The sequence below is a fragment of the Variovorax boronicumulans genome, from assembly GCF_019352895.1.
In the GTDB taxonomy this organism is placed as follows: domain Bacteria; phylum Pseudomonadota; class Gammaproteobacteria; order Burkholderiales; family Burkholderiaceae_C; genus Variovorax; species Variovorax boronicumulans_A.
In genome coordinates, this window is record NZ_JAAAFX010000009.1 from 494851 (window position 1) to 607143 (window position 112293).

The window sequence follows — 112293 nt, forward strand, 5'->3', positions numbered from 1 at the left end:
CTCGTCGGCCGGCAGGTAGTCGAGCGAAGCGACGATGTTCCAGCGGTCGATCTGCGCGTGGTTGAGCCGCTGCGCGCCGTGGTACAGGCCATTGAGATTGCCCAGGCCCACGGTGTTGGCCGTGGCGAACAGGCGGAAGAAGGGGTGCGGGCGCAGCACGCGGTTCTGGTCCATCAGCGTGAACTGGCCGTCGCGTTCCAGGATGCGCTGGATCACGAACATCACGTCGGGCCGGCCGGCGTCGTACTCGTCGAAGATCAGCGCCACCGGCCGCTGCAGCGCCCAGGGCACGATGCCTTCCTGGAACTCGGTGACCTGCTGGCCGTCGCGCAGCACCACGGCGTCCTTGCCCACCAGGTCGAGCCGGCTGATGTGCCCATCGAGGTTGAGCCGCACGCAGGGCCAGTTCAGGCGCGCCGCGATCTGTTCGATGTGGGTCGACTTGCCGGTGCCGTGCAGGCCCTGCACCATCACGCGCCGGTCGCGCATGAAGCCGGCCAGGATGGCGAGCGTGACATCGGGATTGAAGCGGTAGACCGGGTCGATCTCGGGCACGTGGGCGTCGCGTTCGCTGAAGGCCGGCACCTGCAGGTTGCTGTCGAGGCCGAAGGTGTCGCGCACGCTCAGCAGGTGGTCGGGCCGGCGTTCGGTGATGTCGCTCATGGGGTGCTCTTTCCGGCGGGCGCCGAGGACTTCAGGCCTGGGCGCGGCGCTCGGGGTCGGCGTCGGCGGCGATGCGGCTCAGTGCCTGGGCCGCGCGCTGCAGCGCAGGCATCAGCGCCTTCGCCTTGGGCAGGTCGAGCCGCATGATCGGCGCCTGCACCGCCACGCACAGGTTCGACGGCCCGCTCGCGCTCGGCACCAGCGCCGCGATGCACAGCAGGCCGGGCAGGAACTCCTCGTTGTCGATCGCAAAACCGTCCTTGCGCACGCGGGCGATCTCGCGCTCGATCTGTGCCGGGTCGGTCATCGTCTTGGGCGTGTAGGCCTCGAGCGTGCCGTTGGCCAGCAAGCGGCGGCGCTGGGCCGTCTCCATCTGCGCCAGGAAGATCTTGCCGCTGGCCGAGCAGTGCACGGGCACCCGCGAGCCCGGGTGCAGGTAGAAGCGCAGCGGCGCCACGGTCTCTACCCGGTCGAGGTAGACCACCTCGCTGCCGGAGAGCGCGGTGATGTTGCAGCTCTCGCCGACCTCTTCGACCAGGCGCCGCAGCACCGTGTGGCGCGCGCCGTGCAGGCTGTCGTTGAGCAGCAGGTTCTCGGCGAGCCGGCGCAGCCGTGTGCCCATGCCGTAGTGGCGGCCGTCGACCTCGCGCTGCAGCAGCCCCGTGCTCTCCAGTTGTTGCAGCATGCGGTGCAGCGTCGGCTTGGGCAGGCCGGTCTGTTCGACCAGTCCCTGCAGCGAATAGAGCTGGTCTTTCGCGGCAATGGTTTCGAGCAGCCCGAACAGGCGCATCGCGGGCGTGTCGGCGCTGGCATCGACGCCTTCGGGCCGCACCTCGGTCTTGGAACTCTTGACGATCTTCATGGCGCCTGATCATACTGAATTACAAAAAACAGTACATGGTGTTCCGTTTTTTTGAAATTGTTTGACGCAAGCACGGCGGCACCCTATAGTCGCCGCCAGGAGAAAACGGAACCATATGTTCCATGTTTTTGAACCCCGGCAAACCGCCCATCCCGACCCCAGGAGACAGACCATGAGCCAGCAGCCCCCCGCCACCGCCGCCCGCGCCGCCGTCACCGGCGTGCAGAAGATGACCCCCTCCGAAGCCTTCGTCGAGACGATGGTGGCCCAGGGTGTGACCGAGATGTTCGGCATCATGGGCTCGGCCTTCATGGACGCCATGGACATCTTCGCACCGGCGGGCATCCGCCTGATTCCGGTGGTGCACGAGCAGGGCGGCGCCCACATGGCCGACGGCTATGCCCGCGTGTCGGGCCGCCACGGCGTGGTGATCGGCCAGAACGGGCCGGGCATCTCGAATTGCGTGACCGCGGTGGCCGCCGCCTTCTGGGCCCACAGCCCGGTCGTGATGATCACACCCGAGACCGGCACCATGGGCATGGGCCTGGGGGGCTTCCAGGAGGCCAACCAGCTGCCGATGTTCCAGGAGTTCACCAAGTACCAGGGGCATGTGGTGAATCCCAAGCGCATGGCGGAGTTCACGGCGCGCTGCTTCGACCGCGCCATCTCCGAGATGGGGCCGACGCAGCTCAACATCCCGCGCGACTACTTCTACGGCGAGATCCAGTGCGAGATCCCGAAGCCGATGCGCGTGGAGCGCGGTGCCGGCGGCGAAAACAGCCTGAAGGCCGCGGCTGAGCTGCTGGCCACGGCCCGTTTCCCGGTCATCCTGTCGGGCGGCGGGGTGGTGATGGGTGATGCGGTGGAGGAGTGCAAGGCGCTGGCCGAGCGGCTGGGCGCGCCGGTGGCCAACGGCTATCTGCGCAACGATTCGTTCCCGGCCAGCCACCCGCTGTGGGCCGGCCCGCTGGGCTACCAGGGTTCGAAGGCCGCGATGAAGCTGATCGCGCAGGCCGACGTGGTGATCGCGCTCGGTTCGCGCATGGGCCCGTTCGGCACGCTGCCGCAGCACGGCATGGACTACTGGCCCAAGGACGCGAAGATCATCCAGGTCGAGGCCGACCATACCAACCTGGGCCTGGTGAAGAAGATCACCGTGGGCATCCACGGCGATGCCAAGGCCACGGCGAAGGCGCTGCTGGCGCTGCTCAAGGACAAGACGCTCGTCTGCGACGCGAGCAAGGCCGAGCGCGCCGCCACGATCCAGTCGGAGAAGGCCGCCTGGGAGAAGGAACTCGACGAGTGGACGCACGAGCGCGATCAATACAGCCTCGACGCCATCGAGGAGGCCAAGGGCGAGAAGACCCCGACCGGCGGCAGCTACCTGCATCCGCGCCAGGTGCTGCGCGAGCTGGAGAAGGCGATGCCGCCGCGGGTGATGGTGTCGACCGACATCGGCAACATCAACGCGATCGCCAACAGCTACCTGCGCTTCGACGAACCGCGCAGCTTCTTCGCACCTATGAGCTTCGGCAACTGCGGCTACTCGCTGCCCACCATGATCGGCGCCAAGTGCGCCGCGCCCGACCGCCCGGCGGTGGCCTACGCCGGCGACGGCGCCTGGGGCATGAGCATGGTGGAGATCATGACGGCGGTGCGCCACGACATTCCCGTGACCGCGGTGGTATTCCACAACCGGCAGTGGGGCGCCGAGAAGAAGAACCAGGTCGACTTCTACAACCGCCGCTTCGTGGCGGGCGAACTGGAGAGCGAGAGCTTCGCCGGCATCGCACAGGCCATGGGTGCCGAAGGCATCGTGGTGGACCGGCTCGAGGACGTGGGCCCGGCGCTGAAGAAGGCCATCGACATGCAGATGAACGAAGGCAAGACCTGCGTCATCGAGATCATGTGCACCCGCGAGCTGGGCGACCCCTTCCGCCGTGATGCGCTGGCCAAGCCCGTGCGCTTCCTCGACAAGTACAAGGACTACGTCTGAGCGCGCGCTGACGGCCATCACGCCATGACGCCAGCGCTGCTCCCCGAGACCGGCGCGGCGGCCACGCATCCCCGGCTCGACGACCTGGTTCGCCGAGCGCGGGAGCGCGCGGCCGACGCGCCCCTGCGCATCGCGCTGGTCTATCCGTGCGACAGCGCCGCCATCGACGCGGCGGCGCGCATCGCCGACGCGGCGCTCGCCGTGCCGGTGCTGGTCGGCCCGCATGCGGCGATCGCCAGGGCGGCGCAGGCCGCCGGCATCGACCTCGCCCGCTTCGAGATCGTCGACAGCGCCGAAACGGAAGCGGGGCCGGCGGACGCCGCGCGCCGTGCCGTCGCGCTGGTGCGCGAGGGCAGGGTGCAGGTGCTGATGAAAGGCTCGCTGCACACCGACGAACTGATGTCGGCCGTGGTCGACCGCGCCCATGGCCTGCGCGGCACGCGCCGCATCAGCCACATCTTCCTGTTCGACCTGCCGCGCTATCCGAAGCTGCTCGGCCTGGCCGACTGCGTGGTCAACATCGCGCCCGACCTGAAGACCAAGGGCGACATCCTCGGCAATGCGGTCGACCTGCTGCAGGCGCTGGGCATCGCGCGGCCCAAGGTCGGCATCCTCGCGGCGGTGGAGTCGATCAACCCCGGGATCCCTGCGACGCTCGACGCGCAGGCGCTGGTCGCCATGGCCCGGGAGGGGGCATGGCCCGGCGCCTGGGTCGAGGGCCCCTTCGGCTTCGACAACGCGATCTCGGCCGAGGCTGCGCGCATCAAGAAGATGGAGTCGCAGGTCAGCGGTGACGCCGACCTGCTGATCGTGCCCGACCTCAATGCCGGCAACATGCTCTACAAGAGCTTCAACTACCTCGGCGGCGGCGAGTGCGCGGGGCTGGTGCTGGGCGCGCGCGTGCCCATCGTGCTGACCTCGCGCGCCGATTCGGTGCTCGCACGCATCGCGTCGGTGGCGTTGGCGGTGCTGGCTGCGCCTCGCTGAGGCTCGCAGGAGGCCGGGCCGGAGCGCGCACCGCTGCGCGGACGAAGGCTCAGAGCGAGGCCCTCATGCAGTGTTCGATGAAGGCGAGCGCGCTGCGCCCCAGGTGCTTGTCGCGGTGCGTCACGATGGCCAGGTGGCGCAGAGCCTTGGGCAGGCGGGTGCGCAACTCCACCAGCCAGCCCTGCTCCAGCGCTTCCGCCACGGCATAGCGCGACACGCAGCCCAGACCCACGCCGCGCGCAACGAACTGCTTGATCGCCTCGGTGCTGCCCAGCTCGAAGCCGACGTTCAACCGGCCGAGGTGCTCCAGCAGCCAGCGGTCGGCGGCCTCGCGCGTGCCGGAGCCGCGCTCGCGCAGCACCCAGTCGGCTGCCCGCAACTGGCGCAGGCCCGCGACCTGCCCGGCAAGCGGATGGGTCGGCGAGGACACGATGACCATCTCGTCGCTGAGCCAGCGCTGCGTCGAGAGTTCGGGGTGCGTCTGCGAGCCCTCGATGAAGCCGAGGTCGACGTCGAAGCCGGCCACCGCCTCGATGGCCTGCGTGGTGTTGCCGATCTGCAGCCGCACCTGGCTGTCGGGGTGCGCATCCTTCCAGCTGGCGACCAGGTCGGGCAGCAGGTACTCGCCGATGGTGAAGCTGGCCGCCATGCGCAGCGGCGCGGGATGCGCATTGGCGAACAGCGACTGCATGTCGGCCGCCTGTTCGAGCAGTGCGGCGGCCTTGGCGCGCAGCGCATGGCCGTTCTCGTTGAGCAGCAGCCGCCGCCCGACCCGGTCGAACAGGTTGACGCCCAGCACGGCCTCGAGTTCGGCGAGCGAGGCACTGGCGGCCGATTGCGAACGCGCCACGCGCGTGGCGGCGGCGCGCGTCGAACCTTCGCGCGCCGTGGCGACGAAGACTTCGAGCTGGCGCAGGTTGAGGCGCAGGCGCGAATCGGTCGATTGATCGGTTTTTCGGGTCACGATAAGAAATATTCTCCGCTTTTTTGTTTGAGCGCAATCCTTAGGATGAACCCGCCCACCCAAAGAACCGAAGGACCGCCAGTGTTCAAGTTCCTCTCGCGCGAGCCGATCCACGATCCGCTCGACGCTCCCACGCCGACCGACGAGACCACGGTCAAGACCACCACCTGCTACATGTGCGCCTGCCGCTGCGGCATCCGCGTGCACCTGCGCGATGGCGTGCACGGCCCCGAGGTGCGCTACATCGACGGCAACCCCGAGCATCCGCTGAACAAGGGCGTGATCTGCGCCAAGGGCTCGTCGGGGATCATGAAGCAGGTCTCGCCCGCGCGGCTCACCCGGCCGCTGCTGCGCAAGCCGGGCAGCGAGCGCGGTGCCGGGGAGTTCGAGCCGATCAGCTGGGAGCGCACCTTCGAGATCCTGACCGAACGCCTGGGCAGGATTCGCGCGACCGACCCGAAGAAGTTCGCGCTGTTCACCGGTCGCGACCAGATGCAGGCACTCACCGGCCTGTTCGCGCGCCAGTTCGGCACGCCCAACTATGCAGCGCACGGTGGCTTCTGCTCGGTCAACATGGCCGCGGGGATGATCTACACGATCGGCGGCAGCTTCTGGGAATTCGGCGGGCCCGACCTCGAGCGCGCCAAGCTGTTCGTGATGATCGGCACCGCGGAGGACCACCACAGCAACCCGATGAAGATCGCCCTCAGCAAGTTCAAGCGCGACGGCGGCCGCTTCATCTCGATCAACCCGGTGCGCACCGGCTACTCGGCCATCGCGGACGAGTGGATTCCCATCAAGCCTGGCACCGACGGCGCGCTCTTCATGGCCCTGCTGCACGAGCTGATCGCCAGCAACCTGATCGACCATGCCTTCCTCCGGCGCTTCACCAATGCGCCGCAGCTGGTGGTGCTCGACGAAGGCGAGCGCGAAGGCCTGTTCGCCTTCGACCCGGACCCCGCGCGCGGCCCGCCGGGCGACGGGCGCAACCCGCACAACAAGCTGATCTGGGACCGTGCCGACGGCACCGTCAAGGCGGCCTACCCCGAAGGCGTCGCCGAGTGGTGCGATCCGGCGCTCGAAGGCCATTACACGCTGGCCGACGGCACCCGCGTCGCGCCCGCGTTCCAGCTGCTGCGTGAGCGCGTGGCCGACTGCACGCCCGAATGGGCCGCGGGCATCACCGGCATCGATGCCGAGCGCATCCGCAAGCTGGCGCGCGAGATGGGCGAGACCGCGCTGCATCAGGCCTTCGAGATGCCCATTCCCTGGACCGACGCCTGGGGCAAGGTGCACCCGACCACGCAGGGTCGGCCGGTCGCCTTCCATGCGATGCGCGGGCTGGCCGCGCACTCGAACGGTTTCCAGACCATCCGCGCGCTGGCGGTGCTGATGAGCGTGCTGGGCACCATCGATGCGCCCGGCGGCTTCCGCCACAAGGCGCCGTACCCGCGCCACATCGTGCCGAACTACCGGGCCTTCAATTCGCCCGAGATGATCCAGCCGAACACGCCGCTCAACGCGGCGCCGCTGGGCTTCCCGGCCAGCCCGGACGAGCTGGCGATCAACCCCGACGGCTCGCCGATCCGCATCGACCATGCGTTCTCGTGGGAGCATCCGCTGTCGGCGCACGGGTTGATGCACAACGTGATCACCAATGCCGTCAAGGGCGACCCGTACCGAATCGACACGCTGATGATCTTCATGGCCAACATGGCATGGAACTCGAGCATGAACACGATGGGCGTGCGCGAAATGCTCAACCGCAAGGACGAGAAGGGCGAGTACATGATCCCCTTCCTGGTGGTGTGCGACGCCTTCCAGAGCGAGACCGTGGCCTTCGCGGACCTGGTGCTGCCCGACACCACCTACCTCGAGCGCCACGACGTGATGGGCATGCTCGACCGGCCGATCTCGGAATTCGACGGCCCGGTCGATTCGGTGCGCATCCCGGTGGTGCCGCCGACCGGCGAGTGCAAGCCCTTCCAGGAAGTGCTGATCGAGCTGGCCTCGCGCCTGAAGTTTCCGGCCTTCACGACGCCGGAGGGCGGGCCCAGGTTCAGCGGCTACCCCGATTTCGTCGTCAACTTCCAGCCGCAGCCGGGCATCGGTTTCCTGATGGGCTGGCGCGGCAAGGACGGCACCCAGCACCTCAAGGGCGAGCCCAACCCGAAGCAGTGGGATGCCTACGCGCAGAACAACTGCGTGTTCCAGTACCACATGCCGGAGTCCATGCACTACATGCGCAACTGGAACCGTCAGTACCTGGATTTCGCCAAGGAGCACGGCTGGCGCCAGCGCAACGACCCGGTGCAGATTGCCATCTACTCCGACACGCTGCAGAGCTTTCGGCTGGCCGCGCAGGGCAAGACGCCCGGTCGCCAGCCGCCGGAGGAACTGCGCGAGCGCATCGACACCTACTTCGATCCGTTGCCCTTCTGGTACCCGCCGCTGGAAGACGGCGTGACCGATCGCGTGGCCTATCCGCTCAACGCGCTGACGCAGCGGCCCATGGCGATGTACCACTCGTGGGACTCGCAGAATGCCTGGCTGCGGCAGATCCACAGCCACAACTACCTGCACGTCAACCCGGTCACCGCGAAGGCGGCGGGCATCGAGGATGGCGGCTGGTGCTGGGTCGAGAGCCAATGGGGCCGGGTGCGCTGCATGCTGCGCTACAGCGAGACGGTCGAGCCCGGCACGGTCTGGACCTGGAACGCCATCGGCAAGGCCGACGGTGCCTGGCAACTCGCGCCCGGCGCCGACGAGGCGCGCAAGGGCTTCCTGCTGAACCACCTGATCACCGAGGAGCTGCCCTTTGCCAATTCGCACGGCGGCACCACCATCAGCAACTCCGACCCGATCACCGGCCAGGCCGGCTGGTACGACGTGCGCGTGCGCATCCGGCCGGCCGGGCCCGAGGAGCCGAAGGAAAGCTTCCCGCAGATGACGAGCATGCCCAGCACGCCGGGCGTGGTCGGCAAGGCCGCGAGCGTTCTGACCTACTTCGCCGGAGGACGACGCAAATGATCCAGTGGCTCAAGGACCTGATGGCGGGCGCCTCGCAACCGATGGCGCTGGTGGAGGAGGGCGTGCGGCCCGTGTCGATCTCGCGCGGCGGCGGTGCCAGCGTGCGCGCGGACCCGGGCGAGACGCTGGCCAAGCAGCTCGCCCTGGTGATCGACCTGAACGTGTGCGTCGGCTGCCATGCCTGCGTGACCTCCTGCAAGCAATGGAACACCTCGGGCAGCGCCGGCCCGCTGGCCGACGAGAAGCCCTACGGCGCGGACCCGACCGGCACCTTCTTCAACCGCGTGCAGACCTACGAAGCCGGCACCTACCCGGCCACCGAGACCATCCACTTCCCCAAGAGCTGCCTGCACTGCGAGGACCCGCCCTGCGTGCCGGTGTGCCCCACGGGCGCAAGCTACAAACGCAAGGAAGACGGCATCGTGCTGGTCGACTACGACAAGTGCATCGGCTGCAAGTACTGTGCGTGGGCCTGCCCCTATGGCGCGCGAGAACTCGACGAAGAACGCCAGGTGATGACCAAGTGCACGCTGTGCGTCGACCGCATCTACGACGAGAAGCTGCCCAAGGAGGACCGCAAGCCGGCCTGCGTGAAGGCCTGCCCGACGGGTGCGCGCATCTTCGGCGACGTGAAGGACCCGAACTCCGAAGCCTCGATCGCGATCCGCGAACGCGGTGGCTACTCGCTGATGCCCGAGTGGAACACCGGCCCGGCCAACCAGTACCTGCCGCGCCGCGTGACCGATGTGGCCGGCGGTCGCTCGAAGGTGCAGCCGACAGTGGGGGGCGAGCCATGAACCCGGCCTTCTCCGTCGTGATCTTCACCACCATCGCCGGTGCTGCGCAGGGCATGGTGGTCGCGCTCGCGCTGGCGCGCCTGGCCGGCATGGCCATGGCGCCATCGTTCCTCGGCGCGGCGCTGCTCGTGGCCGAGGCGATGCTGCTGATCGGCCTCGGCGCTTCCTTCGGTCATCTGGGCCGGCCCGAACGCGCATGGCGCGCCGCGATGATGTGGCGCACCTCGTGGCTGTCGCGCGAGGTGATCGTGCTGCCGGCCTTCATGGCCGTGGTCGCGCTCTGGTGGGCTGCGCTGCATTGGGGCGTCGACACCGTGTGGCTGCCGCTGGCCGCCATCGTGCTGGCCGCCTTGCTGTGGTATTGCACGGCCATGATCTATGCCTGCCTGCGCTTCGTCCAGGAATGGGCGCAGCCGTTGACGCTGGTGAACTTCGCGCTCATCGGCCTGTCGTCGGGCCTCGTGCTGACCAGCGCGCTCGCGGCGCTGCGGGGCCAGTCGCCATTGCTCCAGGCAGCCGGCCCGGCGGCCCTGGCCGTCACCGTCGTCGCCTGGATCACGCGCACCATGGCGTTGCGCCGCAACGCGGTGCTGCGGCATGCCTCGACGCTGCAGTCGGCCACGGGCATCCGCGCGCCCAACCTGGTGCAGAAATCGATGGGCATGTCGGCCGGGTCCTTCAACACCCGCGAGTTCTTTCACCACGCGAGCCTGCTCGCGATGAGGAACGTGAAGCGCGCGCTGATCGTGCTGGGCTTCGCGCTGCCGACGGTGCTGCTGCTGTGGGGCGTGGCGACCGCTTCGGGCCTGGCCTTCGGGCTGGCGCTGGCGGTGCAGGTGCCGGGCCTGGTGGCCGAGCGGTGGTTCTTCTTCGCGCAGGCCAGGCACCCGCAGAACCTCTACTACCAGGTGGTTTCCTGAGCGGGGCGGGCGCCGTCGGCGTCGGTGCGCCAGAGTATATTCAGGCCGTATCCAGGCTACCGCGGCGACCCGCCGCCGCTCCACCGATGTCCGTCATCCCCTTGACCCGTTCCGCTCCCGACGACGACGCCGCGGTCCGCGCCGACACCTTGGCCGACCAGGCCTACCGACGGCTTCACCGTGCCCTCATGACCGGCGGGCTGCTGCCCGAGCAGGTGCTGACGGTGCGCGGCATCGCCGAGAGCTATGGCGTGAGCCTGACGCCGGTGCGCGAGGCGATGCAGCGCTTGGTCGCCGAGCGCGCGCTGACGATCGAGAACGCCCGGACCATCCGTGTGCCGCGGCTCGGCGTCGAGACGTACCGGGAGATCCTGCGCATCCGGCTCGCGCTCGAACCGATGGCTGCGCGCGATGCCGCCGCGCGCATGGGCAATGCGGAAATGGACCGGCTGGACCAGGTGGTGGCCACGCACCTTGCGGCCATCCAGGCCGGCAAGGCGCATGAAACATTGAGCGCGAACACCGATTTCCACATGTCGATATATCGTGCCTGCGAGCAACCCGTGCTGGTCGGCATCATCGAGAGCCTGTACCTGCGCGTGGGGCCGACGCTCAACCTGCTGTTTCCCAGCTACTGCGGCAGCCTGACGGGCCATGAGACCCATCTGGAGGCGATCGACGCCTTGCGAAGACGCGACGGCGACGCGCTGGCCCAAGCCATCCGGGACGACTTGACCGAGGGCGCCAAGTTCCTCGTGCGCCTGCTCAAGCCCTGAGACGGACGCGGCCAAATTCGGAAATCGCAGATCGATCTGCGGAAAATGCGGTTGAGAATATATTCAAAGAGCCGTATTCTTTGTCGGAACCCGGGGTCGACGCCCCGTTCTTCGCTACCGCCCTTTCTGAAAGGCATCCGATGAAGCTCAACCTGTCCCGCCGCGAGTTCAGCCTGACCGCGGCCCACATGATGGTCGGTTCGATGGCGGGAGGGGCGCTGATCGGCGCCGGGCCGGCCTTCGGGCAGGCGCAGAAGACGGTCAACCTCGGCACCTTCGGCGGCATCGACGTGCAGAACTACATCCGGGCGAAGAACGCGATGGCCAAGACCTTCGGCAATGCCAAGGTCGACTTCGTGACCGTGCGTGCGGGCTCCGAAGTGATCTCTGCGATCGCGGGCAACAGCCTCGACATGTGCAACCTGGGCGCGAGCCCGATGGTGGTGGGCTATGCCAACGGCGTGCAGGCCTCGCTGGTCTACATCTACAAGAACATCATCGACAGCGAGGCGCTGGTGGTGCAGAACAGCGCCAACATCAAGAAGCTGGCCGACCTCAAGGGCAAGCGCGTGGGCCTGCCGTTCAACACCTCGGTGCATTTCGCGGCGCTTGCGGCCTTCAAGACGGCCGGGCTGGGCATCAACGACGTGCAGCTGATCAACATGCGCGCGGACACCATCGCCTCGGCCTGGACGCGCCGCGAGATCGACGCGAGCTACATCTGGGTGCCGGTGATCCCCAAGCTGGTCGAGGACGGCGGCACGGTGCTGTTCCAGACCGGCGATCTCAACAAGGCCGCGGGCCTGGTGATGTTCGACGCCTTCCTGGTGCGCGACGAGTTCAAGAAGAAGAACCCCGAGCTGGTGCTCGCCTTCCTGAAGGACTTCGAGCAGATCGCCGTGACCTTCAAGCAGAACCCGAAGGACGTGGTCGACACCATGACCAAGTTCCTCGGCGTGGACGAGGCGGCCGTGATGCGCTCGCTCAACACCTTCTATCCGGTGCCCGCGAAGGAGCAGCTGAGCGCGCAGTGGCTGGGCAAGCCGGGCGAGAAGAACTCGGCGGTGGTCAAGACGCTGCAGGTGCAGGCCGAGTTCCTGAAGGAGACCGGGCAGATCAATGCGCTGCCCAAGGACATGAACGGGCTGATCGACAGCAGCTTCGTCGCGCAGCTCGCCTGATGCACGGCGACCTGCGCACGAACGGCGGTGCCGCGGCGGCGCCGTCGGGGGTCAAGGCCCGCTTCGACCACGTCACCAAGCGCTTCGGCAGTGGTGACGGGGCCGTGCAGGCGCTGGAGCCGATCTCGCTCGACATCGCCGAGAACGCCTTCGTGTGCCTGGTCGGTCCCTCGGGCTGCGGCAAGAGCACGCTGCTCAACATCCTGGCCGGCTTCGAGACGCCGACCAGCGGACAGGCGCTGATGGATGGCGTGCCCGTGCGCGGCCCGGACCCACGGCGCGGCGTCGTCTTCCAGCAGGGCGCGCTGTTCACCTGGATGAACGTGCGCGACAACGTGGCCTTCGGTCCGCTGGCCACCGGCAAGTCCTCGTCCGAGGCCCAGCGCATCGCCATGCACTACCTCGAGATGGTCGGGCTCACGGCGTTCGCCAAGCGCTATCCCTATGAGCTGTCGGGCGGCATGCAGCAGCGCGTGGGCATTGCGCGCGCGCTCGCCAACGATCCCGAGATCCTGTTGATGGACGAACCCTTCGCCGCACTCGACGCCCAGACGCGGGAGCTGCTGCAGGAAGAGATCAAGCGCATCTGGCAGAGCACGCGCAAGACGGTGCTGTGGATCACGCACAGCATCGAGGAGGCGCTGTTCCTGGCGACCGACATCGTCGTGATGTCGGCGCGGCCGGGCCGCATCAAGGCCCGGCTGGCACCGCAGTTCGCGCTCAGCGAAGACCCTGCGGTGGTGGCCAGCGTCGAGTTCATGCGCATGAAGGCCGAGATCTTCGCGTTGCTGCGCGAGGAGTCGCTCGCTGCGCAGCGCCAGGAGGTCGAGCGATGAGTGGCGCGACGCATGCCGGCAGCCGCCGCACGCGGCGCTCGCTGTGGATCAACCTCGGCTCCTTCCTGGGCCTGCTGCTGCTGTGGCTGCTGGTCACCACGCCGATCGGTGAGAAGCCGATGGTGGCGCCACTGTTCCTGCCTTCGCCCGGTTCGGTGTGGGACACCTTCCTCACGCTGCTCAGGAACGGCTACCAGGGCAAGACGCTCGGCCATCACCTGGGGATCAGCCTGTATCGCTTCGGCATCGCGTTCGTGGTGTCGGTCGTGGTCGCGGTGCCGCTCGGGCTCTGGATGGGCATGAACGAGACGGTGAAGGCGGTGCTCGATCCGCCCATCGAGATCAGCCGCCCGATGCCCAAGCTCGCGCTGCTGCCGCTGCTGATCATCTGGTTCGGCATCGGCGAACTGGCGAAGGTGGTGATCATCGTGCTGGCGCTGTTTCCGATCCTGTCGATCAGCGCGATGCAGGCGGTGCGCGGCGTGGGCCGGCGCAAGGTGCAGGCGGCGCTGGCGCTCGGCGCCTCGCGCGGGATGATCTTCCGCCGCGTGATCTTTCCGGCCAGCCTGCCCGGCATCTTCACGAGCGTGCGCGTGTGCATCGGGCTGGGCGTGACGATGCTGGTCGGCGCCGAGATGATCGCGACCAGCGCGGGCATCGCCTACATGGCGATGTCGGCGTCGGACTTCCTGCTGACCAACGTCGTGATCGTGGGCGCGCTGATCATGGCCGCGCTCGGCTACCTGCTCGACCTGTGCGCCCGCGCGCTCGAGAACCATGTCGTTCACTGGGGCGGCAAGGAGGGCTGACCGCCCGCGTGTCCATCCGAACCCGAAAGCGCACCCGCTGCGCACTGGAGACTTCAATGACGATGCTGCCCAAGGAAGGCATTCCGTGGCCCGCGCTGAAGGCGCAGTTGGAGGAGGCCGGCAAGAACGACGTCGACTGGCGCGGTGGTCGCGTGCCGATGTTCATCCATTACGCGGGGGAAGACGTGCTCGACGTGGCGCGCCAGGCCTACCAGATGTATTTCTCGGAGAACGGGCTGGGGCTGCGCGCCTTCGGCAGCCTGGAGCGCTTCGAGTCCGAGGTGGTCGCGATGGGACTCGGCCTGCTGCACGGCGGCCCGCTGGCGCGTGGCGCCATGACCACCGGCGGGACCGAGAGCATCTTCCTTGCGGTGAAGGCGGCGCGCGACCAGGCACGCGGGCGGCTCCCGTCCAAGGGCACGCCGCAGATCGTGATGGCCGCCAGCGCCCATCCGGCCTTCGACAAGGCCGCGCATTTCATGGGCCTCACGCCGATCCGCACGCCGTTGCGTGCCGACTTCACCGCCGACCCGGCGGCCATCGCCGCGGCGATCACGCCCGACACCGTGATGGTGGTCGGCTCGGCGCCGGCCTTTCCGCATGGGGTGGTCGACCCGATCGGCGAGATCGCCGCGGCCGCCAGTGCGCGCGGGGTGTGGATGCACGTCGATGCATGCGTCGGCGGCTACTTTGCGCCCTTCGCGCAGCAGCTCGGCGTGACATTGCCCGACTGGGACTTCTCGGTGCCCGGCGTGACTTCGATCTCGGCCGACCTCCACAAGTACGGCTACACCGCCAAGGGCGCATCGACGCTGTTCTTCCGCGATGCCGACGGTTTTGCGGGCATGGGCTGGTACTTCGACCAGTGGCCGCGCGGCCAGTACTTCACGCATACGCTGGTCGGTACCCGGGCCGGCGGCGCCATCGCTGCCGCATGGGCCGTGATGAACTACCTCGGCGAAGACGGCTATCGGCGTGTCGCCGCGCGCGTGCTCGCCACCCGGCGCGCACTGCAGGATGGCGCGGCCTCGCTCGGGCTGCCGACGCTGGGCGACCCGCAGCTCTCGATCCTGGCCTACGGTTCGCCCGCGCACGACATCGCAGCCATCGGTGCCGGGCTCACACGTCGCGGCTGGGTGGCGGGTTATGTCACCGAGCCCGCCGGCTTGCACCACATGCTCAATCTCACGCACGAGCCAGTGGTCGGACGCTATCTGGACGATCTGGCCGCGGCCATCCAGGAAGCGCCGGCGCCGCAGGGCGCGGCGCCACGGGTGGACGCGCGCTACTGAAACGCATCGGCGGGCTCGCCGATGAAATGACATTGCGAGCAATTCAGCGGGCGAGCAGGGGCTGGGCCCATTTCGCGCATTCGGCCCGCAGTGTGTCGCGCAGTTGCCAGCAGCGGCCGCTGCCGGTGCAGTCTGCAAGCAGAAGGCGGGCGTCCAGGTCGCTGCCGGATTCCTTTTGCGTTGCAATGCAGGGTCATGGCGCCAATTGTGATTTGGCATGGAGAGGATGTTTTTCTCCATGCTGTACCTCGTTCTATTGATTTCTCCGTTGGAGATGAGCGCTGGTGCCCCCTTGAGGGTTCATGGTTGGCTGGTGCGCGCTGAAAAAATTGTTTTTCCAGGGCGCCTTTGAAATTCCTTAGGGTGTCGAGGTGAGGTCTTGAGTTGCGAGAGGCCGTCCCGGACGGAATGGGAAATCCTGTAACGTGGATGCTGCGGGATCTTTCATCGGCGGATCACGCTGGCGGGCCTGTGTTCCGTGATGGTCCAATGCAGTTCGGCGACAGCAGTGCGGTGCCGCCTAGGGGTGGATCACTGCAGCGAGAAGACAGTTGCAGAGCGAAGCACAGAATATTCTCTTGAGCATCCCGCCGACCAGAAGAGCTTGCCTCATCAAGCTGGACGCGAATGAGATGCGCCGTCTGCGGCGCGATGATCGAGAGCGAAGAGTGAATGCGCCTCGCGCGCAAATTCTATTTCGGATGCCGGCCTTGGATTGCAATGGTCTGCCATTGCACGCACCGGAAAAATCGGCATCACTTCCGGTATCAGGCATTGGCATCGACCGTCTCGCAGTCATCCGAGCTGGCAGTATTTTGGTTGTCAGTAAAAAGTAATCAATTTACATTTTTTCACCGTAACTGTCCTTGACGGATTCATAGTCGTTACCATTGCCACGGCTTTTCAGGGGGCAGGCAAGCCAGATCCCCCGGCTCGCGTTCTGACGCGGCAGCCCCTCTTCTTTGTCCCGGTGCCGCGCAATCCCGTTCCTATGAAAAACCTGACCCTTCGCCAACGCATGCTGGCCAGCTTTGCCGTGATCCTGGGCATCATGGCCTCGATGGCGGCGCTCAACCTCACACGCCTGGTGACGATCGAGCGCGAGGCCGACGTGCTGCGCACCGACTCTGTGCCGGGTCTGTTCTACAGCGCGTCGCTGCGCTCGACCTGGGGCGCGAGCTTCATCCAGTTGCGCGATGTGCTCGAACAGTCGACGCCCGAGAATCGACGCGCGCTGATGGGCGCCCGCGCGCGTTCCGATGCGCATTTCGATGAACTGCTGGCCGGCTACGACGGCACTCTGCATTCGACGGAAGAGGCGGCGCTAGCCAAGGATTTTCGTCAGGCCGTGGCCGAGTACCGGCGACTGCGCGACCTGCTGCTGGCCGATGAAACGATGGCCGCCCAGGGCCGTGCCCGCGTGGCGGTGCAGGAGCAGCTGCTGCCGCAGTTCACCCGCGGCAGCGAGGCGCTGGTAGCGATCCTCGCAGTCAACAAGAAGCAGGCCGACATCGCGACCGCGAGCATCGGCGCGGCGATTTCGAATGCGCAGAAGGGCATCCTCGTGTCGCTGAGCGTGGCGCTGGTCGCGGCCATCGCTTGCGGCATCCTGCTGATGCGCGCGATCACCCAGCCGATGGGCGCCATCGTCAGCGGGCTGACGCAGCTGGGCGCGGGTGACCTGAGCCGACGCCTCGACCTGGCGCGCAAGGACGAGTTCAACGCGATCCAGCTCGGCTTCAACACGACGGCCGACGAACTGTCGACGCTGGTGAGCAGGGCGCAGCGCTCCGCGATCCAGGTGGCGACCTCGGTGACCGAGATTGCGGCCACCTCGCGCCAGCAGCAGGCCACCGTGACCGAGATCGCCGCCACGACCACCGAGATCGGCGCGACCTCGCGCGAGATCTCGGCCACCTCGCGCGATCTGGTGCGCACCATGACCGAGGTGTCGGGCGCGGCCGAACGCACGGCAGAACTCGCGGGCAGCGGGCAGACCGGCCTGGCGCGCATGGAGGACACGATGCGCAACGTGGTCGACGCCGCGGGCTCGGTCAACGGCAAGCTGGCCGTGCTCAACGAGAAGGCCGGCAACATCAACCAGGTGGTGACGACCATCACCAACGTGGCGAACCAGACCAACCTGCTGTCGCTGAACGCGGCCATCGAGGCCGAGAAGGCCGGCGAGTACGGGCGCGGCTTCGTGGTGGTGGCCACCGAGATCCGCCGCCTGGCCGACCAGACGGCCGTGGCCACCTACGACATCGAGCAGATCGTGCGCGAGATCCAGTCCTCGGTGTCGGCCGGCGTGATGGGCATGGACAAGTTCTCCGAGGAAGTGCGCCGCGGCATGGCCGACATGCAGCAGGTCGGCGACCAGCTGTCGCAGATCATCCAGCAGGTGCAGACGCTGGCGCCGCGCGTGCAGATGGTCAACGAAGGCATGGGCGCGCAGGCGACCGGTGCCGAACAGATCAACCAGGCGCTGGCCCAGCTGAGCGAGGCGACGCAGCAGACCGTCGAGTCGCTGCGCCATTCCAGTTCGGCCATCGACGAGCTCAACCTCGTCGCGAACGACCTGCGAAGCGGCGTCTCGCGATTCAAGGTGTGAGCGCCGTGCGCAGGCTGTTCCTGCTGTTTCGCCTTGGCGACGATCGCTATGCGTTGGCGGCCGATGCGGTGGTGCGCGTGTTGCCGCTGCAAGCGCTCAAGCAACTGCCGGGCACGCCCGACTGGGTGGCCGGCGTGCTCGTGCATCGGGGAGCGCCGGTGCCTGTCATCGACCTCGGCGGCCTGGCACTCGGCCGGCCTTCGCGTCACCTGACGAGCACGCGCATCGTGCTGGTGACCTACCGCCATCGCGGCCTGGGCGCGGCGCGCACGCTGGCCCTGATACTCGAAGGCGTGACGGAGACGGGTCACCGCAACCCGGCCGACTTCGTGCCATGCGGCCTCGACAGCCCGCGCGCGCGCTATCTCGGGCCGGTGCTCGACGAAGCGGAGGGCATGCTGCAATGGGTCGATGTCGACGCGCTGCTGAGCGACGAAGCCCGCGCCTTGCTGTTCCCCGATGCCGTTGCCGGGGAGCCCGCATGCAGCTGACGACCCACCCGCGCTTCGGCGACCTGCTCAAGCAGCGCATCGGGCTGGATGCCGGGTCGATCGGCGACGCGGCGATCGCGCGTGCGGTGCGCCTGCGTTCGACCGCCTGCGGCGCCGCCGACGACGCACACTACTGGGCGCTGCTGCAGTCCAGCCCGGCCGAGGTGCAGCAGCTGATCGAAGCGGTGGTGGTGCCCGAGACCTGGTTCAACCGCTACCCGGAGTCGCTGACCGCGCTCGTGGAGGTGGTGCGCGCGCGGCTGTCGCGCAGCACCAAGGTGCGCATCCTCAGTCTTCCCTGTTCGACCGGCGAGGAGCCTTATTCCATCGTCATGGCCTTGCTCGACGCAGGCATTCCCGCCGACAGCATCGCGGTGGACGCGGTCGACGTCAGCGAGAAGGTGATCGCGTTCGCGCAGCGCGCGGTGTATGGCGCGAACTCGTTCCGCGGCGATGTGGCCGGCCTGCGCGAGCGCTACTTCAGCGCTTCGCCGCAGGGCGAGGTGCTGGCGCGGCGCGTGGCCGAGCGCGTCAGCCTGCGCGCGGGCAACCTGTTCGATCCGCAGGCACTCGCCGGTGCGCAGCTCTACGACATCATCTTCTGCCGCAACCTGCTGATCTATTTCGACGCGCCGACGCAGGAGCGCGCGCTGGACGTGCTGACGCGCGCGACGCACGCGACGGGTGCGCTCTTCGTGGGGCCGGCCGAGGCCAGCCTGCTGACCCGGCACGGCCTGCGCGCGATGGCGCCGCACGCCTTCGGCTTCTACGTCGGCCGCGCGCCGGTCGCGGCCCGCACCGTGTCGGCCCGAGCGACACCGGCGGCGCCGCGGCTGCGGCCCGGGCCGGGTGCCGCCGCGCCGCGTGCGCCGGCACGGGTGCATCCCGTGGCGCCGCCAGCGCCACCCGTCGTTGCACCTGTCGTGGCGTCGCCGCCGGACATCGACGGCCTGGACGCACTGCGCCGACTGGCCGACCGCGGGCCGGCGGCCGACGCGCTCGCCGCCTGCGAGCATTGGCTTGCCACGCATGTCCCGGCGGCGCAGGTGTATGGCCTGCAGGGCATGCTGCACGATTCGCTGGGCCAGCCGCGGCAGGCCGAGGCCGCCTACCGCAAGGCCCTCTATCTCGAGCCGTCGCATGCGGAATCGCTGGTGCATCTGGCGGCGCTGCTGGCGGCGCAAGGCGACCTCGAAGGCGCGCGCCGCCTGCATGCGCGCAGCGCAAGACAGGAGCGCCGCCATGCCTGAGGACCTGTCGCAGGCGGCAGTCGACGACTGCTGGAACCGCATCGGCATCCACGGCGACAAGCGTTGCGAGTTGCTGGTGGCGCACGTGCACTGCCGCAACTGCCCGGTGTACGCGCGCACCGCGAGGGAACTGCTCGACCGCTTTCCACCCAGCCTGGCCGTGGCGCCGCCGCCGACCGACGACGACGCGGCCCTGACTTCCCACATGGCGCATCACGCGCTCGCGCTGCTGGTGTTCCGCGTGCAGGGCGAATGGCTCGGCCTGCCGACCCGCGTGCTGGAAGAGGTGGCGCCGGTGCGGCCGGTGCACACGCTGCCGCACCACTGGAGCCCGGCGCTGCTGGGCATGACCAACGTGCGCGGCACGCTGACCGTCTGCGTCTCGCTGGCCCAACTGCTGGGCATCGACCCGCAGCGCACGCCCGAAGCGCGTGCGCGCCAGGGCGCGCCGCGGATGCTGGTGATGGCCGGCGCCAACGGCATGGGCCGGCCCGTCGTGCTGCCGGTGGACGAAGTCGACGCCATTTACCGCGTCGACGAGACCGCGATGCAGGCGTTGCCCGACACCTTGTCGCACGCCAGTGTGAAGTGCGCGCGCGGCATGGTGCGCTGCGGGCCGCGCACGGTGGGCGTGCTCGATGCGACGCTGCTGGCCCAGGCCATCGATCGGAGCCTCGCATGAACCCCGACCAGATCCGCGACGCCTCGATGCTGGAGCTGTTCCAGATGGAGGCCGAGACCCAGGTCCAGGTGCTCAATGCCGGCCTGCTCGCGCTGGAGCGCGATCCGCGCGCGGCCGCGCACCTCGAGGCCTGCATGCGTGCGGCCCATTCGCTCAAGGGCGCCGGCCGCATCGTCGACCTCGAACCCGCGGTGCGCATCGCCCACGTGATGGAGGACTGCCTGGTGAAGGCGCAGGAGGGCCGGCTGCTGCTGCAACCTGCCGACATCGATGCGCTGCTGTTGGGTGCCGACCTGCTGCTGCGCGTGGCCACGCCGGGCGCCGACCTGACGCAGGCCATCGGCGAACTGGAGGCGCGGCTCAGCGGCCAGCATCCTGCGGGCGTGGCGGTGCCACCACCCGCGCCCGTGCCCGTCGCGGTGCAGGTTCCCGCCGCACCCGAAGCGCAGGCGGCCGCGGTGCCCGACGAGGAGCGTGTGCTGCGCGTGACAGCCGACACGCTCAATCGCCTGCTCGGGCTGTCGAGCGAGACCCTGGTCGAGTCGCACCGGCTCGCCCCATTCAACGCGTCCATGCTGCGGCTCAAGCGCCAGCAGCGCAGCGCCAGCCAGGCCCTCGAGACGGTGCGCACGCTGCTGGCGGAGCAGCCGGTCGATGCGCGGCTGCAGGCGGCGCTCGACCAGGCGCTGCAGGTCATGGGCGACTGCGAGCGCGGCCTGGGCGAACGCATGGGTGAACTCGACCAGTTCGGCTGGCGCATGAGCCACCTGGCCCAGCGCCTCTACGACACCGCGCTGGCCTGCCGCATGCGGCCCTTCGGCGATGGCCTCGGCGTGATGGCGCGTTCGGTGCGCGACCTCGGCCGCGCGCTCGGCAAGCAGGTGCGACTCGAGATCGAGGGCGCCGCGACGCAGGTTGACCGCGACATTCTCGAGAAGCTCGAAGCGCCGCTGACCCACCTGATGCGCAATGCGCTGGACCACGGCATCGAAATGCCGCAGGCGCGGCTGGCGGTGGGCAAGCCGGCCGAGGGCGTGGTGCGGCTGCAGGCACGGCACAGCGCCGGCATGCTGCTGATCGAGATCGGCGACGACGGCAAGGGCATCGACCTGGACCGCCTGCGCGCCGAAATCGTGCGCCGTCGCCTGTCGACCGCCGAGACCGTCGAGCGGCTCAGCGAATCGGAGCTGCTCGAATTCCTCTTCCTCCCCGGCTTCAGCACCCGCACCGAGGTCACCGAGATCTCGGGCCGCGGCGTGGGACTCGACGTGGTGCAGAACATGGTGCGGCAGCTGCGCGGCGCGGTGCGGGTGCACCAGCAGGCGGGGCAGGGCATGCGCTTCGTGCTGGAAATGCCGCTGTCGCTGTCGGTCATGCGCAGCCTGCTGGTGGAGATCGGCGGCGAGAACTACGCCTTTCCGCTGGCCTACGTCACGCACGCGCTCGAGGCGCCGCGCGCGGGCATCGAGCAGATCGAAGGGCACCAGCACCTGCGCTTCCTGGACCGGCACATCGGCCTGGTATCGGCGCGCCAGCTCCTGCAATACGACGAGCCCGCCGCCACCAGCGACACCGTGAGCGTGGTGGTGGTCGGCGAGCATGGCGCCATGTATGGCGTGGCGGTGGACCGCTTCGTCGGCGAGCGCACGCTGGTCGTGCAGCCGCTCGATCCGCGCCTGGGCAAGCTGCAGGACATCCAGGCGGGCGCGCTGATGGAAGACGGGACGCCGCTGCTGATCCTCGATGTGGAAGATCTGCTGCAGTCGATCCGCAAGCTGATCGCAGGCGGCCGGCTCACGCGCGTGGACGCGGGCGGCGCGGTCGCCGACACCTCGCCGCGCAAGCGCGTGCTGGTCGTGGACGACTCGTTGACGGTGCGCGAACTCGAGCGCAAGCTGCTGGTCAATCGCGGTTACGACGTTGCGGTCGCGGTCGACGGTGTCGACGGCTGGAACGTATTCCGCTCGGAGCCCTTCGACCTGGTGGTCACCGACGTCGACATGCCGCGCATGGATGGCATCGAGCTCGTGGCCCGCATGAAGCGCGACCCGCGTCTGCAGCACATCCCGGTGATCGTGGTTTCCTACAAGGACCGCGAAGAAGACCGTCAGCGCGGCCTGGATGCCGGTGCCGACTACTACCTCGCGAAGAGCAGCTTCCATGACGAGGCACTGCTCGACGCGGTGGAAGACCTGATCGGAAAGGCAAGCGCATGAAGATCGGCATCGTGAACGACATGCCGCTGGCGGTCGAAGCGCTCAAGCGGGCCATCGCGCTGGACCCGAGCTTCCAGGTGATCTGGGTCGCCCATACCGGCGCCGAAGCCGTCGAGTGCTGCGCCGCGCAGCGACCCGAGGTGGTGCTGATGGACCTGCTCATGCCGGTGATGGACGGCGTGGAGGCGACGCGGCGCATCATGGCCGAGACGCCGTGCGCGATCGTCGTCGTCAGCGGCGACGTCGCCGGCCAGACCGGCCGGGTGTTCGATGCGATGGGCCACGGCGCGCTCGACGTCGTCAGCACGCCGGTGCTGGGGGCGGGCGACATCCGCGAGGCGGCGGCGCCGCTGCTGCGCAAGATCCGCAACGTGGGCTGGCTCATCGGGCGCTACGACCCGGCGCGCGTGATGCCGGCCCCCGCGGTCGGCCACGGTCCATCCGCACCGGCCGCGCGGCTGGTCGCGATCGGTGCCTCGGCCGGTGGCCCGGCCGCGCTGGCCGAACTGCTCAAGGCCCTTCCGATCGACTTCCCGGCGGCCATCGTGCTGGTGCAGCACGTCGACGCGCATTTCGCAGCCGGCATGGCCACCTGGATCGATGCCCAGACCGTGCTGCCCGTGCGGCTGGCGGTGGAGGGCGAAGTGCCGCGCGCCGGCACCGTGCTGCTCGCCGGCACCGACGACCACCTGCACCTGCGGCCCGATGGCCGCCTGCATTACATGAACGAGCCGGCGGCCGCGCTGTACCGCCCGTCGATCGACGTGTTCTTCCAGGACCTGGCCAACCACTGGCGCGGCGAAGCCGTCGGCGTGCTGCTGACCGGCATGGGCCGCGACGGCGCGCAGGGCCTGAAGGCCATGCGCGAGCGCGGCTTCCTGACCATCGCCCAGGACCGCGCCACCAGTGCCGTCTACGGCATGCCGAAGGCGGCCGCCGAGCTCGGCGCGGCCAGCGAGATCCGCCCGCTGTGCGAGATCGCACCCCGGCTGATGACCTGTTTCCCGACGCTGCGCGCGCCGGTCCCCCGAGGATATTGACATGCTTCCGATCCCAGATTCCTCCCTCGGCCTGCCCGAACAACGCCCGCATTCCACGATGGTGCTGCTGGTCGACGACCAGTTCATGGTGGCCGAGGCCGTGCGCCGCGCGCTGGCTGCGGCGCCGGAGATCGCCTTCCACTTCTGCGCCGACCCTGCGCAGGCGCTGGCCATCGCGGTGCAGACCCGTCCGACCGTGATCCTGCAGGACCTGGTACTGCCCGGCGTGAACGGCCTGTCGCTGGTCGAGGCCTACCGCGCACACCCGGTCACACGTGACATCCCGATCATCGTGCTGTCGACCAAGGAAGACGCGGCGGTCAAGAGCGCGGCCTTCAATGCCGGCGCCAACGATTACCTGGTGAAGCTGCCCGACAGCGTCGAGCTGATCGCGCGCATCCGCTACCACTCGCGTTCGTACCTCGCGCTGATCCAGCGCGACGAGGCCTACCAGGCGCTGCGGCAGAGCCAGCAGCAGCTGCTCGAGTCGAACCTCGAACTGCGCCGCCTGACCAATTCCGACGGCCTGACCGGGCTGGGCAACCGCCGCTACTTCGACGAGTACCTCGAAGCCGAATGGGACGGCTGCGTGCGCGACGCGCGCCAGATCAGCGTGCTGATGATCGACGTCGACCATTTCAAGGCCTTCAACGACCAGTACGGCCACGTGCCCGGCGACGAGGCGCTCAAGCGGGTGGCGCGCACCATCCTGGCCTGTTGCGACGGGTCGTCCGGCTTGGCCGCGCGCTTCGGCGGCGAGGAGTTCTCGCTGGTGCTGCCCGGCCTGCCGCTCGGCGGCAGCCGGCTCATCGCCGAGAAGCTGCGCCGCGCGATCGAGGCCCTGCAGATCCCGCATTCGGCCTCGTCCTCCGGCCCCTGGCTCACCGTGAGCGTGGGGGTGAGCGCGACCGTGCCGCAGGTCCGCGGCATCTCGTCGACGCTGGTGGAGCTGGCCGACCGCGGCCTCTACGAAGCCAAGCGCCTGGGACGCAACCGCGTGGCGGTCGGCGAGAGCTCCCTGTCCGCGGGGTCTTCCGCGGTTTGAGCAGGCCTGGCCAGGGGTGAGGGCTCAGTCCGGACGGACCTCGAAGTAGGCCTCGTCGGCGCCGCCCAGGTCGCGGAAGCCGGCCATCTTCGCCTTCTCGTAGGCCTTGGGCCAGGCGCTGGCCAGGGCAATTTCGTCCGCCGACAGCTCGTCGGCGCCCGATTCCGAGGCGTTCATGTAGGCCTTCAGCACTTGGCCGAGGTCCTCGCCCAGGGCTTTCTCCAGCGCGGCCCGGAAGCGTTTCTCGGCGGTGGCGATGCCCTCGGGCGGGAGGCCCGGAAATTCCCTGAGCCGGATGGTGGTTTCGATCATGGGGTGTCCTTGGGTTGGAATCAGCGCGCGGTGTCGGCCGCCACGATCTCCACCGGCCCCATGCCGGCGTAGACGAGCTGGCCGCTGTCGCGCTCCACGATGCGCACCCGCGCGCCCTGGGTGCTCACCAGGTAGCATTCCGGCGCCAGGTCGAGCCGGATCTCTTCGGTCACGGTCGGTCCGAGCCAGGACGGCATCCGCAGCAGGGCGAGGTGGGGGCGATCGGTCATGCAGTGACAATGAATTGTGAAATTAACTGTATGAATATACAGCTTTTCGCTAGACTCTGGCCATGCATTCCATACCTGAAACCGAATGGGTCGCGGCCTGCGCGCACCGGCTGCAGCGGCACTGGCGAAGCGTCGATCCCCTGGAGCTCGAGGCCCTGGCCGCCGAGCTCGCGCATGACGAGCCTGCGCGCGATGCTGCCCACGCTGGCGGCGAGCGAGTGGCTCAAGCCGATCGAGCCAGCCGAGCCGGCCTGAGGCTGCGTGCCGATGGCGCGCCGGCCGCGCGACCTGTACGCTGTGCGCATGACCGATCGCATGCGCTCCATCTCCGTGCACGTGGGCGAGCCGCAGGCCGGCGCCTTCTACTGGGTGTTGATGGAGAAGGAGAGCGCGCACTGCAGCACGGTGTTCAACGAACTCGCTGCGGCGCGCAGGCCCGCGTCGACCTGGATCGCCGCACTGGAGGCCGGTGTCGACGAATTGAAGCGGCTGGCGGGCGATCTGGCCCGCGGACCGCGCGCGGAAGCCGATGGCCCGGAGGGATGAGCGGCGCACCGTCGGCCGCCACCCGGGGCGCAATGCCTCATGTGCGGCGCGAGGGCGCCGTCGCCGATCCCGGGGCGATGCCCGCGCGGCTCAGGCCACGGCGAACTTCTCGTCGCGCCACTTGAACGCGGCCTTGAGCCCGCGCTCGTGTGCGATGCCGAAGAACTCGCGCCGGGCCTTCGGGGCGGAGGCCGAGCGCGTGGGCACCCTGGCGGCCGAGGCTGATCGAGCCGGTGCTGCAGGTGAGCGTTCTATGCGGCGCGGCGCTTCGCCGTCGGCTCGATCCGGTAGGCGCAGCGCCGCGCGCCCGCCAGGATGTGTTCCACGCGGCTGACGCGCACGCCGGTGCCCAGCACTTCCTCGAAGAGTTGCAGTTCACTGCGGCAGAAGCCGGTGCAGGCCTGTGCCGCGGTGCAGATCGGGCAATGGTTCTCGATGAACAGGAAGCCGTCGTCCTCGGGCCGGAACTCGGCCATGTAGCCCTCGCGGCTGCGGATCTCGGCAAGGCGTTCGAGCCGGGCCTCGAGGCTGCGTGCGCCGCGCATGGCGGCCGTGTAGTCGGCGCGCATGACCTGCTCGCGCTCGCCGATCAGCTGGTCCATGCCCTGCGGGCCGAACACCTTGATCACGGCGCTGATCATCTGCACCGTCATCTCGGCGTGGGTGTCGGGAAAGCGCTGGTGGCCTGCGCCGGTGAGCCGCCAGATCTGCGTGGGCCGGCCGCGCCCGCTGGGGCGGCTTTCGGCGTCCACCAGGCCCTCGGCCTCCAGCTTGGCCATCTGCTGGCGCACCGCTTCCACTGTGACGCCCAGCACCTTGGCGATGTCGGGAATGCCGAGCGCGCCGCGGGTCTTGAGCGTCGTGAGGATGCGGTCGGCCGGCTGGTGCGGCGTCCAGGCGGGCTTGGCATCTGGGGCGGACATGGCGAGTTCAATCGTGGAGGACAACAGCGCCATTGTCAGGTGCCTGGACCGCCCCTTCCATCCGGAGGTGCTTGCCAGCCGCCGCCCAGCGCCTTGTAGAGCGCGACCAGGCTGGTGTACGACGCGGTCTCGGCTTCGGCCACGGCGTCCTGCGCACGCAGCAGGGTGCGTTGCGCATCGAGCACGCTCAGGTAGGGCGCCGCGCCTTCACGGTAGCGCACCTCGGCCAGTTCGGCGGCGCGGCCGCTGCGCTCCGAGGCCTCGGCCAGCCGCCGCAGGCGCAGCTGGTTCTGGCCATAGCCGGTGAGCGCGCCTTCGACGTCCTCGAGGGCGCGCAGCACGGTCTGCTCGTAGAGCGCGCGTTCGCCTTCGGCGCGGGCTTCGGCACCGCGCACGCGGGCCTTGGCCGAGCCCAGCCGCAAGGCGGGCCAGCGCACGCCGGGCGTCACGCTGAAGGCGCGGCTCGACGAACTGCCGAGGTCGGCACCGCGCAGGGCGACGAAGCCCAGGAAGCCGCCGATGTCGAAGCGCGGGTACAGCTCGGCCGTGGCGGCGCCCACGTCGGCCGTGCTGGCCGCCAGGCCGCGCTCGGCGCGCAGCACGTCGGGGCGACGGCGCAGCAGGTCGCCCAGGTCGCCGAGGGGCAGGCGCTTGTCGAGCACGCGCAGCCGTTGCGGCTGCAGCATCGGTTCCAGCTCGGCCGGGCGCAGGCCGGCCAGCACGGCCACGCGGTAGGCAGCCTGGCGGCGCGTGGTCTCGAGCGCCGGCAGCTGGCTTTCGGTGCTGGCCAGGTTGGCCTGCGCGCTTGCCAGGTCGCCTTCGAGGCCGCGGCCGGTCTGCACCTGCGCCTCGGTCACGCGCAGGCTGCTGCGCAGGCTGTCGAGCGTGCGGCGGGTCACGGCGATGCGCTGCTCGGCGCCACGCATCTCGTAGTAGTTGCGGGCCAGTTCGGCCACGGCCACGATGCGCACCTGTTCGAGGTCGGCCGCCGTGGCCTGCGCGCGTGCCGTGGCCGCTTCGTCGAGCCGCTGCAGGCGACCGAACAGGTCGATCTCCCAAGACGCATCGAAGCCGGCGCGGCTGCTCTGCGCCAGCGTGCGCGCATCGGCCGGCGTGCCGTTGCCCTGCGCGATGCCGCGGGTCTTGCTGGCGCCCATCGTGACGGCGGGCAGTCGGTCGAGCTCGGCCTCGGTCTGCGTGGCGCGCGCTTCCCGCAGACGTGCCTGCGCGATGCGGATGTCGTGGTTGCCGGCCAGGGCGCGCTCGATCAGCGCATCGAGCTGGGCGTCGTCGAGTTGGCGCCACCAGTCGCGCTGCACCGCGTCGTTGGCGAACAGCGATTGCTCGGGCGCGGAGAGGGTCACCGGTGCTTCGGCCGGCGCGGTGTAGGTCGGCCCGACGGCGCAACCGGCCAGCACCAGCGCACCGAGCGCAAAAGGCGCCGCTTGGGAAAAGAGTCGGTTCATGGTCATGCTCCCCGGGGTCGTCAGGCGTGGTGGCCGGCGGGCTCACCGGCCACCAGCGCGTCGAGTTCGGCGGTGCGCTGCGAGCGGCCCACCATGCGGTGGTCGCGTGCCAGCAGCGTGTACATGGTGGGCAGCACGAACAGCGTGAACAGCGTGCCCACCAGCATGCCGACGACGATCACCAGGCCGATGCTGAAGCGGCTGGCGGCCCCCGCACCGCTGGCGAACAGCAGCGGCACCAGGCCCATCACCATCGCGGCGGTGGTCATCAGGATCGGGCGCAGCCGGATGCGCGCGGCCTGCTCGATGGCGGGCCGGCGCTCCAGGTTGTCGCGCGCCTGGATCTCGTTGGCGAACTCCACCATCAGGATGCCGTGCTTGCTGATCAGCCCGATCAGCGTCACCAGCCCGATCTGGGTGTAGATGTTGACGGTGGCGAAGCCCATGGCCAGCGGCACCAGCGCGCCGCAGATCGACATCGGCACGCTGATCAGGATGATCAACGGGTCGCGCAGACTTTCGTACTGCGCCGCCAGCACCAGGTAGATCACCACGATCGCGAACAGGAAGGCCATCACCAGCGCCGAACCCTCCTGCGAGAACTGGCGCGCGTCCGACTGCCAGTCGTAGCTGAAACCGGCCGGCAGCTTCTTCGCCTCTTCGCTCAGGAAGGCCACCGCATCGCCCATGGTCACGCCCGGCATCGGAATGGCCTGGAAGGTCGCGGCGTTGAGCTGGTTGAACTGCGTGAGCTGGTTGGGCCCGACGCTGGTCGACAGCTGCACCAGGTTGGCCAGCGGCACCGGCTGGCCGCTCGCGCTCTTCACGAAGTAGCGCGACAGCGCATCGGCCGACAGGCGCCGGTCGGGCGGCGACTGCGGAATGACGTCGTACGAGCGGCCGTCCATGCCGAAGCGGTTGACGTAGTTCTCGCCCACCAGCACGGCCAGCGTGTCGCCGATGGCCTTCATCGTCACGCCCACACTGTTGGCCTTGGCGCGGTCCACGCGCACTTCGGTCACCGGGTTGTTGAACGCCAGGTCGCTGTCGACCACGGCGAATTTGCCGCTGTCGCGCGCCGCCTTCTTCAGCGCCTCCATCGCCTCGAACACCGTGCGGTGGTCGCCCGCGCTGCGGATCACCATCTGCACCGGCAGCCCGCCGGTCGAGCCCGGCAGCGAAGGCAGCTGGAACGCGAAGACGCTGCTGCCCTCGACCTCGTTCATGCCGTTCTGCACCTCGGCCTGGATCTGCTCGGCGCTGCGCCTGCGGTCCTTCCAGTCGGACAGCTGCACGCCGCCGATGCTGTTCGACACGCCGTCCGAGCCGTTGACGAGCCAGCGGCCGGTGTTCTCGGGCAGCGCGGCCAACACCTCGTCCCACTTCTTGCCGAACTTCTCGACGTAATCGATGTTGGCGTGCTGCGGCGACTTGACGACGGTCATCACCATCGCCTGGTCCTCGCCGGGCGCCAGCTCGCGCTGCGCAGCGTTGTAGAGAAAGGGCAGGCTGACCAGCACCGCGGCGGCCAGCAGGCCCGTGACCCAGCGGTGGTGCAGCGACACGTCGAGCAGGCGGCCGTAGGCCGAGGCCAGCTTGTGGAAGAAGGCCTCGGCATGGCGGGCCATGCGGCTCGTGCTGGCATCCTGCGGCAGCAGGAAGGACGCCATCACCGGCGACAGCGTGAGCGCGATCACGCCCGACACCACCACCGCGCCCGCCAGCGTGAAGGCGAACTCCTTGAACAGCGAACCCGTGAGGCCGCCCATGAGCCCGATGGGCGCATACACCGCGGCCAGCGTGAGCGTCATCGCGATCACCGGGCCGGCCACTTCGCGGGCACCGATCAATGCCGCCTGCACGCGCGACTTGCCTTCCTCCATGTGGCGGTGCACGTTCTCCACCACCACGATGGCATCGTCCACCACCAGCCCGATCGCCAGCACCATCGCCAGCAGGGTCAGCAGGTTGATGCTGAAGCCGAACAGCAGCATCAGCGCGGCCGCGCCCAGCATCGACAGCGGAATCGTCACCACCGGGATCAGCACCGCGCGCATCGAGCCCAGGCACAGGAAGATCACCAGCACCACGATGGCGACGGCCTCGAGCAGCGTCTTCTGCACCTCGTCGATCGAGGCCTCGATGAAGCGTGCCAGCTCGAAGGGCAGCTGCACCTCGACCCCGGGCGGCAGGTTCTGCTTGGCGGCGGGCAGCAGCTCGCGGATGCGCTTGACGATCACCAGCGGGTTGCCGTCGGGCGCCGCGTGCAGGCCCAGGTAGATGGCCTTGTCGCCGTCCATGGTCGCGCTGCTGTCGACACTGGCCGCGCCCAGTTCCACCGTGGCGACGTCGCCCAGGCGCACGATGGCGTCGCCGTCGCGCTTGACGACCATGTCGCGGAACTCGGCCACGTTCACCAGGTCGGTGTTCACGCGGATGTTCGACACCACATACAGGCCCTTGACCTGCCCGGGTGCGGCCTGCACGTTGTTCTGCCGCAGCGCGTCGGCCAGCTCGCCGGCCGAGATGCCGCGCGCGGCCATGCGGTTGGGGTCGAGCCACACGCGCATGGCCAGCGTCTGGCCGCCCGACACGTCCACGCTCGACACGCCGGGGATCGACGCGAACTGCGGCTGCACCACGCGCGAGAGGTAGTCGGTGAGCGCCGGGATCGGCATCGTCTTGCTCGAGAAGCCGACATAGGCCACCGCGGTGGCCTCGCCCGACGACCTGAGGATCACCGGATCGAAGGCCTCGGCCGGCAGCCGGTACTTGACCTGGCTGACCTGCGCCATGGCCTGCGTCAGCGCCTGGTTGGCATCGGCGTTGAGCTTCATGCGCACGCTGACCACGCTGCGGCCCAGGGTGGATGTCGACGACAGGTAGTCGACGTTCTCAATGGTCGCCACCGCCTGCGCGATCGGCTGCGTGACGAAGCCCTGCATCAGCTCCGGCGAGGCGCCGGGGTACTGCGTGGTGATGGTCAGGGTGGTGCTTTCGGTCAGCGGGTACTGGCGCACCGGCAGGTCGCCCAGCGCGCGGGCGCCGAGCAGCAGGATCAGCGTGCTCACCACCAGCGCCAGCACGGGCCGGCGCACGAAGAGGTCGGTGAACTTCATGGCCTGGGCTCCGTGGGCTCGGCGAGGGCCAGCGTGTCCTTCGCGGCCGGCACCACGGCGGCGCCGCTGTAAAGACGCAGCTGGCCCGAGGTGACGACCTTCTCGCCGGCCTCCAGGCCGTGCTCGATGACGACCCGGCCGTCCTGCCGGTCGCCGGCCTTCACGAACACCTGCTGCGCGGTGAAGCCGCCCGTGTCGCCGGGGCGCACCACGAAGACCGCGTCGCCGTGCGTGCTGTAGGTCAGGGCGGTCTCGGGCACGGTGATGGCGTCGGCCCGCGCCGGCAGCGCCACCTTGCCGTTGACGAACATGCCCGGCGTGAGCGCGCCGTCGGCGTTGTCGACCGTGGCCTGCAGGCGCACGGTGCGCGCGTCGACACCGATCTGCGGTTCGATGGTGCTCAGCCTGGCCTGGAAGACCCGGCCCGGGTAGGCATCGACCGAGAGCGCGACCTGCTGCTGGCGATGCAGCGCAGGCAGCGCGGTTTCGGGCAGCGTGAGGTTGGCGAAGAGCGTGCGCGCGTCGGTGAGCGACACCAGCGCGTCGCCGGCGCGCACGAACTGGCCGAGCTGGACGCGACGGATGCCGAGCACCCCGTCGAAAGGCGCCTTGATCTGCTTCTGTTCGCGCATCGCCTGCGCGCGCTTGAGTTCGCCGCCGGCTTGGTCGAAAGCGGCCTGGGCCTGTTCGAATTGTTCCTGCGTGGCGGCCTGCTGCGGCAGCAGGCGGCGGGTGCGCTCGAGCAGGGCGCGGGCATTGGCACGCTGCGCGCTCAGGCGCTCCAGGTCGCCCTGCTCGGGCGCATCGTTGAGCTGCACCAGCAGCTGGCCTGCGCGCACCGCGCCACCGGGCACGAACAGGATCCTCGAGACCCGACCGTCCACCTCGGCCGGCACCTCGACCTGGCGCGTCGCCTCCAGGGTGCCGATGCCGGTCAGGACGCGCGCCACCGTGGTCTTCTGCGCGACGGCCACCGCCACCTTCACGGGCGGCATGCCGCCGCTGGCCTGTGCATGCGCCGGCCCGAGTTTCGCGAGAAGCCCGTAGCCGCCTCCCCCCAGCAGCACCACCGCGAGGCCGGCGCCGAGCCAGGCCCTTGAACGTGTCTTCATGATCGGTCCATTAATAATCAAAGAAAGTGCTTTGATTATTGCCGATCGCAGCCGCAGCTGTCGAGGCGGGCGGCGGCAATGGCACGCATGGATTCAGGCTATCGGCGGCAGGCGGCCTCTCCAGATGAAGTCATCGTGGGGCTGACGCAAGGCGGAGGCTCGCCCGTCCTCTGCACCGCCAGAAGGCGGCTGGAACAGGCTGCTCAAGCAGTCTTTTCGGCTCGATGTTGCCCAGGCTCGTCGCCCGATTCCATTGACCGTTCTTTCCGGGCCACGGGGTCATCACGGCAGCGCGGCCGTCGCGGGGGGCGCGCACAGGCGCGTCGAATCCGCGCCCGTCGAATCCGCCATCCCGGACGAGCGCTCGTGGAACATTTATGCAGCATGCACCGCGATCGCGAGCCGCGATGAGAAGGGGATGCCACCCACAGGCCTGTGCAACGGCCTGCACGGCATGGGCGCAATCGTGCTAACGCGAACCGCTTCGTTGCGGCGCAGAAAAGCCCAGCGAGGCCAGTTTCTTCTTCGCGCTTTGCAGCAAGCCCGGTCGCTGGGTGGGCAACACGGCCTTGGTGTCTCCTGGCGCGATGATCTCGAACGCCGAAGCGGCGGCGAGTCGGATCGCGAGGGCGTCGCGACTCGTCAGGCCGTCGAGCCTGTCCGAGGAGATCACATGCACCTGCAAGTGGCGATGAAGGCTCTTCGACAGCTTCTTGCAGGCGGCCGCCATGCTGGCCTCGTCGGGCATCACCGCGCCATGCACGACCAGGATCTCGATGGTGTTGTCGTCGTGCTCGCCCAGCACGAAGGCGCGCACGACCGCGTTCTTGAACTTGGAACGCAGCATGTGGCGGATCGGCTCGGCCGCGGCGAAGGACTTCAACGCGATGCTGCGCAATTCGCGATGGAAGACGAAGGAGCGGTCGACCTTGACGGTTTCGGGCTGGTCGGCTGACGTCTGCTGCTTGGCAAGGAGCCCGCTCCTGACGAGGTGCTCCACGATCGCGTCGACCTCGCTTCGCTCCTGTTTCGTTCGCTGGGCCAGTTCGCTTGCCGAGAACAGCTGATCGGGGGCCGCATACAGGACCTGCATGAGCTTTTGCACAGCGGGGGACAAGAGGAAATCTGCAGCACTCACGGGCGGTTCGGCTCGGTTCGGTTTCTGGGCGGGGGCTGAATTATGAAGTCGACCGCCGACCCCTGGCGCAGGGCCGGGTCGGGCATCGTTCGGCACCATGACCCCGGCAGCGCGTGCGGACCGAACCTCGGTGCTTCGGGCGAAAGGCTGCAGATGGGCGGCGCCTGCCAACCCGGATGCCCGGGACGATGGCGCGTGACGCCCCTGTCCCCAGGCTTCAGGGCGCCGCTCTGGGCCGCGCGCCGCGCCCTGCGACGATGTGTGCCGTCAACGGAATCAGGCACAGCAACGCGGCGACCATCCAGAAGGCCGCATGCAGGCCGATCGCATTGGCGACGAAGCCGATGCCGGCGGGCCCCACCAGGATGCCGGCATAGCCTGCGGTGGTGATGGCGCCGATGGCCAGGGCCGAGGGCATGGCGGTCTGCGCGCCGGCCTTGCGGAAGAAGACCGGCACGATGTTCGACGCGCCCAGCCCGATGAGCAGGAAGCCGCTCATCCTGAGCCAGGCGATCGGCGCCGCCAGCAGCACCACGAAGCCGACAACCGCCAGGATGCCGCCCCAGAGCAGGGTGTTCCGGTCGCCGACCCTTGCCGTGACCCTGTCGCCCACGAGTCGGCCGACGGTCATCGCGATGGCGAACAGCATGTAGCCGACGCCGCTCTGGCTGGCGCTCGTGAGGCCGGCATCGGTGACGAGAAGGGCGCTCCAGTCGAGCATCGCGCCTTCCGCGAGGAAGGTTGCCGCGGCCAGGCCGGCGAGCAGCAGGACGATGCCGCGCGGCCGGACGAAGAGCGAGCCTTCCACCGCGCCCTGCGCGCCTGCGAGCAGGCGCGGCCAGGCGAAGGCCATGGCGATCGCCATCGCCGCCGCGGACGCCAGCGTGCCCGCCAGCGGATCGATGCCCCAGGAGAGCAGCGCGGTCATCAGCGTGGCGCCCGCGAAGCCGCCGATGCTGAAAAGCGCGTGGAAGCCCGACATCAGCGGCGTGCCTGCGGCGCGTTCCACCTCCACGGCATGGACGTTCATCGCGACATCGATCGATCCCAGCGCGGCGCCGAACGCGAGCAGCGCAGTGGCCAGCGCCAGGGGCGTCGTGGCGAGCGTCAGCGCCGGCAGCACGACGGCCAGTCCGAAGCCTCCGGCCAGGATGATGGGCTTGCTGCCGAAGCGTGCGCTCAGCGGGCCGGTCAGCAGCATGGCCACGACCGAGCCGATGCCGATGCACAGCAGCAGCAGCCCGAGCGTTCCGTCATCGACCGCCAGGCGCTGCTTGGCGAAGGGCACCAGCGGAGCCCAGCAGGCGAGGCCGAAGCCCGCCACGAGAAAGGAGATGCGGGTGGCGAGCCTCGTCGCCGGACGATCGGAGGACGGCGTTGTATCAGCAGGTGGCATGGGGCAGAGGAGGGGGGAGGTCGGGCCAGGCACGCCGTGCCATGGCCTGGAGAAAAAGTGGAATCAAGGGGCCTGCCGCATCCCATGCGGCCTTGCGCCTTGCACATCTGTTCGCGGCGGACGCTGATCGTGGCACACGCCGAAGTCGACCGTGCCGCTGCGCCATCAACGCGTCGGCAGCGGCCCCTTGCCGTGAGGCCACGCGGGTTGCGTGAGCTCCGGCGCGTGGGCCGGGCCATGCTGCGATGGCAGCGGCCTGTCTTCGGGGCGGTCCCGTGTGGCCGGTGCGCGCGCTCGCAGGGGCAGGTTCGACTGGTTCGCCAAGCTTCGGCAATGAATGAGATTTTCGAAAAGATCGAAGTGACGCATGCCGGGATGCTAGGCAGGAGTAAGCTCGGCGACCATCGACATTTCCGGCTGAATCCATGAGCTCATCTCATGCCAGTGCGCGGCGGCTGCCGTCGCTCAACATGCTGCGCGCCTTCGAGGCGGCGGCACGGCTGCGCAGCGTGACGCGCGCGGCCCAGGAGCTCAGCGTCACGCAGAGCGCGGTCAGCCATCAGATCAAGGCGCTCGAGGAGTGGCTGGGCGCCTCGCTCGTCGCGCGAGAAGGGCGGCAGCTCGCGCTGACGCCCGAAGGTGCGGCCTATCTGCCCAGCCTGAGCACGGCCTTCGACCTGATGGCCGACGCGACCCAGCGCATCGGTCGGGCCACGCAGCGCCGCACGCTCACGGTCAACGCCTTGCCGACGCTGGCTGCGCAATGGCTGATTCCACGCCTGTCCGGTTTCTGCGCCCAGGTGCCGGAGGTCGATGTGCAGCTCGCCACCACGGCGAGCGTGCTCGACTTCGTGCCGGCGGCCTTCGACGTGTCGATCCGCTGCCTCTCCGCCGAAGAGCTGGCCCTGTTGAAGGCGCGCCCCGGTTGGCGCGGTGTGCGCTTCGGTGCGTTCCTGCCCGATGCGCTGACGCCGGTCTGCAGCCCGGCGCTGCTCGCCCGGTCGCCCGCGCCGTCGAAGCCCGCCGACCTGGCGCGCTACACCTTGCTGCACAGCCGCTCGACGCCGCTGGCCTGGCGCGACTGGCTGGCGACGGCCCGCGCGCGCAAGTTGAAGCCGGCAGGAGAACTGGGTTTCGATCACGCCCACCTCGCGGTGCAGGCGGCCATGCAGGGCATGGGCTTCGCGCTGGGCAATCCGGACCTGGTGGCGGACAGTGTGGCCGCAGGCCTGCTGGTGATGCCTTTCAGCGCCTGGACCACGCACGAGAAGGAGTTCTACTGGATTCTCCCGGAGCGCTCGGCGCAGGATGCCAATGCACTGGCGTTTTGCGACTGGTTGCAGGCCAGCGGCCATGCGACGCAAGACGCGCTCGCTACTTCCGTCTTGGCCTCAGCGATTTGAGCAACGCCAGTGTTTCGAGCGGCTGGAGCACCGCCACCTTGACCAGCGAATCGAACTCACGCGTGAGCTCGGAAATGGTCTCCTCGTCCTGGCTGAGAAGAAATTTCTGGCCCAGGTTGATGGAAGCGTAACGCTGGCCAAAGATCGTGACGGGAAAGCCCGCGAAGAAGTTGTCGCGCGCGTCGAAGCAGAACCAGCGGAAGGTGGGGTACACGCTCTCGTAGACCTCGATCATGTGGTCCAACTCGCGCTGCCTGAATGCATCGGGGAGTTCACCCCAGAGGTACTCGCCCTTGGCGAAGGCATGAATGATCTCCACGCTGGTGCAGACCTCCATGTCTGCCCCCGGCCGCGAGAGATAGCGGCGCCGGTGCGCGATGCCTTCCTGTGCCTCCTCGACCGTGATCTCCGGATGGTCCTTGTACTGCCAGGCCAGGCTCTCGTCGCTTTTCAGGGGGTCGGGGAAGGTCGTGGGCAGATAGCGGACCTTCATGCCGCCGTAGTTTTCCCGCCAGCGCGAAAATTGCTCCTGCTTGATGCTGGAAACCTGGAATTTCGCGCGCGCTGTCGCCGCGTCTTCTGCGGCGTCGGCCGGCAGCTTGGCATCGTCGTCCAGCCCGAGCAGCCAATCGACGCTGACACCCAGGGCCCGTGAGATCTGGACGATGGTCTCGATGCGTGGCAGTCGCGTGGTCGTGTCCGACAGCAGCTGCGATATCGAACTCCTGTTGAGGCCCGCCAGCGCAGCGAAGTCGTTCCTGGACATCTTTCGCTTGAAGAGAAGCGCGTTGAGGCGCTCACGGAACTGGGTCGAGTGCTCGGTCTTTGACGGCTCACTCTCGGAAACATCAAGCATCGGGTCGCCTTCGCGTTGAACAGTGGTGGGGGGACAGGTCGCGCCGTCGGCGGCCGCGTCCGTTGCAGCACCAGCAAGCATGCCAGGGGCGAACACCCTGCCTGCATCGCCGTGCGCGTGCTCTGCGCTTTCACGGGCTCCAAGCCCAGTCGGTGCGCATGTGTTGCGCTTGCAACACATTGTTCTTTAAGCATAACACGACAGATTTGCCGCGCTTCTCTCGGAGGAGAGACGTGAAATCGCCGCGCTTTGCCAGCGACGCGATCACGCGATGTCACAGCCTGATCCGTGAAAACCCTATGAAGAATCTCCGCTTAAAGAACATACGATGCACTTGCGCAACTTAAGCGCATATACGCAACATACATTTGATAGGTGGAACAAATGACCGTGATTCTGGATGCCGCTCAAGTAGCGCAAGCGAAAACGAAGCTCTACTCGGCCGTGGTCTGCGACGTGCTCGATTCCCTGGGCTACCGCAACCAAGGCATGAAGACCTTCGTCCGTCCCTTGAACGACCAGCACGTCGTGTTCGGCCCTGCCCGAACCGGCGCCTACATGAAGGTCGGTGGGCACGTCGAAGGCGAGAACCCCTACGACATCGAGATGGACCTGCTCGATGACCTGAAGGAGGGCGAGGTGGTGGTGTTCGGTGTCGATGGCCCCACCGACAACATCGTGCCCTGGGGTGAACTGCTCACCACCGGCGCGCGTGCCCGCAAGGCCGCAGGTTGCGTGACCGATGGTTTGATCCGCGATGCGCGCCAGATCCGCGAGGTGGGCTTCCCGGTGTTTCATGGCGGCATCGGTCCCTGGGATTCCAAGGGGCGCGGCAAGATGGTGAGCAAGGACGTCGCGATCCAGTGCGGCGGCGTCACCGTGCACAAGGGCGACTACGTGATCGCGGACATCGACGGCGTGGTCGTGATCCCGAACAAGGTGGTCAAGGAAGCCATCGCCATGGCCCTGGCCAAGGTGGACAGCGAGGACACCGTGCGTGCCGAGATCCTGGCCGGCAGCACCTTGCGCGCCGTCTACGACAAGCACGGCGTCCTCTGAGAAACGCCTCCCCATGAAGCGTTCCATTCGCCTCGCGGCGGAGGACAACGTGGCGATCGCATTCGAAGAAATCGTCCCGGACGATTGGGTCGAATGCGCTTCGATCGCGTTGCGTGCCTCGAGCCTCGTGCCCTTCGGCCACAAGATCGCCCTGGTCGACATTCCGAAGGGGCAGCCCGTGTTCCGTTACGGCGTTCCGATCGGCTTCACCTTGTCGGACGTCCCCAGTGGAGCCCATGTGCATTCGCACAACCTCTGCACCTACTTCCTCGACCATCAGTGAGGCGCGTCAGGGATGAACTACACACTTGATTTCTCCTGGCTGCAGGGCAGTCTGCCCATGCTGTGGAGCGGCCTGCAGGCCACGCTCTTCCTCACGGTGGTGGCGTGCGTGCTCGGCTCGCTGGTCGGCATCGTCGGCGCCCTGGGCCGCAACAGCCCCTGGCTGCCGTTCCGTGCCGCGGCCACGGCCTACGTCGAAGCCATCCGCAACACGCCGCTGCTGGCGCAGGCCTTCCTGATCTATTTCGGACTGCCGGCCCTGGGCATCAGCCTCACGCCGATGGTCGCGGCCGGACTGGCATTGACCATCAACTGCGGCGCCTACACCGCGGAGATCTTCCGCTCCGGCTTCGAAGCCATCCAGAAAAGCCAGCACGAAGCCGCCATCGCGTTGAACCTGAGCCGCAGCCAGACCTTTCTCCACATCGTGCTGCCCCAGGCATTTCGCAGCGTCTATCCGGCGCTGAGTTCGCAGTTCATCCTGATCCTGATGGCCAGCAGCATCACCTCGCAGATCTCGGCGGAAGAAATCAGCGCGGCCGCCAACCAGATCCAGTCGACGAGCTTCCGCGGCTTCGAGGTCTACCTGGTCATTTCGCTGGTCTACCTCGCCATGGTGCTGCTGATGAAGTACGCGTTCTCGCTCGTCGGCAGCGTCCTGTTGCGCAACAGCGCGGGCAGCGGTCTCGCCGGAAGGTCGTCGACATGACCCGAACCCTCGGATGGCCCGACCTGCTCTTCCTCATCGAGGCCGCGCGATGGACGGTGCTGGTGTCGCTCGTTGCGTTTGCGGGCGGTGCACTCGGCGGTGCCGTGATTTGCATCCTGAAGCTCAGCTGCGGCCGTCTCGGTGCGGCCGTGGTCCGGATCTGGGTGCAACTCGGGCAAGGCATTCCCGTGCTCATGCAGCTCTTCCTGTTCTATTTCGGGCTGAGCATCCTGGGCTTCAGCGTGCCGCCGTTGCTGGCCGCGGCCGTCGCCTTCGGACTCTACGCGTCCGCCAACATCGGTGTGATCTGGCTGGGCGCGGTGGACGCGATACCGAAGCCGCAATGGGAGGCCGGCGAAACGCTGGGTCTTTCATGGGCAAGCCAGATGCGGCATGTCATCGCGCCACAAGCCTTGAGGCTTGCACTCGCGCCGACGGTCGGCTTCATGGTGCAGATCGTGAAGAACACCTCGCTGACCTCCGTCATCGGCATCGTCGAACTCGCGCGCGCCGGCCAGGTGGTGAACAACGCCACCTACCAGCCGTTCTCGGTGTTCTTCGCCATCTGTGTCATCTATTTCATCATCTGTTTCCCGCTGTCGCTGTTGAGCCGCGGGTTGGAAAGGCGTCTCCATGTCGCTCATTGAAATCAAGGGTCTGAAAAAGTCCTTCGGTGCCCTGGACATCCTTCGCGGTGTGGACCTGGACCTCGATGCGGGCATGACCGCCATCATCGGGCGCAGCGGGTCGGGCAAGAGCACCTTGCTGCGCTGCCTCAACGGTCTGGAAAAGATCGATGCAGGAAGCATCCGCATCGATCGGCACGAGATCACGCCGACGCAAAGCGACCTGAAGTCCTTGCGGGCGGACGTCGGCATCGTGTTCCAGGGCTACAACCTGTTCCCCCACATGAGTGTGGAGAGGAACATCACCCTGGCGCCCATGCTGGTCCAGGGCACGCCCCGGGACCAGGCGCAGGACAAGGCGCTGCATGTGCTGTCGCAGGTCGGCCTGCTCGACAAGGCCAAGGCCTATCCGGGCCAGTTGTCCGGCGGCCAGCAGCAGCGCGTGGCGATCGCCCGTGCGCTGGCGCTCAATCCCAAGGTGATTCTTTTCGACGAGGTCACGTCCGCACTGGACCCCGAACTGACTGGCGAAGTCCTCAAGGTGATGGAAAGCCTGTCCAGCGAAGGCATGACGCAGATCCTCGTGACGCACGAAATGAACTTTGCCAAACGCGCGGCCAGGACGCTGGTCTTCATGCACCAGGGGAAGGTCTGGGAGCACGGGCCGACGGCCGAGCTGTTCGCGCGACCCCAAACCAAAGAGCTCGACAGTTTTCTTTCTTCCATCGTCTAGGAGACAGCCATGTCCATCTTGAAATTCATCCGGGGAATCGTCGTCAGCGCGCTGGCGCTGTTCGTGGTGTTCCATGTCCAGGCCCAGGCGCTGGACCAGATCCAGAAACGCGGCAAGGTGCTCATCGGCGTGGACCTGACCACGGCGCCCTTCGGCTTCACCGATGCGCAACTGAAACCCACGGGGGTGGATGTGGAGGTCGCGGGCCTGATCGCCGCGGGGCTGGGCGTGCCGCTGGAGATCGTTCCTGTGACGGGTCCCAACCGCATTTCCTACCTGTTGACCAGCAAGGTCGACCTGGTCGTGTCAACCTTCAGCATCACGCCCGAGCGTGCACGCACCATCTCGTTCTCCAACCCCTACGCCGCGACGCAGATCGTGCTCCTGGCCGAGAAGGCGAAAAAGTTCGAGAAGCCCGGCGACCTCGCGGGCAAATCGGTGGCGGTCGTGCGCGGCACGGTGCAGGACACGCAGCTCACGCTCGTGGCGCCCAAGGACACGGTGATCCGCCGCTTCGATGACGACGCCACCGCGGCCACCGCGCTCCTGAGCGGTCAGGTCGAGGCCATCGCCACCGGCTCGGTCATCGGCAACGAGCTGGTCAAGCGCGGCGCGCAGAAGCAACTGGAATTGAAGTTCGTACTGACGCAGTCGACCTATTCGATCGGCCTGCGCAAGGGCGATCCCGAGCTTCTTCACTGGATCAATACCACCCTGTACTACTACCGCTTGAACGGTGCCCTCGGCAAGGTGCACGAAAAGTTCATCGGTGGTGACTACCCCGCGATGAGTTCATTTTGAGGTGCCCCGTGAGCAACGTTGAAACACAGCCGTTCCCTCTTTCCGGCTACCTGCGGTCGGACGGCCGCAAGGGCATTCGAAACCATGTGGCGGTCGTCTATCTGGTGGAGTGCGCGCACCATGTGGCACGCGAGATCTCGCTGCCGTTCCGCGAGCATGGCGCGCATGTGCTCGGCTTTGCCGGCTGCTTCTCCAACGACTATGCGACCCGCATGATGGAGCGACTCTGCCTGCACCCCAATGTTGGCGCCGTGCTGCTGGTGTCGCTGGGCTGCGAGTGCTTCAAGCGCGGCCCGCTCGAGCAGGCCATCGCGGCGTCCGGCCGGCCCGTCAAGACGCTGGTGATCCAGGACAGCGGCGGCACCATCACCACCATCCAGCAGGGCCGCGCGTGGGTGGAACAGACCCTGGCGGCGCTGTCGACCGTCGAGAAGGTGCCGATGGCCTTGAGCGAGCTCATCGTCGGCACGACCTGCGGCGGCTCCGACAGCTTCAGCGGCGTCACTGCGAACCCGGTGGTCGGCCTGGCCTTCGACAGGCTCGTGGACCAGGGCAGCGCGGTGATGTTCGAAGAGCTGGGCGAGCTCATCGGCTGCGACGAGCACATGGCCAAGCGGGCCGCATCGGACGGCTTGGCGGACGCGATCCGCGCCGCCATGGCCAAGACCCGCTCGTACTACCAGAACTTCGGCCACGGCAACATCGGCGACGGCAATGTGGAAGGCGGGCTGACGACCATCGAGGAGAAGTCCATCGGCGCGTACACCAAGAGCGGCTCGCGCCCCATCGTGGGCATGATCAAGCCGGGGGAGATCCCGCCCGCCGGCGGCCTCTACCTGATGGACATGATCCCCGACGGCGCGCTGCAGTTCGGCCTGCCCGACGTCAACGACACCGCCGAGATCGTCGAGATGATCGCCTGCGGCTGCCAGGTCATCCTGTTCACCACCGGTCGCGGCTCGGTCGTCGGTTCGGCCATCTCCCCGGTGATCAAGATCTGCTCGAACCCCACGACCTTCAAGCGGATGGCGGGCGACATGGACATCAATGCCGGGGCGATCGTCGACGAGCGCGTGAGCTTCCAGGCCGTGGCCGAGCAGCTCTACGACGCGGTGATCGACACCGCCAACGGCGCGAAGACCAAGTCCGAGCTGCTGGGCCATCAGGAATTCCTGCTCTGGTACAAGAACATGGAACCCTCGGGCCCGGCCTGCCTGCCGCTGCGGAGGGCCGCCTGATGACGCGCCCCGAACGCAAGGTCTTCGTGGGCGGAATCTGGCACGAGACCAACACCTTCTCCCCGGTGCTGGCGGACGTGGCGCAGTTCGAGGCCTACCAGTGCATTCCGGCCCACAAGCTCCGCCTCGAGCTTGCCGGCAGCGAGACGGAGGTGGGCGGCTTCCTGCGCGAGGCCTGGCACAGCGGACTCGATGCCGTCCCGAGCGGCTTCTACGCCGCCGTGCCCTCGGGGCCGGTGACCCTGGCGGCCTACGCGAAGTTCAGCGCGATCCTGCTGAACGACATCGCGGCTGCAGTCCCCACGGGGCTGGAGGGCATCTACCTGGCGCTGCACGGCGCCATGGTGCTGGAGAACGGGCAGAGCGGCGATGCGCTGCTGCTTGCGGAGGTGAAGGCGCGCTGGCCCTGGCTGCCGCTGGTGGCGACCTTCGACATCCATGCCAACCTCAGCGACGAAGCCATCGAGGCCGCGGACCTGCTGATCGGCTACGACACCTTTCCGCACGTCGACATGGCGGCGCGCGGGGCCGAGGCGGCCCGGTGGTTGGCCCACATGCTCTCGACCGGTGTGCGCCCGAAGAAAGCCTGGGCCAGGCTGCCGCTGATCACCGTGCCGCAGGCGCAGAGCACCGACGACGAGCCCATGGCCGGCCTGCTGCGCCTGGCGCATGCGGCGGAACGGGAGGAGGCCGTCTGGACCGCGTCCGTGGTACCAGGCTTCGCCTATGCCGACGTGCCCTACCTCGGCTTCACCGCACTCGGCTACGGTGAGGATGGCGCTGCGGCGGCCCGGCTGGTGCAGCAGATCGCAGAGACGGCATGGGCGCAGCGCGAGGCCTTCGTCCCGGCGCTGGAAGGCGAAGACGCGGTGCGCGCGCGCATCAGGGGCCTCGCGGACAAGCCGGGCCTCGTCGTGCTGGCAGAGCCCGCGGACAACGTGGGCGGCGGCGGCCCCGGCGACAGCACGCATGTGCTCGCCATGCTGCTGAAAGAGGACCTGGGGCCGGCCACGGTCCTCCTCTGGGACCCGCAGGCGGCCGCCCACGCGGCAGCGCAGGGTATCGGCGCACGCTTCGCGCGCTTCGTGGGCGCCCATTCCACGCCGCTCAGCGGAGACCCCGTCCTCCTCGAAGGCACGGTGTCCGATGTCCGTGACATCAGCTACCAGCGGACGGGCCCCTACATGACCGGCCAGACCGTGCGCATGGGCGTGACGGCCGTCGTGCAGGCCGGCCAGGTCACTGTCGCACTGACCACGGAGCGGGTCATGCCTTTCGACAGCGATCACATCACCGTGCTGGGCATCGACCCGAAGGCGCAGCGTTTCATCGTGGCCAAGTCGGGTTCGGCGTGGCGTGTCGCCTTCGAGCCTCTGTGCATCGACAGCATCTATGTCGACACCCCCGGTGTCGCGGCCTCCAACGTGACGCGCCTGCCCTACAAGAACCTGCGCGGGCCGATGTTCCCGCTCAACAGGGATATCGCATTCCAACTGACCGTCGAAACGAGACCTTGAACATGAACCCAAGCTTCCCATCCTCCGTCTCCCTTGAACGTTTCCTGCCGTCCGACGGCTATGCGGGCACGCTGGTGGCACGCATCTGGCAGCCTGGTGTCCATGCCGGCCCGAGCGTCGTCGTGATCCGCGAGGACGGCGTGCACGACATCTCCGGCACCTTCGCCACCATGAGCAGCCTGCTCGAGACCGAATCTCCAGCGGACAGCGCGCGCGCTGCCGCGGGCGTGAAGGTCGCCAGCCTTGCCGAGATCGTCGCGAACAGCATCGTGGCGCAAAGAGACACCTCGAAGCCCTTCCTCCTGGCACCCTGCGACCTGCAGGTGGTCAAGGCCTCCGGCGTGACCTTCGCCGAGAGCCTGGTCGAGCGGCTCATCGAAGAGCATGGCGCCGGCGACCCGGTGCTGTCGGCACGCTTTCGCGACCAGGTGCTCAGCGTGGTGGGCGCCAAGCTCGAGGGCCTGAAGCCCGGCAGCGACGAAGCCATGAAGCTCAAGGCGCTGCTGGTGGAGAAGGGGATGTGGTCGCAGTATCTCGAGGTCGGCATCGGGCCCGATGCCGAGGTCTTCACCAAGGCGCCGGTGCTTGCCGCGGTCGGCTATGGCGACCATGTGGGCATCCGCGAGGATTCGGTCTGGAACAATCCCGAGCCGGAAGTCGTGCTGGCGGTCAACAGCCGCGCACGCATCGTGGGCGCCACGCTGGGCAACGACGTGAACCATCGCGACATCGAAGGCCGCAGCGCGCTGCTGCTGGGCAAGGCGAAGGACAACAACGCCACCTGTTCGATCGGTCCCTTCATCCGTCTTTTCGACGCGCACTACGGTCTGGACCAGGTCCGGCAGGAGCAGGTCCGGATGACGGTCACGGGCCTGGACGGCTTCGTGCTCGAAGGCAGCAGCTCGCTCGAGAAGATCAGCCGCGACCCGCTGGAGCTCGTGGCGCAGACCATGGGCAGCCACCAGTATCCCGACGGCATGCTGCTGTTTCTCGGCACGATGTTCGCGCCCACCCAGAACCGCGGGCCGGAGGGCAAGGGCTTCACGCACCATGTGGGCGACCGGGTCAGCATCCGCGCGAAATGGCTCGGGGAGTTGGTGAACGAAGTCAGGCACTGCAACGATGCGGCGCCCTGGACCTTTGGCGTCCGGGCGCTGGTCAACAACCTCGCTGCGCGCGGCCTGCTGCGCCATGGCCTCTGAAGCCGCGAGATTCGTATGACGTCGCTGCAACGCTATCCCGTGCCAGCCCTGGCCGCCTTCGCACGCGACCTGCTTCGGTCTGCGTCGATGCCGCCGGAGAAGGCCGCCGCCGTCGCGGACACGCTGCTCGACGGCGACCTGCTGGGCCACGACACCCATGGCCTGGCGCTGCTGGCCCCGTACATGGACCAGATCGCCAAGGGCTTCATGCAGGTGGCGGGCGAGCCCGAGGTGCTGCAGGACCGGGCCGCGGTCGCGGTCTGGGACGGCCACCGGCTGCCCGGGCCCTGGCTGATGCGGGAGGCGCTCGAAGCGCTCAAGCCCAAGGCCAGGCGCTACGGCACGGCCTCGCTGGTGGTGCGCAACAGCCACCACATCGCGTGCCTGGCCTCCTACCTGCGCAAGGCCACGGAAGAGGGCTTCATGGCCTTCATCGCCAGCTCCGACCCGACGGTGCGCACGGTGGCGCCGCATGGCGGCACCCGGGCCGTCTTCACGCCCAACCCGATGGCGATGGGGCTGCCCACCTCGGGCCCTCCGGTGCTGGTCGACATCTCGTCCTCCATCACCACCAACAGCATGGTGCGCCGCCTCGGTGCCGCAGGCCAGCTGTTCCCGGAAGACTGCCTGCTCGATGCGGCCGGCGTACCGTCGCGCGACCCCGCGGTCATCTCGACCGAGCCACCGGGAACGCTGCTGCCCCTGGGCGGTGTCTCCGCGGGACACAAGGGCTACGGCATGGCGCTCTATGTGGAGGCGTTGACCAGTGCGCTGGGCGGTTACGGCCGCGCGGACCCCCATCTGCTCGAAGGGGGCTGGTGCGCCAACGTCTACCTCCAGCTGCACGACCTCGAGGCCTACGCGGGTCAGGGCGAGTACGTCCGCCAGATGGATTGGATCGTCGAAGCCTGCCAGACGAATCCGCCGCAGCCAGGCGTTCCGGCGGTGCGCCTGCCCGGACAGCGAGCGGCCGAGAACGTCACCCGTCGGATGGCCTCCGGTGTGCCGCTTCGCGATGAGGTCGCGCGGGCCTTGCAGCAGTGCGCTGCGGCCAGGCAGATTCCGTTTCCGAGCGCCGTCGAACGCTGAGTCCTCGCCGATGCAGCGGGGCGCGCGCACGCGCTGCAGCATGTTGTCGCGCGTGTTCCGACGTCGCCGGAGCACCGGCTTCGGCCCGCTGCCGGACGGCCTTTTGCGCTTCTGCGACCCGGATGTGTGGGGGGAGGAGGAAGGTCTTTCACCATCGGCCTTCCTGGGGGCGGCGAGCTTGCGCCGTGTTCGATGACGCCTCTCAGTGCTTGCAGTCTGCCGATGTCCCGCGCCCTCAGTTCAATCGGGTCGAGGCTTGCAAGCCGGCGCCCTCAAGTCCTGCCCTGCGGAGACATCCCGTCCGGCTCGCGGCAAGCCGAGTCGGAGGGGACGTTCTGTTGACGACCTACTGCTTGACCTTCAGGCCGGACTTTTCGATGAGCTCGGCATAGAAGGCGTGGTCCTTGGCGAGCGCGTCATGGAACGCGGGGCCGTCGGCGTAGGCGTATCCCATGTTCTGCTTCTTGAGCGCTTCCTTGAACTGTGGGTCGGCCGCGACCTTGGCCGCCACCTGCCGGAGCTTTGCCATGATGGCCGGAGGCGTGTCCTTGTGCGCGGCGATGCCGCGAAACGCGCCCAGCTGGATGTCGTAGCCCTGTTCCTTCAGGGTCGGGATGTTCTCGTACCCTTCGGTTCGCGTCTCCGACATCATGCCGAGGATCTTGACCTTGCCGCCGGTCACATAGGGCCAGACTTCCGCGCCGGCGATCGTCGTCGCCTGGATGTGGCCGCCCAGCAGGGCGAGGGCCGAGGGCCCCGCCCCTTGGTAGGGGATGTGCGTGAACTCCACCCCGGCCTGCTTCTCGAGTGCCGCGGCCGCCAGGTGATAGGCACCCCCGGTGCCACCGTTGCCCACGCTCAATCCACCCGTCTTCGCTGCGGCCAGCACGTCGGCCACCGAGTTCCAGGGGGAGTCGGCCTTGACCGAGAAGCCGGCCGGGTCGAAGTTCAACCGGGCGATCGGCGCGAAGTCCCGGTAGGTGATCTTCGTGTAGCCCATGTTGGGTTGCACCACGAGATCGGTCGCGAGGATCACGATGCGATAGCCGTCGGGCGGATTGTTCGTCACATACGACCACCCGATGGCGCCGGCGGCGCCGGACTTGTTGATGACGATCAGCGGCTGAGCGAGGTACTTGGTTGCCACCTGCGCGAAGGCGCGTGCCAGCACGTCGGTGCCGCCGCCCGCGGGATAGGGGACGACCAGTTCGATCGGCTTCATTGGATAGTCGCTGCCCTGGGCACCGGCCAAAGCAGGCAGACAAAGACATGCGGTCACCGCGGCCAGAGCCAAGGTGCGTCGATGGAATCGAAGAGTCACGAGGAAGCCTTTCTGAACAGTTTGGGGCGCAGAAGCTGCATGTACTTCAAACGATCCGAGTGGGGGTCGTTTGTTTTGTATATGTAATTAATGTCCTGCAAGTAAATCATAAGACTTGATGAGGGAACGTCTTATCGGTGTTTGCGCGCATGTGCATTCGCCGTTGAGCGGGTGCTCGATCGCGGTTCGCGTCGCGGGGTGTCTTCAGACCGATCGACCCCGCCGAAGCGGCTCGGCAGTGATGACCGCGAGGCCACGAGCCAGTCCGTCGGAGCAGGCAAGTCAAGGAAGAAAAGCGCGGATCTAAAGACGGAAATCTGCTTTCCGTGCCGACCCCATGGCGTTGGAGACTCGTGGGTTTTTCTCCTCCAGCGACTGTCCTCCGGATGCCGAGCCCTTCCCATTCCCCGCGCCAACTTCACTTCGGCATCTTCCTGTTCTCCATCGGCTACCACCCCGGTGCATGGCGCCTGGCCGGTGTGGACCCCAAGGCCTCGCACGACCCCGCCTTCATCGCGTCGATCGCGCGCAAGGCCGAAGACGCCAAGTTCGATTTCTTCTTTCTCGGTGACGCGCTCGCCACCAGCGCCGAGCAGCAGTACGTGTTTCCGTCGCAGACCGTGCGCCTGGAGCCCTTCACGATGCTCGGCTACGTGGCCGCGCACACGCAGCGCATCGGCCTGATCGCCACGGCGAACACCACCTACGCCGACCCGTACCACATCGCACGCCAGACCGCCTCGCTCGACCACCTGAGTGGCGGCCGGCTCGCATGGAATGTGGTCACCGGCGCCGACGAGCGCGCCGCGAAGAACTTCAGCCGCGACCACCACTGGGACAACAGCCGCCGCTACGACTGTGCGGAGGAACTGGTGGACGTGGTCTCGCAGCTGTGGGACTCGTGGGAAGACGATGCGCTGGTCGGCGACCAGCAAGCGGGCCTGCTGGTCGACCCCACCAAGCTGCACGCCATCGAGCACGAAGGCCGCTTCTTCCAGGTCAAGGGACCGCTCAACGTCGCGCGCCCGCCGCAGGGCCAGATCCCGTTGGTGAACGCCGGCACCTCGCCGCGCTCGCGTGCCTTCGGCGCCGCACACTCCACGGTGGTGTTCGCCGGCGTGCCGACCTTCGAGGCGGCACAGGGTTTCTACAAGGAAATCAAGGCCGGTGCGGTGGCCAGCGGCCGCACGGCGGACGACGTGTCGGTGCTGCCCGGGCTGGTGCCCTACATCGGCCGCACCAGCGAGGAGGCCTATGCGCTCTACCAGCGGCTCAGCGCGTTGATCGCCGCCAAGCTCGACACGGCCGCGCTCGAGCGCGACCTGCGCGTGCCATTGGCGGGGCTGTCGGGCGAGGACGCGTTCCCGGCCTTCGACGAAGCCGATCCGGCCTTCGCGCTGGCGCGGCTCTTCATCACGCAGGCGCGCAAGTTGAACCGCACCGACACGCCCACGGTGCGCCATGTCTTCGAGTACGCGATCGCGCGCGGTCGCGGCCACTTCCTGGCCATCGGCAGCGCGGAGGAGGTCGCCGACACCATCCAGCACTGGTTCGAGAACGGCGCGGCCGATGGCTTCAATATCTGCCCGCCGCACCTGCCCGCGGGGCTGGATGATTTCGTCGAGCTGGTGCTGCCGATCCTGCGTGCGCGCGGCCTGTTCCGCGAGGAATACGCCGGCAGCACCTTCGGCGCGCACTTCGGTCGTAGCGACAGGCCGGCCAACCGCTTCGAGGGCGTGCGCACCGCGGACGCCGAGTTCGGCCGCATCACCGAAACGCACCACCGTGTGGTCTGAGGCCAAGGCCCAGCCGGGCGCGCGTCCGGGCCTCGCGGGCTGGAGGATCGTGCTCGCACAGGTGGCCACCGCGCTGGCGCTGCTGGGGGTCTGGGAGGCCGCGGTCCGCGCCGGCGCCGTGAGCGCGCTCTATCTGCCGGCGCCCACGGCCATCTTCGAGCGCTTCGTGCCGATGCTCACCCGCGGCCAGCTGCTGCACCACACCGGCGTCACGCTGGCGGAGTTCGCCGTGGGCTATGCCGCGGCGGTGGTAGCGGGCATCGGCTTCGGCGTGCTGCTGGTGCTCACGCCCTCGGCGGAGCGTTTTGCGCAACCCTTCATGGCGGCGCTGATGTCGGTGCCCAAGGTCGCCATCGTGCCGCTGCTGGCGCTGTGGTTGGGCATCGGCTTCAGCCACAAGGTGGCGATCGTGTTCCTGTTCTCGGTGTTCCAGATCCTCTACAGCACCATCGCCGGCATCAAGCAGACGCGTCGCGAGCACCTGAAGGTGGCGCGCGCGTTCCGGGCCTCGACGCTGCAGACCGTCTGGAAGGTGATCCTGCCCTCGGCCGTGCCGACCCTCTTCGCGGCGCTGCGCGTCTCGGCCTCGGTGGGGCTGGTGGGGGCGCTGTTCGCCGAGATGCTCTCGTCCAAGGAAGGGCTGGGCAACCTCATCACGCGTTCGACCGCCTCGCTCGACACGGCCGAGACCTTCGCGCTGATCGGGCTGGTCACCGTGCTGGCGGTGGCCATGATCGCTGCGCTCGACCTGCTCGAGCGCCTGCTGTTCCTGCGCTGGCGGCCCGCCTGAGGCCGGACGCATTTCTTTCTTTCTTCCTGTTCGACAGACCCATGACTTCCACCGTTTCCATCGCCCCTGTTCGCCGAATCCGCTGGGCGCGGCTGGCCGCCTTCGGCCTCGGCATCGCGATCCTGGCCGCGTGCTCGCGCACCGAGCCGGAGGCCAAGTCGGCCGCCGCGGTGCCGGCCGCCGAAGCCGCGCCGCTGAAGTTGCGCTACGCCGGCTATCCCGGCGTCACCGGCCTGGGCGTGCAGCTCGGCATCGAGAAGGGCTTCTTCAAGGACGAGGGCCTGGCGCTCGAGTTCATCAACACGCAGGACGCGATCTCGGGCCTGGCCAGCGGCGACATCGACATCGCCGACTGGAACACCACGGGCGCGATCGTGGCGGCCGGCAAGGGCGTGCCGCTGAGCATCGTCGCGTCGATGTTCCGCCATGTGGGCCCGTTCTATCTGGTGGGCGCGCCCGAGGTGGCCTCGGTGGCCGCGCTCAAGGGCAAGACGGTGGGCGCGGCCGCGTTCGGCACCGGCCTGGACGTGTACGCGCGCACCATCCTGTCGAAGGAGGGCGTGCCGCTGGACAGCGTGTCCTTCGTGGCCAACGGCGTCAACGCCGCCGCGCTCGCCACGGTGGAGAACGGCTCGGTCAGCGCCACCATCCTCCACGAGCCCTTCGCCTCGTTGGCCGAAGCGACCGGCAAGGGCAAGGTGCTGGCGGCCGGCTACGACTACCTGCCGCGCTTCCACACCGGCGTGATCGTGGCCAACAACCAGTTCATTGCGAATTCTCCGCAGGGCGTCGAGAAGTTCCTGCGGGCGTACTTCAAGTCCAACGAATACGCCAAGGCCCACCTCGACGAGTACAAGGCCTTCTACGCGAAGCGCCTGGGTGTGGACCCGAAGGTGGCCGATGCCGCGGTGCAGCGCGAGCTGCCGATCTGGGCCAACGACCCCAAGGTGTCGCTGGAAGAGGTGCAGGAAACGCAGAAGATCCAGCTGGCGCTGGGCTTCCAGAAGGAGCTCTACGACGCCGCGAAGTTCGTGAACCTGGCGTTCATCCCCAAGACCCCGGCGCCCTGAGCGCGCGGCATTCATGGCGGAATTCGTTCTCCAATCGCTGGGCAAGGTCTTCGCGGGCGCCGTGCCCGTCACCGTGCTGGAAGACGTGAACCTGCGCGTGCGCGCCGGCGAGTTCGTCTGCCTGCTGGGCGCGAGCGGCTGCGGCAAGAGCACGCTGCTCGACATCCTCGCGGGCCTGGAGCGCCCGAGCACCGGCACGGCGCTGTTCGACGGCCAGCCCATCGCGGGCCCCGATCCGCGCCGCGGCTTGGTGTTCCAGGACCCGGCGCTGTTCCCCTGGCGCACCATCGCGCAGAACGTGGGCTTCGGCCCCGAACTGCGCGGGTTGGGCCGACGCGAGCGCCGAGAGCGCGCGATCGCCAGCCTGGCGCGCGTAGGCCTCGCCGGCTTCGAGGACGCCTACCCGCACCAGCTCTCGGGCGGCATGCGCCAGCGCGCGGGCATCGCGCGCGCTCTGGCCAACGACCCCGAGGTGCTGCTGATGGACGAGCCCTTCGGCGCGGTCGACCACCTCACGCGCATCGCGCTGCAGGAAGACCTGCTGCGCCTGTGGCAGCGCGAGCGGCGCACCATCGTCTTCGTGACGCACGACGTGGGCGAGGCCGTGTTCCTGGCCGACCGCGTGGTGCTGATGTCGCCGCGGCCGGGGCGCATCCGCCGCATCTTCGACGTGGCGGTGCCGAGGGCGCGGGTCCGCGGGCAGAGGGCGCTGATCGAGATCGAGGCCGAGGTGTATGAGGCCATTCATGGGATGGATGGCAGCCAGGGCGCCGTGCATTCGACCGCTGCCGCTTTTGAGTGAGGAGGCGTGCCTGCCGTTGGCGTCGAGTGCACACGTCCGGAGGATTCACCGAGCTTGGATGCCGTGTCGCGCTCGAGCTGGAATTCCCGGGTTTGTCTCACTGACTTTGGCATTTGGCGGCTCGATTTCAGGGGGGGGCGGCACTTGGGCCGTGCGTTCGGCGGTGCGATGGCTACAGTCGGCCAGAAGCCGACTGACAGGGTCAGTGCCTCTTTTTTTCAGATTCAAACGCAAGAACCGGAGTTCGGAAGCCCACTGCTCCCGTTAGATTGAGTGCTTCCAACCTATCGGGAGCACACATGACACTTCATACACGCTTCAATGTGCCCGTCGGGACGGAACAAGCCGGGCGATTCCCAACGCAGCTTGGCGAGTTTGTTCGCGTTAGCCGGATGTCTGCGATGGAGCCCCACGAAGAGTGGATGGCTACTCTCCCCGACAGGACGGAAATCGTGGTTCCCGAAGAGGGCAACCGCCCCGACGCCCTCGGCGTCGCAAAGGCCATCTCGGTGGTCCAGAGCAGGTCCTACCTCGGGAAAAGAGCCGTGCAGCTCATCGCGCCGTTCCTCAGGGGCGAGGGCTCGTGGCGGCTGCTGACCATCGATTTCGGTGCGCAAGCGCGTCGCTACGAAAGCGAGTTCCTGATGTGCTTCGCATTCGTCGCTGCAGGCAAGGAACTGTTGAGCACCAGCCCTTACTTTGAAGTCGGTTTCGCGCAGCCCAACGCGGCAGACGGGGATGAGCCCGTGTTCTCGTTGACCGTCAAAACCGTCGTCGGCATCCCTTTTCCCGTGATTTAACGGACGACGTTTGAGGGCATGCCAACGACCGCTTTGAGAAAGAACGACTGGCTCCTTTGGGCCCAAAGCCGTCATCTGACCTCTTCGGAAGCAGGCATTGACAATGCCTTTCTCGCGAAGAGTTCAATCTCCGCAGCGAGTTTCATCGGCGAAGTGTCACTTTGGAAACGAGTGCACTGCAGTGCGACGAAAAGCGGGAATCGCGCTCTTATTCGCTGCTCCTCTCGCGCGCCATTGCCTGCTAGGTAAGGCCGCGCAAGTTGCCTACTGACGATAACGTCTACGCAGCGCTCGAGCTCGAATGAAGGCAAGAGCAGCGCAGTGAGTGCGTTCGTTTCTATGTCGCGCCGCACTGCGGCATACCGCGGATCCATATCTGTTGCATAGGTCAAGAAACCCGAAGACAGTGCCAAGACTGTTGGCACATTCGCGGCCTGCCTGAGTTCGAGGTAGATCGATAAGTTGCGTCGCGCATAGCCCTCGTATCCGTGCGTGCTGATGCATTGGGCAATGTCTCCCTCGATGTCCATGAACTCTGCGTCGAGGTCTAGGAACTGCCAGTCTAGCCTGGCGCCCAACAGAGGCCCCACGGATGTTTTACCCGCACCGCCAGGGCCAACGAGGTGAAGAATGGTGGACATTGGATGCAAAACACCGAGTCAAACAGAGGATCGGCTCTTGGCCGAATTTTTCCTGGAGCCGCAACCCGCTAGTTCTGGCCGCGTGCCGACGCTGTCCTGTAGTCGCATCAAGGAATGGCTGACCCCTAATTGGTCATGGGCCGACTATTCTTTGCCCTCACGGAATAGTCAAGTCCAGGCCAAGCATCCTGCCAAGGCCAAAGGTGAAGAGCGAGATCACCAGGAGCGATAGCAAGAAGACTGCGGCCACCTTGCCGCCCGTGCGTAGCACCGCGCTCTGCTTCTTCTTGTCCTTTTTCCCTTTTTCATAATGCCATTTGATGGCGAAGAACATGCCCGTGCCGAACACGAGAAGCTTGAACGTAACGAAGACGATGGGGACCCAATCCATAATTTTGATTATTCCAGGCTATTAGGTGACTCTATCTATCGAACGGAGGGCTGGTCCGCGACCGGCCTCGAGCGGACAGGCAGCGCGCGGGTGAGGGTGCAGAAGGCGCTGATCTAGATTGAGGTCGAGGTGTATGGGGTCATTCATGGAATCGATGGCGGCGGTGGGGTCGGCGGCACTGCGCATTCGGGCGCTGCTGCCTTTCGTGAGGATCGGGGCGTTCAGCAGATGGCCCGAGGGCTCGACGCGGCGGTCGAGCCGTTGGAGAGCGGGCCCATCTTGCATCGGGTGCGATGCAAGGGGCTCGCGCTGCCTCAGCGCCAGCCCAGCGCCGGCGCCACCTGGGTCAGGATGGTCTCGATGACGTGCGCGTTGTACGCGACGCCCAACTGGTTGGGCACGGTCAGCAGCAGGGTGTCGGCCTCCGCGATGGCCTCGTCCTGCGCCAGCTGCGCGATCAGCCGCTCGGGCTCTGCGGCATAGCTGCGCCCGAAGATCGCCTGCGTCTGCGCGTCGATGAAGCCGACCGTGTCGCCGTCCTGGCCGCTGTGCCCGAAGTACATGCGGTCCTGGTCGTTGACCAGCGCGAAGATGCTGCGGCTGACCGACACCCGCGGCGTGCGTGCATGGCCGGCTTCCTTCCATGCCGCGCGGTAGGCGCGGATCTGACGCGCCTGCTGGACATGGAAGGGCTCGCCGGTCTCGTCGGTCTTGAGCGTCGAGCTCTGCAGGTTCATGCCGAGCTTCGCGGCCCAGACCGCCGTCGCGTCGGAGCTCGATCCCCACCAGATGCGTTCGCGCAGGCCCTCGGCATGCGGCTCGACGCGCAGCAGTCCCGGCGGGTTCGGGAACATCGGCCGCGGGTTGGGCTGGGCGAATCCCTCGCCCCGCAGCACGTCCAGGAAGACCTGGGTGTGCTCGCGGGCCATGTCGGCATGCGTGCGGCCTTCGGCGGGTGCGTAGCCAAAATGGCGCCAGCCTTCGATCACCTGTTCGGGCGACCCGCGGCTCAGGCCGAGCTGCAGGCGCCCGCCGGAAATCAGGTCGGCCGCACCCGCGTCCTCGGCCATGTACAGCGGGTTCTCGTAGCGCATGTCGATCACGCCCGTGCCGATCTCGATGCGGCGCGTGCGGGCGCCGATGGCGGCCAGCAAGGGGAAGGGCGCACTGAGCTGGCGGGCGAAGTGGTGCACCCGGAAATAGGCGCCGTCGGCCCCCAGTTCCTCGGCCGCCACGGCCAGCTCGATGGCCTGCAGCAGCGCGTCGGCGGCTGAACGTGTCTGTGACTGGGTCGACGGCGTCCAGTGGCCGAACGACAGGAATCCGATCTTCTTCATGGGGTGTACTTTGCAGGGGTGGTCTCGGGTCCGCGCCCGAATACGCTCTGGACGGGCATCCGGCCGGGGCGGCGTGCCTGCCACTGTGCCAGTTGCCGCAAGACCGGGTGCGCGGGCGGTTTCTGGCCCCGGCGCCGACGCGGTCGGCTTCATGCCTCGGGGCCGCGCGGAATGTTCGAGGCACCACGGGTGCTGTCCCGCCCCCACGCGGGGCGGGAGCAAATAAGCAAGCACGGATTGTTTCGTTCACGGCACGCGCGCTGCGCCGTATCGTCATGCGCTTTGGTTCTCGCGGTCGTTCCCTTGCATCTCCCTTCTCGTTTCACGCAGCCGCCATCCTGCCTGGCGCCATCGTTTTCCCTGCAACCTTCATCGATCGTGTGCCGTGTTCAGCATTGAACTGGTCGAAGCGCTGCGCGAGGTCTCGCGCCATGGCAACCTGACGCGCGCCGCGTCGGCGATGGACCTGTCGAAGTCCACCATCAGCAAGTACATCACCGAGCTCGAGTCGCAGGTCGGCGTGCGCCTGCTGCACCGGAGCACGCGCGTGGTGGAGGTCACCGACGCGGGCCGCCACCTGCTCGAGCGCAGCGTAGCGCTGGTGGATCTGGCCCGCTGCATCCAGTCGGAGCTCGATGCGCATGGCGCATCGCTGCGCTGAGCTCAGCGCGCTGGTTGCTGCGCGGGGTGTGGCGGGCGCTGCAAGCCCAGGTGTTCGCGCAGCGTGCGGCCTTCGTAGGCGGTGCGCACGCGGCCGCGCGCCTGCAGCAGCGGCACCACCTGGTCGACGAAGTCCTCCAGCCCGTCGGGCAGCGAGGGGGCCATCAGGATGAAGCCGTCGGCGGCGCCTTCATCGACCCAGTGCGCGAGCGCATCGGCCACCTGCTGCGGCGTGCCGATGAAGTCCGACAGGTCCATCGAACCGGTGAGCATCGAGTAGAGCGCGCGCAGCGTCGGATTCTGCTGCGTGACCAGCGTGCGGAAGCGCCGGAAGTCCGCCCGCGCATTCGGCGCTTCGTGCAGACCCAGGTCGACCGCGCGGGCATCGAGCGTGGCGTCGCCGAAGTCGTGGCCGCCGAAGTAGTCCGACAGGAACTGCAGGGCCTGCTCGCGCGTGATCAACGCTTCCAGCGCGGCCAGCTTGTCGAGCGCGGCCTGTCGCGTGGGGGCGAGGATCGGCGAGATGCCCTGCAGCACGCGCACCTGCGACGGGTCGCGCCCGGCCTCGGCCACCTTCTGCTTGAACGCGCGGTAGAAAGCCTGGCCCGCCTCGAGGTTCTTCTGGATCACGAAGATCACCTCGGCCGCGCCCGCCGCGAAGGCCTGGCCGTCGTCCGACGACCCCGCCTGCACCCGCACCGGTTGACCCTGGGGTGAGCGCGCGATGTTGAGCGGCCCTTCCACCGCGAAGAACTCGCCCTTGTGCGCGATGCGGTGCAGCTTGTCCGCGTCGAAGAAACACCCGCTGGCCTTGTCGCGCACGAAGGCATCGTCCTCCCACGAGTCCCACAGGCCGCGCACCACCTGCACGAACTCGGCCGCGCGGCGGTAGCGCAGGCTCAACTCCAGGTGGTCGGTGCCGTTGAAGTTGCGCGCGGTGCTGCCCGACAGGTCGCGCGTGGTGACGATGTTCCAGCCCGCGCGCCCGGCGCTGATGTGGTCGGCCGACATGAACTGCCGCGCCAGGTTGAAGGGCTCGCTGTAGGAGGTCGAGGCCGTCGCCACCAGCCCGATGCGCTCGCTGGCGCCGGCCAGCGCCGAGATCAGCGTGATCGGCTCGAAGCGGTTCAGGATGTTCGGATGCGAGGCCTCGTTGACGGCCAGGCTGTCGGCCAGGAAGGCCATGTCGAAGAAACCGCGCTCGGCCGTGCGCACCAGCCGGCGGTAGAAGTCGAGGTCGATGCTGGCGTCGGCCTGGGCCGCGGGTTGCCGCCAGGAAGCGATGTGCATGCCGGTGCCCACGAGGTAGGCGGCCAGCGCGATGCGGGACGGTGAAGACATGAGGGACGGGAAGGGAATGAAGAAATGGCGCTCAGGTGTAAGGCAGCACGCGCGGGTGCCGGCCGTTCAGCGCGTACTCGCCGACCTCCAGCACCTTGTAGGCGATGGGGTCGTGCAGGCTGTGGATGCGCAGGTCGCGCCAGAAGCGATCGAACAGGTGGCGGTTGGCGGTGGCGCGTGCGCCGGTGGTGTCGAAGATGCGGGTCGTCACGTCGAGCCCGGTGCGGATCGCATGGGTGCGCGCCGCCGCCACGTCGATGGCCGCCTCGCCGCGCTGCGCGGGCGTCCAGTGCGCGGGGCCGGCATCGATCAGCGCCTGCACCTTGCCGGCGGCGCGGTCGGTGAAGGCGATGGCGGCTTCGAGCGCGATCCACAGTTCTCCGAACTGCGAGATCACCAGCGGGTCCTGTGCGGCGGTCTCGGCCATGGAAAGGTGCCAGGGGCGGGTGGTGGTCTGCACGTAGGCGCGCGCGGCGCGCAGGGCGCCCTGTGCGAAGCCGACGTAGAAGTTGGCGAACATCGAGTGCACGAGCGGCGTGCGCAGGCCGGCGCCGAAGTCACTGTCGTCGTAGACCGTCACCGGACCGACCTCGTGCGCCTGCGCCACCACGTCGGCGAGGGTGAAGCTGCCGCTTTCGGTGCGCCCCAGGCCCAGGTGGTCCCAGTCCTCGCCGAAGGAGATACCCGTGCGGTCGGCCGGCAGCCAGGCCGTGAACGTCTGGCCGTCGGCGCTGCGGCCGTAGGCCACGATCCGGTCGGCAAAGCGCGCGCCGGTGCAGAAGGTCTTGCGGCCGTTGAGCCGCCAGTGGCCGTCGGGCGTCGGCACGAAGGCGATGTCGTCGTCGCGCGAGTTGGCCAGGCCGGCCACCCACAGCTTGCGCTCGACGATCTCGCGGGCGCGGTCGGCGTGGCGCATGTTGGCGGTGCTGACCAGGTGGTAGCCCAGCAGCACGCCCAGCGAGCCATCGGCCGCGCAGATTTCACGCACCACCGCCAGCGCGGTGAGCCAGCGCGCGCCCGCGCCGCCGAATTCGCGTGGAATCAGCAGCGTGCTGAAGCCCCGCTCCTTGAGCAGCGCGATCTCCGCGAGCGGCGGGGTGCCGGCACGTTCGCGCGCCACCACCGTGGCCGCGAGTTCGGCGCCGAGCGCGCGGGCACGCGCCACCCAGGCATCGTGGTCCGGAAATTCCGAGGAAGATGTCATAAACCGCCCGGACTCAGAAGGCCGGCAGCAACGTGCCCTTGAACTTGGTCTCCAGCAATTGGCGCACCTCGTCCGAGTGGAAGGCGCGCACCAGCTTCGGCACCCAGGGCTGGTTGCGGTTCTTTTCCTGCACCGCGATCACGTTGGCATAGGGGCCGCCGGGCGGCTCGGCCGCGATGGCGTCGCGCGCCACCATCAGGCCTGCCTGCGAGGCCTGTGCGGTGATGACCGCGCCGGCGTCCACGTCGGCCAGCGAGCGCGCGAGGATCAGCGAGTCGATCTCCTTGATCTGCACCTTCTTCGGGTTCTCGACCACGTCCAGCAGCGTGGCGTTGTCGCCCTTGCTCACGTCCAGCGTGGGCCGCAGCTTGATCACGCCGTAGTGCTGCAGGATCAGCAGCGCGCGGTTGCGGTTGGTGTCGTCGCCGGGGATGCCGATCACGGCTTTTTCGGGCAGGCTCGCGAGCGACTTGTAGCGCGTCGAGTAGATGCCCAGCGGCGCGCTCAGGGTCTTGGCCACGGGCACCAGCTTGTAGCCGAAGTCCTTGATCTGTCCGTTCAGGTAGGGCTGGTGCTGGAAGGCGTTGGCATCGATGTCGCCGTCGTTGAGCGGGCCGTTGGCATTGATGTGACCGCTGAAGACGACGGGTGTGATCTTCAGCCCTTCGCGCGCCGCGGCCTTCTGCACGGCCTGCACCACGTCCTCCATCACGCCACCGCTGATGCCCAGCTTGAGGGTGGTCTTGTCCTGTGCGTGGGCGGCATGCGCCAAAGAAAAAGCGGCCACGCAGGCCGCCAGCAGATGTGCGAGTTTCATAGCGCTCGAGAGTCCTGGGGAATGGAGAGAGGGGCACCAATCTAAAGCCGGTGCTGCCTGATGGCATCGACGCATTTCGGCTTTGCATATGCGCGAAAACGATTTGGACGCGGACGCCGGCGCCCCTACGATCCGTACCCTTTGGCCCGATCCCGGCTTGGCGGAAGGCGCCGCATCGCATGACAGACCTGTCGGACATTCACCGGGTGGCCACGCCATCCTCCTCGCTCCCGCCCGCACCCCCGCCGCCGGCCCCGCTGGTGTTCGAGCAGCTCGCCAAGCACTACCAGGCCGGCAGCGGCACGGTCACCGCGCTGCAGGACATCGACCTGCGTGTCGCGCCCGGCGAGGTGTTCGGCATCATCGGGCGCAGCGGCGCGGGCAAGTCGACGCTGCTGCGCACCATCAACCGGCTGGAGCGCCCGAGCGCGGGCCGCGTGTGGGTGCAGGGCATCGACGTGAACACGCTGGCCGAGCGCGAGCTGGTGCAGCTGCGCCGGCGCACCGGCATGATCTTCCAGCACTTCAACCTGTTGTCTTCCAAGACGGTGTGGCAGAACGTGGCCCTGCCGCTGCAGGTGGCGAAGCTGCCGCCGCCGCAAGTGGCCGAGAAGGTCGAGCGCCTGCTTGAGCTGGTCGGCCTGGCCGACAAGAAGGACGTGTATCCCGGCAAGCTCTCGGGCGGGCAGAAGCAGCGCGTGGGCATCGCACGGGCGCTGGTGCACGACCCCGAGCTGCTGCTGTGCGACGAGGCCACCTCCGCGCTCGACCCCGAGACCACGCAATCGATCCTCGCGCTGCTGCGCGACATCAACCGGCGACTGCGCCTGACCATCGTGCTCATCACCCACGAGATGGCCGTGATCCGCGAGATCTGCGACCGCGTGGCCGTGCTCGAGAAGGGCAGGGTGGTGGAGCTGGGCGAGGTGTGGCGGGTGTTCGGCGACCCGCGCAGCGAGGCCACGCTCGCGCTGCTGCGCCCGTTGCTGCACGACGTGCCGCAGGAGCTGCTCGAAGGCCTTGAAAGGCCCGACGACGCGGCACCGCTGCCGCCTGCACGCAGCCTGTTGCTGGCCTTGAACTTCACCGGCGAATCGCGGCAGGACCCCGACCTGGGAAGGCTCGCGCAGGTACTCCAGGGTGGCGTGCGGCTGCTGCACGGCGGCATCGACCGCATCCAGTCGCGGCCACAAGGCCGGCTGCTGGTGGCCGTGACCACGGCCCTGCCCGACATCGCGGCCGTGCGCGCAGCCATCGCCGGCCTGGCGGACCGCATCGACATCCTGGGAGTGCGCCATGACGCTGCTTGACCTGTTCATCGCCGCCATCGGCGAGACCTTGACCATGGTCTCGGTCTCGGCCCTCATCGTGCTGCTGATCGGCCTGCCGGTGGCCGTGCTGCTGGTGACCACCGCGCCCGGCGGCATCTACGAGGCCGCGCGCCTGAACCGTGTGCTCGGCGCGGTGATCAACATGTTCCGCTCCACCCCCTTCATCATCCTGATGGTGGCGCTGATTCCGTTCACGCGCTTCCTGATGGGCACCACCATCGGCGTGTGGGCGGCGGCGGTGCCGCTCACGGTGGCCTCGGCGCCGTTCTTCGCGCGGGTGTCGGAAGTGAGCCTGCGCAGCGTCGACCAGGGCCTGGTGGAAGCGGCGCAGGCCATGGGCTGCCACCGCCGCGACATCGTGCGCCACGTGTTGCTGCCCGAGGCGCTGCCGGGGCTGATCGCGGGCTTCACGCTCACCGTGGTGGCCATGATCGGCTCCTCGGCCATGGCCGGCGCGCTGGGTGCGGGCGGGCTGGGCGACCTGGCGATCCGCTATGGCTACCAGCGCTTCGACACCAGCGTGATGCTGATGGTCATCGCCTTGCTCATCCTGCTGGTCACGCTGGTGCAGTTCGTGGGCGAGCGGTTGGCGCGGCGGCTGACGCGCTGAGCGCCATGTGCCGCAGCGCAGCCGGGTCAGGGCGTGCCTGAAGCGCGGTTGCGAGATGCGACCCGGCAGGGCGAAGCCGCTTCGCCCAGGGGAGCGTCGGCTTCGGCGTCCAGCCTTGCGGGCAGGCCCATCAGGGTGCGGATGAGATCGGCCTGCCGGGTGGCTCCCATCTTCAGCATGGCGCGCTGGATGTGCGTGCGGACCGTCGACAGGGCGACACCGGTTCGCGCCGCAATGTCCCCGGCGTTGGCGCCGGCCGCGATCTGGGCCGCGACGCGCCCCTCCGCGGGGGTGAGGTCGAAGCACTCGGAAATGATCTGCGGGTCGAAGGAGGCTTGCGCGGCGGCCGGATCGTGCAGGATCACCAGCGCCCGCTCGGCCATGCCGAACGCCCCCATCGATGCCGAAGGCCGCAACGCGCTGATCAAGGCCAGCAAGGGCACCCCTGTGCCTCTGGGAATCGAGATCACCGATCGCGCCGGAGCCTGGGTCGTCCGCCGGGCCGTGTCGTGGAGCCCGAGACCGCGCAGGGCCAGCGTCAGCGCGGTGTCGGCCCGGTCATCGCGGATGGCGAGCACGCCGCCTCGTTCGAAGACGGCATCGCTGTCTTTCATCGCCCGCTCGGCGGCCTCGTTGCGATACCAGATGCCGCGTGCCTCGTCGACGATCAGCATCGCGTACGCGAATCTTGCAAGAAGCTGGCGCGCCATGCCCAGCTCGACGTAGCTCTCGCGCAGAAACACGAAGTTCCGCAAGGCCTCGGTCAGGTGATGCTTGACCTGCTCCAGCAGCGGCATCTCCGCCGCACCGATCGGCTCATGGCCACTGCCTCGCATCGCACCGAACAGGAAGATGAAGTCGTCGCTCTCCACCAGCTTGGTCGCCGACAGGTAGCGCCCGCCGTGCGGGATCAGGAAGTCTTGATAGAAGGGGCTTTGCGCAACATAGGCCGCATCGAAATGCTCGTGGCAGTGCATCCAAGCCGCTGCAGGCGTGGCCAGTGTCGGTGCGATGCGCGGATTGGTCGCATGGAACAGCCGCAGGTAGTCCAGCGCAGCCGTGGATCGGCCGGCTCCCCCTTCCTCGGTGAAGATCAGGCGGCCGTTGTGCTTGTCGATGCCGACGATCTGCGCGCCCCACAGGTCCAGCAGCGCCGCGAGCCGGTCGAGCGGCTGCTGCCAGGGCAGCCGTCCTGCAGCGGCGGCGTAGATGTCGGATATCGCACCCTCCATGGCAAGGGTGTCCGACGGGTTCGCGCCGGCGGACGCTTCCAGCGCGGCAGCGGCGAAAATCTCGGGCGTTGTGTCGGGCATAGCGGTCCTCGGATCCACCTCGGGTTGCCTCGGGCGTGATTCTGTCCCCGTGCCGGCACGCATGGAAGCCATCGGCACAGCGCGAACCTTTCCGCCAAGAAAAGACCGCCACGCGGTGCGTGGCGGTCGGCTGTGGGCGCGAAGAGGACGCAGCGCCTCAGTTGAAGCCCTCGGTCTGGTCCTTGTACGAGCCGTCGAGCATCTTGTAGCGCCACTGCAGCGTGCGTGACACGAACTTCGAGGTGGTCAGCGCGGGGAAGGTGCCGCCCACCGCCGTCACCGACTGGCTGCTCGCACCCTTGGCCACCGGCGTCGAGGCAGAGTTCACCGTGCGCGCGTCGGCGAAGCTGTAGACGTTGACCGATTCGATGCGTTCCGCATACGGGTTGATCAGCCATTCGAGCGTCAGCGCCAAGGCCTCCGGCGCACCGTTGCTCGCCAGCGCCCGGGTGCTGTCCGGGATGGTGTGCCATTGCTGCGTGGCCGCGTAGGCGGCCGGCACCACCGGCGTCACCATGCGCAGGGCGAAGCTCAGCGCGGGCGTCGGGTTGGTCGGGGTCGCAGGGTTGGCGTCGGCGGCGGTGAACAGCTCGAACTCGTAGCGCGACCAGCCCGGCACCTTGCTCAGGTCGAAGCGCCAGTCCGCGCTCGGCGTCTCGCCATACATGGACGGGTGCGCCCAGCTGGCGAAGCCCGGCGTGGCCTGCGCGATCGAGGGGTTCGCCCGCAAGGCGAAGGCATCCGGGCTGGTGATGTCGCGGCTGCGTTGCAGGTTGAAGATGTTGGTGGAGTTCGGCACGAACTGCTGCGCGCCGGCCGGGATCGTGCCCGAGGCATTGAGGATCGACATCCAGCTCTGCGGCAGGTCGCCGGGATCGGCGAACACCAGGCCGGCGGTGGGCAGGCCCGGGCCCTTGACGCGCGCATAGCGCAGGTTGGGCAGGCTCGGACCGTAGCCGGTGCGGGCCACGAAGATCTCCAGCCCGGTCTGGTAGCGCGAGGGGCCGGTGTTGTATTGCTCCTGGAAGGCTGCGGGCAGCAGTTGCTCCTGGCGCCGGATGGAGGCGCGCACGTAGGCGTTCACCGTGCGCTGGTTGCCGTACAGCCACCAGTTCGTGTTGCGCGCCGCGGTGGCGGTGTTCTCGAACTTCTTCACCACCAGGATGCGGTTGTCCGGCACGCCGTTCTTGTCGGTGAAGCGCAGGTTCACGACGGCCTCGTCGCGACCGTTCTGCTGCGTCGTGTAGCGCAGCATCTCGGGGCGGTTGAATCGGGCACCGTCCATGTCGGCCGAGGCGATCAGGCCACCGAAGGCGCCCGAAGCGTTGAGGCCGCTGTGCAGGTAGCTCGCGTTGCCGGTCTGGGCGCCGGGCGCATCGTCGACCACCAGGCCGTCGCACGCGGGCGAGGCCGTGCGCGATGCCGACGGCACGGCAAAGCAGCCCGTGAAGCCGGTCTGCAGAAAGTCGAGTTCGGTCACCGAGAAGTCGCCTGCCGCCGAGGTCGCCACGGTGGCCGGTGTGGTGGTGCCCGCATCGGCCAGCGGCACCGGCGGTGCATCGGGATTGAGCGTGTTCGACAGCACGGGCGAGCCGTTCTCGAAGCTCACGCGCACCTGGTCGAGCATCTTGTCGGCGCCCGTGTTGGAGCCGCCCACGAAGGGGGTGGAGATCGGGTCGAAGGTCGCCGGATCGAGGCCGACGCTGGTGAGCACGGCGGCCAGTTGCCTGGCGACGTTGGCACGCACCGCCTGCAGCGCGGTGGCGTCGATCGCGGCCAGCGAGGCCGGGTTGTTCACGAGGGAGAGCGGGTCCTTGTTGGGCGCCAGCTGCGCCGCGATGGCGGTGGTCAGCGGGCTGATGTTGGCGGTGGCCCTGGCGCCTGCCGTGGGCAGCGCCGTCACCAGGCTGACCATGGGATTGCGCAGGCCGGAGGGGTCGGTCGCCAGCAGCACGAGCGGTGGCGCCGCTGTGCTCTTCAGCTCGCAGGAGAAGGCGCCCTTGTCATTGGCCAGCAGCGGGGTCACGGTGCAACTGTCGGCACCGGTCCGGTCGAGGATGCGGACCGCGGCCCCGGCGAGCGCAGCGCCCGTCGCGACCGTGCCGTCGATCGACGCGGGCGCGTGTGTGGCAATCGGGTCCGGTGCAGGCGTCGGCGCCGTGGCGACCGGTTGCCCGCTGCCACCACTGCCGCCGCCGCACGCCGTCAATGCCAGCAGCGCCGTCACGCTCGCCGCAGCGATGCCCGAGCGGGCAAAGAAATCAGTCGACCATGTCATGTGAACCCCTCCAGTTCTGGCTTGAAACGAGAGTCTTTCATGAACTCCCTCCGCGTCGAGTGTTGGCAGGGAGGGCCGTTCGCGCATCATTCATTTGTATGACGCCGGGCGCTGCGCGGTCCGCACACAATGCCTGCACCCGCAGGTGCGGCCAGGGAAGCGCACGGGCCTCACCTGTTCATGGGATGGCAGCCCCGAGCGGCCTCGATAGCATGTTTTCGCAGACGCATTCAGTGCTGTGCGGGCTGCTGCGCACCGAGGACGCCCGGCGTCATGGGGCGAGGGCCGCGGTCGATGAGCATCCCGAACCAGAAGTCGATGAAGCGCATGCCATGGACGTCCCCACGCTGATTTCGGGTCTTTATGCGGCCGCCCATGGCCGCACGACCTGGCACGCCCCGCTGGGCGACCTGGCCACCTGCCTGGACCTCTGGCTCGTGCAGGTCGGCGCTGTGGACACGAGAAGCGGCGCGCTGCTTTTCACGGGTTACGGCGGCCCTGGCGCCACGCCGGAGGCGTCGCTGGACTACGTGCGCTTCTACAACACCATCGATCCGCGCATCCCGGCGATCCTGGCCATGCCCTCCGACGACTGGATGCTGAGCGACCGGCACCACGACGCCGCGTTCGTGCAGAACAGCCGCTTCCACCAGGAGTTCCTGATTCCGCACGGCGGCGGCGCCATGGCCGGTGCCAAGGTGCTGGAAGTGGACGACATGCAGTTCATGCTGGCGATGGTGCGCTCGCACGATGCACCACCGCTCGACCCGCTCAAGCTGCCCTTCATGAACCAGCTCAAGCACCACCTGGGCGAGGCGTTCCGCAACATGGTGCACTTGCGCCGCGCCCATGCCGAACTGGACATGGCCAAGGAACTGCTGGGGCCGTTCGAGCACCCGATGCTGCTGGTGGACGAGGCGCGCGGGTTGTGGCACCGCAATGCGGCGGCGGCGAAGGTGCTGGCGCGGGGCGACATCTTCAAGGAGCAGGCCGGCTGTCTGATCTGCCGGCGCAAGGAGGACAACGACGCCTTGACGCAGGCCCTGCATGCGCTGGTGCGCACCACGCCGTCGACATCGGTGCCACCGGCGCGGCAGGTGCTGAGACTGCATGGCGCGGACGGTGCGCCCTGCCTGGCCTTCGTCAGCGCCCTGCGGCCCGAGCAGACCATGGGCGCTTTCGGGCGGGCCGTGCGCGCGTTGATCGTGTTGCACGATCCGGCCCAGCGCCGGGCCGCCCTGGACCCGTTCATCGTCGCCGAATGCTTCCATCTCACGCCTGCCGAGGCCCGTGTGGCCGTCCAGCTCGCCGACGGTGCCAACGCCAAGGAAATCGCCCGGCGCAGCGGCGCGGCCTTGCCCACGGTGCGCACGCACATCCAGCGGGTGATGGAGAAAGCCGGTGTGAACCGGCAGTCCGACCTGATCCTGCGTTTGCTCCATCTGCCGGCGCGCTCGGAATGACGCCCGATGTGCCTGCCGTAGCCCCTATGCGGTCTTCACGGGAGGGATACGTCGACCGACTATCCTTGGCGCGGTGAGTACGCCCCTTCTTCCCCTGGTCCCCGGCAACCTGTCGCATTTCCTGCTCTGGATGGGCGACAGCGGCCTGGCCACGCTGGTCGTCGGCGCGGTGGCGCTGTGCCTGGCGCTGCGCAAGCAGACACGCGGACTGGCCTGGCTGTGGGCGGGCGCCTTCGTGCTTGTGAGTTCGCTCGTGTTCGCGACGAAGCTGGGCATCTTCGGGTGGGGCGATGGTTTCGAGAGACTCGATTTCAGGGGCCCCAGCGGACACGCCACGGTGTCGGCCTTCGTCTGGCCCATGGTCGCCTGGCTGCTGACGATGCATGCCGGTCGAAGCGTGCGGGTCGCTGCCTACCTGCTCGGGGCCGCCTTCGCGATGGGGATCGCCTGGATCCTCGTCGCCTACAGCTTTCATTCCCTGCCGGAAGTGGTCGCCGGCAGTCTGCTCGGCGGCGGCGCATCGGTGGCGTGCATCGCAGCCGCGCGCTTTTCCGCGCCGGCGCCCAGGCACATCACCGTGCTGGCGGCGCTGGTGATTGCGCTGCTCTTCGGCCTGCAGCACGGCACGCAACTCGGGCCGCTGGTGCGCTTCAAGGCGAAGGCGCACCAGCTCGTGGCCACCGACAACCATTCGGCGATGCGCGGCGGCGACGGGAGATCGCCAGGCCGTGTCGGCGCGCGCAACGGGATCTGAGACGCAGGGTGCGCGGGGGCAGGCGCGGTGCATCTAGACTGCGCCGATGACCGCTCCCGACCCCTGGCGCTATGAACTCGATGCCGACGACGTCGAGCTCGGCCGTTGGCAAGGCGACAGCGCACCGTCGCTGGCCACCCACTTTCATGCGCAGCTGCAATGCACCTTCGTGCTGAGCGGCAGCCGGCTGTTCGGGATCGGTGATCGCGCGATCCTGGTCTCGGCGGGCGAATGCCTGCTGATTCCCGCGGGGTTGCCGCATCGCAGCCTGCCGCATGTGCACGCGGGCACGGCATGCCTCAATACCTACCTGGACGTCGAGGGGCCGGCGCGGGCCGTGGCGATGGCCGGAACGCCGGAGACCGTCTCGCGCCTGGCCGAGCGGGCCGGCGTGAGCCGGGAGACGTTCACGCGCAGCTTCGCGCGGCGCACGGGCCTGCCTCCGGCTGCCTACCGGATCGTCCATCGGCTCAACCAGGGGCGGATGTTGTTGCGGCATGGCGCAGCGGTGGCCGATGTGGCCTTCGAACTCGGCTTTGCCGACCAAAGCCATTTCGGCCGGCTGTTCAAGCGGCGCTTTGGCACCACACCCGGCGCCTACAGCCGCGGCCTGCGCGCATCACAAACGTTCTAGACCCCCGCGCCGTCGCTCCCTAGTCTCCTGCGCTTTGGAGACCGTGAATGCAGACATCGGTGGGCGCATTGCTTTTTGTCTCGGGAATCGCCGGCGGGATCATCAACGCGGTGGCGGGCGGGGCCACCCTGATCACTTTTCCAGCGATGCTCGCGGCCGGCCTGCCGCCGATCGCGGCCAACGCCTCGAACGCGGTCGCCATCGCGCCCGGGCACCTGATCGCCGCGATCGCCGACAGGGAGAAGCTGCCGGTCGTCGACCGGTGGCTGGCCTGGGCGCTCGCGGCATCGGTGGGCGGCGGCGCCGCGGGTGCGCTGCTGTTGTTGGCCGTGCCGGAGCGCTTGTTCGTGCTGCCGGTGCCGGCGTTGATCGGCTTTGCCACCTTGCTCTTCGCCTTGGCGCCGCAGGTCCAGGCATGGTCGGCGCGGCGGCGGGGAGGCGAGGCGCCGCCGCCGTTGGCCGGGCTGGGCAGCGTGGCCGGCGCCTCCCTCTATGGCGGCTTCTTCGGCGCCGGGCTCGGCGTGATCCTGACCGCGATCCTGGCGATTCGCGACGCGGGCGATCTGCGGCGCGTCAAGGTCTTGAAGAACCTGCTCGCCACGGCGGTCAGCCTGGCGGCGGTCGCCATCTTCATGGTCCAGGGGGCCGTGCGCTGGCCGGAGACCACCGCCATGCTGGCGGGGGCGCTGGCGGGCGGCTACGCCGGCGGGCACCTGGTGCGCGTGCTGCCGGCGCAGGCGACCCGTGGGGTCGTCATCGTCGCGGGCACGGCGATGACTCTCTTCTATGCATGGAAGTACTGGCGTTGACGAGGACGAGGCACACGAGCGTGCGCGTCGCGCCCCGAACCCTCACCCCGGCGCCAGCGGCAGCCTCACCGTCACCTGCAGACCACCGCCGTCGCCGGGATTGACCCCCAGCGCGATCTGCCCGCCGTGCTTCTCGACCACCGACCTGACGATGGCCAGCCCCAGGCCGCTGCCGGTCTGCGTCTGGTCGGGCGTGCGGAAGAAGCGGTCGAACACGCGGTCACGCAACGCGGCATCGATGCCGGGCCCCTGGTCGGACACGGTCAGCACGGCCTGGTCGGCCTCGCGCGCCAGCCGCACCGTGACCACGCCCGCCGGCGGGCTGTACTTGGTGGCGTTCTCGACCAGGTTGTCGACCATCGAGGTCAGTCCCTCGCGCGCGCCCAGCACGCGCAGGTCGCGTTCCGTCGTGACCAGTTCCAGCTCCACGCCGCGGACCTGGGCCAGGCCGGACAAGGTGGCGAGCCGGTCCTGCAGCAGTTCGTCGAGCGCCAGCGGCTCGTTCGGGCTCGCATCGATCTCGGCGCTGCTGCGCATCAGGCGCAGCAACTGGCCGACGAGGCGGGTGGCGCGGTCGATGCTGCGCAGCACGCCGCTGAGCAGTTCGCTCTGGTGCTCGGTCAGGCGGTGCTGGGCCTGCAAGGCCTCGACGTTGATCCGGATGGCCGCGATCGGCGTCCGCAGTTCATGGGCCGCGTCGGCAATGAAATTGCGTTCGCGCGCCGCGCTGTCCGACAGCCGTTGCATCAGCGAATTGACGCTGTCGACCAGCGGGCGCAGTTCCTCGTGACGGGGTTCGAAGGCCAGCGGCGTCAGGTGCTTCGGCCCGCGCGCCGCGATCTCCGCGCTGACCTCGCGCCAGGGCCGCAGCGCGAGCCGTATCGACAGCCACGCGGGCAGCAGGAGGAAGGGAATGCTGATGATCAGCGGCATCAGGTAGTAGCCGCGTGAGTTGAAGGTGACGATCAACTGCTTGCGGTCGCTGGGCGTGACCAGCGCGACCTGGGTGTCCGAACGGGTCGACTGCCGTGTGTTGGAGCGCCAGTAGCGGCCCTGAACGAAGAGCCGCTCGATGACATCGAGCCGGGTGTTCCGGATGTCTTCCGGCACCCCCTGGGATCTGTAGACCAGCCGGCCCGCCTGCCAGACCAGCAGGCTGGGCGCCATGGCGGGTTCGTCCTTGTCGCCGTAGGCTTCGCGCAGTGCCACGTCGATGGCCTTCAGACTGGCCTGTTGCAGGTCCGGCCGGTCCGCGAGGTTTTCCGCAACGGAGAAGACGGCGCCGTAGGCGTCGCTGGCGCCGTACAGGTCCTGGTTGAAGGCCTCGGCCAAGAACAGCCCCACCAGCACGCTCCACAGCAGGGCCAGCGTGGCCACCTGTCCCAGCAGCAGGCGGCGCACCAGCGTGGGCCGGGTCCAGCGTTGCCGGAGCGACGCCGGCGCGAGGGCTGCGGCGCTCATGGGCGTGCGGCCGTGGCGGGTTGCTCCGCCTGATCGATCACGTAGCCCACGCCGCGCACCGTGCGGATGTAGCCGTCGCCGATCTTGCGCCGCAGGTTGGAGATGTGCACTTCCAGCACGTTGCTCTCGTTGACCATGCCGCCGGGCACCAGCTGTTCTTCCAGCACGCGGCGGGTGATCACGCGGTCGACGCGCCGCATCAGCAGGCTCAGCAGCTCGAACTCGCTGCGCGACAGCGCCACCGGGGCGCTGCGCACCCGCACGCGCCGGGTCGGTTCGTGCAGCGACAGGCCGCGCACCTCGACGGTCCCGTCGTCGAAACCGTAGCTGCGCCGCACCAGCGCGCGCACGCGCGACAACAGCTCGGCCAGCACGAAGGGCTTGACCAGGTAGTCGTCGGCGCCGCTGTCCAGCCCGTTGAGGCGATCGTCCAGCGCGTCGCGCGCGCTCAGGATCAGCACCGGTGTCTTGTGGCGTTCGCGGCGCATCTGCATCAGCAGGCCCAGGCCGTCGCCGTCGGGCAGGCCCAGGTCGAGCAGCACCAGGTCGCAGGTGCCCGACTGCAGCGCCTGGCTCGCCTCCTCGATCCGGCGCACCCAGACGACCTCCATGTCCTCGTCCCGCAGCGCCACGCGGATGCCGTTGCCCAGATCGAGGTCGTCTTCCACCAGAAGTATTTTCATCGGGGGAATCTAACCGCTCACGCTAAAGAAAAGCTGAAGGAAGGCGCGGTGCGGCAGTGCAGGGGCGGGCGGTCTTCAGGCGATCTTCAGCCAATGCGAAGGCGGTCTTCAGATGGGAGTTCGAGACTGCAGGGACCGCGAGTCTGCAGGCCTGGACCTGCGCTGTGCCGGATCTGTTTTCTCTCCAGGCTGGAACGTCATGTGACAAGAACACAAGCCCGATCCCTCTTTGCCGCCTTCGTGCTGGGTGGCTGCTCCCTGGGCGCAGGCGCGGTCGACACGGTCCTGCAGCCGCGGGGCGCTTTGAGCCGTCCGATGGGCAATGCACGCTTCGCTTCGCCGTGCGCCGACGTCGCGACCTCGCTCGGCCCGCAGGCGGCCCACAAGGGCGGCGCGATCTGCCAGGCGGATGGCGGCGAGCATGTGGCCAGACCGATGGGTGCCGCGATGGGCCACGCGCGTCTGGTTCGATTCAGTCGGTGGGTGTCGCTGCGAAACCGGGTCCGTCGTTTCCTGCAGTGAACGATGAACGGCAGCCCTAAAGCAGCGGAATCTCCCGCGCCCGCGCCAGCGCGCTGGTCCGGTTCTTCACGCCCAGCTTGGCGAAGATGCGGTGCAGGTGCCATTTCACCGTGGCCTCGGCCAGGAACAGGCTGGCCGCGAGTTCGCGGTTGCCCAGCCCGGCGTCGAGCAGGCGCAGGATCTTGAGCTCGCGTTCGGTCAGCGGCTCGACCAGGGGCCTGGCGGCGTCGGTGGCACGCACGGGTGTCGCGGCGGCGGGCGCGATGGTCCGGCCGGCGGCGCGCAGCAGCGTCTCCAGGTAGTCCTGCGGCACCGGGTTGTGGGTGGCCGGCACGAGCGGTCCGCGACGGCCGTGGATCTGCTCGACCAGCTCGGGGATCAGCGGATCGCCGTCGACGAAGCTGCGCACCAGGCCGCAACGCGCGCCTGCGTGCAGCGCCTCGTCGAGCGTGCGCAGCGCGGGCCCGGCGTCGAGCGCGCGGTGCTGCTGGGCGGCGCGCAGCAGCAGCAGCCGCACCCGCTGCGCCTCGTGGCCGTCGCGCTGCGCGCGCCGCAGCGCATCGGACAGCGCGCCATTGGCACGCGCCGCATCGACCGCATGGAGCAGCCGCAGCGTCACCAGCACGACAGCGTCGGGTTCGGCCTCGAGCGCGGTGCCGCGCCAGCCGGCGTCGTGCCGCAGCAGGCCGTAGGACTGGGCCAGCTTGAGCGCATCGTCGACCGCGCCCGCCTGCAGCCGCAGCGCGCAGCGCTCGGCCGCCAGCACGCGGGACAGGCGCGGCAGGCCGAGCCGATGGCCCAGCGATTCGCCCTCGAGCAGGCAGGTGTCGGCGCCGGCGGTCTCGCCGCGCAGGCGCAGCAGGCGTGCCCGTGTGAGGTAGCCGGCGGCAGTCATTTCCACCAGGCCGTGCTCGTCGACGAAGGGCAGGCCCAGGTCGAGCAGGCGCTGGGCCTGTTCGAGTTCGTGGTGCTCGTAGCAGACCTCGGCCGCCAGCAGCAGCGGCATCGATGCCGCGTACGACGAGACGCCCAGGCTGCGCTCGACCTCGGCGATGCCGCGCCGCGCCTCGGCCAGCGCCGCGTGGTAGTCGCCGCGGCGGATCGCGATCATCATCTGCAGCGCGCCCGCCCAGGCGATGCCGTAGTGCGCGGCGCTGGGTTCGAAGGAGGTGCGTGCCAGTGCGAGCGCCTGCACGCCGCGCTCGAAATCGTCGGTGGCGCAGCAGCCGAAGGCCAGCACGTTGGCCACCACGCCGACCGCGAAATCGTCGCCACGTGGCGTCTGCTGCAGCCAGGCCTCGCTGCGCGCCTTGGCCAGCGCGGGCTGGTCGGTCAGCGCGAAATACACGCAGCGGATCATCTCGACCACGCGGCGCACGGGGTCGTCCGTGGCGCCGGCGGCGTGGGCCTCGAGCAGCAGCAGCTCGCGGTCGGCCTCGGGGTAGCGGCGCGTGAGCACCAGCGACCAGGCGTGGCCGATGCGGATCTGCGGGCGGGCCTGCACCAGCGCCGGCGGCAGCCGCGCGATCCAGTGCAGCAGGGTCGCATGCTCGCCGCGGTGCTGCACCAGCTCACCCGAGAACTGGGCGACCAGGTCGGCCGCGCGTTCGAGGTCCCGGCCCTCGAAGGCGTAGCGCACGGCCTCGTGCGGCAGGCCGTTGCGGTCGAACCAGGCGCTGGCGCGCAGGCAGATGGTGCGCGTGCGCTCGGCCGACTGCTCGCGCATGCGTGTGCGCAGGTAGTCCGCGAACAGGTGGTGGTAGCGGAACCAGGTGCGCGAGCGGTCGAGTCCGGCCAGGAACAGGTTGCGCGCCTGCACCTCGGCCAGCAGCGCGCGGCTGTCGTTGCGGTCGAGCACCTCGTCGCAGAGCTCGGCGCAGAAGCGGTCGAGCATCGCGGTGCCCAGCAGGAACTCGCGCAGGTCGGGCCGCAGGCGGTCGAGCACCTGCTCGCCCAGGTAGTCGGTGATGTCGCGGTCGGTGCCGGAGAAGGCGGTGAGGAAGGCGGCCTTGTCCTCGCTGTCGCGCAGCGCGAGCGAGGCCAGTTGCAGCCCGGCGATCCAGCCCTCGGTGCGGTCGTGCAGCGTCTCGATCTGGCTGCGCTCGAGCGCGGTGCCGCTCACGCGGCCGATGAACTCGGCCGCCTCGTCGAGCCGCAGCCCGAAGTGCGCCGCATCGAGTTCGAGCAATTCGTCGCGCACGCGCAGCTGGCTCACCGACAGCGGCAGCCGCGTGCGGCTGGCCACGATGAAGCTGACGCCGGGCGTGGCATGGGCCAGCAGCCATTCGAGTTTGCGGTGCACGAGGTCGCTGCCGACCAGATGGAAGTCGTCGAACACCACGAGCAGCGGGCGCGTGCCGGCCGCGAGGTCCTGCAGCAGCGAGGTCACGACCGCATCGAGCGAGGCCAGCGTGCCGGCGCCGAACTGCGCCAGCGCGTTGCGCCCGAGCGTGTCGTCCGCATGGTGGAGCGCCTCGGCCAGGTAGCGCATGAAGCGCAGCGGATCGTTGTCCTCGGCATCGAGGCTGAGCCAGGCGGTGGCCACGCCCAGGCCCTCGGCGCGCGCGACGAACTGGGTCAGCGCGGTGGTCTTGCCGTAGCCGGCCGGCGCGGTGATGCTGACCAGCCGCTTGGCCAGGCCGATCTGCAGCAGCGCCGACAGCTGTTCGCGCGCCAGCAGGCTCAGCGGTACATGCGGCGGCGCCAGCTTGGACCGTACCAGCATGGTGGGTGAGTTCGGCTCCACGGCGGTCGTGCTGGGAAGGGGAGTCTTGGGCGAAGGGGTGCGGCGCGCCATGCACCGAGTCTAGGACGCGCCTTCACCCGACTGGTAGAGGGTGACTACGCAGGCACCGCCCAGCCCCAGGTTGTGCTGCAGCGCCAGGCGCGCGCCGGGCACCTGCCGCTGCTCGGCCGTGCCGCGCAGCTGCCAGACCAGTTCGGCGCATTGCGCCAGGCCGGTGGCGCCCAGCGGATGGCCCTTGGACAGCAGCCCGCCCGAAGGGTTGACCACCCAGCGGCCGCCGTAGGTGTTGTCGCCGTCGAGCACCATCTTCTCGCCGCCGCCCTCGGGCACCAGGCCCAGCGCCTCGTAGCTCAGCAGTTCGTTGGCGGTGAAGCAGTCGTGCAGCTCGATCACGTCGATGTCCTCGGGGCCCACGCCGGCCTGCTCGTAGACCCGCTGCGCGGCGGCGCGCGTCATGTCGAAGCCGATCAGCCGGCGCATGTCGCCGGAGTCGAAGCTGTCGGCGCGGTCGGTGGTCATGGCCTGCGCGGCGATGGTGATGCGCGCATCGAGCCCGTGCTTCCGGGCGAAGGCTTCGCTGCACAGGATCGCGGCCGCGGCGCCGCAGGTGGGCGGACAGCATTGCAGGCGGGTCATGGGGTCGAAGACCGTGGGCGAGGCCATCACTTCCTCCAGCGTGATCGGCTCGCGGAACACCGCCAGCGGGTTGCGCGCCGCATGGCTGCGGGCCTTGACCGCGATGCGGCCGAAGGTGTCGGCGCGCGTATCGTATTCCTGCATGTGCCGGCGCGCGGCACCGCCGAAATACTGCGCGGCAACGGGCGTGCCGGGGGCCGCGCCCTGCAGGCCTTCCATCGTGGCCTGGAAACGTTCGAGCGGGTTCGGCCGGTCGGTGAACTGCGCGCCGAGCGCGCCGCGCTGCATCTGCTCGAAGCCCAGCGCGAGCACGCACTCGGCCGCGCCGCTGGCGATGGCCTGGCGTGCGAGGAAGAGGGCGGTCGAGCCGGTCGCGCAGTTGTTGTTGACGTTGACGATCGGGATGCCGCTCAGGCCCACGTCGTAGAGCGCCGCCTGCCCGCTGGTCGAGTCGCCGTAGACATGGCCGACGTAGGCCTGCTCGACCTGCGTGTAGTCGATGCCGGCATCGGCCAGCGCGGCGCGCGTGGCCATCGCGCCCAGCTGGTTGTAGGGCAGGCTGGCGCTGGGCTTGGCGAAGGGCACCATGCCGACGCCGACGACCGTGACCTGAGTGCTCATGGGGTGTCTCTCCATTCGAGGGTCCAGCGCACCGGCAGGCGGCCGAGCTCGGATTCGGTCTGTTGCATCAGGGCGGCGCTTTCGGGGCCGGCGGGGCGGGGTGCGCTCACATGGGCTTCGAGCCCGTGCAGCGCATGCGGCACGACGTCGACGTCCACCCGCGCGGGGCCGAGCATCTTTTCCACGGTCTCGGCCAGCGCCCGGGCGATCGCGAGCTCGCGCAGCTTGGGCTTGAAGATCTTGTTGACGGCCGTGAGCGGCATCGCCTCGAGCACCACCACGTCGACCGGCACGGCCGCGCGCTCGGCGATCACGCTGCGCGCATGCGCGAGCAGCTCGGCCGCGCTGCAGCGCGTGTGCTGGCGCAAGGTCACGTAGGCCATCGGCAGTTCGCCCGCATGGCCGTCGGGTTTGCCGACGGCCGCGGCCAGCTCGACCGCGGGGTGGCGCATCAGGCCTTCCTCGATCATCGCGGGGTCGATGTTGTGGCCGCCGCGGATGATCAGGTCCTTGGCGCGGCCGGTGAGCCAGAAATAGCCTTGCGCATCCTGGCGCCCGAGGTCGCCGGTGTTGAGCCAGCCGTCGGCCAGGCAGATGCCCTGGTTGTCCTTGTCCTGCACATAGCCGGAGAACACGTAGGGCCCGCGCAGCAGCAGCGTGCCGATCTCGTCGACCGCCGCCTCGCGCAGCACCGCGCCGTCGGCGCCCAGCTGCACGACCTTCATCTCCTGGTAGGGCAGCCGCAGCCCGATCGAGCCGATCGCGCGCCGGCCGTCGCGCGGGTTGAGCGCGCTCACGCAGGTGGCCTCGGTCATGCCGTAGCCCTCGAGCAGTTGCAGCCCGGTGGCGGCCTCGAAGCGCTGGAACAGCTCGGGCGACAGCGGTGCCGCACCGCAGATCGCGAAGCGCAGCGAGGCCAGGTCGGCGCCGTCCTGCGGCACGTTGAGCAGCGCCGACAGCACGGTCGGCACGGCGCTGAACAAGGTGGCGCGGTAGCGCTCCACCGAGCGCCAGAAGGCGGCGAAAGTGCGCGGCTCTCGGTAGCCCGCGGGCGACAGCATCACCACGTGCGCGCCCACGCTGAAGGGCGCCAGGCCCGTGACCATCATCGCGTTGGAATGGAACAGCGGCAGGCCGCACAGCAGCGTGTCGTGCGGGCCCATCGCGACCGCCGTCGACACCGCCCAGGCGTTGGCGGCCTCGTTGAAGTGGGTGCGGCGCGCCAGCTTCGGCGTGCCGGTGGTGCCGCCGGTGTGGAAGTAGGAGGCGATGTCCTCGCCCTGCGGCGCGGCGCCGACCAGGGCGTCGGCCGGCTGGGTGTCCAGCAGCGTGTCGAAGTCGAGGGCCCACGTAGGGCAGGCGTCGATGCCGCCCACGCGCAGCACCGCCTGCAGCGTCGGCACGCGCTCGCGCAGCGTCTCGACCTTCTCCCAGATGCCGGGCTGCGCCTGCCGGCCCTGCGCGACCAGCACGCGCGTGCCGGCGGCGTTGAGGATGCCGGCCATGTGGTCGACTTCCAGGAAGGGATTGACCGGGTTCACGATGCCCGCCGCTTCGGCGCCCCAGAGCGTGAAGTGGGTCTGCGGCAGGTTGGGCAGCAGATACGAGACCACCTCGCGCCGGCCCACGCCCAGCCGGGTGAAGGCGTTGGCGGCCTGCGTGACGCGCGCCGCCAGTGCGGCGTAGTCGAAGCGCATCTCGCCGTCGGCCGGATCGCCGGTGGGCACGAAGGTCAGCGCCGGCGCGCCGGGCGTGCGTTCGGCCTGCCGCACCAGGGCCGCGTAGCTCGAGACGGGCGAGGCCAGGCGCTGGTGGATCGGCACGCGCTCGATGGCTTCGATGTCGCGCAGGTCGCGCAGGGGAAGGGGCGTGGTGCTCATGGGCATCCGTTCAGTCGCTGATGGTCAGCTCGGGCTTGGCCACCAGGCCGAAGGCGCGCAGCTGGCCCAGCAGTTCGTGGTGGCCGAAGGCCTGGCAGCCCGAGGCGAAGCCCACGCGTTTCGGCGGCTGCTGCAGCAGCGCATGCGCGGCGTAGGCCTGCAGCAGGCCGGTCTGCTTGTAGTTGCTGTTGCCGAAGATCACGCAGTGCGCGCGGCCCAGCGGGCCCGAGGCGTGGACCGAGTCGACCGACTTGTTGAGCCGCGGGTTCTCGCGCGGCGGCATGGTGTTCATCACGCTCGCGGCGGTCTGCGACAGCGCCGCATAGCGGTCCTGCTCGTTCATGCCTTCGGTGGCCTTGAGGGCCGCCTCGACGATCTTCGGCACGCCCATCATCAGCGGCTTGTTGAACACGCCGCCCAGCACCTTGACGTTGGCCACCCGCGGGTCCTTGCGGAACCACACCGGGTGCGAGGTGCCGCCCCAGGGCAGGGCCAGCGCCAGCTCGTGCTGGCCAGGGATCGCGAGGCTGTAGAGCCCCGCGTCGGGCTGCCACTCGACCAAGCGGTTCTGCTGCAGGTGGAAGGCCTTGGAGGTCGCGGCGTTGACCAGGATGGTCTGGGTCGAGGCGATGGTCGGGCTGCCGCCCCAGAACACCGCGATGTCGAGCGTGTCCAGGCCGGGCGTCTCCAGACACAGCTGGGCCGCGATCTCGCCCGTGGTGTACATGTGGGCCAGGCCGGGCGACAGCAATAGGCCGGCGGCCGCGAACTGCGCGCCGTACTCGGCCTCGAGCGTGATCAGCCAGTCCTGTTCGCCCGTGGTGTCGGTGTAGTGGCACTTGGCGGCCAGGCAGGCCTGCACCACCTCGGGCCCGAACTTCGCGAAGGGGCCCACGGTGTTCAGCACCACCGAGGCGCCGGTGAACAGCTTCGTCAGCGCCGCCGTCGTGTGCTCCACCGCCACCACTTCGTAGTCGGCGGTCTCGATGCCCGGCACGTTCGACTGCATCGCCGCCTGCAGCTTGTCGGCGCTGCGCCCCGCCGCGATGAAGGGGATGCCGTACTCGCGCAGGTACTCGCAGACCAGCCGGCCGGTGTAGCCGCTGGCGCCGTAGACGATGACGGGTTTCTTGGCGCTGTTGTTCATGTTCGGTCTCCGTGAATTTGTCTTTGAAAGTAGGTCCCCAAGGGACGGCCTGCTGCCAGGGCACCCGTGGATCCGGCTCCGCCGATCCACCGGGTGCGCCCCCCTTGGGGGGAAGGGCCGGGCGACACGCAGTGCGCCCGGACCATCGGGGGGTTACAACAATGACGCGCGGGTGCCGCCGTCGAGGACGTGGACCGCGCCGTTGGAGAAGGCGGCGCGCGGCGAGGCCAGGAAGACCGCCAGCTTCGCGACTTCCTCGGCCGTGCCGTAGCGGCCCTGCTTCTGCGCCACCAGCGCGTCGAAGTCGGGCAGGCCCAGCATCTTCTCGAACTCGGCCTTGCGCGGCTTGACCATGTCGGTGTCGATGAAGCCCGGCAGGATCGCGTTGACGCGGATGTGGTGGGCGCGCAGCTCGACCGAGGCGGTCTGCGTGAGCGACACCACGCCGGCCTTGGCGGCCGCGTAGTGGCCGATCAGCGGCACGGCGGCCTGGGCCGTGATCGAGGCCATCGTGACGATCGCGCCGCCGCCCGCGGCAATCATGGCCGGCGCCGCATAGCGGATGCAGAGGAACACGCCGTCGAGGTTGACCGACAGCACCTCGCGCCATTGCGCATAGCTCATCTGCACCAGCGGCACGACCGAGGCCACGCCGGCGTTGGGCACCATGATGTCGAGCCGGCCGTGCGCCTCGACCGCGGCCGCGACCAGCGCCTCGACCTCCAGCGGTTCGCGCACGTCGCAGGCCACGGCGATCGCGCCGGGCAGCGAAGCGGCCACGCGCCGCGCGGCCGCCGGATCGAGGTCGGACACCACGAGCTTCGCACCGTGGGCCGCATAGGCGCGCGCGACGGCCTCGCCGAGGCCCTTGCCCGCACCGGTGACGATCGCCACCTTGTCTTGGAGAAGATTTTTCATAGCAGGCTCGCGGACAGGCCGCCGTCCAGAACATAGTGGGAGCCGGTGGTCCAGCTGGCGTCGTCGGAGGCCAGGAAGGCCACCATCTCGGCGACTTCCAGCACGGTCCCTAGCCGCTGCTGCTTGAGCGCGACCAGCGTGTCCCAGGGCACGCCCACGGCCGCCTCGACGGTCGGCACCAGCCGGTCGACCATGGCGGTGCCGATGAAGCCCGGACAGACCGCGTTGATGCGCAGGCCGGTCGGTCGCAGCTCGACCGCCGCCACGCGGGTGAGCTGGATCACCGCCGCCTTCGATGCGCAGTAGGAGCCGAACAGCGGCGCGCCGCCGATGCCGGCCAGCGAGGACATGTTGACGATCGAGCCGCGGCCCGAGGCGACCAGCGCGCCGAGCGCGTGCTTCATGCCCAGGAACACGCCCTTGACGTTGATCGCCATCAGCCGGTCGAACTCTTCCTCGCTCTGTTCGAACAGCGGCTTGACGATCTCGATGCCGGCGTTGTTGACCAGCGTGTCGAGGCTGCCGAAGGCGGCCACGGTGGCGTCGACCGCGGCCTGCATGTCGGCCGCCGAGGTGACGTCGCAGCGCACCGCCCGGGCCTGAGGCCCGAGCGTGTCCGCCGCGCGTTGCGCACCGGGCCCGTCGATGTCGGCGAGCATGACCTGTGCGCCGCGCTCGACGAACAGTTCGGCGATGGCCAGGCCGATGCCCTGCGCCGCGCCGGTGATGAGGGCCTTGCGGCCCTGCAGTTCTGGCATGGGTGTCTCCTTTGTTGTGCACCCATTGGAGCAAGGGGTGGTGCGCGCGGGCGCCCACAAAAAGGATGGAAATCTTCGTTGCAGTGCAGCAATGGTGACGCGCGCACGACCTGCACGATCGCGGCAGCCGAGCGCTCCGCCCGACCGCCTGGCCAGCCTCAGCGCGCCTCGCGGCGCAGGTGGCGGTAGACCGTGCTTCGGTGCACGCCCAGGCGTGCCGCGGCCTGCGCGACATTTCCGTCGGCCGCGCGCAGGGCGCTGCGGATTTCCTGATGGGTCAGGTCGGCCAGCGGGGTGGCGGCCGTGGCGCGCAGTGCCGGGTCGCTGTCGTGGACGCCAGCGGGCGACGCGACCGCCGCGGCGGATTGGATGCGCGCCGGCAGCAGCTCGATGCCGATCTCGGTATCGGGCTCGGCCAGCGCGGTCAGCGTCCGCAGCACGGCCAGCAGTTCGCGCACATTGCCGGGCCATGAAAAGTCGCAGAGCCTTTGCAGCGCCTCGTCGCTCAGGCTCAGGCGGTGGCCCTGGCCGCCGGCTTGGGCGAAGAGCTTGCGAACCAGCACCACCTTGTCCTCGCGCTCGCGCAGGCTCGGCAGGCGCGCCTCGTAGCCGTTGACCCGGAACATCAGGTCGGCGCGGAAGCGGCCCGATGCCGCCAGCGCGGCCAGGTCGCAATGCGTGGCGCAGACCAGCTGGAAATCGACCGGTGCGGCGCGCCCGCCGCCCAGCGGCATCACGGTCTTGTCCTCGAGCACGCGCAGCAGCCGGGTCTGCAGCAAAAGCGGCATGTCGCCGATCTCGTCGAGCATCAGCGTGCCGCCATGGGCCTCGCGGATGCGGCCCGCCGCGCCCTGGCGGCGCGCACCGGTGAACGCGCCTTCGTCGTAGCCGAAGAGCTCGGCTTCGATCAGGCTGTCGGGCAGGGCGGCGCAATTGACGATCACCAGCGGCCCCGCGCGGCGCTGGCTCGCCGCATGCAGGCGCCGGGCGAACACCTCCTTGCCCACGCCGGTCTCGCCGGTGACCAGCACCGACACGCCGGCGTCGATCACCTTGACGGCCTGCTGCAGTGCGCGCGCAACGGTGCTGTCTTCGGGGGCTTCGGACGATCGTGCGTCCGCCCCCACGTCCGCCTGCACATCCTGCCGCGTGGACGGCACCTGCCGCGCCGGTCGGCTCGGCCGGGCTTGCCGGCTGACGACGATCCGCTGACCCCCGGCCAGCGTCAGCGGGACCGCGTCGCGGCCCGTGGTGTGCCAGCGCTGGCCCAGCAACTGCTCGACGGGCTGGTCGAGCACCGCGCGCCACGACAGGCCCAGCAGGCCCAGTGCGATCCGGTTGGCGGCCACGACGTGTCCGTCGACGATCGTGAGCAGGCCTTCGCGCGGGCTGCCCAGCACCGCGGCATTGGCATGGAAGCGCACGGTGTCGCCGGTCGCGCGGGCCAGCATCATGCGGTGCTCGATCTGCTGCGAGGCCATGCGCACCAGGCCCAGCGTATGGCCGTCGATGCGGATCGCGTCGCCCGAGATGTCGAGCACGCCCGCGATCTCGCCGCGGCCGGTAAAGATCGGCGCAGCCGCGCAACCCAGGCCGCCATGGCCCGAGAGGAAATGTTCGCCGCCCAGCACCGCCAGCGCCTGGCGCTCGACCAGCACCGTGCCGATCGCGTTGGTGCCGCAGCGCTGCTCGGACCAGTCCACGCCCGGCAGCAACGCCACGCGCTGGGCCTTGGGCAGGAAGTCGGGGCTGCCGATCTCGTCGAGGATCACGCCGGCCGCGTCGGTGACGATCACCACGCAGCCGTGGCCGATCGCATGTTCGGCCAGCGCATCGAGTTCGGGCTGCGCGCTCTCCAGCAGCAGACGCGAGGCTTCCTTGCGCTCGGCCAGCGCGCAGGCGCTCAGCGGGGTGGGCTCCATGGCCCAGACGCCGGCGCCGCGCGAGCGCGTCCAGGAGCGCGAGATGTGCGGCGCCAGCCCATCGCTCGGCGTGTGGCCCTGGTTGAAGAACAGCTCACGGGCTCGCTCGGTCCGCTGGACCAGCTCCGTTGCATCCGACATGGTGTCTCCTTTGTCGCTGCGCGTCGCGTGATGCGACATGTTCGCCCGACTATGTCGCAGTTCGCGACGTCAGGCAATGCGCAGGCCGTTGGCCATCATGCCGCAGAGGCCGGTGGGCTCGGCTTGCCACAGGGGAGCCACGGCGTGCGACAGGGGCGATGACGATGGCTAGGGATAGTCCCTAGAAGAGCCGGTACAGGCTTTGCAAGTGCTGCTTCACCGCGACGGCGCGGTGAATCCCAACCACTCGGCAACCACTCGATTTGGAGACACAGACATGGACATGCTGGAACCCGGCAAATTCGGCACCGCGGTGCCGTTCCGCAAGCGCTACGACAACTTCATCGGCGGGCAATGGGTCGCACCGGCCAAGGGCCAGTACTTCGAGAACATCACGCCGGTGACCGGCAAGGTCTTCTGCGAGGTCGCGCGCTCCACCGCGGAAGACGTCGAGCGCGCACTCGACGCCGCGCATGCGGCCAAGGCCGCCTGGGGCCGGACCTCGCCCACCGAGCGCTCGAACATCCTCAACAGGATCGCGCAGCGCATGGAGGAAAACCTGCCGATGCTCGCGATGGCCGAGACCTGGGACAACGGCAAGCCGATCCGCGAGACCACGCTGGCCGACATGCCGCTGGCGGTCGACCATTTCCGCTATTTCGCCTCGTGCATCCGGGCCCAGGAAGGCGGCATCAGCGAGATCGACAGCAAGACCTACGCCTACCACTTCCATGAGCCGCTGGGTGTGGTGGGCCAGATCATTCCCTGGAACTTCCCGATCCTGATGGCAGTGTGGAAGCTGGCACCGGCGCTGGCCGCAGGCAACTGCGTGGTGCTCAAGCCGGCCGAGCAGACGCCCGCGTCGATCCTGGTGCTGATGGAGCTCATCGGCGACCTGCTGCCGCCGGGCGTGCTCAACGTGGTCAACGGCTTCGGGCTCGAAGCGGGCAAGCCGCTGGCATCGAGCAACCGCATCGCCAAGATCGCGTTCACCGGCGAGACCACCACCGGCCGGCTGATCATGCAGTACGCGAGCCAGAACATCATTCCGGTCACGCTCGAGCTGGGCGGCAAGTCGCCCAACATCTTCTTCGAGGACGTGGCGGCCAAGGACGACAGCTTCCTCGACAAGGCGCTCGAAGGCTTCGCGATGTTCGCGCTCAACCAGGGCGAGGTCTGCACCTGCCCGAGCCGCGCGCTGGTGCAGGAGTCGATCTACGAACGCTTCATGGAGAAGGCCGTCAAGCGCGTGGAAGCCATCAAGCAGGGCAGCCCGCTCGAGATGAGCACGATGATCGGCGCGCAGGCCTCCAACGAGCAGCTGGAGAAGATCCTGTCGTACCTCGACATCGGCAAGCAGGAGGGCGCCAAGGTGCTGACGGGCGGCGAGCGCCACCGGCTGGCCGGTGAACTGGAAGGCGGCTACTACGTCAAGCCGACCATCTTCGCGGGCCACAACAAGATGCGCATCTTCCAGGAGGAGATCTTCGGGCCGGTGGTGTCGGTGACCACCTTCAAGACCGAGGAAGAGGCGCTGGAGATCGCCAACGACACGCTCTACGGGCTGGGCGCCGGCGTCTGGAGCCGCGACGCGAACCGGGCCTTCCGCATGGGCCGCGGCATCCAGGCCGGCCGCGTGTGGACCAACTGCTACCACCACTACCCGGCGCATGCGGCCTTCGGCGGCTACAAGGCCTCGGGCATCGGCCGCGAGAACCACAAGATGATGCTCGACCACTACCAGCAGACCAAGAACCTGCTGGTGAGCTACGACGAATCGCCGATGGGGTTCTTCTGACCATGGACCTGCGCCGCGTCATCTGCACGCCGGCCGCCGAGGCGCTGATTGACGTGGTGCGGGCCAAGCACGGGCCGGTGATGTTCCATCAGTCGGGTGGCTGCTGCGACGGCAGCGCGCCCATGTGCTACCCGCAAGGGGAGTTCCAGGTGGGGGACTACGACAAGCTGCTGGGCGAGATCCACGGCGCGCCCTTCTACATCAGCGGGCCGCAGTTCGAGTACTGGCAGCACACGCAGCTGATCATCGACGTGGTGCCGGGGCGCGGCGGGATGTTCTCGCTGGAAGGCCCCGAGGGCCTGCGCTTTCTCACGCGCTCGCGGCTCTTCAGCGATGAAGAGGACACGCGGCTGCAGGCCGCACGCTGAAGGCAGACATGACGAGGGCCGGCCGATCGGGGATCTGCCGGTCCTCTGCCGTGCGAGACGCTCAGTCCACCCCGATCATCACGCTCGAGGCCTTGATCAGCCCATAGGCCGGGCCGCCCTCGACCAGGCCCAGCGAATCGGCCGAGGTCGAGGTGATCGTCGAGACGATCTGCACGCCTGACGCGATCTCGAGCGTGACCTCGGTGGTCACCGGGCCTCGCACGATCTTGACGACCTTGCCGGGCAGAACGTTGCGGGCGCTGATTTTCATGGGGGGCTCCAGATGAAAGCTAAATCGACATTCTGAGGGCAGCGCACCCTAACGCCTGTGTCAGGCGGGCACGGCGTCCTGCACCGTCGCCATGTCGATCACGAAGCGGTACTTGACGTCGCTCCTGAGCATGCGCTCGTAGGCCTCGTTGATCTGCGGCATCGCGATGGCCTCGATGTCCGAGACGATCCCGTGCTGGGCGCAGAAGTCGAGCATCTCCTGCGTCTCGGGAATGCCACCGATCATCGAGCCGGCGATGCTGCGGCGCTTGCCGATCAGGCCGAACACGCCCGGCGAGGGGTGCGGCGTGCTGGGCGCGCCTACCAGCGTCAGCGTGCCGTCCATCTTGAGCAGTGCGATGAAGGGGTCGAGGTCGTGCGGGACGGCGACGGTGTTGAGGATGAAGTCGAAGCTGTTGCGGTGCGCCTTCATCTCGTCTGCATTCTTCGACACCACCACCTCCTTCGCGCCCAGGCGCAGGGCGTCGGCCGACTTGCCCGGCGAGGTGGTGAACAGCACCACGTGCGCGCCCAGCGCGGCGGCGATCTTCACGCCCATGTGGCCCAGCCCGCCCAGGCCGACGATGCCCACCTTCTGGCCCGGGCCGACCTTCCAGTGGCGCAGCGGCGAGTAGGTGGTGATGCCGGCGCACAGCAGCGGCGCCACGGCGGCGAGGTCCTTCTCGTCGTGGGTGATCTTGAGCACGAACTTCTCGAACACCACGATGTGGTCGGAGTAGCCGCCCAGCGTGTTGGCGCGCGACACCTGCTCGGGGCTGTTGTAGGTGCCGGTCATGCCGTTGTCGCAGTACTGCTCCAGGCCTTCGGCGCAGGGCTGGCAATGCTGGCAGCTGTCGACCATGCAGCCCACGCCGACGATGTCGCCGACCTTGAACTTCGAGACGTCGGGGCCGACGGCGCTCACGCGGCCGACGATCTCGTGGCCCGGCACGCAGGGGAAGATCGAAGGGCCCCATTCGCTCTTGGCGGTGTGCAGGTCGGAGTGGCAGACGCCGCAGTGCAGGATGTCGATCGCGACGTCCCGGGCGGCCGGCGTGCGGCGCTCGAAGGTGAAGGGGGAGAGGGGCGTGGTGGCCGAGCGGGCCGCGTAGGCGTGGGCGAGGGTCATGTCGGGGTTCCTGGGAAGGCGCGAGCCGGGGAAAACCGGCCCACCTTACACAGCCGCGCGCGGGCGCGCTGAGCGCCCGCTCAAAGGCCCCGGGGCGCCCTCGGCTGCCTTCAGCCGGTCACACGGCGGCCGACCAGCACCGGATCGGCGCGGTAGCGATCGGGGAACACCTTCTTGAGGTTGGCGACCTTGGGCAGGTCGTTGATCACGATGTAGGGCTGGTTCGGGTTCAGCGTCAGGTAGTCCTGGTGGTAGCCCTCGGCCGGGAAGAAGCGCTTCTGCAGTTCGATGGTGGTCGCGATCGGCGCGCCGAAGCTGCCGGCCTTGCCGAGCTGGTCGATGTAGGCCTTGGCGATGCGGGCCTGCTCGTCGTTCTGCGCGAACACCGTCGAGCGGTACTGCGTGCCGCGGTCGGGGCCCTGGCGGTTTAGCTCGGTCGGGTTGTGGGCCACCGAGAAATAGATCTGCAGGATGCGGCCGTAGCTGATCTGCTTCGGGTCGTAGGTGATCGCGACCGCCTCGGCATGGCCGGTGCGGCCCGAGCCCACGGTTTCGTAGCGGGCGGTCTTCTCGTCGCCGCCCGCGTAGCCCGAGACCGCGTTGGTCACGCCCTTGACGTGCTGGAACACGCCCTGCACGCCCCAGAAACAGCCGCCGGCGAGCACCGCGGTCTCGGTGGCCGCGGCCGTGGCGAGGTCGTCGGCGGGCGCCGGGATGACGACGGCGTTCTCCGCCGCCATCGAGGGCACGATCTTGAAGGCGGCCGCGGCAGCCAGCAGCGCCACGGCACCGAGCGCCATGCGGCGCGAGAAGCGCTGGCGGGGGGCGAGCGCGGCGGCAGGAGGGGTCGAGGGCTTGTTCATCTCAGGTCTTCCTTCGGTGCAGGGTGGATCGGACGGCGTCCGTGTTCCTGAGTTCGGGGGAAGGGCGCCCTCGGTTACGCGATGCGCGTCGAAATTTCCGCCGCATCGATGCAAGCCGGTTGTAACCCCTGGGCGACGCGGGCCGAACTACCCGGTGGAAGCCATGCCGCGCGCCCACGATCAGGCATCGTTATGCCCATTGGGATATAACGGGTTTCGAGCCTGCCTGAGTCCAAGGTGCCGCGCGCTGCGTACAGCGTCCCAGGAGCCCCCGGTCGTCCCGTGCCGGTGGCCACCTGTTCACCCAGACCCCACAGGACCCTTTTGAAGGATTTGCCATGACCCCCCAAGGAAGACGTTCGGCATTGGTCGCAGGCGGCTCGACGCTCGGCCTGGCCATTGCCTACGCACTGGGCTGGAGCCCACGTCCGGCGCTGGCCGCCACCGCAGGCACCTTCGAGCTGACCCGTACCGAGGCCGAATGGCGCAAGCTGCTCAGCGCCAACCAGTACGCAGTGATGCGCGAGGAGGGCACCGAGCGGCCCTACACCAGTCCGCTCAACGACGAGCACCGCGAAGGCGTCTTCGCCTGCGCGGGCTGCAGCCTCGACGCCTTCTCCTCGAAGACCAAGTTCGACAGCAGGACCGGCTGGCCCAGCTTCTGGCAGCCCTTGCCCAACGCGGTCGGCGAGAACGTGGACAAGACCTTCGGCATGGTGCGCACCGAGGTGCACTGCCGGCGCTGCGGCAGCCACTTCGGCCATGTGTTCCCCGACGGCCCCAAGCCCACCGGCCTGCGCTACTGCATGAACGGCCTGTCGCTCAAGTTCACGCCGCGCGCGGCCTGATCCACGCAACCCCACGCCTCCCACGCCCGCATGCTGCTCTTTCTCGTCGCCTACCTGGGGGGTGTGCTGACCATCCTCAGCCCCTGCATCCTGCCGGTGCTGCCCTTCGTGTTCGCGCGGGGTGAGCAGCCCTTCCTGCGAAGCGGGCAGCCGCTGCTGGTGGGCATGGCGCTGACCTTCGCGGCGGTGGCCTCGCTGGCGGCGGTCGGCGGCGGCTGGGCGGTGCAGGCCAACCAGTACGGCCGCTGGGCGGCGCTGGTGCTGATGGCGGTGTTCGGGTTGATGCTGCTGTTTCCGCAGCTGGCAGAACACGCCACGCGGCCGCTGGTGGCCTGGGGCGCACGCCTGTCGGCCTCGGCCACGGGGGGCGCCTCCGGGCGCGGCGCCTCGTCGCTCGTGCCTTCGCTGCTGCTGGGGTTGGCGACCGGGCTGCTGTGGGCGCCCTGCGCGGGCCCGATCCTGGGCCTGGTGCTGACCGGCGCGGCGCTCAACGGCGCGAGCGCACAGACCTCGCTGCTGCTGCTGGCCTATTCGGCCGGCGCCGCGACCTCGCTGGCCGCGGCGCTGCTGATCGGCGGGCGGGTGTTCCAGGCCATGAAGCGTTCGCTCGGCGCGGGCGAGTGGATCCGTCGCGGCATCGGCGCGGCCCTGCTGTGCGGCGTGGCCGCGATCGCGCTGGGGCTGGACACCGGCGTGCTGGCACAGTTGTCGCTGTCGAGCACGGCCAGGGTCGAGCAGGCATTGGTCGACCGGGCGGGCGCGGGTTCGAAGGCCGAATCCGCGGCCTCCGACCGGGTGGTGGCCAGCGGCTCGAACGCGATGCGGCCCGCCGGTGAGGCCGGGCTGCCCATCGAAGGCGCCATGCCCGCGCTGGCCGGCGCGGTGCAGTGGCTCAATTCCGAGCCGCTGACCACCGCGCAGCTGCGCGGCAAGGTGGTGCTGGTCGACTTCTGGACCTACTCCTGCATCAACTGCCTGCGCGCGCTGCCCTACGTGCGTGCCTGGGCGGAGAAGTACAAGGACCAGGGCCTGGTCGTGATCGGCGTGCACTCGCCGGAATTCGCCTTCGAGAAGGACGTGGGCAACGTCCGCAAGGCGGTCAAGGACCTGAAGCTCGACTACCCCGTGGCGATCGACAACGACTTCACCGTCTGGCGTGCCTTCAAGAACCAGTACTGGCCCGCCCACTACTTCATCGATGCCAAGGGCAACATCCGCTACCACCACTACGGCGAGGGCGAGTACGACAAGTCGGAACAGGTCATCCAGCAACTGCTGGCCGAAGCCGGCCAGGGCCGCGTGCCGGGCGATCTGGTGAAGGTCGAGGCCAGCGGCGCGCAGGCCGCGGCCGACGGCGCCAACGTCAAGTCGCCCGAGACCTACGTGGGCTACCAGCGGGCCGAGCATTTCGTGTCCGCCGGCGGTTTTGCGAAGAACCAGCCGCACCGCTACGCCGGCCCGGCCGCGCTCCAGCTCAACCAGTGGGCGCTGGCCGGCGACTGGCGCGTGGGCGCCCAGAGCGCCGTGCTGGACCGCAGCGGCGGGCGCATCAGCTTCCAGTTCCATGCACGCGACCTGCACCTGGTGCTGGGACCGGGCGCCGATGGCAAGCCGGTGCGCTTCCGGGTGCTGATCGACGGCAAGGCGCCGGGCGCCGACCAGGGCATGGACGTCGACGCCCAGGGCCATGGCGTGGTGACCGGGCAGCGGCTCTACCAGCTGGTGCGGCAGAAGGGCGGCGTGGCCGAGCACCGCTTCGACATCGAGTTCCTCGACCCGGGGGCCGAGGCTTTCGCCTTCACCTTCGGCTAGGTCAGGATGAACACGTCGGGGTCGAGCCTGGGCGCCTGCTGCGGCTCGCCCATCATCTCGCGCAGCGTCGACTCGATGCCGGCCGACATCGCATCCAGCGCGAGGTCGTTGGCCGCCATGCCGAAGGGCTCCTCGATCTCCGCGCCCAGGGCCTCGAGCGCGAAGAAGGTGTAGGCGATGAAGGCCACGATCACCGGCGTGGTCGGCCCGATCGAATCGACCAGGCCGAAGGGCAGCAGCACGCAGTAGAGGTAGATCGTGCGGTGGATGATCACCGAGTAGGTGAAGGGGATCGGCGTGCTCGCGATGCGCTCGCAGCCGCCCAGCGCCTCGTTGAGGTGGCTCAGCGGCGCGTCCATGGCCGGCACGATGGCCGGCGCGATCTCGCCCGCCTGCCGCCGGTCGCGCAGCCATTCGCCGGCCATCAGCAGCAGCATCGAGGGCTTGTACAGCACCGGCTGGAGTCGTGCGCGGTCGTCCGGCGTCAGCAGGCGCTCGAAATCGGCCGCGGGATCGGTGCGGCGCAACTGGTGGCGCAGCGCATGCACGAAGGCGATCAGCCGCGCGGCCAGCGGTTGCACCTCGGCCGGCGCGTCGGCCAGCGTGAGCGCCTGGCGCAGCAGGGTGCGGGTGTTGTTGAGCACGCTGCCCCAGAGCGTGCGCGCCTCCCAGTAGCGCGCATAGCTGGTGCCGTTGCGAAAGCCCAGGAAGATGGCCAGCGTCAGGCCGATCAGCGAGAAGGGCACGAAGGTCAGCGGGATCTTCCACTGGAACAGGCGCCCGTGGAGCACGGTGACGAGGATGGCGAAGGCCGTGGTGGCGAGCAGCTGCGGTGCGATGTCGCGCAGCACGGAGCCGCGCCAGACGAACAACATGCGCAGCCAATGGAGGCGGGGTCGGATGATCATGGGTCCCCGATCATCCCAGGGACAGGCTCGGTGCTCGCCTGGGTCGGGTAAGGGCGCTGTCGGGAAGCGGCCCGGGATCGCGTGCGGCGCGATCCGACGTGGAAAAAATGCATGGCTGGCCGGAGAACCGATGGCTAGCAAAAAACGACCTTGGAGACTTTTGAGGGTCCCGGGTCGCCCCACGATGAAACCGAATCCTGGAGAAGGGCGGCAGCTGCTTCCAGCTGCTTTCTTTCGATGCCGCGATCCTACCTTAAATGCAAACGCTTCTCATTTGATTGGATGGCGCGATACAAATTATTTCCATCAGCCCGACGCCGGGGCCGACGCCTGTTGTGCCCGCAGCAGCCTTCGATCTCGGGCCGCTGCGGGTCGCGAAGGTGGCCTGCACTCTGGCGATGATGGCCTGCCTCCCAGGCCAGCAGCCAGCCATTCGTCGCTTCCGACGATGGTCTGCAGGGCCGTGCCGCAGAACACTTCATCGCTTCGATCCAGTGGGAAAAGAGGCGAGCGATGGCTTGGAAACTCGACGCGGCCGAGGCCGGGTTCAGGCAGGAGGTCCGGGACTTCCTGGCGGAGGCCCTGACGCCCGAACTGCGCACCGCGGGCCGGCGCTGCGCGGGCATCTTCAGCGACTACGACGACGGCATCCGCTGGCACCGCATCCTCGCGCAGCGCGGCTGGAGCGTGCCCAGCTGGCCGGTCGCGCATGGCGGCACCGGCTGGACGCCGATGCAGCACTACATCTTCGCCAGCGAACTCGCGCAGGCCGACGCGCCGCCGCTCGCGCCCAACAGCACGCGCATGGTGGCGCCAGTGATCATCGCCTTCGGCACCGAGGAGCAGAAGCAGCGCTGGCTGCCCGGCATCCGCAACGGCGACGACTACTGGGCCCAGGGCTACTCCGAACCGCAGGCGGGCTCCGACCTCGCATCGCTGCAGTGCCGCGCGGTGCGCGACGGCGAGCACTACGTGATCAACGGCACCAAGATCTGGACCACGCATGCGCACTGGTCCAACCGCATGTTCTGCCTGGTGCGCACGGCCAGCGGCGGCAAGGCGCAGCAGGGCATCAGCTTCCTGTGCTTCGACCTCGACCTGCCCGGCATCACGGTGCGCCCCATCGTCAGCATCTCGGGCGACCACGAACTCAACCAGGTGTTCTTCGACGACGTGCGCGTGCCGGTGTCCTCTTTGCTGGGCGAGGAGAACCAAGGTTGGGCCATCGCGAAATACCTGCTTGCGCACGAGCGTGGCCATGCCTGGGCGCCGCTGCTGCGCGCCCGGCTGCGGCGCCTGCGCGAGGCGGCGCGCACCGCATGGCCGCACAGCGGGGCCGACGAAGCCCGCGACATGGTGCTGCGCCTGGCCGAGGCCGATTGCGCGATCGATGCGGTCGAGGCGCTCGAACTGCAGGCCCTGCGCGCGCAGGTGCAGGGCGAGCCGCCGGGCATCCGGCCCTCGATGGGCAAGGTGCTGGGTTCCGAGCTGCGCCAGCGGCTGACCGAGCTGGGCATCGAGATCGCCGGCCGCTATGCCGCGGTGAACCTGCCGCTGGCCGACGGCCTGCAGGGCGCGCTGCCCGTGCCCGAGGAGGCGGTGTTCTCGATGTCGGCCTACCTCAACGACCGCGCGGCCTCGATCTACGCGGGCTCCAACGAAGTCCAGCGCAACCTCATCGCCGCGCACCTGCTGCGCGGCTGAACGCCCATGACCATCGACACCCTTCAAGCCGAGCGCGAGCACACGCTCGCGATGCTGGTCGACAGCCTCTCGCGCTACCTCGGCGAACGCTTCGACCTCGACCAACGGCTGCGTTCGCTGGCCGAGGCCACCGACGCGCCGCCGGCCTTCTGGTCCGGCCTGTCGCGCGAGCTCGGCCTGCTGGGCGCGGCCCTGCCCGAGGCGCAGGGCGGCCTCGGCGGCGGCATGGCCGTGCACCTGGCCGTGATGCAGACGCTGGGTGGCGCGCTCGCGGGCGAGCCCTACCTGTCGAGCATCGTGATCGGCGCAGGCCTGCTGCAGCGCCAGCCGGGCGCGTTCAGCGACGCCTTGCTGGCCGATGCTGTCGAGGGCCGCGCGGTGCTGGCCTTCGCCCATGCCGAACCCGAGGGCCGCGACGAACGCGCCGAGGTGCGCACGCGACTGGTACGCGATGCCGAAGGCTACGAGCTCGACGGCCACAAGGCGGTGGTGCATGCGGCGCCCTGGGCTACGCACCTGATCGTCTCGGCGCGCAGCAGCGGCCGGCCGGGCGATGCCGAGGGCCTGTCGCTGATCGTGGTCGCGCGCGATGCACCCGGCGTGCAGTTGCGCCCCTATGCGCTGCGCGACGGCACCCGCGCCGCCGAGCTGCGGCTCGAGCGTGTGCGCGTGCCGGCCGAGGCCCTGCTGGGACGCGAGGGCGAGGCGCTGCCGCAGATCGAACAGGCGCTCGACGAAGCCACGCTCGCGGTCTGCGCCGAAGCCGTGGGCGTGATGCGCCGGCTGCTGGCCGACACGCTCGACTACGTGCGCCAGCGCAAGCAGTTCGGCGTGCCCATCGCGAGCTTCCAGGTCTTGCAGCACCGGTTGGCCGACATGCACATGGCGCTGGCCCAGGCCGAAGCGCTGACCCAGGCCGTGCTCGAGGCGATGGACGGCACCGCCGACGAACGCGCGCGGGCGGTGTCCTCGGCCAAGGTCGCGGTCGCGCGCGCCTGCAAGGCCGTGGGGCAGGGCGCGGTGCAGCTGCACGGCGGCATGGGCATGACCGAGGAGCTGGCCATCGGCCACTATTTCCGGCGCGCGACGCTGATCGAATCGCAGTTCGGCCCGGCCGCATGGCACGTGCGGCGGGTCGCGCGGCTCGAGGCGCAGCGCGATCCGACGCAGGCCTGAGGCCTCGAGTCTGGCCCACCGGCCACGCCATGTTCCTGATGGACATGACGTGACTGGAAAAAGCCTCAGTCCGGCCGCAACACGACGCGCCCCACCGCATCGCCACCCTGCATCGCCGCCAGTGCCGCGTGGTGGTCCGACAGCCCCCACACGCCCGCGATGGCCGGGCGCAGATCGCCACGGGCATGCAACGCCATCACGCCGCGCAGGTTGGCCGCCGCCTGGACTGGCTCACGCTGCGAGAACTGGCGGATGTCCACGCCCACCAGTGCCGCGCCCTTGAGCAGCGGCAGGTTGGCCGGCAAGGACGCGATACCGCCGCCCGCGAAGCCGAGCACCAGGTGGCGCCCGCCCCAGCCCAGCGAACGGAAGGCGGGTTCGGTGAAGGCGCCGCCGACCGGGTCGACCACCACGTCCAAGCCTCGTGCTTGCGTCATCGCCTTGAGCGCGCTGCGCCAGTCGATGGCCGAGGTGTCGATGGTGGCGTTGGCACCGGCCGCGCGTGCCAGCGCGCGTTTCTCGGACGTCGAGCCGCCCGCGATCACGCGGGCACCGAAAGCGCGAGCGAGCTGCACCGCGGCCAGGCCGACGCTGCCCGCCGCGCCGAGCACGAACACCGTCTCGCCCGGCCGCAGCGCGCCGCGGTCGACCAGCGCGTGCCACATCGTGCCGTAGGGCACGGCCAGCGCCGCCGCCTCGGTGAAGAGGGCGGCTTCGCCGATGCGCTGCACCGCGACGGCAGGCACGCACACGGCCTCGGCCCAGGCGCCGCCGGCCGTGGCGGAACCGCAGACGCGTTCGCCCAGATGCCAGTCGGCCTCGGTGCCGTCGCCGATCGCTTCGACCGTGCCCGCGAACTCGCTGCCCGGGATGTAGGGCACGGGCGGCTGCAGCTGGTAGCGGCCCTGGGCCAGCAGCAGGTCGGCATGCGAGATCGCGCTGGCCTCGACGCGGATGCGCAGTTCACCGGCCCCGGCCTCGGGACGTGGCACCTCGCAAAGCGTCAAGGCGTCGAGCGGCCCCAGACGGGCCATCTGCAGCGCCTTCATGCGACCAGCCCCTGCATGCGATCGAGCGCGTCGCTGAACTCCTGCATGAAGTCCTGCACCACCGCGCGGCTCGACTGGGTGCCGGTCACCAGGCCGATGCCCTGGCCGACGAAATAGGTGGCGAGTTCGCGCGCCTGTGCGTTGCCGCCGTCGGCCGCCTGCTCGACCGCGCGCAGCGCCGGGCTGCTGAGCATGGCTGCAGCGGCATCGGCAGGCAGCCCGGGCTGCCCGGTGCTTCCCAGGCTTCGGTCCAGGCCGAACGCAGCTGGCGCGCGGGCTTGCCGGTGCGGCTGCGCGAGCGCACGGTGTCGCGCGAGCCGGCCGCGACCAGCTTCTCGCGCACCGTCTCGCTGCATTCGGATTCGCGCGTCGGCAGCCAGACCGAGCCGGTCCAGGCGCCTGCCGCACCCATCGCCATGCAGGCCGCCATCTGCTCGCCGGTCATGATGCCGCCCGCGGCGAGCACCGGCACCTCGCGGCCGCCGCGCAGCGCGCGCACCACCTCCGGAATCAGCACCATCGTCGAGACCTCGCCGCAATGGCCGCCGGCCTCGCCGCCCTGCGCCACGATGATGTCGACGCCGGCCTCGACCTGGCGCAGCGCATGTTCCTTCGCGCCGACCAGCGCCGCGACCGGAATGCCGTGGCGGCGCGCGCGCTCGATCATCGAGGGCGGCGGCACGCCCAGTGCATTGGCGATCAGCCGGATCGGATGGCGAAACGCGACGTCCATCTGGCGCTCGGCGTTCTCCGGCAGGAAGGGCGTGGGCCGCTCCATGCGCAGTTCGGTGCCGCCCTGCACGCCGTGGCGCTGCAGCAGTTCGCGCACGAAGGCGCTGTGCTGTTCAGGAATGCGCCGCGCCATGGCTTCCATGCCGGTGTCGGCGCCGGCCGCGCCGGGCAGGTTCTCGGGGATCAGCACGTCGAGGCCGTAGGGGCGGCCGTCGATGTGCGCGTCGATCCAGTTGAGTTCGGCTTCGAGTTCCTCGGGCGTGTGGCCGACCGCGCCCAACACGCCGAAGCCGCCGGCCTTGCTGACCTCGACCACCACATCGCGGCAATGGGTGAAGGCGAACAGCGGAAAGTCGATGCCGAGCGTGCGGCACAAGGGGCTCTGTATCACGGGGGTGTCTCCTCGGGGGCCTGGGTGGAGCAGGCACCTTAGGGAGGGCAGGGCGCACCGGCAATCGTCCCTTTCGACGATGCCCCGGGCCGGTGGCGCTTCCTATGATCGATGGCAGAGACCGGCATTGGGCCCGGTCGCGCAGGAGACACGACGCATGACCGCCATCGACGACCGCACCCCGATCATCGTGGGTGTGGGTGAGATCACCCACCGCAACAAGGAACCCGAGGCCGGGCTCGAGCCGATTGAGCTCATGGCGCGCGCGCTGCGCGCGGCCGAAGAGGACGCCGGTGCCGCGCTGCTGGCCGACATCGATTCGCTCGACATCGTCTGCGAATACTCCTGGCCCTACACCGACGCGACCGCGCTGCTGGGCGAACGGCTCGGCCACCTGCCGGCGCGCCGCGTCTACGGCGAGGCCGGCGGCGAGTCGCCGGTGCGCTTCATCCACGAGGCCGCGCTGCGCATCGCGCGCGGCGAGAGCCGGATCGCGGCCATCACCGGCGCCGAATCGCGCTACACCGTCGACGCCGCGGCCAAGCGCGGCATCGACCTGGGCTGGACGCCCAGGGACGACACGGTGAAGCTGGTGCGCGGCACCGACCTGTGCCACCCGGTGGCGGTGAAGCATGGCGCCGCGATGCCGATCACGATCTACCCGCTCTACGAGAACGCCGCGCTGGCGCACTGGGGCCAGACCCCGCGCGAGGCGCAGCAGGAATCGGCCGCGCTCTGGTCGCGCTATTCGGAAGTGGCCGCGGCGAATCCGCATGCCTGGCTGCGCCAGGGCTTCAGCGCCGAGGAGGTGGCGGAGCCACGCGCCGCCAACCGGCTGATCGCCTGGCCCTACACCAAGCACATGGTGGCCAACCCGGTGGTCAACATGGGTGCGGGCGTGCTGCTGACCAGCGTGGGCCATGCGCGCGCGCTGGGCATCGCGCCCGAGAAATGGGTCTACGTGTGGGATGGTGCCGCGGCGCGCGAGCCGCGCGACTACCTGCAGCGCGACCAGTTCCACCGCTCGCATGCGCAGGACCTGGTGATGGAGACCGTGCTCGCGCAGGTGGGCGGCGATGCGTCGGCCTTCGAGATGCTCGAGCTCTACAGCTGCTTCCCCATCGTGCCCAAGATGGCGCGCCGCACGCTGGGCCTGGCGCCCGACGCGCAGATGACCTCGACCGGCGGCCTGAGCTTCTTCGGCGCGCCGCTCAACGACTACATGACGCACGCGGCCGCGGGCCTGGTGCGCGCGCTGCGCAACGCACCGGGCAAGACCGCGCTGCTCTACGGCCAGGGCGAGTACGTGACCAAGCACCATGCGCTGGTGCTGGGTTCGAGCCCGCCGCCGAACGGCCTGCCCCCGGCCGACTACAGCGTGCAGGCCGCGGCCGATGCGCGGCGCGGCCCGGTGCCGGCCTTCGTCGAAAGCTACAACGGCAGCGCCACGCTCGAGACCTTCACCATCATTTACGGCCGTGACGGCCTGCCCACGCACGGCATCGTGATCGCGCGCACGCCGGCCGGCGAACGGCTGATGGCGCGCGTCGAGCCCGACGATGCAGCGGCGCTGGCGGTGCTCACCGATCTCGACCGTTCCCCGGTGGGCAGCACCGGCCACGTCACGGCAGGCACCGACAGCCTGCGCTGGAGCCTCGCATGAGCACCGAACAAAAGAACGACGCGGTGCGCGTCGAGAAACTCCCGGGCCACATCGCGGTCGTCACCATCGACCGGCCCGAGGCGCGCAATGCCGTCAACGGCGCGGTCGCGGCCGGCCTCGAGGCCGCGGTCGACGCGACCGAGGCCGACGACGACATCTGGGTCGTGGTGCTGACCGGCGCGGGCCCGGACGCCTTCTGCGCGGGCGCCGACCTCAAGGAAGTGTCGGCCGGCCGCGGCAGCGCGCTGAGCACCGAGCGTGGCGGCTTCGCGGGCTTCGTCTACCGCGAGCGCAGCAAGCCCTGGATCGCGGCCGTCAACGGCAAGGCACTCGCGGGCGGCACCGAACTCACGCTGGCCTGCGACCTGGTGGTCGCGGCCGAGCATGCGGCCTTCGGCCTGCCCGAAGTGCTGCGCGGCCTGATCGCCGCGGCGGGCGGGCTGTACCGGCTGCCGCGCGCCATCCCGCCCAACATCGCGCTGGAACTGATCCTGACCGCCGGCCAGCTCGACGCGCAGCGCGCACATCAGCTGGGCTGGGTCAACCGCGTGGTGCCGGCCGCGGAGCTGCGCGACGCGGCGCTGGCGCTGGCGGCCCAGATCACGCGCAACGCGCCCACGGCCGTGCGCGAGAGCCTGCAGGTGGCACGCATGGCCAACGAGCTCGACGAGGCCGCGCTGCGCACGCTGACCCGCGCGGCCTTCCAGCGCGTGGCGGCCAGCGAGGATTTCCGCGAAGGCCCGCGGGCCTTCATCGAGAAACGGGCGCCGCAGTGGACCGGCCGTTGAACCGGGACCCGCGATGAACGCCACCGACGACATCCAGCTCGACCGCAGCCACGCCGGCATCGCGGTCGTCACGCTGAACCGCCCCGAGCGCCTCAACGCGCTGAGCCAGATGACGGTGCGCCGCCTGTGCGCATTGCTCGATGCCCTGGCGACCGACGACGCCGTGCGCGTGGTCGTGCTCACCGGCGCGGGTCGCGGCTTCTGCGCGGGCTGGGACCTGGCCAGCCCACTGACCGATGCCACCGGCGCGGAACGGGCAGGGCCACCCACGGTGGCCGACTACTGCACCGGCCAGGAACTGTTCGCGGGCATGGTGCGCCGGCTGCGGTCGCTGGGCAAGGTGGTGATCGCGGCGGTCAACGGCGTGGCCGTGGGCGCGGGCTTCGCGCTCACGCTGGGCGCGGACATGCGCATCGCGAGCCGCGCCGCGTCCTTCCACGTCGGCGCGGTGCGCATTGGCCTCACGGCCGGCGAATGCGGCATCAGCTACCACCTGCCGCGGCTGATCGGCGCGTCGCGCGCCTTCGAAGTCATGCTGACCGGCCGGCCGATCCCGGCCGAGGAGGCCGAGCGCATCGGGCTGGTCTCCAGGCTGGTCGACGATGCCGCCGAACTGCTTCCTCAAGCGATGGCGCTGGCCGAACAGGTGCTGCGCAACAGCCCTTACGCCACGCGTCACACCAAGCAGATCATGTGGGCCAACCTCGATGCGGGCGGGCTCGACGCCGCGATCGAGCTCGAGAACCGTGCCCAGGTGCTGGCACTCATGACCGAGGATTTCAAGGAGGCTTCGGCGGCCTTCGTGCAGAAGCGGGCGCCGGTGTTCAGCGGGCGCTGAAGGCGAGGGCGGCGGCATGCTGCGACAATCGCCGCCCTCAGCCGCAACGCCCGAATCATGAAGCTGGTCATCGTCGTCCTCGAAGGGGTGCAGTCGCTCGACGTCGCGGCGCCGATGGACGTGTTCACCGAAGCCAACCAATACCTCGCGGCCGACCGGCAGTACGAGATCACGCTGGTGGGCCTGCAGGCCGGCACCGTGCGCTGCGCGAACGGCATGGAGCTGCATGTCGCCACCGACTACCTCCACTACACCGCGCAGCCCGACCTGCTGCTGGTGGCCGGCGGGCCGAAGCTGCCGGACCGGGATGTGTTCCCCGCGAGCTTCCTCGACTGGCTGAGCGCCAAGGCCGAGGGGGCGCTGCGCTACGGCTCGGTGTGCAACGGCGCCTTTCCTTTGGGCCACGCCGGCCTGCTCAATGGCAAGCAGGTCACGGCGCACTGGCATGACGTGGACCGGCTCATCGCGCGCTTTCCCAGGGCGCGCGTCAGGCCCGACAAGATCTTCATGCGCGACGGCCGGCTGTTCACCTCGGCCGGCGTGACGGCCGGCGTCGACCTGTGCCTGGCCCTGGTCGCCGAGGACTGGGGCCACGAGCTGGCCCTGCGCATCGCCAAGCGGCTGATCGTCTACATCCGGCGCGACGGCGGGCAGTCGCAGTACAGCCCCTATCTGGCGGTCGGCCCCAAGGAGGAGACCGTGGTGGCGAAGGTGCTGCGCCATGTGACGGAGCACCTGAGCGAGCCGCTGTCCATCGAGCAACTGGCCGATGCGGTGGCGGTCAGCCGGCGCACCTTCTCGCGCGTCTTCGCCAAGGATGCCGGCATGACGCCATCGGCCTTCGTGGCGCAGGTGCGCCTCGACTCCTGCCGCAAGCTGCTGGAGGAGACCGACCTGCCGCTCAAGACCGTGGCTTTCCGCTGCGGCTTCCACAACGCGAACCAGATGCGCACCGTGTTCGCGAAGCGGCTCGACACCACGCCGCGGGACTATCGCCAGCGCTTCCGTGACGCGGCGCCGGCAGTGGCCGGAAACCAGCCTTCATTGGCCTGAAGCCAGCCGCCACCGCGGGCTCGGCGCAGGGGGCCGGCCATAGACTTTTTCTCCTGCGGATCCATCGCAGCCCTTCAGGAGAAATCATCAACACCACGCACATGCCGAGCCCCGCGCAAGACCCGCGGCAGGCCTCCCTCCGGCACCTTCCGGTCAATCTCTTCGCCTCCGTCATGGGCATCGCGGGCCTGGCCGCGGCCTGGGGCCAGGTCAGCCACCGGTTCGGCGCCAGCCCGCGGGTCCACCAGACCCTCGGCGGCATCGCCGTCGCGCTGTTCGTCGTGCTGTGCCTTGCCTACGCCGCCAAGGCCCTGCGCTTTCCGCAGGCCGTGCGCGACGAGTTCAGGCACCCCATCGCGGGCAACTTCTTCGGCACCATCGCCATCGCCACGCTGCTCATCTCTTCGGTGATCGCGCCCCTCGGCGCGCTGGCGTCGCAGCTCCTGTGGAGCCTCGGGGCGGCGATGACGATCGCGCTGTGCTTCGCGATCGTCAGCCGCATGCTGCGGGGCAAGGTCGATGCCGGCCATGCCGTGCCGGCCTGGCTGATCCCGGGCGTGGCCACGCTCGACATCACGGTCGCCGGCGGCGCGCTGCCGATGGTCTGGGCCCGGGAGCTCAACCTGTTCTCGATGGCGGTCGGCACCATGGTCGCGCTGGTGTTCTTCACGATGATCGTCTCGCGCCTGATCCACCATCACGAGAAGCTCGCCAGCGAGATGGTGCCCTCGCTGATGATCCTGGTCGCGCCCTTCGCGGTCGGCTTCCTCGCGTACACCAGCTTCTTCCAGCGCGTCGATGCCTTCGCCGCCACGCTGTTCTATTTCGGCCTGTTCGTGTTCGTCGTGCTGGTGGTGAAGGTGTTCAGCCGCGGCGTGCCCTTCGGGGCCGGATGGTGGGCCTTGAGCTTTCCGATCGCGGCGCTCAGCAATGCGGCGCTGCGCTATGCGGCCGAGGTCGACCTGGGGATGGTGACGGCGCTGGCCTTCGCGCTGCTGGCCTTCCTGAGCGGCCTGATCGCGGTGCTCACGGTCCGCACGCTGCAGTTCCTGGCCAGCGGCGAACTGCTGCGGCCCAAGGCGCAGCCGAAGGCGGCCCTCGTGCCCACGGCGGAAGCGCCGCGCTCGGGCTGGGACGAGGTCGGCAATTGCAGCGGGCTGGACCGCATCAGGGCGGCGTAGGCGGCGAGCTGCGACGAGCCCTCAACGGCGCCCGATCAGCGCCTCGATCTCCCGGATCACCGCTTCCTTCTCGCGGTTGTAGACCTGCGGGTCAACGGGGTCGATGGCGTGCGCCCGGTCCTTGGCCGCTTCGTACTTCAGCCGCAGGTCGGGCCGGCTGTCCAGCATGGCCATGAAGGCCAGCGAATCCGCGTGCACCGGATCGCCGCGGTGGCAGATGTGCACGTTGACGTTGAAGCGCCGGCCGGCGAGCACCACCGAGGCGCAGACATAGGGCTTCTCGTCGGTGTCGACCCAGACCGGCCGGCGGTGGAAGCCCAGGCCTTCAAAGGCGGGATGCTCGGCGCGCAGGTCCGGCCGTGTGGTGATCGCCACCGCATCGATCATGGGTTTGCCGCGCAGGCCCACGATCGCCGTGCTGCCGATGTGCACCAGTTCCACGCCCGCTAGGGCCGCGTGCACCTCGTCGCGCACCCGGGCAAAGACCTGGGAATAGATGGGGTCGTAGGCCACGATGTGGCGGTGCTGCAGTCCTTCGTCGAAGCGTTCGAGTTCCATCGTGCGTCCTTTCGATCCGGGCGGATTCGCGCCGCCGCACGGCGTGCGCGCTCGGCGCCGGCCGGACAGGACTCTACAAAAACGCCGTCAGAAGCGTGCCTATACGCGACCGGCTTACTCGAATTCCGCATGAGCAGGCGCGCAATGCTTCTTTCACGCGCGACATGCCCGCTTCAATACTGCGGCCCGGCATGCCTTCGCGTTCCAGCCATGGGACGGGGGAGCGGCTTCTTCTCCACATCTCCTGTTCACCGAGGCTTCACTTGATTCGTCACACCCTGCTCGCAATGATGTTGGCTGCCGGCCTGATGCCGGCCGTCGTGGCCCAGGCCGAAACCGTGCGCTGGGCGCGCAGCGCCGACCCGGCCACGCTCGATCCCCATGCGGTGAACACCGGCACCAACTTCAACCTGCTGCACCAGGTCTACGAACCGCTGATCATCCGGCTGCCCGACGGCAAGCTGCAGGGCGCCATCGCCACCTCGTGGGGGCTCACCGACGACCCCAGCGTCTGGGAGTTCAAGCTGCGCCCCGGCGTGAAGTTCCACGACGGTTCGCTGCTCACGGCCGACGACGTGGTGTTCTCGCTCAAGCGGGCCCAGGCGCCGACCTCGCAGCTGAAGTCGCTGCTGTCCTCGGTCGACACCATCACCAAGGTCGATGCGCTCACGGTGCGGGTCAAAACCAAGGGCCCGAACCTGATCTTCGCCAACAACCTGAGCAACATCTTCATCCTGAGCGAGGCCTGGGCCAAGGCCAACAAATCGGAGACCGCGCAGGACGTGGCCAGCAAGACCGAGAACTTCGCCACCCGCAACGAGAACGGCACCGGGCCGTACACGCTGGTCTCGCGCGAGGTCGACAGCCGCACCGTGCTCAAGCAGTTTCCGCAGTACTGGGGCCGGGGCCAGTTCCCGCTCGAGGTGACCGAACTGGTCTACCTGCCGATCAAGTCGCCCGCGACCCGCGTCGCGGCCCTGCTTTCGGGCGAGGTCGACTTCCTGCAGGACCTGCCGGCGCAGGACGTGGCCCGGCTCAAGGCCGACAAGAGCCTGCGCGTGACCGAAGGGCCGGAAAACCGCTCGATCTTCCTGGGCCTCAACGTGGGCGCCAAGGAGCTCAAGTATTCGGACGTGAAGGGCAAGAACCCGCTGGCCGATCCCAGGGTGCGCGAGGCCATCGGCCTGGCCATCGATCGCGATGCGATCAAGACCGCGGTGATGCGCGGCCTGTCGATTCCCTCGAACATCATCGCGCCGCGCTTCGTCAACGGCTACGAGAAGGCCTTCGCGGCCTACCCGAAGGCCAATGTCGCGCAGGCCAAGAAGCTGCTGGCGGAGGCGGGCTATCCCAACGGCTTCGGCATCACCCTGCACACGCCGAACGACCGCTATGTCAACGACGAGGCGATCAGCACCGCGGTCTCGGGCTTCCTGGGCCGCATCGGCATCAAGACCACGGTGGCCGCGCGCCCCATCGCGCTGCACAGCACGGCCATCAACCAGGCCGACACCGACTTCTACCTGTTCGGCTGGGGCGTGCCCACCTACGATTCGGCCTACATCTTCGATTACCTGGTCCACACCCGCGGCAAGGACGGCCGCGGCCCGACCAATGCCACCGGCTACAGCAATGCCGACATCGACGCGAAGATCGTCTCGCTCGCCTCCGAGAGCGACAAGGCCAAGCGCGACGCGACCATCCAGAGCATCTGGCAGACGGTGCAGGCCGAGCGCTTCTACATCGCGCTGCACGACCAGGTGCTGAACTACGCGTCGAACCCCAGACTCGACATCCCGGTGAGCCCGGAAAACATACCCTTCTTCAAGTTCGTGAAGGTGGCGAAGAAGTAGGCGTCGCATGCTGGTCCATCTGCTGCGCCGGCTCGGCCAGTCCGTGCTGGTGCTGCTGGCCGTCTCGCTGATCTCCTTTCTTGTCTTCCGGCACATCGGCGATCCGACGATCAGCCTGCTGGGCGAGGACGCCACGCTCGAGGAGCGCGCCGAACTCACGGCCCGGCTGGGCTTCGACCGGCCGGTGCCGGTGCAGTACCTGCGCTACCTCGGCGAGGTGCTGCAGGGCGACCTGGGCGTCTCGTACCGCTTCAAGCGCCCGGTCGCGGAGCTGATCGCCGAGCGCCTGCCGGCCACGCTGGAACTGGCGCTGGTCGCCGCGGTCTTCGCGATCGTGGGCGGCATCGCCCTGGGCGTGTACACCGCGATCCATCGCGACGGCGCGCTGAGCCGCGCGATCATGACGGTGTCGCTGGTGGGCGTTTCGCTGCCCACCTTCCTGATCGGCATCGGGCTGATCTACCTGTTCGCGGTCGAGCTGCGCTGGCTGCCGTCCTTCGGCCGCGGCGAGACGGTGAAGATCGGCGCCTGGAGCACCGGGCTGCTCACGGCCTCGGGCTGGAGCGCGCTGCTGCTGCCGGCCTTCACGCTGGGTTTCTACAAGCTCACGCTGATCATGCGGCTGGTGCGCGCCGAGATGCTGGAGGTGCTGCGCTCGGACTACATCCGCTTCGGCCGGGCGCGCGGCCTGCGCACGCGCGACCTGCACTACGGCCATGCCTTGCGCAACACGCTGATCCCCGTGATCACCATCACCGGGCTGCAGATCGGCTCGCTCATCGCCTTCGCCATCGTCACCGAGACGGTGTTCCAGTGGCCGGGCGTGGGCCTGCTGTTCATCTCTTCGATCCAGGGCGTGGACGTGCCGGTGGTCGCGGCCTACCTGCTGCTGATCGCGCTGCTCTATGTGCTGATCAACGGGGTGGTGGACCTGCTGTATGTCGCTGTGGACCCGCGCCTGCGCGTCGCCTGATTGCTTCCGTTCACCATGTTCTTTTCCCGAACTTCCACGGCCGCCGCGGCCCCGCGCCGGCGCTGGCGCCAATCCGATTCGCCGGTGCTGCGCGCCTTCGCGCGCTCGCGCACCGTGCAGGTGGCGGCCGTGCTGCTGCTGCTGATCGCCATCGCCTCGCTGTTCGCGCCGCTGATCGCGCGGCAGGACCCCTTCGACCCGGCCCACCTCGACCTCATCGATGCCTTCACGCCCCCGTGGCAGCAGGGCATCACGGGTGCCTTCTATCCGCTGGGCGCCGACGACCAGGGCCGCGACGTCTTCTCGGCCATCCTCTACGGCCTGCGCATGTCGCTGCTGGTGGGGGTGTCCGCGGTGGCACTGTCGCTGGCCATCGGCGTGCCGCTGGGCCTGGCCGCAGGCTATGCGGGCGGCTGGTTCGACACGCTGGTGATGCGGGTGGCCGATGTGCAGCTGACCTTCCCGGTGCTGCTGGTGGCACTCTTGATCTTCGGCATCGCGCGCGGCCTGCTGCCCGAGGGCTACCGCGACGACATGGCGGTGTACGTGATCGTCGCGGCGATCGGACTCTCTGACTGGGTGCAGTACGCGCGCACGGTGCGCGGCGCGGTGCTGGTCGAGAAGCACAAGGACTATGTGGCGGCCGCGCGCATCATCGGCCGCTCGCCCGGCGGGATCCTGCTGCACCACATCCTGCCAAACCTGCTGGCGCCGGTGCTGGTCATCGCGGCCATCAGCTTCGCGCTGGCCATCGTGGCCGAGTCCACGCTCTCCTACCTGGGCGTCGGGCTGCCGCCCACCCAGCCCTCGCTGGGCACGCTGATCCGCATCGGCCAGGGCTTCCTGTTCTCCGGCGAATGGTGGATCCTGCTGTTCCCGGGGCTGGTGCTGCTGGCCCTGGCGCTGTCCGTCAACCTGGTCGCCGACTGGCTGCGCGACGCGCTCAACCCCAAACTCCAATGACCGTGCAAAGAGAGCAGGGCGCCGTGCTGCGCGTGCGCGACCTGAGCGTCGAATTCGACACCCACCGCGGCGTGGTGCGGGTGCTCGACGGCGTCTCCTTCGACATTGCGCCGGGCGAGATCCTGGGCGTGGTGGGCGAGTCGGGCGCGGGCAAGTCCATGACCGGCGCGGCCGTCATCGGCCTGATCGAGCCGCCGGGGCGCATCGCGTCCGGCACGGTCGAGCTCCACGGCGAGCGCATCGACACGCTGCGCGGCGAGGACCTGCGGCGCATCCGCGGACGCCGCATCGGCAGCGTGTTTCAGGACCCGCTGACCAGCCTGAACCCCGTGTACCCGATCGGCCGGCATCTGGTGGAGACCATCCGCACCCACCTGCCGGTGAGCGAGCAGGAGGCCTTCCGCCGCGCGCTGGCACTGCTGGCCGATGTCGAGATCCCCGACCCGGAGCTGCGCATCCGCCAGTACCCACACCAGTTCTCCGGCGGCATGCGCCAGCGCGTGGCGATCGCGCTGGCCTTGTGTGCCGAACCCCAGCTGCTGATCGCCGACGAGCCCACGACCGCGCTTGATGTGTCGGTGCAGGCGCAGGTGATCCGCGTGTTCCGCCGGGTCTGCCGCGAGCGCGGCACGGCCGCCATGCTGATCACGCACGACATGGGCGTGATCGCCGAAGCCGCCGACCGCGTGATGGTGATGTACCGCGGCCGCGTGCTCGAGACCGGCCCGGTGCGCGAGGTGCTGGACACGCCGCGCGAGCCCTACACGCGCGCGCTGATGGCGGCGATCCCGTCGGTGCACCGGCGCATCGGCCGCTTGCCGGTACCGGAGATCGGTGCAGACGACGCGCTGCCGGTCCCCGCGGCCGCGCGCCCGGCCAGGGCCACCGACGCATCGGCCGCGCCGCTGATCCAGGTGCAGGGCCTCACGCGCGAGTTCGACCTCTCGGCCGGCTGGCTGGTGCGCACGCTGGCGCGCCAGCCGCGCAAGGTGTTGCGTGCGGCCGAGGACGTGCAGTTCGACATCGCGCGCGGCAGCACCTTCGGACTGGTCGGCGAGTCGGGCTCGGGCAAGTCGACCGTGGCCCGGATGATCGCCGGCCTGACGAAGCCGACCGCCGGGCGCGTGCTCTTCGACGGCGTCGACCGCTGGGGCGGTACGCACGAGACGGCCGCGCTGCGGCGCCGCTTCCAGATGATCTTCCAGGACCCCTATGCGAGCCTGAACCCGCGCTGGCGGGTGGACCAACTGATCGCCGAACCGGTCGAGGTGCTCGGCCTGGCGGGCAGTGCGGACGAGACCGAGGCACGCGTGGCCGACGCCCTGCGCCGGGTGCGCATGTCGCCCGACGACGGGCGCAAGTACCCGCACCAGTTCTCGGGCGGGCAGCGCCAGCGCATCGCCATCGCGCGCGCGCTGGCCAGCCAGCCCGAGTTCATCGTCTGCGACGAACCCACCTCGTCGCTCGACGTCTCGGTGCAGGCGCAGGTGCTCAACCTGATGCGCGACCTGCAGGAGGAATTCGGGCTCACCTACCTGTTGATCAGCCACAACCTGGCGGTGATCCGCCACATGTGCGACCGCATCGGCGTGATGCAGCGCGGCCGGCTGGTGGAGCAGGGCGCGGCCGAGGCCGTGCTGGACGCGCCGGCGCACGCCTACACCCGCGAACTGATGGCCGCGGTGCCGGACCATCGGGCGCGGCGGGTCTAGAGGATCGGCTTCACTCCAGGGTGAAGCCGATCTTCAGGCTGACCTGCCAATGCGCCACCTTGCCCTCGACCACGTGGCCGCGGGTCTCGGTGACCGTGAACCACTGGATGTTGCGCACGGTCTCGTGGGCCTTGGCGATGGCGGTCTGCACTGCGTCCTCGATGCTGGTGGGCGAGGAGCCGGTCAGCTCGAGGGACTTGTAGACGTGGTTGGACATGGGATGTCTCCTGGTGGGCTCGATGAAAAAGAACACGCGCCTGCATGCTCCACCCGCGGGCGGGTTCAGGCAAGCACATCCAGCGCGACGTGCGAGGCGAAGCGCGCCGGGTCGGTGCTCTTCTTGAGGATGCCGGCGTTGTGGAAGTCCTGGGCAAAGACCTGAACCTCGTCGCGCAGCGCCTTGCCGGCCGGATGGTGCTTGTAGGTGAGCTGGGCCAGCAGCTTCTGCAGGTCCGCCACGGGCACGGCGGGCGCGTACTTGGCGTAGATCTTCGCGGCTTCGTTGGGGTTCTCGCTCACATAGTCCGAGGCCTGCGCCAGCGCGCGCACGACCGCGGCCGCGCGCGCCTTGTCCTGGCGCGCGAACTGTCCGCGCGCGCCGACGATGCAGCACAGGCGCTCGGCGTACTCGCCCTTGGCGCTGTTGGCCACTTCGGTGAACAGGCCGGGGTTGCGCTTCTCGATCAGGTAGACGTTCGGGTCGCCGTCGGCGATGGCCTGCACCTCGCCCTTCCTCACGGCCACGTCGAGCAGGTCGGCCGGGTAGACGCGCCACTCGACGTCCTTCTCGATGTCGATGCCCTTCTTGGCCAGGTGGATCGAATAGAACTGCTTGGCGGGGCTGTTGAGGTCGGACACCCCGATGGTCTTGCCCTTGAGGCTCGCCAGGTCGACGGTGACGCCGGAGGCCTTGGCACCGATCAGGCGCAGGCAGCCGCCGTGCACGCTGCCCACGATCTTGACGTCGAAGCCGGCCTCGAGCGGCTTGACCCAGCGGTGGATCAGCCCGACGCCGACGTCCGCCTTGCCCGTGGCCAGCGCTTCGAGCAGCTGGTCGGAGGAGCCGGCCCAGTTCAGCAACTCCACATCGAGACCGTTCTTCTCGAACAGGCCGCGTTCCAGCGCGACCGGCACCGGTGCCAGGCAGAAGCCGGCCTGGCTCCAGGCGAAGGTCAGCTTCTTCGGTTGCGAGAGCGCCGGGGTGCCGAGCAGGCTCGTGGTGCCGACCACGGCGGCCGCAGCACCGGCGCGCAGGACGTCGCGGCGCGACGCGCCGGATGGATGAAAGGTATCAGGGAGGAGGGCGGACATGAGAGCCTCTGGTGGGACGAGGCCGCCAAATTAACAACGCGGGCGCTGCGCGCCAAGGAATGAAAAACGTTATGGATATGCGTTGTGCAGCCCGCCGACCGAAGCACCGCTACCGGATGTCCTCGATGCGCACGCCGAGGCGTTGGGCATAGAGCGCGAGCGCGCGCTCGAAGGCCGTGCGCGCGCGGCAGCGCTCGTAGAAGGCCTGGACCCGCGGGTGCGGTGCCAGCAGATCGGAATGGCGGATGCCGCGCAGCACGCTGGCCATCATCAGGTCGGCCACGGTGAACCCGGTGCCGGCGAGCCAGTCGCGGCCTTGCAGGTGCCGATCGAGTTCGCCCAGCCAGCGGCCGGCGAGCTGCGGCAGTTCGGCGTGCAGCCGGGGGGCGGCCTTGTCGCTGTCGAACATCCCGATCAGGTCCATGCAGACCAGCGTGGTGCCCACGGTGGCGACGGCGGCGAAGCACCACTGGACGACGCGCGTGCGCCCCTGGAGGTCGCCGGGGATCAGCCTGCCGGACTTCTCGGCCAGGTAGAGCGCGATGGCCGCCGATTCGGCCACCACGAAACCGTCGTCGTCGATCACCGGCGCCTGGCGGAAGGGGCTGATCCGGCGGTAGGCGTCGCCGTCGAGCTCGCCGCCGGTGTGGTCGAGCGCGTGGACGCGGTAGGGCAGGCCGGTCTCCTCGAGCGCCCACTGCACCCAGAGGTCCTTGGTCTCGCCATGGCCCTCGGGAAAGATGCGGCCGAATCCGTAGAGCGTGATCATGCTGTGGACCTCCTGCGGCGATCGGTTCGCCGGCACCAGGGCAGCGTACACGTCGGCGCCCACCGCCACAACCACTGTTGCGGCGCAGGCGAGGGCGGCGCCAGGCGCCACGCCCCGTGCATCACGGAACCACATGAAACGTATATAATTCGCATACGTTTCATATAGAGGTGGCCGATGGGTATCGTCAAGATTTCAGACCTGATGCACGAGAACCTGCGGGTCGCGGGCAATGCACTCAGCAGGTCCATCAACGCACAGGCGGAGCACTGGATGCGCGTCGGCATGCTGACCGAGATGCATCCGGAGCTGGACCACCGGGAGATCTGCCAGCTGCTGATCCGGGCCGAGCTCGCGGGCGGGCTGGACATCACGATGGCGGCGACGCCCTCGGCCGGCAAACCGGTCGCGGCGCGCGCCGGCAAGCACTGATGGCGCGCACCGTTCCCATCCACGGCGCCGAAGGCCTCGCGATGTCGCGCCGGGCCGCGGGCCTGGCCGCCGAGGTGCTGGCCATGATCGAGCCCCATGTGGTGCCGGGCGTGAGCACCGAGGCGCTCGACTGGATCTGCCACGAGCACATCGTCAAGGTCCAGGGCGCGATTCCGGCCAACGTGGGCTACCAGGGCTATCCCAAGACCATCCTCACCTCCGTCAACCAGGTGGTGTGCCACGGCATTCCCTCGCCCGACAAGATCCTCAAGAAGGGCGACATCGTCAACATCGACGTGGCGGTGATCAAGGACGGCTGGTTCGGCGACACCAGCCGGATGTTCTTCGTCGGCGAACCCGGCGTGCTGGCGCGGCGCCTGGTGGAGACCACCTACGAAGCGCTGCGGGCCGGCATCCGGCAGGTCCGGCCGGGCGCGACGCTGGGCGACATCGGCCATGCGATCCAGTCGGTCGCGCAGCGCGAGCATTTCAGCGTGGTGCGCGAATACTGCGGGCACGGCATCGGCCAGATCTACCACGACGAGCCCAACGTGCTGCACTACGGCCGGCGCGGCGAGGGCCTGAAGCTCGAAGCGGGGATGGTCTTCACCATCGAGCCGATGCTCAACGCCGGCCAGGCCGGCACGCGGCAACTGCCCGACGGGTGGACCGTGGTCACGAAGGACCGGTCGCTGTCCGCCCAGTGGGAGCACATGGTGGCCGTCACGCCCGAAGGCTACGAGGTGCTCACGGCCTGGCCGGGCGGCACCGGCGCCTACCCGCCGATCTGAGGCTCAGCGCATGGCCTGCAGCCGGAGGATCTCCTGCTGCAGCAGCGCGATGAAATGGCCCTTGAGCGCGGCGTCGGCGTGCGCGGGCAGCGTCAGGGTCGCCTCCACGTTGTTCAACAGCTGGTCGCCTTTCTCCGACAGGCGCAGCGAGCGCGCATCGAGTCGCGCCAGCGCGATGTGGACCGGCGCCTCCATCAGGTCCTTGCTGTGCAGCGCCTGGGCGGTCAGCGCGAGGCCGTAAGGGCCGCCGAACAGCGGGAAATCCACCAGCGCGAACTGCAGCGCTTCCGCATTCGGGATCTGGAACTTGTCGATCACCTTGCCGAGCTTCTTGGCCAGCTTGGGGTTGGCCGGGTCCAGCAGCGTGTCGACTGCGCCGTGGTCGGCGATCAGGCCGCCGAGGGTCCAGCTGCGCTCCGGGGCCTGGCGCTGGCTCTGGTGCTGCGCGTGGTAGTCCAGCACCGTCCGGACCACCGAGGTCAGCAGCACGTCGAGCCGGCTGGTCAGGGCGGCCTCCGGGCGCTCGGCCAGCGCGCTCCAGTCCTTCCAGGCCTTGTAGCGCGCGAGCAGCAGCGCGACGAAGGCGCCGGCGTCGTCGGCGCGCGCGGGCAGGGCGTGGCCCTCGGCCGGCGGCGGCGCGGACGAGAGCACCGTGAAATCGTCCTGCACGTAGATCGCCTGGTCGCTCAGCAGCAGGCCCTGCGCGGTGCGGCGGCCGCTCAGCCGGTTCATCGCGTGGTAGCCGACGAAGAGCAGCGGGATCTCGTCGCCGATCCAGGGCTTGGGGCCGAACATCTGCTCGACCGCCTGGGCGAAGACCTGCGCCGCATCCTCATGGTCCGGGTGATCGGCCTGGTCGGGCAGGAACAGGAAGGCCGAGAGATCGGCATTCGAGGGCCTGCGCACCGCCTGCTCGACGGCCGCCCGCAGGGCGGCGCCGTGGCGCGCGGGCTCGGCCGGCAGGGTGGCCAGATGGTCGTTGAAGGACGAATAGACGAATGCCATGGGGGAATGTCTCCGGTGGGCCGATGGAAAGCGTGGACTCGGGGCCATCTTAGGGGAGGGCGCGCCCGGGCCCTTCGCCCCGCAACTTCGTCGCTTTCGACGATGCAAGCCGCGCCACCGTGGCGCCAAGATGCCTTCCATACCAACAGGCCGCCCGCGGGGGCCACAGGAGACATCAAACATGGCAGGTCCGCTCCAGGGGCTTCGGGTGATCGAGATGGCCGGCATCGGCCCGGGTCCGTTCTGCGCGATGCTGTTCGCCGACATGGGCGCCGAGGTGATCCGCATCACGCGGCCCGGCACGGCCGCCGACCCGAACGACATCCTCACGCGCAGCCGCGGCACGGTGGCCATCGACCTGCGCGCCGAGGGCGCGGCGCAGCAGGTGCTGGACATCGTGGCCGGCGCCGACGTGCTGATCGAGGGTTTCCGCCCCGGCGTGATGGAGCGCCTGGGGCTCGGGCCCGAGGCCTGCCACGCGCGCAACCCGCGGCTGGTCTACGGCCGCATGACGGGCTGGGGCCAGCACGGGCCGCTGGCGCAGGCCGCGGGGCACGACATCAACTACATCGCGATCAGCGGCGCGCTGCACGCCATCGGCCGCTCGGGCGAGGCGCCGGTGGCGCCGCTCAACTACGTGGGCGACTTCGGCGGCGGCGCGATGCTGCTGGCCGTCGGCGTGCTGAGCGCGCTCTACGAATCGCAGCGCTCGGGCCGCGGCCAGGTGATCGATGCCGCCATGACCGACGGCGCGGCGCTGCTCTCGGCCATGTTCTACGGCTTCAAGGCGGCGGGCCAGTGGAGCAACCAGCGCGGCGAGAACCTGCTCGACGGCGGCGCGCACTTCTACGACACCTATGCCTGTGCCGACGGCAAGTATGTGGCGGTCGGCGCCATCGAGCCGCAGTTCTACGCCTTGCTGCGCGAGCGCTGCGGCATCGCCGACGACCCGGCCTTCGACGCCCAGATGGACGCGGCCCGCTGGCCGCTGCTCAAGCTGCGCATGGCCGACATGTTCCGCACCCGCACGCGCGACGAATGGTGCGTGCTGCTCGAGGGCAGCGACGCCTGCTTCGCGCCGGTGCTCGACTGGGACGAGGCGCCCGCGCATGCGCACAACGTGGCGCGCGGCACCTTCGTCGACGTGGGCGGCGTCGCGCACCCGGCCCCCGCGCCGCGCTTCAGCCGCACGCCGCCGGCCACGCCCCGCGCCGCGGGCGACACCGGCCTCGAGGACGGTGCCGCGCTGCTGCGCCGCTGGGCCGAAGACCGTCGCCCGTCTGCGACCTGAGGGCGCCTGGACATGAATCTCTACCTGACGCAGGCCCTGCACCGCGCGGTGCAGCTCCGACCCGAGGCCACGGCCACGCTGTTCCAGGGCCGCAGCCGTACCTACGGCGAACTGGGCTACCGCGTGGCCCGCCTGGCGGGCGCGCTGCAGCGCCTGGGCCTGCAGGCCGGTGACCGCGTGGGCATGCTCGCGCTCAACTCGGACCGCACGCTCGAGTACTACCTGGCCGTGTGGTGGGCCGGCGGCGTGGTCAACCCGGTCA

At 68.9% G+C, this 112293-nt stretch carries 103 protein-coding genes (2 of these 103 cut by a window edge); 61 read left to right on the forward strand and 42 right to left on the reverse strand.

Annotation, left to right across the window (positions count from 1 at the left end; translation table 11 throughout):
• On the reverse strand, nt 1-663 hold the 5' portion of the coding sequence (locus K0H49_RS21440) for an AAA family ATPase (protein WP_219216781.1). Its footprint begins 285 nt before the window's first position; the window shows 663 of its 948 coding nt (coding positions 1-663); the start codon lies at nt 661-663; its stop codon lies beyond the left edge, outside the window.
• Nucleotides 664-694: 31 nt separating this feature from the next.
• Entirely contained in the window at nt 695-1525 is an 831-nt protein-coding gene (locus K0H49_RS21445) for an IclR family transcriptional regulator (RefSeq protein WP_219216783.1), read from the reverse strand.
• Between the two features lie 172 nt (nt 1526-1697).
• Between K0H49_RS21445 and xsc the strand changes: the two genes are divergently transcribed.
• Together xsc and K0H49_RS21455 are read left to right on the forward strand one after the other, a co-directional pair.
• Nucleotides 1698-3521, forward strand: a complete 1824-nt coding sequence (xsc, locus tag K0H49_RS21450) for a sulfoacetaldehyde acetyltransferase (RefSeq protein WP_219216785.1) — start codon at nt 1698-1700, stop codon at nt 3519-3521.
• A 24-nt stretch (nt 3522-3545) separates the two neighbouring features.
• The gene (locus K0H49_RS21455; protein WP_219216788.1) at nt 3546-4508 is read left to right on the forward strand and encodes a bifunctional enoyl-CoA hydratase/phosphate acetyltransferase; all 963 of its coding nucleotides are present in this window, start codon (nt 3546-3548) and stop codon (nt 4506-4508) included.
• A 49-nt stretch (nt 4509-4557) separates the two neighbouring features.
• Here the strand turns inward: K0H49_RS21455 and K0H49_RS21460 are convergent, their stop codons facing one another.
• Nucleotides 4558-5472 (reverse strand): LysR family transcriptional regulator, encoded by a 915-nt coding sequence (locus tag K0H49_RS21460; protein ID WP_219216797.1) that lies wholly within the window; start codon nt 5470-5472, stop codon nt 4558-4560.
• A gap of 81 nt (nt 5473-5553) precedes the next feature.
• Here K0H49_RS21460 and K0H49_RS21465 point away from each other — a divergent pair, with 81 nt between their 5' ends.
• From K0H49_RS21465 to K0H49_RS21535, 15 genes are all read left to right on the forward strand, one after another.
• Nucleotides 5554-8502 (forward strand): molybdopterin oxidoreductase family protein, encoded by a 2949-nt coding sequence (locus K0H49_RS21465; RefSeq protein WP_219216806.1) that lies wholly within the window; start codon nt 5554-5556, stop codon nt 8500-8502.
• Nucleotides 8499-9299 (forward strand): 4Fe-4S dicluster domain-containing protein, encoded by an 801-nt coding sequence (locus tag K0H49_RS21470; protein WP_257625060.1) that lies wholly within the window; start codon nt 8499-8501, stop codon nt 9297-9299. Before K0H49_RS21465 ends, K0H49_RS21470 begins: the two co-directional genes overlap by 4 nt.
• Entirely contained in the window at nt 9296-10219 is a 924-nt protein-coding gene (locus K0H49_RS21475) for a dimethyl sulfoxide reductase anchor subunit family protein (protein ID WP_219216808.1), read from the forward strand. The genes K0H49_RS21470 and K0H49_RS21475 overlap by 4 nt, the downstream gene beginning before the upstream one ends.
• Before the next feature lie 101 nt (nt 10220-10320).
• The gene (locus K0H49_RS21480; RefSeq protein ID WP_219216810.1) at nt 10321-10995 is read left to right on the forward strand and encodes a GntR family transcriptional regulator; all 675 of its coding nucleotides are present in this window, start codon (nt 10321-10323) and stop codon (nt 10993-10995) included.
• 140 nt (nt 10996-11135) lie between these two features.
• Nucleotides 11136-12176: a taurine ABC transporter substrate-binding protein gene (locus K0H49_RS21485; RefSeq protein WP_219216812.1), complete on the forward strand. Its 1041-nt coding sequence runs from the start codon at nt 11136-11138 to the stop codon at nt 12174-12176.
• Nucleotides 12176-13012, forward strand: a complete 837-nt coding sequence (locus K0H49_RS21490) for an ABC transporter ATP-binding protein (RefSeq protein ID WP_219216814.1) — start codon at nt 12176-12178, stop codon at nt 13010-13012. The genes K0H49_RS21485 and K0H49_RS21490 overlap by 1 nt, the downstream gene beginning before the upstream one ends.
• Nucleotides 13009-13821, forward strand: coding sequence for an ABC transporter permease (locus tag K0H49_RS21495; RefSeq protein WP_219216816.1), 813 nt, complete (start codon nt 13009-13011; stop codon nt 13819-13821). Before K0H49_RS21490 ends, K0H49_RS21495 begins: the two co-directional genes overlap by 4 nt.
• A 56-nt stretch (nt 13822-13877) precedes the next feature.
• A complete protein-coding gene (locus K0H49_RS21500) occupies nt 13878-15113 on the forward strand; it encodes a pyridoxal phosphate-dependent decarboxylase family protein (RefSeq protein WP_219216819.1) in 1236 nt (411 codons plus the stop codon).
• Between the two features lie 991 nt (nt 15114-16104).
• Nucleotides 16105-17724 (forward strand): methyl-accepting chemotaxis protein, encoded by a 1620-nt coding sequence (locus tag K0H49_RS21505; RefSeq protein ID WP_219216821.1) that lies wholly within the window; start codon nt 16105-16107, stop codon nt 17722-17724.
• A 5-nt stretch (nt 17725-17729) separates the two neighbouring features.
• Nucleotides 17730-18215 carry a chemotaxis protein CheW gene (locus K0H49_RS21510; protein WP_219216823.1) on the forward strand — a complete coding sequence of 162 codons (486 nt, stop codon included), beginning with the start codon at nt 17730-17732 and terminating at the stop codon, nt 18213-18215.
• Nucleotides 18206-19465: a CheR family methyltransferase gene (locus K0H49_RS21515; RefSeq protein ID WP_219216825.1), complete on the forward strand. Its 1260-nt coding sequence runs from the start codon at nt 18206-18208 to the stop codon at nt 19463-19465. Before K0H49_RS21510 ends, K0H49_RS21515 begins: the two co-directional genes overlap by 10 nt.
• Nucleotides 19458-20147, forward strand: coding sequence for a chemotaxis protein CheW (locus K0H49_RS21520; RefSeq protein WP_219216832.1), 690 nt, complete (start codon nt 19458-19460; stop codon nt 20145-20147). The genes K0H49_RS21515 and K0H49_RS21520 overlap by 8 nt, the downstream gene beginning before the upstream one ends.
• Complete coding sequence (locus K0H49_RS21525; RefSeq protein WP_219216834.1) at nt 20144-22363, forward strand: hybrid sensor histidine kinase/response regulator; 2220 nt, start codon at nt 20144-20146, stop codon at nt 22361-22363. Before K0H49_RS21520 ends, K0H49_RS21525 begins: the two co-directional genes overlap by 4 nt.
• Entirely contained in the window at nt 22360-23403 is a 1044-nt protein-coding gene (locus tag K0H49_RS21530) for a chemotaxis response regulator protein-glutamate methylesterase (RefSeq protein ID WP_219216836.1), read from the forward strand. Before K0H49_RS21525 ends, K0H49_RS21530 begins: the two co-directional genes overlap by 4 nt.
• Nucleotide 23404: 1 nt before the next feature.
• Entirely contained in the window at nt 23405-24448 is a 1044-nt protein-coding gene (locus K0H49_RS21535; protein ID WP_257625061.1) for a diguanylate cyclase, read from the forward strand.
• Between the two features lie 24 nt (nt 24449-24472).
• Here the strand turns inward: K0H49_RS21535 and K0H49_RS21540 are convergent, their stop codons facing one another.
• From K0H49_RS21540 to K0H49_RS21550, 3 genes are read right to left on the reverse strand one after another with little or no spacing between them, the layout of a single operon-like run.
• The gene (locus K0H49_RS21540; RefSeq protein ID WP_257625062.1) at nt 24473-24760 is read right to left on the reverse strand and encodes a hypothetical protein; all 288 of its coding nucleotides are present in this window, start codon (nt 24758-24760) and stop codon (nt 24473-24475) included.
• A 20-nt stretch (nt 24761-24780) separates the two neighbouring features.
• Nucleotides 24781-24990, reverse strand: coding sequence for a hypothetical protein (locus K0H49_RS21545; RefSeq protein WP_219216838.1), 210 nt, complete (start codon nt 24988-24990; stop codon nt 24781-24783).
• The gene (locus K0H49_RS21550) at nt 24987-25307 is read right to left on the reverse strand and encodes a hypothetical protein (RefSeq protein WP_219216840.1); all 321 of its coding nucleotides are present in this window, start codon (nt 25305-25307) and stop codon (nt 24987-24989) included. Before K0H49_RS21550 ends, K0H49_RS21545 begins: the two co-directional genes overlap by 4 nt.
• Here K0H49_RS21550 and K0H49_RS21555 point away from each other — a divergent pair.
• The gene (locus tag K0H49_RS21555; protein ID WP_219216841.1) at nt 25306-25536 is read left to right on the forward strand and encodes a hypothetical protein; all 231 of its coding nucleotides are present in this window, start codon (nt 25306-25308) and stop codon (nt 25534-25536) included. The genes K0H49_RS21550 and K0H49_RS21555 overlap by 2 nt on opposite strands.
• A 251-nt stretch (nt 25537-25787) precedes the next feature.
• On the opposite strand, the gene K0H49_RS21560 is transcribed toward K0H49_RS21555, so the two are convergent.
• From K0H49_RS21560 to K0H49_RS21585, 6 genes are all read right to left on the reverse strand, one after another.
• Complete coding sequence (locus tag K0H49_RS21560; RefSeq protein WP_219216844.1) at nt 25788-26459, reverse strand: helix-turn-helix transcriptional regulator; 672 nt, start codon at nt 26457-26459, stop codon at nt 25788-25790.
• A gap of 35 nt (nt 26460-26494) precedes the next feature.
• Complete coding sequence (locus K0H49_RS21565; RefSeq protein ID WP_219216853.1) at nt 26495-27931, reverse strand: efflux transporter outer membrane subunit; 1437 nt, start codon at nt 27929-27931, stop codon at nt 26495-26497.
• A gap of 14 nt (nt 27932-27945) precedes the next feature.
• Entirely contained in the window at nt 27946-31044 is a 3099-nt protein-coding gene (locus K0H49_RS21570; protein ID WP_219216856.1) for a MexW/MexI family multidrug efflux RND transporter permease subunit, read from the reverse strand.
• Nucleotides 31041-32156 (reverse strand): efflux RND transporter periplasmic adaptor subunit, encoded by a 1116-nt coding sequence (locus K0H49_RS21575; protein WP_219216858.1) that lies wholly within the window; start codon nt 32154-32156, stop codon nt 31041-31043. The genes K0H49_RS21570 and K0H49_RS21575 overlap by 4 nt, the downstream gene beginning before the upstream one ends.
• A 469-nt stretch (nt 32157-32625) precedes the next feature.
• Nucleotides 32626-33294 (reverse strand): MarR family transcriptional regulator, encoded by a 669-nt coding sequence (locus K0H49_RS21580; protein ID WP_219216860.1) that lies wholly within the window; start codon nt 33292-33294, stop codon nt 32626-32628.
• A 217-nt stretch (nt 33295-33511) separates the two neighbouring features.
• Nucleotides 33512-34690 carry an MFS transporter gene (locus K0H49_RS21585; protein ID WP_219216862.1) on the reverse strand — a complete coding sequence of 393 codons (1179 nt, stop codon included), beginning with the start codon at nt 34688-34690 and terminating at the stop codon, nt 33512-33514.
• Between the two features lie 425 nt (nt 34691-35115).
• On the opposite strand from K0H49_RS21585, the gene gcvA reads away from it, so the two are divergent.
• Nucleotides 35116-36093 carry a transcriptional regulator GcvA gene (gcvA, locus tag K0H49_RS21590; protein WP_219216864.1) on the forward strand — a complete coding sequence of 326 codons (978 nt, stop codon included), beginning with the start codon at nt 35116-35118 and terminating at the stop codon, nt 36091-36093.
• On the opposite strand, the gene K0H49_RS21595 is transcribed toward gcvA, so the two are convergent.
• Complete coding sequence (locus K0H49_RS21595; protein ID WP_219216866.1) at nt 36065-36949, reverse strand: helix-turn-helix domain-containing protein; 885 nt, start codon at nt 36947-36949, stop codon at nt 36065-36067. The two genes, gcvA and K0H49_RS21595, sit on opposite strands and share 29 nt — an antisense overlap.
• Nucleotides 36950-37333: 384 nt before the next feature.
• Between K0H49_RS21595 and K0H49_RS21600 the strand changes: the two genes are divergently transcribed.
• Genes K0H49_RS21600 through K0H49_RS21645 form a run of 10 tightly spaced genes read left to right on the forward strand, consistent with a single transcriptional unit; the run spans nt 37334 to nt 46205 of the window.
• Nucleotides 37334-38008 (forward strand): RraA family protein, encoded by a 675-nt coding sequence (locus tag K0H49_RS21600; RefSeq protein ID WP_219216869.1) that lies wholly within the window; start codon nt 37334-37336, stop codon nt 38006-38008.
• Between the two features lie 13 nt (nt 38009-38021).
• Nucleotides 38022-38291: a UxaA family hydrolase gene (locus K0H49_RS21605; protein ID WP_219216871.1), complete on the forward strand. Its 270-nt coding sequence runs from the start codon at nt 38022-38024 to the stop codon at nt 38289-38291.
• 12 nt (nt 38292-38303) lie between these two features.
• On the forward strand, nt 38304-38999 hold the full coding sequence (locus K0H49_RS21610; RefSeq protein ID WP_219216872.1) for an amino acid ABC transporter permease: 696 nt from the start codon (nt 38304-38306) through the stop codon (nt 38997-38999).
• Nucleotides 38996-39646, forward strand: coding sequence for an amino acid ABC transporter permease (locus tag K0H49_RS21615; protein WP_219216874.1), 651 nt, complete (start codon nt 38996-38998; stop codon nt 39644-39646). Before K0H49_RS21610 ends, K0H49_RS21615 begins: the two co-directional genes overlap by 4 nt.
• The gene (locus tag K0H49_RS21620; RefSeq protein ID WP_219216876.1) at nt 39633-40358 is read left to right on the forward strand and encodes an amino acid ABC transporter ATP-binding protein; all 726 of its coding nucleotides are present in this window, start codon (nt 39633-39635) and stop codon (nt 40356-40358) included. Before K0H49_RS21615 ends, K0H49_RS21620 begins: the two co-directional genes overlap by 14 nt.
• 9 nt (nt 40359-40367) lie before the next feature.
• The gene (locus K0H49_RS21625) at nt 40368-41159 is read left to right on the forward strand and encodes a transporter substrate-binding domain-containing protein (RefSeq protein ID WP_219216878.1); all 792 of its coding nucleotides are present in this window, start codon (nt 40368-40370) and stop codon (nt 41157-41159) included.
• An 8-nt stretch (nt 41160-41167) separates the two neighbouring features.
• Nucleotides 41168-42397 (forward strand): UxaA family hydrolase, encoded by a 1230-nt coding sequence (locus K0H49_RS21630; protein ID WP_219216880.1) that lies wholly within the window; start codon nt 41168-41170, stop codon nt 42395-42397.
• Entirely contained in the window at nt 42397-43914 is a 1518-nt protein-coding gene (locus K0H49_RS21635; protein WP_219216882.1) for a M81 family metallopeptidase, read from the forward strand. Before K0H49_RS21630 ends, K0H49_RS21635 begins: the two co-directional genes overlap by 1 nt.
• Before the next feature lie 2 nt (nt 43915-43916).
• Complete coding sequence (locus K0H49_RS21640) at nt 43917-45116, forward strand: fumarylacetoacetate hydrolase family protein (RefSeq protein ID WP_219216885.1); 1200 nt, start codon at nt 43917-43919, stop codon at nt 45114-45116.
• Between the two features lie 15 nt (nt 45117-45131).
• On the forward strand, nt 45132-46205 hold the full coding sequence (locus tag K0H49_RS21645) for an Ldh family oxidoreductase (protein WP_219216887.1): 1074 nt from the start codon (nt 45132-45134) through the stop codon (nt 46203-46205).
• Between the two features lie 346 nt (nt 46206-46551).
• Here K0H49_RS21645 and K0H49_RS21650 read toward each other — a convergent pair whose 3' ends face one another.
• A complete protein-coding gene (locus K0H49_RS21650; RefSeq protein WP_257625063.1) occupies nt 46552-47499 on the reverse strand; it encodes a Bug family tripartite tricarboxylate transporter substrate binding protein in 948 nt (315 codons plus the stop codon).
• Between the two features lie 413 nt (nt 47500-47912).
• On the opposite strand from K0H49_RS21650, the gene K0H49_RS21655 reads away from it, so the two are divergent.
• The 5 genes from K0H49_RS21655 (at nt 47913) to K0H49_RS21675 (ending at nt 52784) form a co-directional block, all read left to right on the forward strand.
• The gene (locus K0H49_RS21655) at nt 47913-49322 is read left to right on the forward strand and encodes an NtaA/DmoA family FMN-dependent monooxygenase (protein ID WP_219216889.1); all 1410 of its coding nucleotides are present in this window, start codon (nt 47913-47915) and stop codon (nt 49320-49322) included.
• Nucleotides 49312-50112 (forward strand): ABC transporter permease, encoded by an 801-nt coding sequence (locus tag K0H49_RS21660; RefSeq protein ID WP_219216891.1) that lies wholly within the window; start codon nt 49312-49314, stop codon nt 50110-50112. Before K0H49_RS21655 ends, K0H49_RS21660 begins: the two co-directional genes overlap by 11 nt.
• Nucleotides 50113-50153: 41 nt before the next feature.
• Nucleotides 50154-51182: an ABC transporter substrate-binding protein gene (locus K0H49_RS21665; RefSeq protein ID WP_219216893.1), complete on the forward strand. Its 1029-nt coding sequence runs from the start codon at nt 50154-50156 to the stop codon at nt 51180-51182.
• A 13-nt stretch (nt 51183-51195) separates the two neighbouring features.
• Nucleotides 51196-51984 (forward strand): ABC transporter ATP-binding protein, encoded by a 789-nt coding sequence (locus K0H49_RS21670; RefSeq protein ID WP_219216895.1) that lies wholly within the window; start codon nt 51196-51198, stop codon nt 51982-51984.
• 299 nt (nt 51985-52283) lie between these two features.
• Complete coding sequence (locus K0H49_RS21675) at nt 52284-52784, forward strand: hypothetical protein (RefSeq protein ID WP_219216897.1); 501 nt, start codon at nt 52284-52286, stop codon at nt 52782-52784.
• Between the two features lie 71 nt (nt 52785-52855).
• Here K0H49_RS21675 and K0H49_RS21680 read toward each other — a convergent pair whose 3' ends face one another.
• The 3 genes from K0H49_RS21680 to K0H49_RS21690 all read right to left on the reverse strand — a co-directional run bounded on the left by K0H49_RS21680 (nt 52856) and on the right by K0H49_RS21690 (nt 55153).
• Nucleotides 52856-53425 (reverse strand): shikimate kinase, encoded by a 570-nt coding sequence (locus K0H49_RS21680; RefSeq protein WP_219216900.1) that lies wholly within the window; start codon nt 53423-53425, stop codon nt 52856-52858.
• 157 nt (nt 53426-53582) lie between these two features.
• Entirely contained in the window at nt 53583-53819 is a 237-nt protein-coding gene (locus tag K0H49_RS21685) for a hypothetical protein (protein WP_219219075.1), read from the reverse strand.
• 311 nt (nt 53820-54130) lie between these two features.
• Nucleotides 54131-55153 carry an LLM class flavin-dependent oxidoreductase gene (locus tag K0H49_RS21690; RefSeq protein WP_219216902.1) on the reverse strand — a complete coding sequence of 341 codons (1023 nt, stop codon included), beginning with the start codon at nt 55151-55153 and terminating at the stop codon, nt 54131-54133.
• A 385-nt stretch (nt 55154-55538) separates the two neighbouring features.
• Between K0H49_RS21690 and K0H49_RS21695 the strand changes: the two genes are divergently transcribed.
• Nucleotides 55539-55814 carry a LysR family transcriptional regulator gene (locus tag K0H49_RS21695; protein WP_219216904.1) on the forward strand — a complete coding sequence of 92 codons (276 nt, stop codon included), beginning with the start codon at nt 55539-55541 and terminating at the stop codon, nt 55812-55814.
• 2 nt (nt 55815-55816) lie between these two features.
• On the opposite strand, the gene K0H49_RS21700 is transcribed toward K0H49_RS21695, so the two are convergent.
• Genes K0H49_RS21700 through K0H49_RS21710 form a run of 3 tightly spaced genes read right to left on the reverse strand, consistent with a single transcriptional unit; the run spans nt 55817 to nt 59175 of the window.
• A complete protein-coding gene (locus K0H49_RS21700; RefSeq protein ID WP_219216906.1) occupies nt 55817-57154 on the reverse strand; it encodes an LLM class flavin-dependent oxidoreductase in 1338 nt (445 codons plus the stop codon).
• Nucleotides 57155-57185: 31 nt separating this feature from the next.
• Nucleotides 57186-58358, reverse strand: coding sequence for an acyl-CoA dehydrogenase family protein (locus tag K0H49_RS21705; protein WP_219216915.1), 1173 nt, complete (start codon nt 58356-58358; stop codon nt 57186-57188).
• A 13-nt stretch (nt 58359-58371) separates the two neighbouring features.
• Nucleotides 58372-59175, reverse strand: coding sequence for a MetQ/NlpA family ABC transporter substrate-binding protein (locus K0H49_RS21710; RefSeq protein WP_219216917.1), 804 nt, complete (start codon nt 59173-59175; stop codon nt 58372-58374).
• 179 nt (nt 59176-59354) lie between these two features.
• On the opposite strand from K0H49_RS21710, the gene K0H49_RS21715 reads away from it, so the two are divergent.
• Together K0H49_RS21715 and K0H49_RS21720 are read left to right on the forward strand one after the other, a co-directional pair.
• Complete coding sequence (locus K0H49_RS21715; RefSeq protein WP_219216919.1) at nt 59355-60485, forward strand: methionine ABC transporter ATP-binding protein; 1131 nt, start codon at nt 59355-59357, stop codon at nt 60483-60485.
• Nucleotides 60472-61116: a methionine ABC transporter permease gene (locus tag K0H49_RS21720; RefSeq protein WP_219216921.1), complete on the forward strand. Its 645-nt coding sequence runs from the start codon at nt 60472-60474 to the stop codon at nt 61114-61116. The genes K0H49_RS21715 and K0H49_RS21720 overlap by 14 nt, the downstream gene beginning before the upstream one ends.
• A gap of 26 nt (nt 61117-61142) precedes the next feature.
• On the opposite strand, the gene K0H49_RS21725 is transcribed toward K0H49_RS21720, so the two are convergent.
• Nucleotides 61143-62429: a helix-turn-helix transcriptional regulator gene (locus tag K0H49_RS21725; RefSeq protein ID WP_219216923.1), complete on the reverse strand. Its 1287-nt coding sequence runs from the start codon at nt 62427-62429 to the stop codon at nt 61143-61145.
• A 157-nt stretch (nt 62430-62586) separates the two neighbouring features.
• Nucleotides 62587-64707 (reverse strand): hypothetical protein, encoded by a 2121-nt coding sequence (locus K0H49_RS21730; RefSeq protein ID WP_219216925.1) that lies wholly within the window; start codon nt 64705-64707, stop codon nt 62587-62589.
• A gap of 332 nt (nt 64708-65039) precedes the next feature.
• On the opposite strand from K0H49_RS21730, the gene K0H49_RS21735 reads away from it, so the two are divergent.
• From K0H49_RS21735 to K0H49_RS21750, 4 genes are all read left to right on the forward strand, one after another.
• Nucleotides 65040-66170 carry a helix-turn-helix transcriptional regulator gene (locus tag K0H49_RS21735; RefSeq protein ID WP_219216926.1) on the forward strand — a complete coding sequence of 377 codons (1131 nt, stop codon included), beginning with the start codon at nt 65040-65042 and terminating at the stop codon, nt 66168-66170.
• A 73-nt stretch (nt 66171-66243) separates the two neighbouring features.
• A complete protein-coding gene (locus K0H49_RS21740) occupies nt 66244-66924 on the forward strand; it encodes a hypothetical protein (protein WP_219216928.1) in 681 nt (226 codons plus the stop codon).
• A 46-nt stretch (nt 66925-66970) separates the two neighbouring features.
• Nucleotides 66971-67558 (forward strand): AraC family transcriptional regulator, encoded by a 588-nt coding sequence (locus K0H49_RS21745; RefSeq protein WP_219216930.1) that lies wholly within the window; start codon nt 66971-66973, stop codon nt 67556-67558.
• A 47-nt stretch (nt 67559-67605) separates the two neighbouring features.
• Nucleotides 67606-68367, forward strand: a complete 762-nt coding sequence (locus tag K0H49_RS21750; RefSeq protein ID WP_219216932.1) for a sulfite exporter TauE/SafE family protein — start codon at nt 67606-67608, stop codon at nt 68365-68367.
• Between the two features lie 42 nt (nt 68368-68409).
• On the opposite strand, the gene K0H49_RS21755 is transcribed toward K0H49_RS21750, so the two are convergent.
• Nucleotides 68410-69828 (reverse strand): ATP-binding protein, encoded by a 1419-nt coding sequence (locus tag K0H49_RS21755; RefSeq protein WP_219216934.1) that lies wholly within the window; start codon nt 69826-69828, stop codon nt 68410-68412.
• The gene (locus K0H49_RS21760; RefSeq protein ID WP_219216935.1) at nt 69825-70511 is read right to left on the reverse strand and encodes a response regulator; all 687 of its coding nucleotides are present in this window, start codon (nt 70509-70511) and stop codon (nt 69825-69827) included. The genes K0H49_RS21755 and K0H49_RS21760 overlap by 4 nt, the downstream gene beginning before the upstream one ends.
• A 315-nt stretch (nt 70512-70826) precedes the next feature.
• Here K0H49_RS21760 and K0H49_RS21765 point away from each other — a divergent pair, with 315 nt between their 5' ends.
• Nucleotides 70827-71033, forward strand: coding sequence for a hypothetical protein (locus K0H49_RS21765; RefSeq protein ID WP_219216937.1), 207 nt, complete (start codon nt 70827-70829; stop codon nt 71031-71033).
• 16 nt (nt 71034-71049) lie between these two features.
• Here the strand turns inward: K0H49_RS21765 and K0H49_RS21770 are convergent, their stop codons facing one another.
• The 7 genes from K0H49_RS21770 to K0H49_RS21800 form a co-directional block, all read right to left on the reverse strand.
• Nucleotides 71050-73758, reverse strand: a complete 2709-nt coding sequence (locus K0H49_RS21770) for a LuxR C-terminal-related transcriptional regulator (RefSeq protein WP_219216939.1) — start codon at nt 73756-73758, stop codon at nt 71050-71052.
• A gap of 81 nt (nt 73759-73839) precedes the next feature.
• Nucleotides 73840-75036, reverse strand: a complete 1197-nt coding sequence (locus K0H49_RS21775; RefSeq protein ID WP_219216942.1) for a lipid-transfer protein — start codon at nt 75034-75036, stop codon at nt 73840-73842.
• Nucleotides 75033-76916 (reverse strand): acyl-CoA synthetase, encoded by a 1884-nt coding sequence (locus tag K0H49_RS21780; protein WP_219216944.1) that lies wholly within the window; start codon nt 76914-76916, stop codon nt 75033-75035. Before K0H49_RS21780 ends, K0H49_RS21775 begins: the two co-directional genes overlap by 4 nt.
• Before the next feature lie 10 nt (nt 76917-76926).
• The gene (locus K0H49_RS21785; protein ID WP_219216946.1) at nt 76927-78063 is read right to left on the reverse strand and encodes a DUF5938 domain-containing protein; all 1137 of its coding nucleotides are present in this window, start codon (nt 78061-78063) and stop codon (nt 76927-76929) included.
• A 153-nt stretch (nt 78064-78216) separates the two neighbouring features.
• Nucleotides 78217-78981 (reverse strand): SDR family NAD(P)-dependent oxidoreductase, encoded by a 765-nt coding sequence (locus K0H49_RS21790; RefSeq protein ID WP_219216948.1) that lies wholly within the window; start codon nt 78979-78981, stop codon nt 78217-78219.
• On the reverse strand, nt 78978-79739 hold the full coding sequence (locus K0H49_RS21795) for an SDR family NAD(P)-dependent oxidoreductase (RefSeq protein ID WP_183025776.1): 762 nt from the start codon (nt 79737-79739) through the stop codon (nt 78978-78980). Before K0H49_RS21795 ends, K0H49_RS21790 begins: the two co-directional genes overlap by 4 nt.
• Before the next feature lie 158 nt (nt 79740-79897).
• Entirely contained in the window at nt 79898-81802 is a 1905-nt protein-coding gene (locus tag K0H49_RS21800) for a sigma-54-dependent Fis family transcriptional regulator (RefSeq protein WP_219216951.1), read from the reverse strand.
• Nucleotides 81803-82079: 277 nt separating this feature from the next.
• Between K0H49_RS21800 and adh the strand changes: the two genes are divergently transcribed.
• Both adh and K0H49_RS21810 read left to right on the forward strand, forming a co-directional pair.
• Nucleotides 82080-83600, forward strand: coding sequence for an aldehyde dehydrogenase (gene adh, locus K0H49_RS21805; RefSeq protein WP_219216953.1), 1521 nt, complete (start codon nt 82080-82082; stop codon nt 83598-83600).
• A 2-nt stretch (nt 83601-83602) separates the two neighbouring features.
• The gene (locus K0H49_RS21810) at nt 83603-83968 is read left to right on the forward strand and encodes a DUF779 domain-containing protein (RefSeq protein WP_219216954.1); all 366 of its coding nucleotides are present in this window, start codon (nt 83603-83605) and stop codon (nt 83966-83968) included.
• Nucleotides 83969-84029: 61 nt separating this feature from the next.
• Here K0H49_RS21810 and K0H49_RS21815 read toward each other — a convergent pair whose 3' ends face one another.
• From K0H49_RS21815 to msrA, 3 genes are all read right to left on the reverse strand, one after another.
• Entirely contained in the window at nt 84030-84239 is a 210-nt protein-coding gene (locus K0H49_RS21815) for a TOBE domain-containing protein (RefSeq protein ID WP_183025787.1), read from the reverse strand.
• Between the two features lie 60 nt (nt 84240-84299).
• Nucleotides 84300-85367 carry an NAD(P)-dependent alcohol dehydrogenase gene (locus K0H49_RS21820; RefSeq protein WP_219216956.1) on the reverse strand — a complete coding sequence of 356 codons (1068 nt, stop codon included), beginning with the start codon at nt 85365-85367 and terminating at the stop codon, nt 84300-84302.
• Between the two features lie 110 nt (nt 85368-85477).
• A complete protein-coding gene (msrA, locus tag K0H49_RS21825; protein ID WP_257625168.1) occupies nt 85478-86167 on the reverse strand; it encodes a peptide-methionine (S)-S-oxide reductase MsrA in 690 nt (229 codons plus the stop codon).
• Between the two features lie 401 nt (nt 86168-86568).
• On the opposite strand from msrA, the gene msrB reads away from it, so the two are divergent.
• Nucleotides 86569-87078 (forward strand): peptide-methionine (R)-S-oxide reductase MsrB, encoded by a 510-nt coding sequence (gene msrB, locus K0H49_RS21830; RefSeq protein ID WP_219216959.1) that lies wholly within the window; start codon nt 86569-86571, stop codon nt 87076-87078.
• A 30-nt stretch (nt 87079-87108) separates the two neighbouring features.
• Complete coding sequence (locus K0H49_RS21835; RefSeq protein WP_219216961.1) at nt 87109-88890, forward strand: cytochrome c biogenesis protein DipZ; 1782 nt, start codon at nt 87109-87111, stop codon at nt 88888-88890.
• On the opposite strand, the gene K0H49_RS21840 is transcribed toward K0H49_RS21835, so the two are convergent.
• Complete coding sequence (locus K0H49_RS21840) at nt 88887-89798, reverse strand: bestrophin family protein (RefSeq protein ID WP_219216963.1); 912 nt, start codon at nt 89796-89798, stop codon at nt 88887-88889. The two genes, K0H49_RS21835 and K0H49_RS21840, sit on opposite strands and share 4 nt — an antisense overlap.
• Nucleotides 89799-90311: 513 nt before the next feature.
• Here K0H49_RS21840 and K0H49_RS21845 point away from each other — a divergent pair.
• Both K0H49_RS21845 and K0H49_RS21850 read left to right on the forward strand, forming a co-directional pair.
• Nucleotides 90312-91502, forward strand: a complete 1191-nt coding sequence (locus tag K0H49_RS21845) for an acyl-CoA dehydrogenase family protein (RefSeq protein WP_219216965.1) — start codon at nt 90312-90314, stop codon at nt 91500-91502.
• A gap of 6 nt (nt 91503-91508) precedes the next feature.
• On the forward strand, nt 91509-92678 hold the full coding sequence (locus tag K0H49_RS21850; protein ID WP_219216967.1) for an acyl-CoA dehydrogenase family protein: 1170 nt from the start codon (nt 91509-91511) through the stop codon (nt 92676-92678).
• Nucleotides 92679-92743: 65 nt separating this feature from the next.
• Here the strand turns inward: K0H49_RS21850 and K0H49_RS21855 are convergent, their stop codons facing one another.
• Nucleotides 92744-93727, reverse strand: a complete 984-nt coding sequence (locus K0H49_RS21855) for an NADPH:quinone oxidoreductase family protein (RefSeq protein WP_219216970.1) — start codon at nt 93725-93727, stop codon at nt 92744-92746.
• Between the two features lie 85 nt (nt 93728-93812).
• Complete coding sequence (locus K0H49_RS21860) at nt 93813-94850, reverse strand: nitronate monooxygenase (RefSeq protein WP_219216972.1); 1038 nt, start codon at nt 94848-94850, stop codon at nt 93813-93815.
• 157 nt (nt 94851-95007) lie between these two features.
• On the opposite strand from K0H49_RS21860, the gene K0H49_RS21865 reads away from it, so the two are divergent.
• The 5 genes from K0H49_RS21865 (at nt 95008) to K0H49_RS21885 (ending at nt 100373) form a co-directional block, all read left to right on the forward strand.
• Complete coding sequence (locus tag K0H49_RS21865) at nt 95008-96513, forward strand: acetyl-CoA acetyltransferase (protein WP_219216974.1); 1506 nt, start codon at nt 95008-95010, stop codon at nt 96511-96513.
• Entirely contained in the window at nt 96510-97301 is a 792-nt protein-coding gene (locus K0H49_RS21870) for an enoyl-CoA hydratase-related protein (RefSeq protein WP_219216976.1), read from the forward strand. Before K0H49_RS21865 ends, K0H49_RS21870 begins: the two co-directional genes overlap by 4 nt.
• 13 nt (nt 97302-97314) lie before the next feature.
• The gene (locus K0H49_RS21875) at nt 97315-98139 is read left to right on the forward strand and encodes an enoyl-CoA hydratase/isomerase family protein (protein ID WP_219216977.1); all 825 of its coding nucleotides are present in this window, start codon (nt 97315-97317) and stop codon (nt 98137-98139) included.
• 57 nt (nt 98140-98196) lie between these two features.
• A complete protein-coding gene (locus K0H49_RS21880) occupies nt 98197-99192 on the forward strand; it encodes a GlxA family transcriptional regulator (protein WP_219216979.1) in 996 nt (331 codons plus the stop codon).
• Between the two features lie 101 nt (nt 99193-99293).
• On the forward strand, nt 99294-100373 hold the full coding sequence (locus tag K0H49_RS21885) for an SLAC1 anion channel family protein (protein ID WP_219216980.1): 1080 nt from the start codon (nt 99294-99296) through the stop codon (nt 100371-100373).
• Nucleotides 100374-100394: 21 nt separating this feature from the next.
• Here K0H49_RS21885 and K0H49_RS21890 read toward each other — a convergent pair whose 3' ends face one another.
• Nucleotides 100395-100931: a GrpB family protein gene (locus K0H49_RS21890; protein WP_219216982.1), complete on the reverse strand. Its 537-nt coding sequence runs from the start codon at nt 100929-100931 to the stop codon at nt 100395-100397.
• A 263-nt stretch (nt 100932-101194) separates the two neighbouring features.
• Between K0H49_RS21890 and K0H49_RS21895 the strand changes: the two genes are divergently transcribed.
• From K0H49_RS21895 to K0H49_RS21910, 4 genes are read left to right on the forward strand one after another with little or no spacing between them, the layout of a single operon-like run.
• Nucleotides 101195-102784, forward strand: a complete 1590-nt coding sequence (locus tag K0H49_RS21895; RefSeq protein WP_219216984.1) for an ABC transporter substrate-binding protein — start codon at nt 101195-101197, stop codon at nt 102782-102784.
• A gap of 7 nt (nt 102785-102791) precedes the next feature.
• Complete coding sequence (locus K0H49_RS21900) at nt 102792-103757, forward strand: ABC transporter permease (RefSeq protein ID WP_219216993.1); 966 nt, start codon at nt 102792-102794, stop codon at nt 103755-103757.
• Between the two features lie 15 nt (nt 103758-103772).
• A complete protein-coding gene (locus K0H49_RS21905; RefSeq protein WP_219216995.1) occupies nt 103773-104720 on the forward strand; it encodes an ABC transporter permease in 948 nt (315 codons plus the stop codon).
• Nucleotides 104717-106432, forward strand: coding sequence for a dipeptide ABC transporter ATP-binding protein (locus tag K0H49_RS21910; RefSeq protein WP_219216998.1), 1716 nt, complete (start codon nt 104717-104719; stop codon nt 106430-106432). The genes K0H49_RS21905 and K0H49_RS21910 overlap by 4 nt, the downstream gene beginning before the upstream one ends.
• Before the next feature lie 10 nt (nt 106433-106442).
• Here the strand turns inward: K0H49_RS21910 and K0H49_RS21915 are convergent, their stop codons facing one another.
• The 3 genes from K0H49_RS21915 to K0H49_RS21925 form a co-directional block, all read right to left on the reverse strand.
• Nucleotides 106443-106649 (reverse strand): dodecin, encoded by a 207-nt coding sequence (locus tag K0H49_RS21915; RefSeq protein ID WP_219217000.1) that lies wholly within the window; start codon nt 106647-106649, stop codon nt 106443-106445.
• 65 nt (nt 106650-106714) lie between these two features.
• Nucleotides 106715-107743 carry an ABC transporter substrate-binding protein gene (locus K0H49_RS21920; RefSeq protein WP_219217002.1) on the reverse strand — a complete coding sequence of 343 codons (1029 nt, stop codon included), beginning with the start codon at nt 107741-107743 and terminating at the stop codon, nt 106715-106717.
• Nucleotides 107744-107852: 109 nt separating this feature from the next.
• Nucleotides 107853-108512 (reverse strand): glutathione S-transferase family protein, encoded by a 660-nt coding sequence (locus K0H49_RS21925; protein WP_219217004.1) that lies wholly within the window; start codon nt 108510-108512, stop codon nt 107853-107855.
• Between the two features lie 177 nt (nt 108513-108689).
• Between K0H49_RS21925 and K0H49_RS21930 the strand changes: the two genes are divergently transcribed.
• A complete protein-coding gene (locus K0H49_RS21930; RefSeq protein WP_219217006.1) occupies nt 108690-108944 on the forward strand; it encodes a ParD-like family protein in 255 nt (84 codons plus the stop codon).
• On the forward strand, nt 108944-109735 hold the full coding sequence (gene map, locus K0H49_RS21935; RefSeq protein WP_219217008.1) for a type I methionyl aminopeptidase: 792 nt from the start codon (nt 108944-108946) through the stop codon (nt 109733-109735). The genes K0H49_RS21930 and map overlap by 1 nt, the downstream gene beginning before the upstream one ends.
• A 3-nt stretch (nt 109736-109738) precedes the next feature.
• Here map and K0H49_RS21940 read toward each other — a convergent pair whose 3' ends face one another.
• Nucleotides 109739-110740: a hypothetical protein gene (locus tag K0H49_RS21940; protein WP_219217010.1), complete on the reverse strand. Its 1002-nt coding sequence runs from the start codon at nt 110738-110740 to the stop codon at nt 109739-109741.
• A 181-nt stretch (nt 110741-110921) separates the two neighbouring features.
• Here K0H49_RS21940 and K0H49_RS21945 point away from each other — a divergent pair, with 181 nt between their 5' ends.
• A complete protein-coding gene (locus K0H49_RS21945; RefSeq protein WP_219217012.1) occupies nt 110922-112031 on the forward strand; it encodes a CaiB/BaiF CoA transferase family protein in 1110 nt (369 codons plus the stop codon).
• A 12-nt stretch (nt 112032-112043) separates the two neighbouring features.
• On the forward strand, nt 112044-112293 hold the 5' portion of the coding sequence (locus K0H49_RS21950) for a long-chain-fatty-acid--CoA ligase (protein WP_219217015.1). It continues 1313 nt past the right edge of the window; 250 of the gene's 1563 nt are visible here — the first part of the coding sequence; its start codon is at nt 112044-112046; its stop codon lies beyond the right edge, outside the window.

Excerpts from the sequence above, each read along its gene's own strand:
- K0H49_RS21445 (WP_219216783.1), bottom strand. The coding sequence starts at position 1,525 with ATGAAGATCGTCAAGAGTTCCAAGACCGAGGTGCGGCCCGAAGGCGTC.
- xsc (WP_219216785.1), top strand. The coding sequence starts at position 1,698 with ATGAGCCAGCAGCCCCCCGCCACCGCCGCCCGCGCCGCCGTCACCGGC.
- K0H49_RS21455 (WP_219216788.1), top strand. The coding sequence starts at position 3,546 with ATGACGCCAGCGCTGCTCCCCGAGACCGGCGCGGCGGCCACGCATCCC.
- K0H49_RS21470 (WP_257625060.1), top strand. The coding sequence starts at position 8,499 with ATGATCCAGTGGCTCAAGGACCTGATGGCGGGCGCCTCGCAACCGATG.
- K0H49_RS21475 (WP_219216808.1), top strand. The coding sequence starts at position 9,296 with ATGAACCCGGCCTTCTCCGTCGTGATCTTCACCACCATCGCCGGTGCT.
- K0H49_RS21485 (WP_219216812.1), top strand. The coding sequence starts at position 11,136 with ATGAAGCTCAACCTGTCCCGCCGCGAGTTCAGCCTGACCGCGGCCCAC.
- K0H49_RS21490 (WP_219216814.1), top strand. The coding sequence starts at position 12,176 with ATGCACGGCGACCTGCGCACGAACGGCGGTGCCGCGGCGGCGCCGTCG.
- K0H49_RS21495 (WP_219216816.1), top strand. The coding sequence starts at position 13,009 with ATGAGTGGCGCGACGCATGCCGGCAGCCGCCGCACGCGGCGCTCGCTG.
- K0H49_RS21500 (WP_219216819.1), top strand. The coding sequence starts at position 13,878 with ATGACGATGCTGCCCAAGGAAGGCATTCCGTGGCCCGCGCTGAAGGCG.
- K0H49_RS21505 (WP_219216821.1), top strand. The coding sequence starts at position 16,105 with ATGAAAAACCTGACCCTTCGCCAACGCATGCTGGCCAGCTTTGCCGTG.
- K0H49_RS21515 (WP_219216825.1), top strand. The coding sequence starts at position 18,206 with ATGCAGCTGACGACCCACCCGCGCTTCGGCGACCTGCTCAAGCAGCGC.
- K0H49_RS21520 (WP_219216832.1), top strand. The coding sequence starts at position 19,458 with ATGCCTGAGGACCTGTCGCAGGCGGCAGTCGACGACTGCTGGAACCGC.
- K0H49_RS21525 (WP_219216834.1), top strand. The coding sequence starts at position 20,144 with ATGAACCCCGACCAGATCCGCGACGCCTCGATGCTGGAGCTGTTCCAG.
- K0H49_RS21530 (WP_219216836.1), top strand. The coding sequence starts at position 22,360 with ATGAAGATCGGCATCGTGAACGACATGCCGCTGGCGGTCGAAGCGCTC.
- K0H49_RS21535 (WP_257625061.1), top strand. The coding sequence starts at position 23,405 with ATGCTTCCGATCCCAGATTCCTCCCTCGGCCTGCCCGAACAACGCCCG.
- K0H49_RS21540 (WP_257625062.1), bottom strand. The coding sequence starts at position 24,760 with ATGATCGAAACCACCATCCGGCTCAGGGAATTTCCGGGCCTCCCGCCC.
- K0H49_RS21545 (WP_219216838.1), bottom strand. The coding sequence starts at position 24,990 with ATGACCGATCGCCCCCACCTCGCCCTGCTGCGGATGCCGTCCTGGCTC.
- K0H49_RS21555 (WP_219216841.1), top strand. The coding sequence starts at position 25,306 with ATGCGCTCCATCTCCGTGCACGTGGGCGAGCCGCAGGCCGGCGCCTTC.
- K0H49_RS21550 (WP_219216840.1), bottom strand. The coding sequence starts at position 25,307 with ATGCGATCGGTCATGCGCACAGCGTACAGGTCGCGCGGCCGGCGCGCC.
- K0H49_RS21560 (WP_219216844.1), bottom strand. The coding sequence starts at position 26,459 with ATGTCCGCCCCAGATGCCAAGCCCGCCTGGACGCCGCACCAGCCGGCC.
- K0H49_RS21565 (WP_219216853.1), bottom strand. The coding sequence starts at position 27,931 with ATGACCATGAACCGACTCTTTTCCCAAGCGGCGCCTTTTGCGCTCGGT.
- K0H49_RS21570 (WP_219216856.1), bottom strand. The coding sequence starts at position 31,044 with ATGAAGTTCACCGACCTCTTCGTGCGCCGGCCCGTGCTGGCGCTGGTG.
- K0H49_RS21575 (WP_219216858.1), bottom strand. The coding sequence starts at position 32,156 with ATGAAGACACGTTCAAGGGCCTGGCTCGGCGCCGGCCTCGCGGTGGTG.
- K0H49_RS21585 (WP_219216862.1), bottom strand. The coding sequence starts at position 34,690 with ATGCCACCTGCTGATACAACGCCGTCCTCCGATCGTCCGGCGACGAGG.
- gcvA (WP_219216864.1), top strand. The coding sequence starts at position 35,116 with ATGAGCTCATCTCATGCCAGTGCGCGGCGGCTGCCGTCGCTCAACATG.
- K0H49_RS21595 (WP_219216866.1), bottom strand. The coding sequence starts at position 36,949 with ATGCTTGATGTTTCCGAGAGTGAGCCGTCAAAGACCGAGCACTCGACC.
- K0H49_RS21600 (WP_219216869.1), top strand. The coding sequence starts at position 37,334 with ATGACCGTGATTCTGGATGCCGCTCAAGTAGCGCAAGCGAAAACGAAG.
- K0H49_RS21605 (WP_219216871.1), top strand. The coding sequence starts at position 38,022 with ATGAAGCGTTCCATTCGCCTCGCGGCGGAGGACAACGTGGCGATCGCA.
- K0H49_RS21610 (WP_219216872.1), top strand. The coding sequence starts at position 38,304 with ATGAACTACACACTTGATTTCTCCTGGCTGCAGGGCAGTCTGCCCATG.
- K0H49_RS21615 (WP_219216874.1), top strand. The coding sequence starts at position 38,996 with ATGACCCGAACCCTCGGATGGCCCGACCTGCTCTTCCTCATCGAGGCC.
- K0H49_RS21620 (WP_219216876.1), top strand. The coding sequence starts at position 39,633 with ATGTCGCTCATTGAAATCAAGGGTCTGAAAAAGTCCTTCGGTGCCCTG.
- K0H49_RS21625 (WP_219216878.1), top strand. The coding sequence starts at position 40,368 with ATGTCCATCTTGAAATTCATCCGGGGAATCGTCGTCAGCGCGCTGGCG.
- K0H49_RS21635 (WP_219216882.1), top strand. The coding sequence starts at position 42,397 with ATGACGCGCCCCGAACGCAAGGTCTTCGTGGGCGGAATCTGGCACGAG.
- K0H49_RS21640 (WP_219216885.1), top strand. The coding sequence starts at position 43,917 with ATGAACCCAAGCTTCCCATCCTCCGTCTCCCTTGAACGTTTCCTGCCG.
- K0H49_RS21645 (WP_219216887.1), top strand. The coding sequence starts at position 45,132 with ATGACGTCGCTGCAACGCTATCCCGTGCCAGCCCTGGCCGCCTTCGCA.
- K0H49_RS21655 (WP_219216889.1), top strand. The coding sequence starts at position 47,913 with ATGCCGAGCCCTTCCCATTCCCCGCGCCAACTTCACTTCGGCATCTTC.
- K0H49_RS21665 (WP_219216893.1), top strand. The coding sequence starts at position 50,154 with ATGACTTCCACCGTTTCCATCGCCCCTGTTCGCCGAATCCGCTGGGCG.
- K0H49_RS21670 (WP_219216895.1), top strand. The coding sequence starts at position 51,196 with ATGGCGGAATTCGTTCTCCAATCGCTGGGCAAGGTCTTCGCGGGCGCC.
- K0H49_RS21675 (WP_219216897.1), top strand. The coding sequence starts at position 52,284 with ATGACACTTCATACACGCTTCAATGTGCCCGTCGGGACGGAACAAGCC.
- K0H49_RS21680 (WP_219216900.1), bottom strand. The coding sequence starts at position 53,425 with ATGTCCACCATTCTTCACCTCGTTGGCCCTGGCGGTGCGGGTAAAACA.
- K0H49_RS21690 (WP_219216902.1), bottom strand. The coding sequence starts at position 55,153 with ATGAAGAAGATCGGATTCCTGTCGTTCGGCCACTGGACGCCGTCGACC.
- K0H49_RS21700 (WP_219216906.1), bottom strand. The coding sequence starts at position 57,154 with ATGTCTTCACCGTCCCGCATCGCGCTGGCCGCCTACCTCGTGGGCACC.
- K0H49_RS21705 (WP_219216915.1), bottom strand. The coding sequence starts at position 58,358 with ATGACATCTTCCTCGGAATTTCCGGACCACGATGCCTGGGTGGCGCGT.
- K0H49_RS21710 (WP_219216917.1), bottom strand. The coding sequence starts at position 59,175 with ATGAAACTCGCACATCTGCTGGCGGCCTGCGTGGCCGCTTTTTCTTTG.
- K0H49_RS21715 (WP_219216919.1), top strand. The coding sequence starts at position 59,355 with ATGACAGACCTGTCGGACATTCACCGGGTGGCCACGCCATCCTCCTCG.
- K0H49_RS21720 (WP_219216921.1), top strand. The coding sequence starts at position 60,472 with ATGACGCTGCTTGACCTGTTCATCGCCGCCATCGGCGAGACCTTGACC.
- K0H49_RS21725 (WP_219216923.1), bottom strand. The coding sequence starts at position 62,429 with ATGCCCGACACAACGCCCGAGATTTTCGCCGCTGCCGCGCTGGAAGCG.
- K0H49_RS21730 (WP_219216925.1), bottom strand. The coding sequence starts at position 64,707 with ATGACATGGTCGACTGATTTCTTTGCCCGCTCGGGCATCGCTGCGGCG.
- K0H49_RS21735 (WP_219216926.1), top strand. The coding sequence starts at position 65,040 with ATGGACGTCCCCACGCTGATTTCGGGTCTTTATGCGGCCGCCCATGGC.
- K0H49_RS21745 (WP_219216930.1), top strand. The coding sequence starts at position 66,971 with ATGACCGCTCCCGACCCCTGGCGCTATGAACTCGATGCCGACGACGTC.
- K0H49_RS21750 (WP_219216932.1), top strand. The coding sequence starts at position 67,606 with ATGCAGACATCGGTGGGCGCATTGCTTTTTGTCTCGGGAATCGCCGGC.
- K0H49_RS21755 (WP_219216934.1), bottom strand. The coding sequence starts at position 69,828 with ATGAGCGCCGCAGCCCTCGCGCCGGCGTCGCTCCGGCAACGCTGGACC.
- K0H49_RS21760 (WP_219216935.1), bottom strand. The coding sequence starts at position 70,511 with ATGAAAATACTTCTGGTGGAAGACGACCTCGATCTGGGCAACGGCATC.
- K0H49_RS21765 (WP_219216937.1), top strand. The coding sequence starts at position 70,827 with ATGGGCAATGCACGCTTCGCTTCGCCGTGCGCCGACGTCGCGACCTCG.
- K0H49_RS21770 (WP_219216939.1), bottom strand. The coding sequence starts at position 73,758 with ATGCTGGTACGGTCCAAGCTGGCGCCGCCGCATGTACCGCTGAGCCTG.
- K0H49_RS21775 (WP_219216942.1), bottom strand. The coding sequence starts at position 75,036 with ATGAGCACTCAGGTCACGGTCGTCGGCGTCGGCATGGTGCCCTTCGCC.
- K0H49_RS21780 (WP_219216944.1), bottom strand. The coding sequence starts at position 76,916 with ATGAGCACCACGCCCCTTCCCCTGCGCGACCTGCGCGACATCGAAGCC.
- K0H49_RS21785 (WP_219216946.1), bottom strand. The coding sequence starts at position 78,063 with ATGAACAACAGCGCCAAGAAACCCGTCATCGTCTACGGCGCCAGCGGC.
- K0H49_RS21790 (WP_219216948.1), bottom strand. The coding sequence starts at position 78,981 with ATGAAAAATCTTCTCCAAGACAAGGTGGCGATCGTCACCGGTGCGGGC.
- K0H49_RS21795 (WP_183025776.1), bottom strand. The coding sequence starts at position 79,739 with ATGCCAGAACTGCAGGGCCGCAAGGCCCTCATCACCGGCGCGGCGCAG.
- K0H49_RS21800 (WP_219216951.1), bottom strand. The coding sequence starts at position 81,802 with ATGTCGGATGCAACGGAGCTGGTCCAGCGGACCGAGCGAGCCCGTGAG.
- adh (WP_219216953.1), top strand. The coding sequence starts at position 82,080 with ATGGACATGCTGGAACCCGGCAAATTCGGCACCGCGGTGCCGTTCCGC.
- K0H49_RS21810 (WP_219216954.1), top strand. The coding sequence starts at position 83,603 with ATGGACCTGCGCCGCGTCATCTGCACGCCGGCCGCCGAGGCGCTGATT.
- K0H49_RS21815 (WP_183025787.1), bottom strand. The coding sequence starts at position 84,239 with ATGAAAATCAGCGCCCGCAACGTTCTGCCCGGCAAGGTCGTCAAGATC.
- K0H49_RS21820 (WP_219216956.1), bottom strand. The coding sequence starts at position 85,367 with ATGACCCTCGCCCACGCCTACGCGGCCCGCTCGGCCACCACGCCCCTC.
- msrA (WP_257625168.1), bottom strand. The coding sequence starts at position 86,167 with ATGGCGCTCGGTGCCGTGGCGCTGCTGGCTGCCGCGGCCGCCTTCAAG.
- msrB (WP_219216959.1), top strand. The coding sequence starts at position 86,569 with ATGACCCCCCAAGGAAGACGTTCGGCATTGGTCGCAGGCGGCTCGACG.
- K0H49_RS21835 (WP_219216961.1), top strand. The coding sequence starts at position 87,109 with ATGCTGCTCTTTCTCGTCGCCTACCTGGGGGGTGTGCTGACCATCCTC.
- K0H49_RS21840 (WP_219216963.1), bottom strand. The coding sequence starts at position 89,798 with ATGATCATCCGACCCCGCCTCCATTGGCTGCGCATGTTGTTCGTCTGG.
- K0H49_RS21845 (WP_219216965.1), top strand. The coding sequence starts at position 90,312 with ATGGCTTGGAAACTCGACGCGGCCGAGGCCGGGTTCAGGCAGGAGGTC.
- K0H49_RS21850 (WP_219216967.1), top strand. The coding sequence starts at position 91,509 with ATGACCATCGACACCCTTCAAGCCGAGCGCGAGCACACGCTCGCGATG.
- K0H49_RS21855 (WP_219216970.1), bottom strand. The coding sequence starts at position 93,727 with ATGAAGGCGCTGCAGATGGCCCGTCTGGGGCCGCTCGACGCCTTGACG.
- K0H49_RS21865 (WP_219216974.1), top strand. The coding sequence starts at position 95,008 with ATGACCGCCATCGACGACCGCACCCCGATCATCGTGGGTGTGGGTGAG.
- K0H49_RS21870 (WP_219216976.1), top strand. The coding sequence starts at position 96,510 with ATGAGCACCGAACAAAAGAACGACGCGGTGCGCGTCGAGAAACTCCCG.
- K0H49_RS21875 (WP_219216977.1), top strand. The coding sequence starts at position 97,315 with ATGAACGCCACCGACGACATCCAGCTCGACCGCAGCCACGCCGGCATC.
- K0H49_RS21880 (WP_219216979.1), top strand. The coding sequence starts at position 98,197 with ATGAAGCTGGTCATCGTCGTCCTCGAAGGGGTGCAGTCGCTCGACGTC.
- K0H49_RS21885 (WP_219216980.1), top strand. The coding sequence starts at position 99,294 with ATGCCGAGCCCCGCGCAAGACCCGCGGCAGGCCTCCCTCCGGCACCTT.
- K0H49_RS21890 (WP_219216982.1), bottom strand. The coding sequence starts at position 100,931 with ATGGAACTCGAACGCTTCGACGAAGGACTGCAGCACCGCCACATCGTG.
- K0H49_RS21900 (WP_219216993.1), top strand. The coding sequence starts at position 102,792 with ATGCTGGTCCATCTGCTGCGCCGGCTCGGCCAGTCCGTGCTGGTGCTG.
- K0H49_RS21905 (WP_219216995.1), top strand. The coding sequence starts at position 103,773 with ATGTTCTTTTCCCGAACTTCCACGGCCGCCGCGGCCCCGCGCCGGCGC.
- K0H49_RS21910 (WP_219216998.1), top strand. The coding sequence starts at position 104,717 with ATGACCGTGCAAAGAGAGCAGGGCGCCGTGCTGCGCGTGCGCGACCTG.
- K0H49_RS21915 (WP_219217000.1), bottom strand. The coding sequence starts at position 106,649 with ATGTCCAACCACGTCTACAAGTCCCTCGAGCTGACCGGCTCCTCGCCC.
- K0H49_RS21920 (WP_219217002.1), bottom strand. The coding sequence starts at position 107,743 with ATGTCCGCCCTCCTCCCTGATACCTTTCATCCATCCGGCGCGTCGCGC.
- K0H49_RS21925 (WP_219217004.1), bottom strand. The coding sequence starts at position 108,512 with ATGATCACGCTCTACGGATTCGGCCGCATCTTTCCCGAGGGCCATGGC.
- K0H49_RS21930 (WP_219217006.1), top strand. The coding sequence starts at position 108,690 with ATGGGTATCGTCAAGATTTCAGACCTGATGCACGAGAACCTGCGGGTC.
- map (WP_219217008.1), top strand. The coding sequence starts at position 108,944 with ATGGCGCGCACCGTTCCCATCCACGGCGCCGAAGGCCTCGCGATGTCG.
- K0H49_RS21940 (WP_219217010.1), bottom strand. The coding sequence starts at position 110,740 with ATGGCATTCGTCTATTCGTCCTTCAACGACCATCTGGCCACCCTGCCG.
- K0H49_RS21945 (WP_219217012.1), top strand. The coding sequence starts at position 110,922 with ATGGCAGGTCCGCTCCAGGGGCTTCGGGTGATCGAGATGGCCGGCATC.